General features: G+C 71.0%; 80 protein-coding genes, 2 tRNA genes and 2 riboswitches (1 of these 84 only partly in view). Of the genes, 20 read left to right on the forward strand and 62 right to left on the reverse strand.

Annotated elements, in window-relative coordinates; all coding sequences use genetic code 11:
• Nucleotides 1–789, forward strand: a 789-nt coding sequence (locus tag ACIA8R_RS00750) for a hypothetical protein (protein WP_397035708.1), incomplete at its 5' end; no start/stop codon positions are given.
• Between the two features lie 10 nt (nt 790–799).
• Here the strand turns inward: ACIA8R_RS00750 and ACIA8R_RS00755 are convergent.
• On the reverse strand, nt 800–1,369 hold the full coding sequence (locus ACIA8R_RS00755; protein ID WP_397035710.1) for an amino-acid N-acetyltransferase: 570 nt from the start codon (nt 1,367–1,369) through the stop codon (nt 800–802).
• 287 nt (nt 1,370–1,656) lie between these two features.
• A riboswitch (cyclic di-AMP (ydaO/yuaA leader) is annotated at nt 1,657–1,808 on the forward strand.
• Between the two features lie 6 nt (nt 1,809–1,814).
• Between ACIA8R_RS00755 and ACIA8R_RS00760 the strand changes: the two genes are divergently transcribed.
• Complete coding sequence (locus tag ACIA8R_RS00760; RefSeq protein ID WP_357702257.1) at nt 1,815–2,858, forward strand: NlpC/P60 family protein; 1,044 nt, start codon at nt 1,815–1,817, stop codon at nt 2,856–2,858.
• Between the two features lie 29 nt (nt 2,859–2,887).
• On the opposite strand, the gene ACIA8R_RS00765 is transcribed toward ACIA8R_RS00760, so the two are convergent.
• Nucleotides 2,888–3,100: a LuxR C-terminal-related transcriptional regulator gene (locus tag ACIA8R_RS00765; RefSeq protein WP_132597751.1), complete on the reverse strand. Its 213-nt coding sequence runs from the start codon at nt 3,098–3,100 to the stop codon at nt 2,888–2,890.
• A gap of 277 nt (nt 3,101–3,377) precedes the next feature.
• Here ACIA8R_RS00765 and ACIA8R_RS00770 point away from each other — a divergent pair, with 277 nt between their 5' ends.
• Nucleotides 3,378–4,481, forward strand: a complete 1,104-nt coding sequence (locus ACIA8R_RS00770) for a cytochrome P450 (protein WP_364084096.1) — start codon at nt 3,378–3,380, stop codon at nt 4,479–4,481.
• Here ACIA8R_RS00770 and ACIA8R_RS00775 read toward each other — a convergent pair.
• On the reverse strand, nt 4,471–4,869 hold the full coding sequence (locus ACIA8R_RS00775; RefSeq protein WP_357702253.1) for a helix-turn-helix domain-containing protein: 399 nt from the start codon (nt 4,867–4,869) through the stop codon (nt 4,471–4,473). The genes ACIA8R_RS00770 and ACIA8R_RS00775 overlap by 11 nt on opposite strands.
• Nucleotides 4,870–4,949: 80 nt before the next feature.
• Between ACIA8R_RS00775 and ACIA8R_RS00780 the strand changes: the two genes are divergently transcribed.
• Entirely contained in the window at nt 4,950–5,879 is a 930-nt protein-coding gene (locus tag ACIA8R_RS00780) for an NADP-dependent oxidoreductase (protein WP_397035713.1), read from the forward strand.
• A gap of 65 nt (nt 5,880–5,944) precedes the next feature.
• Here ACIA8R_RS00780 and lysX read toward each other — a convergent pair whose 3' ends face one another.
• Nucleotides 5,945–7,426, reverse strand: coding sequence for a bifunctional lysylphosphatidylglycerol synthetase/lysine--tRNA ligase LysX (gene lysX / locus ACIA8R_RS00785; protein ID WP_357702249.1), 1,482 nt, complete (start codon nt 7,424–7,426; stop codon nt 5,945–5,947).
• Between the two features lie 148 nt (nt 7,427–7,574).
• Between lysX and ACIA8R_RS00790 the strand changes: the two genes are divergently transcribed.
• Nucleotides 7,575–8,069, forward strand: a complete 495-nt coding sequence (locus tag ACIA8R_RS00790; RefSeq protein WP_397035716.1) for a hypothetical protein — start codon at nt 7,575–7,577, stop codon at nt 8,067–8,069.
• Nucleotides 8,070–8,134: 65 nt separating this feature from the next.
• Here the strand turns inward: ACIA8R_RS00790 and ACIA8R_RS00795 are convergent, their stop codons facing one another.
• The 5 genes from ACIA8R_RS00795 to ACIA8R_RS00815 all read right to left on the reverse strand — a co-directional run bounded on the left by ACIA8R_RS00795 (nt 8,135) and on the right by ACIA8R_RS00815 (nt 13,856).
• Nucleotides 8,135–8,917 (reverse strand): type III pantothenate kinase, encoded by a 783-nt coding sequence (locus ACIA8R_RS00795; RefSeq protein ID WP_352318636.1) that lies wholly within the window; start codon nt 8,915–8,917, stop codon nt 8,135–8,137.
• Nucleotides 8,918–8,920: 3 nt separating this feature from the next.
• Entirely contained in the window at nt 8,921–11,446 is a 2,526-nt protein-coding gene (locus ACIA8R_RS00800; protein WP_397035718.1) for an L-aspartate oxidase, read from the reverse strand.
• Between the two features lie 82 nt (nt 11,447–11,528).
• Complete coding sequence (panC, locus tag ACIA8R_RS00805) at nt 11,529–12,362, reverse strand: pantoate--beta-alanine ligase (RefSeq protein WP_364084084.1); 834 nt, start codon at nt 12,360–12,362, stop codon at nt 11,529–11,531.
• Between the two features lie 22 nt (nt 12,363–12,384).
• Nucleotides 12,385–13,275: a DUF2520 domain-containing protein gene (locus ACIA8R_RS00810; protein ID WP_364084081.1), complete on the reverse strand. Its 891-nt coding sequence runs from the start codon at nt 13,273–13,275 to the stop codon at nt 12,385–12,387.
• Nucleotides 13,276–13,631: 356 nt separating this feature from the next.
• A complete protein-coding gene (locus tag ACIA8R_RS00815; protein WP_364084078.1) occupies nt 13,632–13,856 on the reverse strand; it encodes a chaplin family protein in 225 nt (74 codons plus the stop codon).
• A 193-nt stretch (nt 13,857–14,049) separates the two neighbouring features.
• Between ACIA8R_RS00815 and ACIA8R_RS00820 the strand changes: the two genes are divergently transcribed.
• Nucleotides 14,050–15,012 carry an SAM-dependent methyltransferase gene (locus ACIA8R_RS00820; protein WP_397035721.1) on the forward strand — a complete coding sequence of 321 codons (963 nt, stop codon included), beginning with the start codon at nt 14,050–14,052 and terminating at the stop codon, nt 15,010–15,012.
• On the opposite strand, the gene ACIA8R_RS00825 is transcribed toward ACIA8R_RS00820, so the two are convergent.
• Complete coding sequence (locus tag ACIA8R_RS00825) at nt 14,996–16,195, reverse strand: cytochrome P450 (RefSeq protein ID WP_364084075.1); 1,200 nt, start codon at nt 16,193–16,195, stop codon at nt 14,996–14,998. The genes ACIA8R_RS00820 and ACIA8R_RS00825 overlap by 17 nt on opposite strands.
• Nucleotides 16,196–16,270: 75 nt before the next feature.
• A riboswitch (SAM riboswitch) is annotated at nt 16,271–16,386 on the forward strand.
• Between the two features lie 46 nt (nt 16,387–16,432).
• Here ACIA8R_RS00825 and ACIA8R_RS00830 point away from each other — a divergent pair.
• Nucleotides 16,433–17,719: an aminotransferase class V-fold PLP-dependent enzyme gene (locus ACIA8R_RS00830; RefSeq protein ID WP_397035723.1), complete on the forward strand. Its 1,287-nt coding sequence runs from the start codon at nt 16,433–16,435 to the stop codon at nt 17,717–17,719.
• A 2-nt stretch (nt 17,720–17,721) separates the two neighbouring features.
• Here ACIA8R_RS00830 and ACIA8R_RS00835 read toward each other — a convergent pair whose 3' ends face one another.
• Nucleotides 17,722–18,426 carry a DoxX family membrane protein gene (locus tag ACIA8R_RS00835; protein WP_397035725.1) on the reverse strand — a complete coding sequence of 235 codons (705 nt, stop codon included), beginning with the start codon at nt 18,424–18,426 and terminating at the stop codon, nt 17,722–17,724.
• Between the two features lie 123 nt (nt 18,427–18,549).
• Between ACIA8R_RS00835 and ACIA8R_RS00840 the strand changes: the two genes are divergently transcribed.
• Both ACIA8R_RS00840 and ACIA8R_RS00845 read left to right on the forward strand, forming a co-directional pair.
• The gene (locus tag ACIA8R_RS00840; protein ID WP_397035727.1) at nt 18,550–19,695 is read left to right on the forward strand and encodes an NADH-quinone oxidoreductase subunit D; all 1,146 of its coding nucleotides are present in this window, start codon (nt 18,550–18,552) and stop codon (nt 19,693–19,695) included.
• Complete coding sequence (locus ACIA8R_RS00845) at nt 19,692–20,777, forward strand: acyltransferase (RefSeq protein WP_357702229.1); 1,086 nt, start codon at nt 19,692–19,694, stop codon at nt 20,775–20,777. The genes ACIA8R_RS00840 and ACIA8R_RS00845 overlap by 4 nt, the downstream gene beginning before the upstream one ends.
• Here ACIA8R_RS00845 and ACIA8R_RS00850 read toward each other — a convergent pair.
• From ACIA8R_RS00850 to dacB, 11 genes are all read right to left on the reverse strand, one after another.
• Complete coding sequence (locus tag ACIA8R_RS00850) at nt 20,774–21,229, reverse strand: DUF3180 domain-containing protein (RefSeq protein ID WP_397035729.1); 456 nt, start codon at nt 21,227–21,229, stop codon at nt 20,774–20,776. The genes ACIA8R_RS00845 and ACIA8R_RS00850 overlap by 4 nt on opposite strands.
• Nucleotides 21,226–21,729 carry a 2-amino-4-hydroxy-6-hydroxymethyldihydropteridine diphosphokinase gene (folK, locus tag ACIA8R_RS00855; protein WP_364084065.1) on the reverse strand — a complete coding sequence of 168 codons (504 nt, stop codon included), beginning with the start codon at nt 21,727–21,729 and terminating at the stop codon, nt 21,226–21,228. Before folK ends, ACIA8R_RS00850 begins: the two co-directional genes overlap by 4 nt.
• On the reverse strand, nt 21,726–22,091 hold the full coding sequence (gene folB / locus ACIA8R_RS00860; RefSeq protein ID WP_357702223.1) for a dihydroneopterin aldolase: 366 nt from the start codon (nt 22,089–22,091) through the stop codon (nt 21,726–21,728). Before folB ends, folK begins: the two co-directional genes overlap by 4 nt.
• Nucleotides 22,081–22,527 (reverse strand): nuclear transport factor 2 family protein, encoded by a 447-nt coding sequence (locus tag ACIA8R_RS00865; protein ID WP_364084062.1) that lies wholly within the window; start codon nt 22,525–22,527, stop codon nt 22,081–22,083. The genes folB and ACIA8R_RS00865 overlap by 11 nt, the downstream gene beginning before the upstream one ends.
• Nucleotides 22,524–23,330 (reverse strand): dihydropteroate synthase, encoded by an 807-nt coding sequence (gene folP / locus ACIA8R_RS00870; RefSeq protein ID WP_357702379.1) that lies wholly within the window; start codon nt 23,328–23,330, stop codon nt 22,524–22,526. The genes ACIA8R_RS00865 and folP overlap by 4 nt, the downstream gene beginning before the upstream one ends.
• Nucleotides 23,331–23,447: 117 nt before the next feature.
• Nucleotides 23,448–24,026: a GTP cyclohydrolase I FolE gene (gene folE, locus ACIA8R_RS00875; protein ID WP_357702221.1), complete on the reverse strand. Its 579-nt coding sequence runs from the start codon at nt 24,024–24,026 to the stop codon at nt 23,448–23,450.
• A complete protein-coding gene (gene ftsH, locus ACIA8R_RS00880; RefSeq protein WP_357702219.1) occupies nt 24,023–26,017 on the reverse strand; it encodes an ATP-dependent zinc metalloprotease FtsH in 1,995 nt (664 codons plus the stop codon). Before ftsH ends, folE begins: the two co-directional genes overlap by 4 nt.
• A 238-nt stretch (nt 26,018–26,255) precedes the next feature.
• Nucleotides 26,256–26,807, reverse strand: coding sequence for a hypoxanthine phosphoribosyltransferase (hpt, locus tag ACIA8R_RS00885; protein WP_357702217.1), 552 nt, complete (start codon nt 26,805–26,807; stop codon nt 26,256–26,258).
• Between the two features lie 10 nt (nt 26,808–26,817).
• Nucleotides 26,818–27,822: a tRNA lysidine(34) synthetase TilS gene (gene tilS / locus ACIA8R_RS00890; protein ID WP_397035733.1), complete on the reverse strand. Its 1,005-nt coding sequence runs from the start codon at nt 27,820–27,822 to the stop codon at nt 26,818–26,820.
• A 55-nt stretch (nt 27,823–27,877) separates the two neighbouring features.
• Entirely contained in the window at nt 27,878–28,954 is a 1,077-nt protein-coding gene (locus ACIA8R_RS00895) for a zinc-dependent metalloprotease (RefSeq protein ID WP_357702213.1), read from the reverse strand.
• A 47-nt stretch (nt 28,955–29,001) separates the two neighbouring features.
• Complete coding sequence (gene dacB / locus ACIA8R_RS00900; RefSeq protein ID WP_397035736.1) at nt 29,002–30,417, reverse strand: D-alanyl-D-alanine carboxypeptidase/D-alanyl-D-alanine-endopeptidase; 1,416 nt, start codon at nt 30,415–30,417, stop codon at nt 29,002–29,004.
• A gap of 86 nt (nt 30,418–30,503) precedes the next feature.
• Here dacB and ACIA8R_RS00905 point away from each other — a divergent pair, with 86 nt between their 5' ends.
• Complete coding sequence (locus ACIA8R_RS00905; RefSeq protein WP_357702209.1) at nt 30,504–30,998, forward strand: inorganic diphosphatase; 495 nt, start codon at nt 30,504–30,506, stop codon at nt 30,996–30,998.
• A gap of 3 nt (nt 30,999–31,001) precedes the next feature.
• On the opposite strand, the gene ACIA8R_RS00910 is transcribed toward ACIA8R_RS00905, so the two are convergent.
• From ACIA8R_RS00910 to ACIA8R_RS00930, 5 genes are all read right to left on the reverse strand, one after another.
• Complete coding sequence (locus ACIA8R_RS00910; RefSeq protein ID WP_397035738.1) at nt 31,002–32,012, reverse strand: NlpC/P60 family protein; 1,011 nt, start codon at nt 32,010–32,012, stop codon at nt 31,002–31,004.
• A gap of 176 nt (nt 32,013–32,188) precedes the next feature.
• Complete coding sequence (locus ACIA8R_RS00915) at nt 32,189–32,845, reverse strand: hypothetical protein (RefSeq protein WP_357702205.1); 657 nt, start codon at nt 32,843–32,845, stop codon at nt 32,189–32,191.
• A 7-nt stretch (nt 32,846–32,852) separates the two neighbouring features.
• Complete coding sequence (locus tag ACIA8R_RS00920) at nt 32,853–34,322, reverse strand: sigma-70 family RNA polymerase sigma factor (protein ID WP_364084050.1); 1,470 nt, start codon at nt 34,320–34,322, stop codon at nt 32,853–32,855.
• A 103-nt stretch (nt 34,323–34,425) separates the two neighbouring features.
• Nucleotides 34,426–35,226 carry a hypothetical protein gene (locus ACIA8R_RS00925; RefSeq protein ID WP_357702201.1) on the reverse strand — a complete coding sequence of 267 codons (801 nt, stop codon included), beginning with the start codon at nt 35,224–35,226 and terminating at the stop codon, nt 34,426–34,428.
• A gap of 64 nt (nt 35,227–35,290) precedes the next feature.
• Nucleotides 35,291–36,901 carry an ATP-binding cassette domain-containing protein gene (locus ACIA8R_RS00930; protein ID WP_357702199.1) on the reverse strand — a complete coding sequence of 537 codons (1,611 nt, stop codon included), beginning with the start codon at nt 36,899–36,901 and terminating at the stop codon, nt 35,291–35,293.
• 127 nt (nt 36,902–37,028) lie between these two features.
• Between ACIA8R_RS00930 and ACIA8R_RS00935 the strand changes: the two genes are divergently transcribed.
• The 5 genes from ACIA8R_RS00935 (at nt 37,029) to ACIA8R_RS00955 (ending at nt 41,478) form a co-directional block, all read left to right on the forward strand.
• Nucleotides 37,029–38,201, forward strand: coding sequence for a DUF4185 domain-containing protein (locus tag ACIA8R_RS00935; protein ID WP_397035741.1), 1,173 nt, complete (start codon nt 37,029–37,031; stop codon nt 38,199–38,201).
• Complete coding sequence (locus tag ACIA8R_RS00940) at nt 38,198–39,208, forward strand: DUF4432 family protein (RefSeq protein ID WP_397035743.1); 1,011 nt, start codon at nt 38,198–38,200, stop codon at nt 39,206–39,208. Before ACIA8R_RS00935 ends, ACIA8R_RS00940 begins: the two co-directional genes overlap by 4 nt.
• Nucleotides 39,205–39,975 carry an SDR family NAD(P)-dependent oxidoreductase gene (locus tag ACIA8R_RS00945; RefSeq protein WP_397035745.1) on the forward strand — a complete coding sequence of 257 codons (771 nt, stop codon included), beginning with the start codon at nt 39,205–39,207 and terminating at the stop codon, nt 39,973–39,975. Before ACIA8R_RS00940 ends, ACIA8R_RS00945 begins: the two co-directional genes overlap by 4 nt.
• Nucleotides 39,976–40,150: 175 nt before the next feature.
• Nucleotides 40,151–40,573, forward strand: coding sequence for a peptidase inhibitor family I36 protein (locus tag ACIA8R_RS00950; protein WP_357702191.1), 423 nt, complete (start codon nt 40,151–40,153; stop codon nt 40,571–40,573).
• Nucleotides 40,564–41,478 carry a hypothetical protein gene (locus ACIA8R_RS00955; RefSeq protein ID WP_357702189.1) on the forward strand — a complete coding sequence of 305 codons (915 nt, stop codon included), beginning with the start codon at nt 40,564–40,566 and terminating at the stop codon, nt 41,476–41,478. Before ACIA8R_RS00950 ends, ACIA8R_RS00955 begins: the two co-directional genes overlap by 10 nt.
• On the opposite strand, the gene ACIA8R_RS00960 is transcribed toward ACIA8R_RS00955, so the two are convergent.
• The 11 genes from ACIA8R_RS00960 to ACIA8R_RS01010 form a co-directional block, all read right to left on the reverse strand.
• On the reverse strand, nt 41,437–42,873 hold the full coding sequence (locus ACIA8R_RS00960) for a S10 family peptidase (protein WP_397035748.1): 1,437 nt from the start codon (nt 42,871–42,873) through the stop codon (nt 41,437–41,439). The genes ACIA8R_RS00955 and ACIA8R_RS00960 overlap by 42 nt on opposite strands.
• A gap of 9 nt (nt 42,874–42,882) precedes the next feature.
• The gene (locus tag ACIA8R_RS00965) at nt 42,883–44,115 is read right to left on the reverse strand and encodes an enolase C-terminal domain-like protein (protein WP_357702185.1); all 1,233 of its coding nucleotides are present in this window, start codon (nt 44,113–44,115) and stop codon (nt 42,883–42,885) included.
• Nucleotides 44,112–47,117 carry a glycoside hydrolase family 38 C-terminal domain-containing protein gene (locus tag ACIA8R_RS00970; protein ID WP_397035750.1) on the reverse strand — a complete coding sequence of 1,002 codons (3,006 nt, stop codon included), beginning with the start codon at nt 47,115–47,117 and terminating at the stop codon, nt 44,112–44,114. The genes ACIA8R_RS00965 and ACIA8R_RS00970 overlap by 4 nt, the downstream gene beginning before the upstream one ends.
• Nucleotides 47,118–47,927, reverse strand: coding sequence for a carbohydrate ABC transporter permease (locus ACIA8R_RS00975; RefSeq protein ID WP_397035752.1), 810 nt, complete (start codon nt 47,925–47,927; stop codon nt 47,118–47,120).
• A complete protein-coding gene (locus ACIA8R_RS00980; protein WP_397035754.1) occupies nt 47,924–48,769 on the reverse strand; it encodes a carbohydrate ABC transporter permease in 846 nt (281 codons plus the stop codon). Before ACIA8R_RS00980 ends, ACIA8R_RS00975 begins: the two co-directional genes overlap by 4 nt.
• 31 nt (nt 48,770–48,800) lie before the next feature.
• Nucleotides 48,801–50,051, reverse strand: a complete 1,251-nt coding sequence (locus ACIA8R_RS00985; protein ID WP_397035756.1) for an ABC transporter substrate-binding protein — start codon at nt 50,049–50,051, stop codon at nt 48,801–48,803.
• Between the two features lie 34 nt (nt 50,052–50,085).
• Nucleotides 50,086–50,781: a FadR/GntR family transcriptional regulator gene (locus ACIA8R_RS00990; RefSeq protein ID WP_364084021.1), complete on the reverse strand. Its 696-nt coding sequence runs from the start codon at nt 50,779–50,781 to the stop codon at nt 50,086–50,088.
• Between the two features lie 60 nt (nt 50,782–50,841).
• A complete protein-coding gene (locus ACIA8R_RS00995) occupies nt 50,842–51,393 on the reverse strand; it encodes a DUF305 domain-containing protein (RefSeq protein ID WP_364084018.1) in 552 nt (183 codons plus the stop codon).
• Between the two features lie 138 nt (nt 51,394–51,531).
• The gene (locus tag ACIA8R_RS01000; protein ID WP_397035759.1) at nt 51,532–64,659 is read right to left on the reverse strand and encodes a hemopexin repeat-containing protein; all 13,128 of its coding nucleotides are present in this window, start codon (nt 64,657–64,659) and stop codon (nt 51,532–51,534) included.
• A 159-nt stretch (nt 64,660–64,818) separates the two neighbouring features.
• Nucleotides 64,819–65,928: a serine hydrolase domain-containing protein gene (locus tag ACIA8R_RS01005; RefSeq protein WP_397035761.1), complete on the reverse strand. Its 1,110-nt coding sequence runs from the start codon at nt 65,926–65,928 to the stop codon at nt 64,819–64,821.
• A 132-nt stretch (nt 65,929–66,060) separates the two neighbouring features.
• Nucleotides 66,061–66,909, reverse strand: a complete 849-nt coding sequence (locus tag ACIA8R_RS01010; RefSeq protein ID WP_357702167.1) for a helix-turn-helix transcriptional regulator — start codon at nt 66,907–66,909, stop codon at nt 66,061–66,063.
• 104 nt (nt 66,910–67,013) lie between these two features.
• Between ACIA8R_RS01010 and ACIA8R_RS01015 the strand changes: the two genes are divergently transcribed.
• Nucleotides 67,014–67,787 carry an alpha/beta fold hydrolase gene (locus ACIA8R_RS01015; RefSeq protein ID WP_397035763.1) on the forward strand — a complete coding sequence of 258 codons (774 nt, stop codon included), beginning with the start codon at nt 67,014–67,016 and terminating at the stop codon, nt 67,785–67,787.
• An 87-nt stretch (nt 67,788–67,874) separates the two neighbouring features.
• On the opposite strand, the gene ACIA8R_RS01020 is transcribed toward ACIA8R_RS01015, so the two are convergent.
• The 4 genes from ACIA8R_RS01020 to ACIA8R_RS01035 all read right to left on the reverse strand — a co-directional run bounded on the left by ACIA8R_RS01020 (nt 67,875) and on the right by ACIA8R_RS01035 (nt 70,839).
• Complete coding sequence (locus ACIA8R_RS01020; RefSeq protein ID WP_397035765.1) at nt 67,875–68,384, reverse strand: RICIN domain-containing protein; 510 nt, start codon at nt 68,382–68,384, stop codon at nt 67,875–67,877.
• A gap of 227 nt (nt 68,385–68,611) precedes the next feature.
• Complete coding sequence (locus tag ACIA8R_RS01025) at nt 68,612–69,118, reverse strand: hypothetical protein (protein WP_364084003.1); 507 nt, start codon at nt 69,116–69,118, stop codon at nt 68,612–68,614.
• Nucleotides 69,119–69,254: 136 nt separating this feature from the next.
• Nucleotides 69,255–69,328, reverse strand: a tRNA-Thr gene (locus ACIA8R_RS01030).
• A 56-nt stretch (nt 69,329–69,384) separates the two neighbouring features.
• Complete coding sequence (locus tag ACIA8R_RS01035) at nt 69,385–70,839, reverse strand: alpha/beta hydrolase (RefSeq protein ID WP_397035767.1); 1,455 nt, start codon at nt 70,837–70,839, stop codon at nt 69,385–69,387.
• A gap of 273 nt (nt 70,840–71,112) precedes the next feature.
• On the opposite strand from ACIA8R_RS01035, the gene ACIA8R_RS01040 reads away from it, so the two are divergent.
• Complete coding sequence (locus ACIA8R_RS01040; protein ID WP_397035769.1) at nt 71,113–72,945, forward strand: glycoside hydrolase family 15 protein; 1,833 nt, start codon at nt 71,113–71,115, stop codon at nt 72,943–72,945.
• Between the two features lie 10 nt (nt 72,946–72,955).
• Here ACIA8R_RS01040 and ACIA8R_RS01045 read toward each other — a convergent pair whose 3' ends face one another.
• The 3 genes from ACIA8R_RS01045 to ACIA8R_RS01055 all read right to left on the reverse strand — a co-directional run bounded on the left by ACIA8R_RS01045 (nt 72,956) and on the right by ACIA8R_RS01055 (nt 75,582).
• A complete protein-coding gene (locus tag ACIA8R_RS01045) occupies nt 72,956–74,323 on the reverse strand; it encodes an MFS transporter (RefSeq protein ID WP_397035771.1) in 1,368 nt (455 codons plus the stop codon).
• Between the two features lie 160 nt (nt 74,324–74,483).
• Nucleotides 74,484–75,002 carry a hypothetical protein gene (locus tag ACIA8R_RS01050; RefSeq protein WP_397035773.1) on the reverse strand — a complete coding sequence of 173 codons (519 nt, stop codon included), beginning with the start codon at nt 75,000–75,002 and terminating at the stop codon, nt 74,484–74,486.
• Nucleotides 75,003–75,087: 85 nt separating this feature from the next.
• Complete coding sequence (locus tag ACIA8R_RS01055; protein ID WP_364083943.1) at nt 75,088–75,582, reverse strand: DUF1269 domain-containing protein; 495 nt, start codon at nt 75,580–75,582, stop codon at nt 75,088–75,090.
• Between the two features lie 275 nt (nt 75,583–75,857).
• Between ACIA8R_RS01055 and ACIA8R_RS01060 the strand changes: the two genes are divergently transcribed.
• Nucleotides 75,858–76,217: a hypothetical protein gene (locus ACIA8R_RS01060; RefSeq protein WP_357702152.1), complete on the forward strand. Its 360-nt coding sequence runs from the start codon at nt 75,858–75,860 to the stop codon at nt 76,215–76,217.
• Nucleotides 76,218–76,247: 30 nt separating this feature from the next.
• Here the strand turns inward: ACIA8R_RS01060 and ACIA8R_RS01065 are convergent, their stop codons facing one another.
• The 8 genes from ACIA8R_RS01065 to topA form a co-directional block, all read right to left on the reverse strand.
• The gene (locus tag ACIA8R_RS01065; protein WP_397035775.1) at nt 76,248–77,456 is read right to left on the reverse strand and encodes an AI-2E family transporter; all 1,209 of its coding nucleotides are present in this window, start codon (nt 77,454–77,456) and stop codon (nt 76,248–76,250) included.
• Nucleotides 77,457–77,671: 215 nt separating this feature from the next.
• Nucleotides 77,672–78,532: a stage 0 sporulation family protein gene (locus tag ACIA8R_RS01070; RefSeq protein ID WP_397036522.1), complete on the reverse strand. Its 861-nt coding sequence runs from the start codon at nt 78,530–78,532 to the stop codon at nt 77,672–77,674.
• Between the two features lie 120 nt (nt 78,533–78,652).
• Complete coding sequence (locus ACIA8R_RS01075; protein ID WP_397035777.1) at nt 78,653–80,224, reverse strand: permease-like cell division protein FtsX; 1,572 nt, start codon at nt 80,222–80,224, stop codon at nt 78,653–78,655.
• A gap of 219 nt (nt 80,225–80,443) precedes the next feature.
• On the reverse strand, nt 80,444–81,622 hold the full coding sequence (locus tag ACIA8R_RS01080) for a DNA polymerase III subunit delta' (protein WP_397035779.1): 1,179 nt from the start codon (nt 81,620–81,622) through the stop codon (nt 80,444–80,446).
• Nucleotides 81,623–81,631: 9 nt separating this feature from the next.
• Nucleotides 81,632–83,668, reverse strand: coding sequence for a dTMP kinase (tmk, locus tag ACIA8R_RS01085; protein ID WP_397035781.1), 2,037 nt, complete (start codon nt 83,666–83,668; stop codon nt 81,632–81,634).
• Nucleotides 83,669–83,810: 142 nt separating this feature from the next.
• Nucleotides 83,811–84,383, reverse strand: coding sequence for a helix-turn-helix transcriptional regulator (locus tag ACIA8R_RS01090; protein ID WP_364083922.1), 573 nt, complete (start codon nt 84,381–84,383; stop codon nt 83,811–83,813).
• A gap of 72 nt (nt 84,384–84,455) precedes the next feature.
• On the reverse strand, nt 84,456–85,676 hold the full coding sequence (locus ACIA8R_RS01095; protein WP_397035783.1) for a metallophosphoesterase: 1,221 nt from the start codon (nt 85,674–85,676) through the stop codon (nt 84,456–84,458).
• Nucleotides 85,677–85,790: 114 nt separating this feature from the next.
• Complete coding sequence (topA, locus tag ACIA8R_RS01100) at nt 85,791–88,475, reverse strand: type I DNA topoisomerase (RefSeq protein WP_357702136.1); 2,685 nt, start codon at nt 88,473–88,475, stop codon at nt 85,791–85,793.
• Nucleotides 88,476–88,682: 207 nt separating this feature from the next.
• Between topA and ACIA8R_RS01105 the strand changes: the two genes are divergently transcribed.
• Nucleotides 88,683–88,850: a DUF5703 family protein gene (locus ACIA8R_RS01105; RefSeq protein ID WP_379478577.1), complete on the forward strand. Its 168-nt coding sequence runs from the start codon at nt 88,683–88,685 to the stop codon at nt 88,848–88,850.
• 120 nt (nt 88,851–88,970) lie between these two features.
• On the opposite strand, the gene ACIA8R_RS01110 is transcribed toward ACIA8R_RS01105, so the two are convergent.
• Entirely contained in the window at nt 88,971–91,103 is a 2,133-nt protein-coding gene (locus ACIA8R_RS01110) for a chaplin family protein (protein ID WP_397035786.1), read from the reverse strand.
• Between the two features lie 208 nt (nt 91,104–91,311).
• On the reverse strand, nt 91,312–91,935 hold the full coding sequence (locus ACIA8R_RS01115) for a hypothetical protein (RefSeq protein ID WP_397035788.1): 624 nt from the start codon (nt 91,933–91,935) through the stop codon (nt 91,312–91,314).
• Nucleotides 91,936–92,244: 309 nt separating this feature from the next.
• On the opposite strand from ACIA8R_RS01115, the gene ACIA8R_RS01120 reads away from it, so the two are divergent.
• A tRNA-Leu gene (locus tag ACIA8R_RS01120) sits at nt 92,245–92,330 on the forward strand.
• Between the two features lie 127 nt (nt 92,331–92,457).
• Here ACIA8R_RS01120 and ACIA8R_RS01125 read toward each other — a convergent pair.
• The 7 genes from ACIA8R_RS01125 to ACIA8R_RS01155 form a co-directional block, all read right to left on the reverse strand.
• A complete protein-coding gene (locus tag ACIA8R_RS01125; protein ID WP_397035790.1) occupies nt 92,458–93,039 on the reverse strand; it encodes a CDP-archaeol synthase in 582 nt (193 codons plus the stop codon).
• A gap of 158 nt (nt 93,040–93,197) precedes the next feature.
• Nucleotides 93,198–95,192 carry a 3-oxoacyl-[acyl-carrier-protein] synthase III C-terminal domain-containing protein gene (locus ACIA8R_RS01130; protein ID WP_397035792.1) on the reverse strand — a complete coding sequence of 665 codons (1,995 nt, stop codon included), beginning with the start codon at nt 95,190–95,192 and terminating at the stop codon, nt 93,198–93,200.
• Nucleotides 95,193–95,215: 23 nt separating this feature from the next.
• A complete protein-coding gene (locus tag ACIA8R_RS01135; RefSeq protein WP_397035794.1) occupies nt 95,216–98,482 on the reverse strand; it encodes an amino acid adenylation domain-containing protein in 3,267 nt (1,088 codons plus the stop codon).
• Nucleotides 98,469–102,221 carry a bifunctional LLM class flavin-dependent oxidoreductase/SDR family oxidoreductase gene (locus ACIA8R_RS01140; protein WP_397035796.1) on the reverse strand — a complete coding sequence of 1,251 codons (3,753 nt, stop codon included), beginning with the start codon at nt 102,219–102,221 and terminating at the stop codon, nt 98,469–98,471. The genes ACIA8R_RS01135 and ACIA8R_RS01140 overlap by 14 nt, the downstream gene beginning before the upstream one ends.
• Nucleotides 102,202–107,541 carry a beta-ketoacyl synthase N-terminal-like domain-containing protein gene (locus tag ACIA8R_RS01145; RefSeq protein ID WP_397035798.1) on the reverse strand — a complete coding sequence of 1,780 codons (5,340 nt, stop codon included), beginning with the start codon at nt 107,539–107,541 and terminating at the stop codon, nt 102,202–102,204. Before ACIA8R_RS01145 ends, ACIA8R_RS01140 begins: the two co-directional genes overlap by 20 nt.
• Nucleotides 107,538–114,416, reverse strand: coding sequence for an SDR family NAD(P)-dependent oxidoreductase (locus tag ACIA8R_RS01150; RefSeq protein WP_397035800.1), 6,879 nt, complete (start codon nt 114,414–114,416; stop codon nt 107,538–107,540). The genes ACIA8R_RS01145 and ACIA8R_RS01150 overlap by 4 nt, the downstream gene beginning before the upstream one ends.
• A protein-coding gene (locus tag ACIA8R_RS01155; protein ID WP_397035802.1) for a fatty acyl-AMP ligase crosses the window boundary here: on the reverse strand, nt 114,400–115,343 show its 3' portion. The gene runs 775 nt beyond the window's last position; only the last 944 of its 1,719 coding nucleotides appear in the window; the start codon falls outside the window, past its right edge; it ends in the stop codon at nt 114,400–114,402. The genes ACIA8R_RS01150 and ACIA8R_RS01155 overlap by 17 nt, the downstream gene beginning before the upstream one ends.

Genomic DNA, 115,343 nt, shown 5'->3' on the forward strand with positions numbered 1-115,343 from the left:
GTACTGGGCCTCCTGGCCATAGCCCTGCTGCTGCTGACCGTAGTCGGGCAGCGACTGGGGCTGCTGGCCGTACTGCGGCTGCTGGCCATAACCCTGCTGACCCGAGGCGGCCTGCTGGCCGTACTGGGCCTCCTGGCCATAGCCGGGCTGGGTGTACTGCTGGCCCGAGGACTGCGGCTGCTGGCCGTAACCCTGCTGCTGGCCGGAGGCGGGCTGCTGGCCGTAGCCCTGCTGGCCCTGCTGCCCGTACTGGGCCTCCTGGCCATAGCCCTGCTGCTGCTGACCGTAGTCGGGCAGCGACTGGGGCTGCTGGCCGTACTGCGGCTGCTGGCCATAACCCTGCTGGCCCGAGGCGGCCTGCTGGCCGTACTGGGCCTCCTGGCCATAGCCGGGCTGGGTGTACTGCTGGCCCGAGGACTGCGGCTGCTGGCCGTAGCCCTGCTGCTGGCCATATCCCTGCTGCTGGCCGTACTGGGGCTGCTGGCCGTAGCCCTGCTGCTGGCCGTGCTGCTGTTGCTGACCGTATTGGGGTTGCTGGCCGTAGCCCTGTTGCTGCTGCTGGCCATATGGGGGCTGGCCATAGGCGTCGTCCGCCCGGTAGCCGACCACAGTCACGTCCGGGTCGGGCTCACCGGGGCGACGGCCCTGGTGCTGCCCGTACTCGGGGTTCTCGCCGGATTCGTCCTGTGGATACGGCGGCTGTCCGGTGCTCACCGTGTCACCTCGCTTCGAGTGCGCATGTGGCACGTGTCAGGACACATGCCTGTGCTGCCCAACGTATCGACATAGGTATCAACAATCACCTTTCCAAGTGGTCAAGGTCCGCGTCACCCGATGTCAGATGCAGCAGCATGCGGGTGTTGCCAAGGGTGTTCGGTTTGACGTGTTCCAGATCAAGGAACTCCGCCACACCCTCGTCGTACGAGGCCAGCAACTCGGCGTAGACCTCGGGTGAGACCGGCGTGCCCTGGATGGGCCGGAAACCGTGCCTCGCGAAGAAGTCGACCTCAAAAGTCAGACAGAATACACGTCGCAGCCCCAGATCCTTCGCCTGCCGGACGAGCGCCGAGACGATCCGATGCCCGGCCCCCAGTCCCCGGCACGCCGGATCGACCGCCACCGTACGGACCTCGGCGAGATCCTCCCAGAGCACGTGAAGCGCGCCGCAGCCGACGACCTCCCCGCTCAGCTCGGCCACCCAGAACTCCTGGACGTCCTCGTACAGCGTGACCGTGGCCTTCTCCAGGAGCCGCGGACCCGCGCCCGCGTAGGTGTCCACGAGACGCCTGATCGCGCGCACGTCGGGCGTGCGGGCACGCCTGACCACGACCGCGGTCTCGGGGACTGCCACTTCGGCCACCTGCTCCATGGCTCTCCAGGGTACAGATCTCATTACGGCTCAGCCCTAAATCCCACGTCTCGGGCATCTCATCACATGCTGTGTCCAGATGAACACGCCCCGACCTGGAGCTTTCCTCCAGTCGTCACCCCCCAGAATGCTGGACAAAAGGTGCAGAAGCCCGCTTCCGTACGGCTACCCACGAGATCACCTTGTGACCCTTCAGTTGTGAAACCTCTACAGACTCGGTAGTTCCGGTTGAGCGCGAACCCGGAGTGCATTAGTGTCCAGCGACGATGTTCTCCGCGTAATGCGCGCGGAAAGACACGCCCAATTCCCGCAAGGGAAGCCGGGGAACCACCGGTGGCGAGCACCTCGCGCCACCACTCGGGGTGAATCCGATCATCTCGGTAGGGCTGCTCCGGCCCGAACCCGTCAGCTAACCCGGCCGGCGTCGATGAGAGGAGCTTGGTTGGTGAAGCGGACGCTCGATCGCGAGGGGAAGCCGGGGGGCAGGCACGCCCGTCCCCGGGAGCAGGCCAGGCGCTCACGTCGCCTCGGCGTCATCGGCGCCGCCGTCGCCGCGATGCTGTTCGCCGTACCCGTCGGTTCCGCCGCCGCCGACCCGAAGCCGTCGCTCTCCGAGCTGGCCGACCAGGTCGAGAAGATGCACGAAGAGATCGAGACGCTGACCGAGGAGTACAACGGGCAGCGCGAACGGCTGAAGTCCGCACAGAAGGCCAACGACGCCGCCCAGAAGACCCTGGCCACCAGCGAGTCCGACCTGGCCGCCAAGCGCGCCAGGGCCACGCTGCTCGCCCAGAACGCCTACATCACCGGCGGCCTGGACAAGGCCCTGGTCTTCGCCCAGTCCGACGACCCCGAGACCTTCCTCGACCGGGCCGCGACCACGTACGCGCTCGAACAGCAGCAGGGCGAGGAGGTCAACCAGCTCGCCAAGGCCATGGAGGCCGCCGAGCGCGCCAGGTCGGGCGCCAAGACCCGCATCGCCGAGGTCCAGAAGATCGTCAGTGATCTTGAGGGCAAGCGCTCGAAGATCACCAAGCTGGTCGCCAAGGTCGAGAGCAACCTCTACCGGCGGGCCGTCGGCGAGGCCGGCCGCCCCGGCACCCGCGCCGTACGCGTCAACCTGCCGGTCATCGGCAACGGCAAGGCCGCCCAGGCCGCCAAGTGGGCCCTCACCCAGCAGCTCAAGCCGTACGTGTGGGGCGCCGAAGGGCCGCGCTCCTACGACTGCTCCGGCCTGGTGATGGCCGCCTACCAGCGCGTGGGCATCTCGCTCCCCCACTACACCGGCGACCAGTGGACGGCCGGCACGCACATCAGCCGCGACCAGCTCCGCGCCGGCGACCTGGTCTTCTTCTACAGCGACCTGCACCACGTCGGCATCTACATCGGCGGCGGCATGATGGTCCACGCACCGCAGACCGGCGACGTCGTCCGGATCTCCGCGCTCGGCAATCGGCCGTTCGCCGGCGCCGTGCGCATCGCGGACTGACCGGCGATTCACTTCGGAGTTCCGCGCCGTCAGATGAGCTGGCGGCGCGCCGCCCACGCCACGGCCTCGATCGCCGTGGCCACGCCGATGCGGTCGCAGATGCCTCTGAGCCGCCGGCGTACGGTCCGTCCGCTGATATCCAGCCGTCTCCCGACCCGGTCGACGGTCACCCCTCTGGCCAGTTCAGCCAGTAACGCCAAATCCGCGTGGCTCAGCTCAACGCCTTCAGTGAGCACATCCACCGGGAGCCCTCCCCCCAACAGCAGAACTCGGACCTTTCAGTGGAGCAAAGCCGCTCGTCTCGGTGAAGGTAAACGCATCGCGGAAAGGTCGTCAAGCACGACAATCGCCGCCCTTGACCAGTGCTATTGACATGATCACTTATATGTGACGTACTCCGCATATGTCGGCACGCCACGGTCCGCTATGAACGGTCCAAACGATCAATTCGGCGGCCCGGTCCAGCCACCGATGAGCGCCACCGACCTCCTGGGTTTTGATCCCTCGGATCCGCAATTTGTGCGCGATCCGTACGTCCGATATCGAGAGCTCCGCGCGGCCGGGGCGATCTTCAGAACGCGCGGCGGGCTGCTCGTCACGACCACGTACGAGCTGTGCGCGGCCGTCCTGCGTGACCCGATGTTCGGTCACGGAACGTCCGCCCCCGTGGCGGAAGAGGCAGGTCAGCCCGGCAGGTCGTTCCTGCTCATGGACCCGCCCGATCACACCCGGTTGCGGAACCTTGTCAGCCGCGCGTTCACCCCGCGCATGGTCGAACGGCTCAGGCCGCGGGTCGAGGCGATCACCGCCGACCTGATCGGGCGGTTGCCGGAGGAGACGGAGCTGATTTCCGGCTTCGCCCACCCGCTGCCGGTGATGGTGATCAGCGAGATGCTCGGGGTGCCGCCGGAGGACCACGAGCGCTTCCGCGGATGGAGCGAGGCTCTTGCCCGCGGACTTGACCCGATGCTGACAGACGCTCTCATGTCGGAAACGGAGCGTTCCAGGAACGAGTTCCGCGACTACTTCCGCCGCCTGATCGCCCTGCGCCGCGAGCGTCCCGGTGAGGACCTCCTGAGCGCCCTCGCGCGCGTCGAGGAGTTGACCGAGGCCGAGTTGCTGTCGACCTGCGTGCTGCTGCTCGTGGCCGGCCACGAGACCACCGTCAACCTCATCGCGAACGGCGTGCTGAACCTGCTGCGGCACGGCCTGCTGCACCGCGCCGCCGAGCGGCCGAGGGAGGTGGTCGAGGAGGTGCTGCGCTTCGATCCGCCGGTCCAGCTCACCTCCAGGATCGCGCTGGAGGACAGGGAACTGGGCGGCACGCCGGTGCCCGCCGGCTCGGCCGTGCTCGTGCCGATCGGCGCGGCCAATCGCGATCCGGCCGCGTTCGCCGATCCCGACCGGTTCGACCCGGGCCGCGAGCCCGGCCGGCATCTCGCCTTCGGGCTCGGCCTGCACTTCTGCCTGGGGGCGACGCTGGCCAGGATGGAGGGCGAGATCGCGCTGTCCGCGCTGGCCGTGGCCGCGCCGAAGATGGAGGCCGCCGATCCGGAGCCCCCGTACAAGGAGAACGTGGTGCTGCGCGGGCTGGCCCGGCTGCCGGTGCGGCTCAGGCGGTAGCGTCGTAGCGTTCCCTGGCGGCCTCGACGTCCTCGATGTGCTCCTCGGCCCAGGTCTTGATGGCGATCACCAGCGGCATCAGGCTCTCGCCGAGCGGGGTGAGCGCGTAGTCGACCCGTACCGGCACCTGCGGCGTCACCCGGCGCGCCACCAGGCCGTCGCGCTCCAGGCCGCGCAGGGTCTGGGTGAGCATCTTCTGGCTGACCCCCGCGATGTGCCGGGACAGGTCGCTGTAGCGGCGCTCGCCGCGGGCCAGCGCGCTGAGCACCAGCGTGACCCATTTGTCGCTGAGCCGGTCGAGCAGCTTGCGGGAAGGGCATTCGGCGAAGTAGGCGTCGAAGGCCAGCCTGGCCTGGTCACGCCGCTGCGCCGCCGTCGTGGTCGCCACCGTCTCACTCCTTGCCGTATGTTACGCACTTCCAGGTGCCTACTTACTGAAAGAGAGTAGCTCTTCCTAGGGTCATGGGCATGACGAACATGCGTGCACTCATCGGCGGCTCCGGCGCTCCCCTGCTGGTGTCCGCGCCGCTGCCGGAGGCGGGGCCCGGCCAGGTACGGGTCAAGGTGGCGGCGGCCGGGGTCAACCCCTTCGACCTGGCCGTGGCGGCCGGGGCGCTGGCCTCGTACGGGCTGGCCAGGAAGCTGGACTCGTACGGGATCGGCTTCGACGCGGCGGGGACCGTGGACCAGGTGGGCCCGGGCACCTCCTTCACCGTGGGCGAGGACGTCGTGGGGCTCTCCGCGCGGCTGGAGCTGCCGTACAAGGCGCAGGCCGAGTACGTCGTGCTGGACGCCCCGGCCGTGGCCCGCGCCCCGCGGAACGTGAGCCCTGCACACGCCTCCACGCTGCCGCTCAACGGCCTCACCGCCTGGCAGGCACTCGACCGGACCGGCGTCGGCCCAGGGGGCACCCTGCTGGTCACGGGGGCGGCGGGGGCCGTCGGCGGCTACCTGGTCGAGCTGGCCGCCGTCCGCGGCGTCAAGGTGGTGGCCGCCGCCGGCGCCGCGGACGAGGAACTGGTACGCGGCTTCGGGGCGGAATGGTTCGTCCCCCGCGAGGAGGACCTGGCCGAGGGCGTACGGGCGCGGGTCCCCGGCGGGGTGGACGCCGTCGTGGACGCCGCCGTGCTGGGCCTGCCCGCACTCGACGCCGTACGGGACGGCGGGACCTTCGTGGGGCTCACGTCGGGGGCCGCGCCGGTGCCGCTGCGCGGGACGGACGTGGCCACCGTGCTCTTCCGCTCGGACGCCGGGCAGCTCGCGGAGCTGGTGCGCCTGGTCGAGGCCGGGCGGCTGACGTTGCGGGTGGCCGACACGTACCCGCTGGAGAAGGCCGCCGACGCCCATGCCCGCCTGGCCGAGGGCGGGCTGCGCGGACGCCTCGTGCTGGTGCCCTGACCGCCCTGACCGCCCTGACCGCCCGATCCGGCGCCCCGCGCATCGGCGGGGCGCCGGACGACGGCTCAGTGAGTGGGCTTGACCAGCGGGAACAGGATGGTCTCGCGGATGTTCTTGCCGGTGAAGGCCATGATCATCCGGTCGATGCCGGCGCCCATGCCACCCGTGGGCGGCATCGCGTACTCAAGGGCCTGGAGGAAGTCCTCGTCGAGCTGCATGGCCTCCAGGTCGCCGCCCGCGGCCAGCAGCGACTGCTCCACCAGGCGGTGGCGCTGGTCGATCGGGTCGTTGAGCTCGGAGTAGCCGGTGCCGAGCTCGGTGCCGAACCCGATCAGGTCCCACTTCTCGGTCAGCAGCGGGTTGTCGCGGTGGAGGCGGGCCAGCGGCGAGGTCTCCAGCGGATAGTCCATGACGAACGTCGGCTGCACGAGCGTGTGCTCGACCAGCGCCTCGAAGAGCTCCTGGACGAGCTTGCCCGAGCCCCACTTCGCGTCCCAGTGGACCTCGCGACGGTCGGCGATCTTCCGCAGCTCGTCGAGGGTGGTCTCGGTGGTGATCTCCTCGCCCACGGCGTCGGACACCAGGTCGTAGAGCCTGACCCGGGGCCACTTCTCCGCACCGAGGTCGATCTCGACGCCGTCGTGCACGACCACGGTGGTGTCCAGGGCGGCCACGACGGCCTTCTGGTACATGCGCTGCGTCAGGTCGGCGATGTCGTTGTAGTCGAGGTAGGTGCCGTAGGCCTCGAGCATGGTGAACTCGGGGTTGTGCGTGGAGTCGGCGCCCTCGTTGCGGAAGTTGCGGTTGATCTCGAAGACCTTCTCGACGCCGCCGACCACCAGCCGCTTGAGGTAGAGCTCGATCGCGATGCGAAGGTAGAGCTCCATGTCGTAGGCGTTGATGTGGGTCTTGAACGGCCGGGCCGTCGCGCCGCCGTGGATGGGCTGCAACATCGGGGTCTCGACCTCGAGGTAGCCCTCCTCGTGCCAGAAGTCGCGCACCGCGCGCACGGTCGCGCTGCGCACCCGGGCCATCTTCCTGGCCTCGTCGTTGACGATGAGGTCGACGTAGCGCTGGCGCACCCGCGCCTCGGGGTCGGTGAGGCCGACGTGCTTCTCCGGCAGCGGGCGCAGGCACTTGGCGGTGATCTGCCAGCTGTCGGCGAGGATCGACAGCTCGCCGCGGCGCGAGGTGATGACCTCGCCGATCACGCCGACGTGGTCGCCCAGGTCGACGTCGCGCTTCCAGGCCGCCAGGGACTCCTCGCCCACCTTGTCGAGCGAGATCATGACCTGTAGGTCGTCGCCGCCGTCGCGGAGCGTGGCGAAGCAGAGCTTGCCGCCCACGCGGTTGAGCATGACGCGGCCCGCGACCGCGACCGTCTCGCCGGTGGCGGTGTCGGGCTCCAGGCCCTGGTGTTTCTCCCTGACCTCGGCGTTGGTCGCCGTGCGTGGGAAGTTCACCGGGTAAGGGTCGACGCCCTCGCTGCGGAGGCGGTCGAGCTTTTCCCTCCGGATGCGCATCTGCTCTGGAAGTTCCTCGCTCACAACAACAAAGCGTAGGGGATACGGCGAACTGCAAGCGCTCGTGACGGTTCTCTGCAGGGGCTCTGCAAGGCCCCTTTTGTACCAATGAGTCACGAGCTCCGGGGGGAGCCGGCAAGGAGCCGGCCCGAGAGGAGCTCCGGGAGAGATCATGATGAAGAAGATCGCGACGGGCATCCTCGCCATCGCCGCCACCAGCGCCGTGGCCCTGTCGCTTCCTTCGGCCGCCAGCGCCACCACCGCCACCGCCACCGCCACCGCCGACTTCGACGACTACTCCGACTACTGGGGCCCGGTGTACGCCAAGCAGCACCTGGCCAAGGCCCAGGGTCACGTCGACGTCGCGTGGGACGAGGAGGACTCCAACGAGGTCCAGGTCACCGGCCGGCTCTACGACCTGGACGACCGCGACTACGACGAGGGCGGCAAGTGCGCCTACGTGAAGTTCCAGGCCGAGGACTCCGACGGCGACTGGTCCACGGTCTACACCAGGAAGTACTGCGGCTCCCCGGGCTACAAGAAGTTCCACTTCGAGGAGAACGACGTCTTCACCCTGCGGGTCAAGGTCTGCCAGGTTCCCGAGCAGGGCACCTTCGCCACCAAGTGCGGCTCCTGGCGCGAGCTCTACAGCGCCGAGGACGCGTGACGCTCATAGGTGACACCACGACCGACAGGCGGCCCCCTTCCCAAGCGGGGGCCGCTTGTCACGTTCTAAGCGGTGTTCCGGTGATATATCAGGCGCAGGCCGATGAGGGTCAGCCAGGGCTCGTGCACGTCGATCGAGCGCGACTCGCCGACCACCAGCGCCGCATGGCCGCCGGTCGCCACGACGGTCACCTCGTCGGGGTCGTCGGCCAGCTCGGCGGCCATCCGCTCGACGATGCCGTCGACCTGGCCGGCGAAGCCGTAGATGATGCCCGCCTGCAACGCCTCGACCGTGTTCTTGGCGATCACCGAACGCGGCCTGACCAGCTCGACCTTGTGCAGCTGGGCGCCGGCGGCGGCCAGGGCGTCGACCGAGATCTCGATGCCGGGGGCGGTGACCGCCCCGACGTACTCGCCCTTGGCCGACACCGCGTCGAAGGAGGTGGCGGTGCCGAAGTCGACGATGATGCACGGGCCGCCGTACTGGTCGATGGCGGCCAGGGCGTTCACGATGCGGTCGCTGCCGACCTCTTTGGGGTTGTCCATGCGGACCGGCACGCCCGTGCGCACACCGGGCTCCACGATCACGGCGGTGACGTCGCCGTAGTAGCGGCGGCACATCTCCCGCATCTCGTTGAGCACGCTCGGCACGGTCGAGCAAATGGCGATGCCGCTGATGTCGGCGCCCTTGAGCAGTGGTGACTGGGCCAGCAGCCCCTGGAGCACGACGGCGATCTCGTCGGCGGTGCGGCGGGCGTCGGTGGCCAGCCTCCAGTGCTCGATGACGTCCTCGCCCTCGAACAGCCCCAGCACCGTGTGCGTGTTGCCGACGTCGATCGTGAGCAGCATCAATTACCCCCGCAAATCCAGTGCGATGTCCAGGGCCGGCGCCGAGTGGGTGAGCGCTCCCACCGCAAGGTAGTCAACGCCAGTTTCAGCCACATCACGAGCCGATTCCAAGGTCAATCCCCCACTCGCTTCAAGCGCAACCCTGTTTTTCGCCCGACTTTTCACGATTTGTACGGCATGTACGGTGTCCTCGACCGTGAAGTTGTCCAGCAGGATCTCCTCGGCGCCCTCGTCCAGCAGGGGCTCCAGCTGGTCGAGCCGGTCGATCTCGACCTCGATCGGCAGCTCGGGATAGCGCTCCCGCACCGCCCGGTACGCCTCGGCCACTCCGCCGGCCGCCACGACGTGGTTGTCCTTGATCAGGGCCGCGTCCGACAGCGACCTGCGGTGGTTGACGCCGCCGCCGCAGCGCACGGCGTACTTCTCCAGGGACCGCAGACCCGGCAGGGTCTTGCGGCTGTCGCGGACCCGCGCCCGCGTGCCCTCGATCGCGGCGACCCACCGGGCGGTCATCGTGGCCACCCCGGACAGGTGTGTGAGCAGGTTGAGCGCGGTGCGCTCGGCGGTCAGCACCGCCCGCGTCGGGCCCTCGACCGTCATCAGCACGTCGCCGGCCGCGACCCGCTCGCCGTCCTTGGCCCGCCGCTCGACCCGGCCCGCGCCCAGCCGGAGGAACACCGCCTCGGCCACGCCCAGCCCGGCCACCACGCCGTCCTTGCGGGCCACCACGTCGCCGGTCGAACGCTGCCCGGCCGGGATCGTGGCCAGGCTGGTCACGTCGCCGGCCTCCTGCAGGTCCTCTTCGAGCGCACGGTCGATCAGCGCGTCGACCTCGGCCGGGTCGAGCCCGGCGGCGGTCAGCTCCTGTGCCAGGCGCGGCGGCATCGTCTCACCGTGCGGGGTGTACGTCATGCGAAGGCCCTCCTCGGTCAGGGTCACGTCCAGGTGGCCCAGCCACTCATTGTCGTCCCGGCTCTCGTGGTCCTCGCGCCAGTGGGAGCCGCGCGTCTCCAGCCGCGCCGCCGCCACGCCGGTCAGGACGGCGGCGACGGTGAGCAGGTTGGTCGCCTCCCACGACTCGGTGCAGGCGGGCACCTCGACGGGCGTCCAGAGCGCGTCGCGCAGCGCCTTCGACGTGGCCTGCAGCGACGCGCGGCTGCGCAGCACCCCGGCGCCGGCGCTCATGTGCGCCTGGAGCCTGGTCCTGACCCTGGGGTCCACCAGGCCCGTCGCGGCCCGCGCCGGAACCGGCTCGCCCGGCTGCGGACGCCTCCGGTGGATGTCCTCGGCGATGCGCTCGGCGAAGACCAGCCCCTCAAGGAGCGAGTTCGAGGCCAGCCGGTTGGCCCCGTGGACGCCGGTGCAGGCGACCTCGCCACAGGCGTACAGGCCCTCGATCGAGGTACGGCCGGACAGGTCGGTGTGGACGCCGCCGCTCGCGTAGTGGGCGGCCGGCGAGACGGGGATCGGTTCGGTGACCGGGTCGATGCCGTGCTCGCGGCAGACGGCGTAGATGGTGGGGAAGCGGCTCTCCCACTTCACCCTGCCGAAGTGGCGGCCGTCGAGGAAGATGTGGTCGCGGCCGGTCTCGCTCATGGTCGTAGTGATCGCCTTGGCCACGACGTCGCGCGGCGCCAGGTCGGCCAGCTCGTGCACGCCCTGCATGAATCTGTTGTTCTCGTGGTCGACGAGGAAGGCGCCCTCGCCCCTGACCGCCTCGGAGATCAGCGGCTGCTGGCCGGTCGAGCCCTCGCCCAGCCACAACACGGTCGGGTGGAACTGCACGAATTCGAGGTCGCGCACGACCGCCCCGGCCCGCAGCGCGAGCGCCACGCCGTCGCCGGTGGACACGACCGGGTTGGTGGTGGCGGCGTAGACCTGGCCCATGCCACCGGTGGCGAGCACCACGGCCCGCGCCCGCACCGCCCCGACGCCGTCGCGCGCGCCCTCGCCCATGACGTGCAGGGTCACCCCCCTGGCCCGGCCGTGGGCGTCCTTGAGCAGGTCGAGCACCAGCGCGTGCTCGATCACCTCGATCGAGCACGCGCGCACCGCCTCGACCAGCGCCCGCTGCACCTCGGCGCCCGTGGCGTCGCCGCCGGCGTGCACGATCCTGCGGCGACGGTGCCCGCCCTCCCTGGTGAGCTGGAGCTCCCCGTTGGGATTGCGGTCGAACCGGGCGCCGCGTTCCATGAGCCGCCGCAGCGCGCCGGGCCCCTCCGTCACCAGCGTCCGCACGGCCTTGGTGTCGCACAGCCCGACCCCGGCCAGCAGCGTGTCGCTCAGGTGCTCTTCGGGGGTGTCGCGCGGGTCGAGCACGGCGGCGATGCCCCCCTGGGCCCACTTGGTGGACCCGGCCGACAGCACGTCCTTGGTGACGACCAGGACCTTGGCCGCGGGATCCAGCTCGGCGTGGCGCAGCGCCACGGTCAGGCCCGCGACGCCGGACCCGACGACGACCACGTCGGCGTCGACGGTCCAGCCGGGTTCGGGGGCCGTCAGGTGCAGGGGAATCGCCGGTGCACTCATGGGGGTCTCCTCGCTGAGGCGATTTCGTCACTATGACGATAACGCCTGCCGCAGCGTGGACATGCCCCGGGGGCCGTACGGATCAGGGGCGCACGCTCACCACGACGTTGTCGATCAGCCGGGTTCCGCCCACCCTGGCCGCCACGGCGAGCACGGCCGAGCCCTCGTAGGAGTCGTCGACCTCCTTGAACGTGGCCGGATCGACCAGCGCCAGGTAGTCGAGGTCGAGCTCGGGCCCGGCCTCGGCGAGCACCGCGCGGGCGGTGGCCCGCATCGCGTCGGCGGTCAGCTCGACCGCGCCCGCCCGCAGGGCACGGGACAGGGCCAGCGCGACCGTGCGGTCGCCGGCCGACAGGTAACGGTTGCGGCTGGACAGGGCCAGGCCGTCGGGCTCGCGTACGGTGGGCGCCCCGACGATCTCGATGGACAGGTCGAGGTCGGCCACCATGCGGCGGATGACGGCGAGCTGCTGGGCGTCCTTCTGGCCGAAGATCGCCAGGTCGGGTCGCACCAGGTTGAACAGCTTGAGCACCACCGTCAGCACGCCGTCGAAGTGGCCCGGCCTGGACGCGCCCTCGACGATCGAGCCCATCTCGCCCGCGTGGACGCTCACCTGACGGTCGGGGCGGTACATGTCCTGCGGCGAGGGCGCGAACACGACGCCGACGCCCTCCTCCCGGCACACGTCGAGATCGGCCTCGAATGTACGGGGATAGCGTGAAAAATCCTCGTTAGGCCCGAATTGCAAAGGGTTGACGAAGATGCTGACCACGACCTGGTCGGCGCGTACGCGAGCGGCCCTCATCAGCGACCGGTGGCCCTCGTGCAGCGCGCCCATGGTCGGGACCAGCGCCACCCGCCCTTCACCCCGAGCCTTCGCCAGGTCGTCCCGGTCGCCGGCCACGATCAGATCCATTGCTGCCCTCCACACCCGACGGTCAGGTCCATATATTGCCCCCAAGCGCGTCGAGCAGCCGCTCCGCCTCCTCCGGTTTGAGCAGCCCCGCGGCCAGCGCCCGGTCGGCGGTGAGCCGGGCCAGCGCGATGTAGGCGTCGGCGGCCTCCGGAGCGGCCAGGATCAGCGCGTCGACGTGTTTGCGCACCGTGCTCGCGTCGCCGCGGACGACCGGCCCGGTGAGCCCGGCGATGCCCAGCCGCAGCACGTTGTCGAGCGCCGCGCCGAGCAGCGGGCCCAGCATGCGCCCCGGGTGCTCGACGCCGATGCGCTGCAGCAGCTCCTCGGACTCGGCGATGAGCGTGACCATGTGGTTGGCGGCGTTGGCCAGGGCCGCGTGGTAGAGCGCGCGGTCGCTCTCGGCGATCCAGACCGGCTCACCGCCCATCTCGATCACCAGGGCCTCGGCGACCGGTCGCAGCAGGTCGGGCGCGGTCACGCCGAACGAGATACCGGTGATCTTGTTGAGGTCGTCGTCGCGGCCGGTGAAGGTCATGACCGGGTGGAGCGCGAGCGGCAGCGCACCCGCCTGCGCGGCCGGGTCGAGCACCGACAGGCCGTACGCGCCGCTGGCGTGGACGAGCAGCTTGCCCTTGAGGTCGGCGCCCGTGCGGGCCAGCCCGGCCACGAGGTCGGGCAGCGCGTCGTCGGGGACGGTCAGCAGGATGAGCTGGGAGGCGGCCACCACCTCGTCGGGCCGGGTCAGCTCGACCCCGAGCCGGTCGGCGGCCCATCTGCGCGAGGTGTCGGAGACCCCGCTCGCGGCCACGATCCGGTGGCCCGCCTGAGCCAGCGCGGCGCCGAGCACGGAGCCGACCTTGCCCGCACCGAGCACGCCGACGGTCAGCCGTGCCGGGCGATCACCTGCGTCCATGACGTCTCACCCCTGTCGACCGCAACGGCACCGTGGTGGCACCGTGAAGGCACTGCGGACCAGCGTAACCGGCGGGCGGGGGCCGACAGGTCGGGGGCCGTCGAACACGTTCCGGCATGTCCGGCGCTTTGCCGCCCGTTGAGTTAACGACAAATGCGACAGGGGCATACGAATCATGCACCCCCTGTCGAAAGAGATGAGGAGAGGGGTCCACGCACGACGACGGGCGCCGAGTCCTGACAACCCGACGCCCGCCTGAATGCGACCTCTTGGAGGTGCACTGACCGGTCATCCGCCGACTGACCGGCCGGGATCAGAGCCCGGACCGCGCGCGAGCGGTCCGGGCTCTCCCTGCCTCAGCGGCTGTAGACCGCGGTGTTGGGGCTCCCCTGGCAGCCGTTGATCGGCACCGCCTGGATGCCGATGTTGTTGCCGCAGACGGGCACGACGGCGGTGATGGGCAGGTGGATCGGGCTGCCGCTCAGGATGCCGTTGTTGCCGTGGGTGACGTCGTCGGCGTGCGCGGGGGCCGCCAGGGCCAGGAGGGCGATGGCACCTGCCATGACCAGAACCTTCTTCACGGGGGGCTCCTCTCAGTCTGCGGCCTCAGGGCCGCAATGCTTCGGTGGAGCGATCCGGCTCGCCGCTTACCGCGGATGGGCGAAACGCAGTCGCTCTGTGACAGTGCGTAAACGTTAGCGCAATGTAGCGACCAAGAGTAGTCAATGAACGACTCTGCGTGTCGAACCCTTCGGTCATGAGATAGTCACCCTCATGTGGCTCACCTGGCGCGCCGCCACGGAACGCGCGCTCTACGGCGAGGAGGGCTTTTACCTCCGCGAACGCCCCTCGGGCCACTTCCGCACCTCGGTCGGAGCCTCGGCCGTGTTCGCGGAGGCGGTCCTGGCCCTGCTGGTGGAGGTGGACTCCGAGCTCGGCTCCCCCGAGCGGCTCGACCTGGTCGACGTCGGCGCGGGCGAGGGGGTGCTGGTCAGCCGCATCCTCGCGGCGGCCGAGCCCGCTCTGCGCGACCGGCTGCGGGTCACCTGCGTCGACCTGTCGCCCCGGCCCGCCGGGCTGCCCGACCAGGTGGAATGGAGCCGCTGCCTGCCGTCCAGCATCACCGGGCTGGCCGTCGCCAACGAGTGGCTCGACAACATCCCGCTCGACGTGGCCGAGCAGACCTCCGGCGGCCCCCGTCTGGTCATGGTCAACACCAGGACCGGCGAGGAGCGCCTCGGCGGCCCGCTGCGGCCCGCCGACCGCGAATGGCTCGAACGCTGGTGGCCGCTGCCGCACGTGGGCACCCGCGCCGAGATCGGCCGCCCCCGCGACGAGGCCTGGGCCTCCGTTCTGGTACGTCTCACCCACGGCCGGGCGATAGCCGTGGATTATGCACACCCTGTGGATAACCGACCGCTCTGTGGCACGCTGACCGGTTACCGCGGCGGCGCGGTCGTGGCCCCCGTCCCTGACGGGACCTGCGACATCACCGCCCACGTCGCCCTCGACGCGTGCGCCGAGGCCGGGCGGCGGGCCGGCGCGATATCCACAACCTTGTCCACACAGCGCGACATGCTGCGGGCGCTGGGCCTCACCGGCGCCCGGCCGCCGGTCGACCTCGCCGCCGCCGATCCGCGTGCCTACGTACGGGCGCTGTCGCGGGCGTCGGAGGAGGCAGAGCTGATCGATCCGGCCGGGCTGGGCGGGTTCGGCTGGCTCAGCCAGAGCCGGTGACGTCGAGGTCGAGCGAGCGCAGGCCGCGGATGACGAAACCGGGCTTGTAGACCGGCTCCGCGCGCAGCTCGATCGTCCCGACCCGGTCCAGCAGCGCGGTGAACGACTCCGTCAGCTCGATCCTGGCCAGCGGCGCGCCCAGGCAGAAGTGGATGCCCGCGCCGAAGGAGATGTGCGGGTTGTCCGGGCGGCCCAGGTCGAGCCGGTCCGGGTCCTCGAACACCTCGGGGTCCCTGTTGGCCGAGCCGAACAGGCAGGCCACCTCCGAGCCGCGCGGGATCCGCACGCCGTGGACCTCGATGTCCTCCAGCACCCAGCGCTCGAAGAGCTGGAGCGGGGTGTCGTAGCGCAGCAGCTCCTCGATGGCGGTCGGCAGCAGCGAACGGTCGGCGCGCAGCCGGGCCAGCTCGCCGGGGTTCTTCAGCAGGGCCCGCCAGCCGTTGCCGGAGACGTTGACCGTGGCCTCGTGGCCCGCGTTCAGCAGCAGGACGCAGGTGCCGGCCAGCTCGTCGAGGGTCAGCTCGGGGATCGCGGCCAGGGCGCTGACCAGGTCCTCGCCGGGGTTGGCGATGCGTTCGCGGGCCAGGTCCTTGAGGTAGGACTCGAACTCCTCGGCCGCGCGCACCGCCTGGTGCTGGGTCTCCAGGCTGGGGTTGAGCTCGTACATGCCGCACATGTCGGCCGACCACGGGCGCAGCAGGTGACGGTCCTGCTCGGGCACGCCGAGCATCTCGGCGATGACGGTGACCGGCAGCGGCTCGGCGACCTCGGCGATCAGGTCGCCGCCGCCCTTCTCGACGTACGCGTCGATCAGGCTCTCGGCGATGGCCCGGACGCGCGGGCGCAGCGACTCGACCATGCGCGGCGTGAACGCCTTGGACACCAGCCGGCGCAGCCTCGTGTGGTCCGGCGGCTCGACCTCCAGCATGCCGTTCCTGCTGACGCGCCAGAAGGCTTCCTGGAACTCCGGCTCGGGCTGCCGGCCGAACTCCTCGTGCGTGGCGACGTGGGTGTAGTCGCGGCCCAGCCGGCGGTCTCTGAGCAGCGCGTTCACGTCCGCGTGCCGGGAGATCAGCCACTGGTTGGACGGCTCGAAGTAGCGTACGGGCGCCTCGCGCCTCAGCTCGTCGTACGCCGGATAGGGGTCGACGACGAAATCCGGATTCCAGGGATCAAAGCGCACTATTTCATCTTATGAGACGGGTTGACCTGCTGGGCTTGCGAATCGTGCCTCGGTGTCGGTTATAGTGCCGTCGTAGGTCATGAGTGCCAGCGACAAGCCCCGGCTAGCTGGCCGGCAACCCTCGCGTCCGCGGCGGGGTGCCCCGGGTGAAGACCTGGTCCGTCACGAGGTGTGGCGGGCAAGCGCGGGCTCCGTGGCTGTTCCCAGGGGTCCGACCGACCCGTGAGGAGCCGTGCCATGTCCACTTTGACGATCTTCAACTCCGTGCCCGCCCAGGCCGCCGAGACCCCCGCCGCCCCCTCCGGACGGCCGATCCCCGCCGTGCTCGGCGCCGACCTGGAGGTGCCGGTCAAGGGCGGCCGCCTGGTCAGCTACGCCAACCTCGACTACGCCGCCAGCGCCCCCTGTCTTGAGCCGGTCAGCGCCGCCGTCGCCGCCGCGCTCCCGGCCTACTCCAGCGTCCACCGCGGCGCGGGCTACGCCTCCCAGCTCACCACCGCCCGGTACGAGCAGGCCCGCCACACGGTCAGGGCCTTCGTCGGCGCCCGTGCCGACGACGCCGTCATCTTCACCCGCAACACCACCGACGCCACCAACCTGCTGGCCCGCTGCCTGCCCGAGGACGCGACCGCCGTCGTCTTCGACTCCGAGCACCACGCCTCGCTGCTGCCCTGGGCGCGGTCCGTGCGCCTGGCGCCGCCCGCCTTCCCCGGTGAGGCCGTCCGCGCCGCCGACGAGGCGCTGGCCGGGATCGAGGGCCCCAAGCTGCTCGTGGTCACCGCCGCCTCCAACGTCACCGGCGAACTGTGGCCCATCGCCGCCCTGGCCCACATCGCCCACCGGCACGGCGCCCGCATCCTGGTGGACGCCGCCCAGCTCGTCCCGCACCGCAGGCTCAACCTGACCGCGCTCGACCTGGACTACGTGGCCTTCTCCGGCCACAAGCTGTACGCGCCCTTCGGCGCCGGGGTGCTGATCGGACGCCGTGACTGGCTGGCCGAGGGCGAGCCGTACCTGAAGGGCGGCGGCGCGGTGCGCTCGGTCGGCGAGACCACCGAGTGGCACGACGACCCCGAGCCCCGCCACGAGGCCGGCACCCCCAACGTGCTCGGCGCCATCGCCCTGGCCGCCGCCTGCGACGCGCTCACCGCCACCGGGTGGACGGAGCTGGTGCGCGAGGAGGAGCGCCTGATCGCCCGGCTGCGTACCGGTCTGTCGTCGATCGAGGGGGTGCGCGAGCTGTCGCTGTGGGGCGAGGACCACCCCCGGGTGGGGATCGTGTCGTTCGTCGTGGACGGCTACTCGGCCCGGGAGGTGGCCGAGGCGCTGTCCGGCGAGTACGGCATCGGCGTGCGTGACGGAAAGTTCTGCGCGCACCCGTTCGTCCGGCACCTGCTGGGCACCTCGGACGGCGGCTGCGAGGACGGGACCGCCTCCGCGGTACGCGCCTCCATCGGCATCGGCAGCACGCAGGAGCACGTCGACCGCCTGGTCGAGGCCCTGCGGGACCTGGTCGGCCGCTGAGCTCAGCGGTTGGGCGGCTTCGGGTGGGGCGGCTCGTCGGACACCAGGGCGTCGATGTCCCTCATGTCCTCGTCGTTGAGGTGCCCGGGGCGCGGCGCGTTGGGCTGCCTCGGCACGTTGGGCTGCTCGACCTCGCCCTCGGGCCGGACCGGCGTCGTCGGGCCGCCCTCGGGTCGCGTCGGGCCGCTCTCCGGGCCGGGCTGTGTCACGGGCCCCTCGGTGACGACCGTCGTCGGCTCGGCACGCCGGGCCGGCCGGTGCGCGGCGAGGTCGTCCTCGGCGATCCGGCGTTCCTTGCGGCGGCGGAACATCGAGTGGACGATGCCGTCGAGGCCGATGCGGCCGCCACCCAGCGCGGCGAGCATCAGCGAGAGCGCGCCGAGCGCGCCCGGCAGCTCCCATCCCCCGTTCTGCGACAACACCCCGTGTCCTGCGTGCACGAAGACGACCGCGCCGATCATGTCGATGAGCAGCAACAACGCCACCGGCCGGACCAGCAGGCCGAGGATCAACAGGACGCCGCCGATCAGCTCCACAATGGCGGCGAATCCGGCGGACAACCCAGGCATGGGTATGCCCATCTCCCGGAACTGTCCCGCCGCGGCACCCAGCCCGCCCTGCCACTTCTGCCAGCCGTGGACCACGAAGATCACGCCGAGTACCACCCGGGAGATCAGGGCCGCCACATCAAACAGAACTCTTCTCACAGTGCTTTCTCCCCCCGTTCCCGGTATTGATCCCCATGTCTGGCTTCGGGATGCGTTGCCATACGATTCCTTGACCATCCCCCACGCTGGCTCACCTTACGGGACGGTGGCAGCATGGGCCCTATGACGGAACGCGTGGTCGGGATCGGCGCCGGCGCGAAGGAGCTGGCGACCGAGGACATGATCCTCAACATCGGTCCCCAGCACCCCTCCACGCACGGCGTGCTCAGGCTCCGGCTCACCCTCGACGGCGAGCGCATCACGGCGGCCGAGCCGATCATCGGCTACATGCACCGGGGCGCGGAGAAGCTGTTCGAGGTCCGCGACTACCGCCAGATCATCATGCTCGCCAACCGGCACGACTGGCTGTCGGGGTTCGCCAACGAGCTGGGCGTCGTGCTGGCCGCCGAGCGGCTGCTCGGCATGGAGGTGCCGGTCAGGGCCGTGTGGGCGCGTACGGTGCTGGCCGAGCTCAACCGGGTGCTCAACCACCTGATGTTCCTCGGCTCCTACCCCCTCGAACTGGGCGCGATCACCCCCGTCTTCTACGCCTTCAACGAGCGCGAACGCATCCAGGCCGTCATGGAGGAGATCTCCGGCGGGCGCATGCACTACATGTTCAACCGGGTCGGCGGCCTGAAGGAGGACCTGCCGCTCGGCTGGCTCGACCGGGTCGCCGAGGCCGTGGCCGAGACCCGCCGCCGGGTGCCCGACATCGAGAACCTCATCCTGAACAACGAGATCTTCCTCGCCCGCACCAAGGGCGTCGGCGTGCTGACCCGCGAGCAGATCCTCCAGTACGGCGTCAGCGGGCCCATCGCCCGCGCCTCCGGCGTCGATCTCGACCTGCGGCGCGACGACCCGTACCTGGCGTACGGGGAGCTGCCGGTCAAGGTCGTCACCCGGCGCGACGGCGACTGCCATGCCCGGTTCGAGGTGCTGTTCGAGCAGCTCAAGGTCTCGCTCGACCTCGCCGACGCGTGCGTCACCCGGCTGCGCGAGCTGCCTCCCGGGCCGGTCAACCAGCGCCTGCCGAAGGTGCTCAAGGTGCCGGAGGGCCACACGTACGCGTGGACGGAGAACCCGCTCGGCATCAACGGCTACTACCTGGTCTCCAAGGGCGACAAGACGCCGTGGCGGCTCAAGCTGCGCTCGGCGTCGTTCGGCAACGTCCAGGCGCTGCGCGAGCTGCTGCCCGGGACGCTGGTGGCCGACATGATCGCCATTCTCGGCTCGATGTTCTTCGTCGTGGGTGACATCGACAAGTGAGCACCCCCGAACGCGACAAGTACGTCGACTGGCTGCGCGCCCTCAGCCTCATCGTCGTGGTGGTCTGGCACTGGGCGTTCACGATCCTGGAGTGGAAGCCCACCGGCCCCGAGCCCACCAGCCCGCTCGGCTTCACCTCCGGGTTGTGGATCCTGACCTGGCTGCTCCAGGTGCTGCCGCTGTTCTTCTACGTCGGCGGCCACGTGCACCTGCTGTCCTGGAACCGGGCCCAGGCGCGCGGCGTCGGCATCGGGGCGTTCGTGTGGCGGCGCATCCGCGCGCTGTCCCTGCCGGCGTTGTTCCTGTGCGGCGTGTGGATCTCCGTCGGCGCGGTCGTCACCTGGGCCTTCCACGTGGAGTGGATGTGGCGGGTGGTGCTGCTCGTGCTCAGCCCGCTGTGGTTCCTCGGCGTCTACCTGGTGCTGATCGCGCTGCTGCCGGTGGCCCTGTACCTGCACAGACGCTACGACGTGCTGGCCCTCATCTGGCTCGGCGGCTCGGCCCTGGTCGTGGACGTCGTTCGCTTCCGTTACGGCTACGAGTGGGCCGGCTGGCTCAACATGATCATCGTCTGGGGCCTGGCCCACCAGGCGGGCTTCTTCTACGACCGGATCGTCGTCCTGCCGAGGCGGTACGACGTCGGCATCCTGTGGACCGGCCTGTTCGCCCTGATCGGCCTGGTCTACTCGGGCATCTACCCGGGCTCGATGGTCGGCGTGCCCGGCGACAAGTGGTCGAACATGGCGCCGCCCACGTTCGTCATCGTCGCCCTGCTGATCTTCCAGATCGGCCTGGTCGAGGTGCTGCGCCCGGCCATGGAACGGGTGCTCGAACGCCCCCGCTGGGCGCGCGCGAACTCCTTCATCAACCGCTACGCCCTGCCGCTGTTCCTCTTCCACACGACCGGCATGGCGATCGCCTTAGGGCTGTCGTGGTGGCTGTTCGGCAACCTCGGCACGAAGATTCCGCCGGACCTGAAATGGTGGCTGGAGCGGCCGATCGCCATCGTCGGGCCGCTGATCTGCACGCTTCCGGTCATCTACCTCTTCGGCCGCCGCCGCCCCTCCGCCAAGACGCGCTAGTCGGACTTGCGCTCGTCGGAGTCCTTGGGGATGCGGCAGCAGTGTTCGAGGTAGAGGGCCGCGCAGACGAGCACCACGCAGGCCACGAACGACCCGGCCGCCACGAAGAACTCCGAACGCGGCGTCTCCCGGTCGAAGATCTGCAGCGTGTACGCGGCGAACCCGGCGAACATGCCCGCGAACACCGCCCCCGCGTACGCCGACGCCTTGGCCAGCGCCGCCAGCCGGGCCACCGCCAGCGGCTCGACCGGCTTGGTGTTCGGCTTCCTGGCGATCCTGGCCTTGGTCACCCACCCGCTGTAGCCCTCGCCGAGGGCCAGCAGCAGCACGGTCGGGATGGCCGTCCAGGGCATGATGGGCAGGTCGGAGTAGAAGTGCCGGACCGCCGCCCAGACGACCAGGGCGACGACGAGGAGGAGAGCGGCCAGCCGGCCGGGATGCGTCGGCCTCAATCGGGCCTCTGCAGCTTCAGGTCGTCGCGCAGGTGCACGCCGTGCCGGTCGAGCCCGGCCAGCAGGTCGGCCACCCGGCCCCTGCCCGGCACCGTGGCCTCGGGGTCGACCACCGACCAGGGCACCAGCACGAACGCGCGCTCGTGCACCCGGGGATGCGGCAGCGTCAATTCGGGGTCGTCGGACATGGTCTCGCCGACGACGATCAGGTCGACGTCGAGCGTGCGCGGCCCCCACCGCTCCTCACGCACCCGCCCGTAGGCGTTCTCCACGCCCAGCGCCCGTTCGAGCAGCGTACGCGGCGGCAGCTCGGTCTCGGCGACCACGACCGCGTTGAGATATGGCTCCTGCCCGGCGGGCCCTCCGACCGGATCGGTCTCGTAGACCGGGGACACCTTGACGAACTCCAGGCCCGGGGCGTCGAACATCGTGTCGATGGCCCCCTGCAACGTCTGGAACCGCTCGCCCAGGTTGCTGCCGAGCGCGAGGACGGCCTTCATGTGCGGCTCCTCTCGATCGTCACGATCACATCGTCGAACGGCAGCGGGATCGGCGCCGCCGGTTTGTGCACACTCACCTCGACCTTGTCGACCAGCTCACTGGCCAGGCAGACGTCGGCCAGCCGCTGCGCCAGCGTCTCGATCAGCTCGACCGGCTCACCCTCGACCACCTCGACCAGCGCCTGAGCCAGCTCGCCGTAGTGGACGGTCTTGGTGAGATCGTCGCCGGCCGCCGCCGGGGCGGTGTCGAGGAACAACGTCGCGTCGACCACGAACTCCTGGCCGAGCTCCCGCTCGGCGGGCAGGACGCCGTGCCTGCCCCTGGCCCGCAGGCCCTTGAGAGCGATGCGGTCAGACCTCAAGCTCGCCCTCCTCGTCCTCGTCGTCGTCTCCCTGGAGCACCGGGGAGCCGTGGTGCATCCACAACCGCCAGCCCTGTGAGGTGCGGATGTAGACGTTACTGGCCACCACCTTGCCCGCGGCGAAGCTGGACTCACCCTCCTCGCCCGCCGTCAGGATGTTCTCCACGCAGGTGAGCACGGCCACGTCGCCCAGCACGGTCGTGTTGACGTCGGTCAGCACGAACTGGATGTAGGTGGTGTTGGCCATGATCAGCGCCCACGACCGCAGCACCTCCGACCGGCCGGCCAGCAACGTCCAGCCCGGGTGGACGCAGCTCACCTGGTCGTCGGCGGTGTCCTCGGCCCAGATCTCGGTCATCTTGTCGAGATCGGCGCTCTCGATCGCGGTGTAGAACTCCTGGTTGACCGTCTCGATGGCGGCAGTGTCGACACTCATGTGCCTGCTCCGGCTCTCTTCCATGCGGCCGCCACGCGCACGGCATCGGCATTGGGACCTACCTCGTGCACGCGCACGCACCAGGCCCCCGCCTGCGCCGCCAGCGCGGTCACCGCCAGCGTTGCGTCGTCGCTCCTGCTGAACGGGCGGGGTGCGCCGTCGGGGCCGGCCAGCAGCCGCCCGAGGAAGCGCTTGCGGGAGGCCCCGATCAGCAGCGGGTAGCCCAGCTCGGCGAGCTGCGGGATGCCGGCCAGCAACGCCCAGTTGTGCTCGGCGTTCTTGGCGAAGCCGAGGCCCGGGTCGAGCACGATCTGCTCCGGCGACACCCCCTCGGCCAGCACCAGGTCGACCCGCTTGCTCAGCTCCTCGCGCACCTCTGTCACGACGTCGGCGTAGACGGCGCGGCTGTCCATGTCATGGCTGTGGCCACGCCAGTGCATCACCACGTAGCGCGCCCCCGTGGCGGCGACCACGCGCGGCATCGCGGGATCGGCCAGGCCGCCGCTCACGTCGTTGACGAGCCTGGCGCCCGCCTCGACCGCGGCCCTGGCCACCTCGGCGCGCATCGTGTCGACGCTCACCGCGACGCCCTCGGCGTCGAGCGCCCGGATCACCGGGACGACCCTGGCCAGCTCCTCCTCCAGCGACACCCGGGCGGCGCCGGGACGGGTGGACTCACCGCCCACGTCGACGATGTCGGCCCCCTCCCGCACCAGGTCGAGACCGTGCTGGACGGCGGCCTCCTCGTCGAACCACAGGCCGCCGTCGGAGAAGGAGTCGGGGGTCACGTTGACCACGCCCATGACGAGGCACCGCTCCGTACCGCCCGGCACGTTGATGGGCACGCTAGTCATGGGGCAAGCCTAGGCGTTCCCCCACACCTGCCGACATCTCGGGTCCCCAGTTGTGGATAACGATCGTCACCTGCCGAGGATCAGCGCCATCGCCTCGGAGCGGGTCTTGTCGCTGGTACGGAAGTCGCCGCGGACCGCCGACGTGACCGTCTTGGCCCCCGGCTTGCGCACGCCGCGCATCGTCATGCACAGGTGCTCGGCCTCGACCACGACGATGACCCCGCGCGGCTCCAGCACCCGCATGAGGGCGTCGGCGATCTGCGAGGTCATGCGCTCCTGCACCTGCGGACGGCGGGCGAAGACGTCGACCAGCCGGGCCAGCTTGGACAGCCCGGTCACCTGGCCACGCTCGTTGGGGATGTAGCCCACGTGGGCCACGCCGTGGAACGGGACCAGATGGTGCTCGCAGGTCGAGTAGACCTCGATGTCCCTGACCAGCACCATCTCGTCGTGGTCGACGTCGAAGACCTTGTTGAGCACGTCCTCGGGCGTCTGGCCGAGCCCGGAGAACTGCTCGGCCATCGCGCGGGCGACCCTGGCGGGCGTATCGAGCAGGCCGTCGCGGTCGGGATCCTCACCGATGCCGTAGAGGATCTCGCGGACGGCCTTCTCGATCCGCCCCAGGTCGACCTCGTGCTGGGTCACGCACTGTCCCCGGACTGGAAGGCGTCCTGGTGGCCGGAGGTGAGCGAGCCGTTGGCCGACTGCTCCTTCGGGGTCAGGATCGGCGGGCGGTCGGACGGGAGCCGCTTGCCGTAGCCCGCGTACGAGGGCCTGTGCTCCTTGACGACCACCGGGGCGAAGATCTGCAGGACCTGCTCGCGGGAGAGGGTCTCCTTCTCCATGAGCTCCAGCACCAGGTTGTCGAGCACGTCGCGGTATTCGACCAGGATGTCCCAGGCCTGGTCGTGCGCCGTCTCGATCATCCGGCGGACCTCCTCGTCGATGGAGGAGGCGATCTTCTCGGAGTAGTCGCGCTCGTGGCCCATCTCGCGGCCGAGGAAGACCTCGGCCTGGCCGGTGCCGAACTTACGGGCGCCGAGCTGCTCGCTCATGCCGTACTCGGTCACCATGCGGCGGGCGACCGCCGTGGCCTTCTCGATGTCGTTGGAGGCGCCGGTGGTGGGCTCGTGGAAGACGAGCTCCTCCGCCGCGCGGCCGCCGAGCAGCATCGCGAGCTGGTCCATCATCTCGGACCTGGTGGCCAGGAACTTGTCCTCCATCGGCAGCGTCATCGTGTAACCGAGGGCGCGACCGCGGGACAGGATGGTGATCTTGTGGACCGGGTCGGAGTTGGGCAGCGCGTGCGCCACCAACGCGTGACCGCCTTCGTGGTAGGCGATCATCTTCTTCTCCTTGTCGGACATGACCCGCGACTTGCGCTCGGGCCCTGCCATGACACGGTCGATCGACTCCTCCAGGACCTCCATCGTGATCAGCTTCTGGTCGGCCCGCGCGGTGAGCAGGGCCGCCTCGTTGATCACGTTGGCCAGGTCGGCGCCGGTGAACCCGGGGGTGCGGCGCGCGATGACGTCGAGGTCGACGTCGGGCGCGAACGGCTTGCCACGACCGTGGACCTTGAGGATGCCCTTACGGCCCTCCAGGTCGGGGCGGTCGACGGTGACCTGCCGGTCGAACCGGCCGGGACGCAGCAGCGCCGGGTCGAGGATGTCGGGCCGGTTGGTCGCGGCGATGAGGATCACGCCGCCCTTGACGTCGAAGCCGTCCATCTCGACGAGCAGCTGGTTGAGGGTCTGCTCGCGCTCGTCGTGACCGCCGCCCAGGCCGGCGCCGCGGTGGCGGCCGACGGCGTCGATCTCGTCGATGAAGATGATCGCGGGGGCGTTGGCCTTGGCCTGCTCGAACAGGTCACGCACTCGGGAGGCGCCGACGCCGACGAACATCTCGACGAAGTCGGAACCGGAGATCGAGTAGAAGGGCACGCCCGCCTCGCCCGCGACCGCGCGGGCCAGCAGGGTCTTGCCGGTGCCGGGCGGGCCGTAGAGCAGCACGCCCTTGGGGATCTTCGCGCCGATCGCCTGGAACTTGGCCGGGGCCTGCAGGAACTCCTTGATCTCCTGGAGCTCCTCGATGGCCTCGTCGGCGCCGGCGACGTCGGCGAACGTCGTCTTGGGGGTGTCTTTGGTGATGAGCTTGGCCTTCGACTTGCCGAAGTTCATCACCCGGGAGCCGCCGCCCTGCATCTGGTTCATGATGAACAGGAAGATCAGCACGATGATGACGATCGGCAGGAAGCTCACCAGGATGCTGAGCAGGAAGTTCTCCTGGGGCACCTCGGTGGTGAAGCTCTTCGTCTTGTCGGCGTCGACCTGAGCCTGCAGCTCGTCGGTCAGCTTCGCGCCGTAACCGCTGACCCAGTTGGACTGGATCAGCTTCGCCGGGGCGTCACCCGGCCGGACGACGATCGGCTTGGCGAGGGTGAGCTCGACCCGATTGTCCTTGTCGACGACCTTGGCGCTGGTGAAATTGCCGGCGCGAATCTGTTGGAGAACCGTGGACGTGTCGGCCTGCTTGAAATTGCCCCCGCCGCTCCAGAGCTGGGTGACGAGCAGGAGCAGCACGACGATGCCCAGGATCCACAGCAGTGGCCCACGTGTAAATCGCTTGAGATCCATCCGATGCGGAACCCCTTGCGGGCCCGTCCCTTCCTGACCATGGCCTGGAACCCCGGGCTGGCCCGGGGCCGCGGCATCCGACACCGCGACTTCTGACTACCCGAAGGGGACTTGCGGTCACCCTTCCGGAGTCTGAAGGTACACCGGCACGGCGCGCGGAGGGACCCGCCCGCTACACCGGTCTTGCCCTATCAACGTACGTCACGTTGCGCGATGTTCCCGGCCATGGCCGGGATTACTACTTATAAACGTGCGGCGCGAGCGTTCCGATGAACGGCAAATTGCGGTAGCGCTCCGCGTAGTCGAGCCCGTAGCCGATGACGAACTCGTTGGGAATGTCGAAGCCGACGTATTTCACGTCCATCGGCACCTTCACCGCGTCGGGCTTGCGCAGCGCCGCGCAGATCTCCAACGAGGCCGGGTTGCGCGACTTCAGGTTTTCCAGCAGCCAGTGAAGGGTGAGGCCGGAGTCGATGATGTCCTCGACGATCAGGACGTGGCGGTTCAAGATGTCGGTGTCGAGGTCTTTCAGCACCCGTACGACGCCGGAGGACTTGGTGCCCGCGCCGTAGGACGACACCGCCATCCAGTCCATCTGCACGGGCACGTGCAGCGCCCTGGCCAGGTCGGCCATCACCATGACCGCGCCCTTCAGCACGCCCACGAGCAGGACGTCCTTGCCCGCGTAGTCCTCGTCGATGCGCCCGGCAAGCTCTTTGATCTTGGCCTGGAGGTCGTCCTCGGGGATGAGGACCTTCTCCAGGTCTTTGCCCATGTCGGCAGCGTCCACCTGTGGTTCCTTAAACGATGGGACTGATGGCGACTATCAGGGTGCCATACCGCCGAACTGCGGACAGACCTCCGGGTAGATCGACCGCCTTCTGGCCGCGCCATTGTGTGACCAGCCGATCGACCGCCAGCACGTGGGTGGCGGAAAGCGCTCCGGACGGCGTGCCCGCCGCGATGGCCGCGCGCCTCAGCACCCTCCGTCGTACGGCGTCGGGCAGTTTCTCCAACTCCGGTACGGACAGCGTGACGGACGGCCCGATATCGCTTAGAGCGCAATTCGGGAACGCCGTTTCGGCCCACTGATCGAGGGCGTCGGCGTCCTCCCGAGCCATTCTGGCGGTCCGCGCGAGCGCTTCGGCCACCCCCGGGCCGAGCTCTTCGTCGAGCATCGGCAGGATGCGCTTCCTGACGCGGACGCGGGTGTAACGGGGGTCGTCGTTGTGGGGGTCGTCCCAAGGGTCGAGGGACATCGCGCGGCAGGCGGCGACCGTCGTGGCCCTGGACAGGTCGAGGAAGGGCCGGCGGTAGCGGCCCGCCCGGGCGGCCATGCCGGAGATCGAGCGCAGGCCGCTCCCCCTGGCCAGGCCCAGCAGCACGGTCTCGGCCTGGTCGTCGCGGGTGTGGCCGAGCAGGACGGCGGCGGCCTGGAGGCGGTCGGCCGCCTCGGCCAGCGCGGTGTACCTGGCGTCGCGGGCGGCGGCCTCAGGGCCGCCCTCGGTGCCGACGGTGACGGTGAGCACCGCCGCCGGGGCCAGGCCGAGCCCGGCGGCGATCCCGGTGACCTGCCGGGCCCGGTCGGCCGAGCCCGGCTGGAGCTGGTGGTCGACCGTGACCAGGCCCGCGCGCAGACCGGCGCGGGGGGCGACGAAGGCCAGCGCCGCCGCCAGGGCGAGGGAGTCGGCGCCGCCGCTGCACGCGGCCAGCACCAGCGCGCCGGTGCCGCCGAGGTCGGCCAGCGCCTCGCGCACGGCCCTGCGCACGTCGGCTACGGCTGGATGGGGACCCACGAGAGCCATTGTCCCGGCTGCCGGAACCCGCCGCACGCCGCGGCGGGTCCGGTGGGGGTCGAGGTCAGGCGGGCAGGGCGGGGGTGCCGATGACGCGGTGGATCCAGGCGTCGGGGTCGGCGATCTCGGCGATCGTGGGCAGGGTCTCAGGGGACGTCCAGACCTTGTTGAAGCCGTCCATGCCGACCTGGTCGACCACCTTGCGGACGAACGCCGAGCCTTCGGCGTACTGCTTCATCTTGACCTCGATGCCCAGCAGGCGCCGCACCGTGCGGTCGACCCGTGAGCCGCCCTCGCGGCGCTGGGCGAACTTGGCGCGGATCTCCGAGACGGACGGGACCACCGACGGGCCCACGGCGTCCATGACGAAGTCGCCATGGCCCTCGACCAGGGTCATCACGGCGGTCAGCCGGTCGAGGATCTCCTTCTGGGCGGGCGACTGGATGGCGTCGATCAGGTTGCCCTCGCCGCCCCTGACGACGTCGGCCACCGTGTCGGCGGCGTTGCGCAGACGGTCGAGCAGCGTGGGCAGGTCGAGGTCGGAGGCGAGCAGGAACTCGGTCATCTGCGACCGGACGTACTCGCGCAGCCAGGTCACGCCGGTGAACTGCACCCGGTGGGTCTCCTCATGGAGGCACACCCACAGGCGGAAGTCGCGCGGCACGACGTTCATCTCGCGCTCGGCGTGGACGATGTTGGGCGCCACGAGCGTCAGGCGGCCGGTCGCCTCCTGGCCGGTCGGGTCGGGCGGCAGGAACAGCTCGTACTGGCCGAGCACCCGGGAGGCGAGGAAGGCGAGGACGGCCCCGACCTCCACGCCGGTGATGCGGGAGCCCACGGCGGTGACGATGGCGGGCGGCGGGTTGGAGCCGCCGCTCATGCGCTGGGTCAGCGGTTCGAGGACCACGCGGAAGCCCTCGACGTTGGCCTTGATCCAGCCCGGACGGTCGACGATGGTCGCGGGCTGCGGCGCGGTCTCGGTGTGGATCTTCGTGAACTCGCGCACGTGGCCCTCGGCCTCACGTGACAGCGTGCGGAGCTCGGCGACGGCCTGCCTGGCCTCCTCCTTGCTCACCTGAGGACCGGGGCGCACCAGGCGCGTGCCGGTCGTGACGGCCAGATCCCAGTCGATCACCTGCATAGCGTCCACCGTACGTTGTTCTCGTCACGCCTGCGAAGAAGCGGCGTTCAGGATCGCGCGACGATCGCGGCGAGCTTGTCGAGCACGGGTTCGGCGTTCACCGGCACGTCGTCGGCGAGGAAGGCGAAGGTGACCAGCCGGCCGTCCTTGGTGGTGGCCAGGCCCGCCAGGGTGTTGACGTTGTTGAGCGTGCCGGTCTTGGCGCGTACGAGGCCGACCTGGCCCTTGCTGTCGGCGCGGGTGAAGCGCCGGCCGTTGCCCAGCGTGCCGGAGAAGCCGGCGATCGGCATGCCCGAGTCGACGGCCCGCAGCTCGGGGTGCTGGGCGGAGCCGGCGATGGCGATGACCCTGGCCATGGCGTCGGCGCTGACCCGGTTGCGGATGGACAGTCCGCTGCCGTCGGCGACGCTGACGCCCTTCGTGACGCCGAGCCGCCGCATCACGCCGACCACCGCCTGCGCGGCCCCCGCGAACGACGCCTCCTTGCCCTCCTTGATGGCGACGTGCCTGGCCAGGGCCTCGGCCATGTCGTTGTCGCTATGGGTCAGGGTGTGCTCGACCAGGGCGTAGAGGGGGGCGGAGTCGACCTTGCCCAACTCGGCGGCGCCCGCTGCGGCCTTCTCCTGGCGGACGTCCTTGGAGACGGTGACGCCGTACTTGGGGAGGAGCCGGGCGAAGGCGGCGGCGGCGGTCGCGGCCGGGTCGGCCACGCGGGGCCGGGCGCCGGGGCGCTGGCGTCCCTCGTCGATGGCCAGGGCGTGGACGGGAGCCGCCTCGCCGTCGGGCACGTAGTTCGGCTTCCAGCCGGGCGCGAGGGTCGGCCCGGTGAACAGGCTGTCGTCGTAGGCGAGCATGACCTTCCTGACGCCCTTCGCCTTCAGCGTGGCGGCGGTGCGGGCGGCCAGGGTGGCGAGGGACGCCTGCTTGGGGTAGCCGGGCTTGGCCGTCGGCCCGGCGAGCAGCGGGTCGCCCCCGCCCACCAGGACGATCGCGCCGGGCGCGCGGCCCTGGACGACGCGGGTGGAGAAGCGGGTGTCGGGGCCCAGCGAGGCGAGCGCCGCGGCGGTCGTGACGACCTTGTTCGTGGAGGCCGGGGTGATGCCCAGGTCGGGGTTGGAGGCGAAGATCTGGGCCCCCGTCCTGGCGTCGAGCACGACCGCGCCGACCCGGCCGCCGAGCGCTTCGTCACCCAGCGCGTCGGTGAGCTGGCGGGTCAAAGTACTCTTAGTCGGGAGAGGTCCGTCTCCTGACGTCGCCGAAAGCTGGGCCAGCACAGGCCCCGAGGTGACCACGGGGGCGGGGGGGATTCCCCGGGGAGACGCCGTCGGCCCGATCGGTGACGGCTGCCTCGTCAGCGCGCTCAGGTTGAAGTCGCTGGTCATGGCGTAAACGCCGATGACGATCGTGACGATCTGGAGCACGGCGAGAGTGGCCAGCATCACCGTACGCTCGTGCCGCGCCACGTCGCCTGACCTCTCTCCTGGTGTTCGCCTACGAGACATTAACGCCCAGCCGGGACTTCCCGGGGGCCTTGAGCGGAGGAACCGCGGTGGAGTTCGACGTTGTCGTTGAGATTCCCAAGGGGCAACGGAACAAGTACGAAGTGGACCACGAGACCGGGAAGATCAGGCTTGACCGGCTCCTGTTCACCTCCACGCAGTACCCCGCAGACTACGGCTTCATCGAGCACACCCTCGGCGAGGACGGCGACCCGCTCGACGCCCTGGTGCTGCTCCAGGAGCCGACGTTCCCGGGCTGCTACATCACCTGCCGCGCGGTCGGCATGTTCCGGATGACCGACGAGAAGGGCGGCGACGACAAGGTCCTGTGCGTCCCCTCGACCGACCCCCGGATGCACCACATCCAGGACATCCACCACGTGTCGGAGTTCGACCGGCTGGAGATCCAGCACTTCTTCGAGGTCTACAAGGACCTTGAGCCCGGCAAGTCCGTCGAGGGCGCCAACTGGGTGGGGCGCATCGAGGCCGAGGCCGAGATCGAGCGCTCGTTCAACCGGGCGAAGGACGCGGGTCACCACCACTGATCCTCACTGGGGCCTGGTGGCGCCCACCAGGTCCCCTCGCCAGATCGGGGCCACGCGCACCACGTCGCCGGTCTGCGGCGCGTGCACCATCTGACCCTGGCCGACGTAGATGCCCACGTGGTGGATCGTCCCGGGGTCGTCGGTGATGCGGCCGAAGAACAGCAGGTCGCCGCGGCGGAGCTGGTCCAGCGGCACGTGCGGGCCGGACGTCCACTGGGTTCCGGTCCAGTGGTCCAGATGCACGCCCACCTGTTCCCAGGCGCGCATCACCAGGCCCGAGCAGTCATAGGTGTCGGGGCCGGCGGCGGCCCACACGTACGGCTTGCCGAGCTGGGTCAGTGCCCAGTTGGCGGCCAGGTTGCCGCCCGCCGACCCCGCCGCCCCGGCCGCCGACAGGGCCAGGGCCCGACGCCTGGCCAGCAGCTCGGCGTGGCTGCGGGCGGCGTTCACCCGGCGTTGGAGCTGCCGCCTCTCCACCCGGAGGGTGTGCGTCTCGCGGCGCTGCCGGGCGACGGCCGCCTCCGCGGCGAGCTTCGCCTGCCGGGCGCGCTCCGAGGCCGCCTGCTGGGCGTCGTAGGCGTTCTGCGCCTGCTCCCCGAGGATGGCGGCGACCTCCTGGGCGTCGCTCATCCTGCGCAGGATGCGGGCCCGCTCGTCGCCGAGCTGGCTGAGCAAGCTCGCCCGGTGCAGGAAGCCGTCCACGCCGCCCTCGTCGATGAGCATGCCGATGACGGGGTCCATGGGCGTCATGCCGCTGTAGCTCTCCGCCGCGAGCAGCGCGACGGCCTGCCGGGCGCGCTCGGCCTCGACGTCGGCCGCCGCCTGACGTTCCCGGGCCTGCCCGTACGCCTGCTCGGCCTGCCGGAGCCGGACCAGCTCGCCGTTGTACGCCTCCACCTGCCGTTCCACGCCGGACGCCAGCTCGTCGAGCCTGGACTGGGCCGCCGCCAGCCCGGCGCTGGCCACCCCCAGCTCCTTCGAGCGGTGGCGGGCGGTCTCTCGCGCCTTCTTCACGTCCTTGGCCGACGGCATGGGGTCGGCCGCCACCGGCGGGCACGGAGTGAGCGGACACAGAGCGACTAGCAGGGCGCACGCCAGGAGCCCGGCCCGAATTGAGCGCATAGGTCCCCCTGAAAACAGATGGTTACTCTATGCACACAGTTCCCAGTGCTCTCATGCACGTAACGTCATCACCGCAGGCGGAAGAGGCGCTCTATCCAGGGACGGATGCCGGCCACCACCGGCTGGGCGGCTCTCGGATAGGTGAAAACGGGGGTTTGGCCGCCGTACGCGGCGTGCAGTTCGGCGGCCTTGCACCAGTCTGCGGTCACCCGGGCCGTGGCCCACGCCGCCGCGATGGCCGGCCTGGCCTCCGGATGGCGGTCGTAGGTCTGGTAGAGGGTCATGGTGGCGTCGGCGGCGGCGTGACCGTCGCCCGGGTAGGCGGTGCCCGCCAGGTAGGGGGCGGTGACCCGGCCGCCGTGGCAGGTGTCGAGCACCCAGGTCCAGTTGGCCGTCACCAGCCCGAGCACCGGATCGGGGACGTCGGCGGCGGCGCCGTACATGCGTTCCTGGCGCGGGCCGGTCAGGCGGCGGGCGTCCCACAGCCAGTCGAGCTCGTCCGGCTGCGGTCCGCCGGCCAGCCAGGACAGCACGGCCAGGCCGCGCGCGGTGCGCAGACGGGACAGGTCGAGCACGTGGCGCAGCATGCGGGGGCCGCGGTCGAGCCAGGTCGGCCAGTCGACGCGATGACCTCTGGGCACCAGTTCGGCCACCCGCCGGGGGACGGGCAGCGGGCAGACCCGGCGGCCCAGGTGCGGGTCCTGGCGCAGCTCGAACGCCTCCACGGCCCGTTCAGCCGCTCTCGACGGGCGTGGCGGGCTCCTCGGTGGGCGTGTGCGTGGGAGGGGGCGTGTGGGTGGGCGTGGCTGTCTCCGTGGGCGTGGTGGTCGGCGCGGGCGTCTCGGTGGGCGTCGGGGCGGGGGTGGGGGTCGGCACCGGCGGCGTGCGGGTCGGCGGACGCGTGCCCGGCTCACCGTGCGGCGGACGGCCGGGCGGGCGGCTCGGCCATCCGGGACCTCCGGGCTGGCCGGGCTGGCCGTACGTCGGGTCGCCGGGGTTCTGGTCCGGCGGATCGGCCTGTGGCGGATCGTCGGGCGTCGGCTGCGGGTCGCCGGGCTCGGGTTCGGTGGTCGGCGCGGTCGCGTGCGTGGGCACGAGCACGGCCGGCGGCACCGGCGTCGTCGAGCCGAGCATGCCGAACGGCTCGGGCGCCGCGCTGTCGAGGATGGGCTCTACGGTCAACTGGACGTCCTGCGGGTCGGGTTGCCAGGGCAGTCTGATGCCGGGCGGCTCGCCGGTGGCGGGGAACGCGGCCGTCGCCACCCCGGCGAGACCGCCGTTTTCCTTGCCGAACTGGTTGAAGATCACTGCTATCGCCACCACGGTCGCGACCGCCGCCAGCGCGCCCGCCACCGCTTGAGGCCACCTTCGAGCCGCCGTCTGGGTGGGAACGGGAAACCCGGCGGCGTCCAGGGAGGCCGTGCGCCGGGCGACGTAGCGGCGGTAGGGCAGCAGCTCGGGGTCGGCGAAGCAGCTCATGACCCTGATGCGCAGCGCGTCGGGGAGCGCGGCGGCAGGCAGCAGGGCGAAGACCTTGGCGGCCGAGGCCTGACGGGTGCGGTGGGGGGCGCAGACCTCGCAGCGGGCGACGTGCCCGACCAGGTGCTCGCGCATCTCCCTGGTGAGCTCGCCGGAGAAGCCGTCGAGGATCCGGGCCCGGCGCGGGCAGTCGTAGGGGCCCTTGCGCGCCAGGATCTCGGCGGTGACGGCGTCGGTGAGGTGCTCGCGCGCCTGCTCCCTGGCCTGCTCGACCTGGCGCGGCGACATCGCGAGCACCTGGGACAGGTCGGCGGTGTCCAGCTCGTGCCTGGTCGCGAGCTCCAGCACCTCGCGGTCGGCGACGGGCAGGCTGACGACGGCGTTCCAGGCCATGAGCCGCAGGTCGGCGTCGGCCGGGTCGTCGAGAGGCGGCGCCTCGGCCAGCGCCTCGTCGGCGCCGGGCGGCGCGGCCATCCGGCGGCGCAGGCATTCGAGCCGGGCCAGGGCGAGCAGCCAGACCCGGAACCTGTCGGGCTGGGACAGCGCGCCCGCGTGCGCCTCGGCGGCGATCAGCGTGTCGCGCAGCGCCACCTGGGCGCTGTCGGTGTCGAGGAGGAGGGACCAGCAGTAGCGGTAGACGCTCTCCGCGTAGGTGTCGTAGAGCGCGGCGAGGGCTCCCGGGTCACGGGTGCGGAGTGCCTCCACCAGGACGCGGTCATTCATGTGACCGAAGGTAATGGATCGGTAACTAGTAGTTCTACCGGTTCCGCCGCTTGTCTACCGCGACCCCGTCATTCCTCGACCTATTTGTTCGGACTAATACCGATTACTGCTTTACCTGTCCCATGACCTGGCTCCCCCGGTCGACCGCGAACGGCTCGGAGGTGGGCTTGACCGTGTGCTCCGGGATCGCGCCGCCCATGGCCAGATCCTCGTAGGGACGGCCGGTGGAGCCCCAGGTCCTGGCGGTGACGTCGGTCTTGGCGACCTTGCTGTCCTTGGGCAGTCCGGCCACGGTGAGGATGAACCTGGGCGGACTGCCGGCTTTGACGTCGTCCACGAACGTGCTGCCGCCGCCGAGCAGTTTGCCGGCCCCGTCGCGCAACAACGCGTTCACCACCAGGCTGCTAGCCGGCAATTGATACGGATTCCCGACATAGCCGGTAATTAGGTAAGAGCCGTCTTTTTGGCGCATTGTCTGGACGCGGCTGATCGGGAACGACTGGAACGACGACGGGATGCGCGCGGCGGTCCGCCACTGCGCCGGACGGTACTGGATGGTCACCTTGACCGGCTTCTCGGCGGTGGACGCCTGGCCGGTGAAGGCCAGGGAGCCACCCGGCGGCACGGCGTCGAGCGGCTGGTCCATGCGCACCACCTCGGTGCCGGCGGCGTCGCGGCCCACGATGGTGGCCACCACGTGCTCGCCGAAGTGCCACGGGTTGGCGTTGCTGAGCACGCCCGCCCAGTTGACGGCGTAGCCGTCGGAGGACTTGGCGATGTTCGAGACCTGCTCCTTGAGAACGAGCGGCTTGAGCGATTGGGCTGGCTGGTCCTCACTTGAACAACCGGCGAGGCAGATCGCCCCGAGTGCGAGGAGGCTGACGGTTCGGCTACGCAGGATCACTTTGCCGTGATAACCCGTGCATGGGCACGGCTGTCAGATGACACGCGCCGGGCGTACCAACTCTTTAACGCCGCCGGACGACCCTGGACTCGTCCCATACCGGCTCGGACGACTCGTAGACCATGCCGTCGGAGCCGAAGACCAGGAAACGGTCGAAGTCGGCGGCGAACCAGCGGTCGTGGGTGACCGCCATGACCGTGCCGTCGAACGCGTCGAGGCCCACCTGGAGCGCTTCGGCGCTGGCCAGGTCGAGGTTGTCGGTCGGCTCGTCGAGCAGGAGCAGCGTGGCGCCCGACAGCTCCAGCAGCAGGATCTGCAGCCGCGCCTGCTGGCCCCCGGACAGCGTGTCGAACCGCTGCTCGGCGATCAGCCCGGCCAGCTCGTAGCGGGCCAGCGTCTTCATGGCCTCGTTCTTGAGCCTGGCGTGCTCGTTCATCACGATCTCGACCGGCGTGCGGCCGAGCAGGTCGGGCCTGGAGTGGGTCTGGGCGAAGTGCCCTGCGACGACCCGGGCGCCGAGCCTGGCCACGCCGTCGTGCGTGACGGGCTCGCCGGCCAGCAGGCGCAGGAAGTGGGACTTGCCCGAGCCGTTGGAGCCGAGGACGGCGACGCGCTCGCCGTACCAGATCTCCAGGTCGAACGGGCGCATGAGGCCGGTCAGCTCAAGGCCCTCGCAGATGACCGCGCGCTTGCCGGTGCGGCCGCCGCGCAGCCGCATCTTGATGTTCTGGTCGCCGGGGGCCTGCTCGGGCGGGCCCGCCTCGACGAACCTGCGCAGCCGCGTCTGGGCCGCGTGGTAGGGGGCGGCCATGCCGTCGTTGTACCTGGCCTTGTTCTTCAACATGTTGACCAGGGCCTTGAGCTTGGCGTGCTCTTCGTCCCAGCGCCTGCGCAGCTCGTCGAGCCGCTCGTTGCGGGCCTTGCGGGCCTCGCCGTAGCCGGCGAAGCCGCCGCCGTGGATCCAGATGTTGCCGCCCTCGACCGTGATGATGCGGTCGGCGGCGTTGGCCAGGAGCTGGCGGTCGTGGCTGACCAGCAGGACGGTCTTGGACGTCTCGCGGAGCTGCTGCTCCAGCCACTCCTTGCCGGGCACGTCGAGGTAGTTGTCGGGCTCGTCGAGCAGCAGGGTCTGGTCGGGGCCGCGCAGCAGCGCCTCCAGGACGAGCCGCTTCTGCTCGCCGCCGGACAGGGTGGCCACGTCGCGGTACTTGACCCGGTCGTACGGGACGCCGAGGGCGGCGACCGTGCAGGTGTCCCAGAGCACCTCGATCTCGTAGCCGCCCGCGTCGGTGTAGTCGCTGATGGCCTGCGCGTAGCGCATCTGCGCCTTCTCGTCGTCGCGCTCCATCATGACCAGCTCGGCCGCGTCGAGCCGCTCGGCCGCCTGCCGCACGGCCGGCGGGGCCACGCCCAGCAGCAGGTCGCGGACGTTGCTGCCGTCGCGCACGCTGCCGATGAACTGGCGCATCACGCCCAGCCCGCCGGAGCTGGTCACGTTGCCCTCGACGGGTTCCAGATCGCCTGCGACCAGGCGCATGAGCGTGGTCTTGCCCGCGCCGTTGGGCCCGACGAGCGCCGCCTTGACACCGTCGCCGATCCGGAAGGAGACGTCGTTGAGCAAGGGCCGGCCGTCGGGCAGCACGTATGTCAGATGTCCTACTTCAACGTGGCCCATCCGGGCAGGCTACCGGCCGTTCTGCACCACCGGCACCCGATTTTCGTGCGGCGATACCGGAGGACTCTGGACAGCAAGTGATCTAATGACTAGAACTGTACGGGACCCCCAGCCCTAGGAACCGGTGATGACGCGATTCCGCTCCTCCCTCGCCCCCCTCGCCGTCGCGATGCTCGGTCTGATCGCCGTGCCGCAGCAGGCGTGGGCCGCGCCGCCCAAGCCCGTGCCGCCGTCGGTAGGCGCGACCCAGCAACAGCAGTCCGGCCCGGTCTCGGCCTGCGCGCCCACCGTGCGCGGCGCATCCGTGGACGCCCGGCTGACCAGCCTGTTCACCTCGTACGGCAACGACAACAACCGCCTGGACGACTGGACGGGAGCCGACGGCACCTACTCGGTCAAACTGCCGAACGGCCGTGAGCTGTGGGTGTTCTCCGACACCTTCCTCGGCCGGGTCAACCCCGACGGCTCCCGGCCGCCGGTCGTCGAGGAGGGCGGCAGCACCGTCTTCCTGAACAACTCCTTCGCCGTCGAGCGGGACGGGCGGCTGTCCACGGTCCACGACGGCACGGCCGCCGAGCCCGAGGCCGTGATGCCGCCACGCGACGACAAGCACTGGTACTGGGCCGGGGACGCCACGCTGGCGGGTGGCCTGGTGGAGGTCACGTACCAGGAGTACGAGCGGTTCGGCTCCGGCGCGTGGGACTGGCGCTGGCACCGGAACGTGGTGGCCAGGTTCGCGCCCGGCCGGCTCGACCAGCCGATCAGCGTGCACGACCTGCCCTCGGGCCACGGCGTCTCCTGGGCCTCCGGCCTGCTGAAGGACGGCGGCTACACCTACGTGTACGGCGTCGAGGACCTCGGCTCGGCCAAGTACATGCACCTGGCCCGGGTCAGGGGCCAGAGCCTGCTGGGCACGTGGGAGTTCCGCACGGCCGACGGCTCGTGGTCGCCGGACGAGACCGACTCGGCCCGGATCATGGGCGGGGTGGCGAACGAGTACAGCGTCACCCGGGTCGGATCCGGATATGTCCTGATCACACATGACACGACCGAGGTGCTCAGCCCCAACATCGTGGCCTACTCCTCGTGCTCCCCCACCGGCCCCTTCACCGGCAAGCAGCACGTCTACACCACCCCCGAGACCAGCGGGAACGTCTTCACCTACAACGCCCACGCCCACCCCGACGTCGCCGGGAACGGCCTGGTGGTCTCCTACAACGTCAACAGCTTCGTCAACACCGACCACTACCGGGACGTGTCCATCTACCGGCCCAGGTTCCTGGACGTGACGTTCGAGTGAGGCGCAACTGGGCGGCGCGCCTGCGGCGGCTCACCCTCGACGGGCTGCGGGCGGTCACGCTGGAGAACGAGCGGCTGCGCGTGACCGTCGTGCCGGACAAGGGCGGCGACGTGGTGGAGTTCCTGCACAAGCCCACCGACACCGACTTCGTCTGGCTCTCCCCGCAGGGCCTGCGCGATCCGCGCGACCACCGTCACGGCGCGGCCGACGACGTCGCCCAGTTCGTCGACCACTACGAGGGCGGCTGGCAGGAGGTCTTCCCCAACGGCGGCGCGCCCAGCGAGTACCGGGGCGCGCGCCTGGCCCAGCACGGCGAGGTCGCCGGGTTGCCGTGGTCGTGCGAGGTGGTGGCCGACTCCGAGGAGGAGGTCGCGGTGCGGCTCGGCGTGCGCACGCGGCGGCTGCCGTACCGGGTGGAGAAGGTGTTCCGGCTCCGGGCGGGGACGGCCGCGCTGGAGGTCGAGGGCCGGGTGACCAACGAGTCGGACCTCGCGCTGCACGCGATGTGGGGGCAGCACATCGTCTTCGGCAGGCCGTTCCTGCGGGCGGGCGCGCGGATCCGGCTGCCCGAGGGGGTGCGGGTGATCCCGCACGCCGGCCCGATCGACCCGGCCGGGCGCCGGGTGCGTCCCGGCGGGCCGTGGCGGTGGCCGGTGGTGCCCGCCGACGGAGGCGGGGAGACGGATCTGAGCGTGGTGCCCGGGCGGGGCGGGCCGAGCGACATCGTCTACCTCACAGGCTTCCCTCAGGGTTGGTACGAAATTTCGGGGGATATCGGTATGCGGGTGGAGTGGGATGCGGCGCTCCTCCCCTACCTGTGGATGTGGCAGGAGCTCGGCGCGTCCACCGGCTATCCCTGGTGGGGACGGGCCTACACACTGGGGCTCGAACCGTTCGCCGGCATGCCGACCGACGGCCTGGCCGCCGCCGTGGCCAACGGGAGCGCCCTGCCGCTCGGACCGCAGGAGACCAAGGTGTTGAGGTGGCGCGCGGAGGTGCTGGCGTGAGTGAGTTTTCCGGCAAGGTGGCGCTGGTCACCGGCGGCTCGATGGGCATCGGACGGGCGGTCGTCGACCGGCTGGCCGACGGCGGCGCGAACGTGGTGTTCTGCGGCGTGGACAAGGACGCGGTGCTCGACAGCGAGCACGTCACCGGTGTCGTCGCCGACGTGCGTCGGGCCGGCGACATGCGCGACCTGGTGGACCTGGCCGTGACCAGGTACGGCGGCCTCGACGTCGTCGTCACCTGCGCCGGCGTCCAGCGCTACGGCACGGTCGAGGACACCCCCGAGGAGGTGTGGGACGAGGTCATGGACGTCAACCTCAAGGGCGTCTACCTCACGTGCAAAGCCGCCGTGCCGAGGCTCAGGGAGCGCGGCGGCGGCTCGATCGTGATCATGTCGTCGGTGCAGGCGTTCTCCTCGCAGGCGCAGGTGGCCGCCTACACCGCGAGCAAGGCCGCCCTGAACGGCCTGACCAGGGCCATGGCGCTCGACCACGCGCCTGACGGGATCAGGGTCAACGTGGTCTGCCCCGGCTCGGTGGACACCCCCATGCTGCGCTGGGCGGCCGACCTGTGGCGGGGCGGGCTGTCGCAGGAGGAGCAGGTCCAGCAGTGGGGCAAAGCCCATCCGCTGGGCCGCGTCGGCCGCCCCGAGGAGGTGGCCGAGCTGGTGGCGTTCCTGGCGGGGCCGCGCTCGTCGTTCATCACCGGCGCCGAGCACCGCGTGGACGGCGGTCTGCTGGCCCGAAACCCCGCGGCGCTCCCCGACTAGGTCGAGTAAGTCCCCAGTCGCCTCCCAATCCTGGCAATCGTTGCGTCAACGCGACGAAGTGCCAGGTGGTGAGCCTGGTAACCAGAGTCTCTGCGTGTAATCCGAGGGTGGGTCCCGAGCCCCCTCACGCACGTAGGTACGGGTTCCGAAACGCTCACCGATCTAGGAGAGACCTGTGAGGCTCACCAAGAAGGCCGCCGGCTTCGTCGCCGCCGCGGCCGCGCTGTTCACCGTGGTCGTCCCGGCCGCCGCGGCAGAGGCCAGCCCACGTTCCACGTGCTACGGCGGCCGCGTCTGCCTGTACGCCGGTTTCGACTACAACCGCGGCCAGAGCGACCACTGGCGCGACTTCACGGCCGACGACTCCGATCTGGCCGACAACAACTGGCTGAACTGGGACTTCAGCAACACCTGGCACAGCATGGACAACGAGACCAGCTCCGTCAGGAACCGCATCGGCTGCAGCGCCACCCTGTGGCAGCACGCCGACTACACCGGTGCCCACAGCACCTTCACCCACAACTCCAACGACGGTTACCTGTCGAACAACGCGATCGGCAACAACCGCACCAGCTCGATCGACATCTGGTGCCGCTGAGAAATAACGGGAGTGCCGGTTTCCGGGCTTGGCCGCCGGAAACCGGCTGTCGCGGCCTCCTCGCGGGCGCGCTGCTGCTGTCCGTCGCGGCCTGCGCCACCGCCGAGCCCGTACGCGAGCGGCCTCCGGCGGGCGTGACCTCGGTGTCGCAGCTCGTGTTGCCGTTCGACGCCTACAAGCCGACTCCCGAGCAACGGGCCGTCCTGGGCAATGCCCACAACCACCTGGTCGCGCAGTGCATGAGCCGCCGCGGCCTCACCGTCACCCCACCCGCCGAGGACGCCGCCGAGCTGGCGGTGGTCGATCCCGGCAACTCCCGCCGCTACGGCGTCGTGGACACCGCGGCCGCCCAGCGGTACGGCTACCACCTGGCCAGGCCACCGTCCCCGGACACCACGGCCTCCTGGGTCAACAAGCTGCCCAAGCGCACCCGCCACCGCCTGTACGGCACCGCGGCCGACCGCGGCTGCCTCGACCGGGCCTCCGCGGCGCTGGAGAGCGGCACCCGCAAGGCGGACTGGCCGTGGCTGGGCCTGCAGGACTCGCTCGCCCTGGAACAGGCCGCCAAGTACGGCGGCGTGACCGCGGCGAACAGGCGCTGGCAGTCGTGCATGACCCAGGCCGGACATCCCTACCCGGCGCCCGAGGCGGCCATCGCCGACTCCCGCTGGAACCTGGACAAGCCCGACGTGAGCGAGGAGGAGAAGCAGACGGCCGTGGCCGACACGACCTGCAAGTGGTCGTCGGGCCTGGTCGCCGCCTGGTTCAACGCCGACGCCGAGGTGCAGCGCGCGGTCATCCGGGACAACAAGGAACGCTTCGACGCGCTGGCCGCGAACCTGCGACAGCGGCTGGAGCGCGCCTCACGCCTGCTGTCCGAGGACGAAGGCCGCCAGGTCGGCTGACTGGGCGAGCCTGCTGGGCTCGTGCGCGTACATCATGTGGCCGGCCTCGTAGTACTTGAACTCCACGTTGGCGGCCAGCTCGGCGGGCACGGGCAGGTGGGCGAAGGCGTGCTCGGCCGCGTAGTAGGGCGTGGCGCCGTCGTGGTACCCGCAGGCCACGTGCACGCGCAGGTGCGGGTTGGTCCGCATGGCGGCGCCGAGCCGGTCGATCACGTTGACGTGCACGCCCTCGAACTCCTTGTACGACCACGGGTGCACCCGCGAGCTGAGGATCTCGTAGGGCAGGTCGTTGGCGTACTCCAGCTCGGTCCGCAGGTAGTGGTTGAGCGCGGCGCTGTAGGGGCCGGTGATGGCGTTCATGCTCGGGTCGGAGACGAAGTGCTCGCGCCCGCCGTCGGGGTCCCAGCCGGTGAAGCGGCCGTCGAGCCTGCCGACGGTCAGCCGGCGCCCGCGCAGCAGCTCGGTGAAGAAGCGGATGTGCTCGATGCGCAGGTCCACGCGGTCGACGTAGTCCTCGGAGAGGCCGGACAGCGCGGCGACCCTGGAGACGGCGGCGGCGCGCTCGTCGGCGGTGAGGCGGCTGCCGCGGGCCAGGGCCCACGGGTAGTCGCGGGCGGCGTACTCCTCGGCCTCGCGCAGCACGTCGGCCAGCGGGCGGTCGCCGTGCAGGCCGTGATAGTGCGCAATTGCGGCATAAGTCGGTAGATAGAGGGCGTAGGCCGTGTCGTTGCCCTCGTTGAACTCCACGGTCGCGTAGTCGAGCACCGAGGAGATCAGCATCACGCCGTTGAGGTACATGCCGTACCGCGACTGGAGGTGGTCGGCCAGGCCGGCCGCCCTGACCGTGCCGTACGACTCGCCGGCCAGGAACTTCGGCGACATCCACCGCGCGTTCCTGGTCGTCCAGAGCCGGATCACCTCGCCTACCGACTCCAGGTCGCCGCTGAACCCGTGGTACGGGCCGGCCTTCTCGCCCTCGGCCGCCCGCGAGTAGCCGGTGGACATCGGGTCGATGACGACCAGGTCGCTCACCTTGAGCAGGGTCTCGTCGTTGTCGGCCAGCGCGTACGGGGGAGGCAGGAGCGCGCCCGCGTCCCCCATCACGACCCGGCGCGGGCCGAGGATGCCGAGGTGCAGCCACACGCTCGACGACCCGGGCCCGCCGTTGAAGGCGAACGTGACCGGTCTGGTCAGCGGGTCGGCGTCGTCGAGCGTGTAGGAGGTGAGGAACACCTCGGCCTTCGGGCGGTGGCCGTCGAACGTCCCGTCCGTGAACACCTCCTCGCGCACCACCATGGTTCCGGTGGTGGCGGTGTACCCCTGGCCGGTCGGCAGGGTGTGCCGGGTGGTGACGAGGTTGTCAGCGGGCGTCTTTGTCTGTACTTCGTCGGACATAGCGGCCAATTATGGGGCAACGTCCACGGAGATCGCGGGGTCGGCGAAACGTTCGTTCGGGACGGTGGCGTACCAGCCCGGCCGGCCCGGGTCGCGGTCGTAGGGGTAGCCGCCGGTCTCCCGGTAGAACTCGGCGTAGCGGGCCACACGATCGGGGTCGAGGCGCACCCCGAGCCCCGGGCCGGAGGGCACGGCGATGGCGCCGTCCGCGTACGGCAGCTTGCCGCCCTCGATCACGTCGTCGCGCAGCTGGTGGTAGTGGGCGTCGGCGGCGTAGGTGAGGTTCGGCAGCACCGCGCCGAGGTGCAGCATGGTCGCGAGCTGGATGCCCAGCTCACCCGAGGAGTGCACGGCCACCCCGACCTGGAACGTGTCGCACACCCCCGCCGCCTTCACGCACGGCCGCACCCCGCCCCAGAACGTCGTGTCCAGCAGCACCACGTCGGCGGCCCTGCGCAGCACGTTGGAGGCGAGCTGCTCGAAGTTGACGACCACCGTGTTGGTGGCGAGGGGCACCCTGACCTGCTCCCGAACGGCCCTGAGCCCTTCCAGCCCCCAGACGGGGTCCTCCAGGTAGTCGTTGTTCAGCCCCTCGATGGCCCGGCCGAAGCGCAGCCCCTCGGCCACCGACAGCACGGCGTTGGGGTCGTACCTGAGCCGGTCGGCGGGGAACGCCTCGGCCAGCGCCCGGTAGCACTCCAGCTCGTGGTCCGGCGGGAACACGCCGCCCTTGAGCTTGTGCACGGTGAACCCGTGCGCCTCCTTGAGGTGGGCGGCGTGCTCGACGAGCTGGCCGGGGGTGCGGATCTCCGGGTGGCCTTCGGCGGCGTACCGGAAGAACAGGTAGGAGGCGAACGGGACGGCGTCCCGCAGCCGCCCGCCCAGCAGGTCGTGGGCGGGCACGCCGAGGTGCTGCCCGACGAGGTCGAGGCAGGCGAACTCGACGGCGGCCAGGAGCTGGGTGCGGTTGTTGTAGAGCGAGGCGGTGGGGTTGGCGATCTTGAAGCGGAGCGCCTCCAGCTCGAAGGGGTTGTGCCCCTTCAGGTACGGGACGAGCGCGCGGAAGGCCGACTCGGCGCTCTCGCCGCCGCCGCCCATCTCCCCCAGGCCGACCAGTCCGTTGTCGGCCTCGACCTCGACGATCGTGCGGACGAACCGCCCCCAGTGGGCGCCGTTGCTGTGCCGCAGCGGCGCCTCCAGCGGGACGGCGACCGTCGTGGCCCGGATGTCAACGATCTTCACGCGCGCTTCCCTCCGACGACGGCGACCCCGCAGGCGGGCAGCCGGACCTCGACCGCGTCCCGTCCCGGCATCGTGACCGTCGCCGTCACCGGCTCGGCGGCCAGCGACTGCAGCCGGACCACTTGCTCCCCGTCCAGCCGGCCGATCGAGGTGATCAGCACGTCGGGGTGGTCCACCGAGGCGTAGGTCTCGGTGGCGCCGGGTTGGCCGGTGATCAGCGCGCCGACGAACGGCTCGGTCAGCCCCGAGGCCGCCGCCGCGCCCAGCCTGCTGCCCTTGACGCCGGCCGCCGACGTGACGGCGTACCGGAAGGTGGTCTCGCCCTGCTGCTGGGCCGGGAAATTGGTGTCCCAGATGTTGTTGAGCGCCCAGGAGTAGACCGTGCCGTCCTCCTGGTCGAGCGTGGGCGGGAACGGCGCGTACGGCATGTGGATGGTGCCGAGCTGCACCAGCGGCGCTTCCAGGGTGGCCCAGGCGACGGTCAGCTCGGGGTCCTCGAAGGCGATCCAGTGCCTGATCGGCAGCATGTACTCGGCCGACCCCGGGACGCGCGGCACGTCGGGGCCGCCGACGCCGCCGGTCAGCTCCCAGGCGGTGGCCGGGCCCGTGGCGAACGGGAAGGCCAGGAAGACCGCCTCCTTGGCCGGGGTGCCCTGCTTGGCGAGCTGGTAGGTCAGGTCGAGCCTCGGGACGCCCCGGTGCAGCTCGATCGTGGTGCGCAGCCAGTCGACGCCCTTGCCCTGGAGCTCGACGACCAGCCTCTCGCCGACCGCCGTGCGCTGGGCCTTGACGATCGTGGCGTGGCGGGCGACGGCCCGGTCGCCGAGGAGCGTCCTGTCGTGCGCCCCGACGTGTCCCGACAGGTGGTTGAAGTGCGGGGCGGTGGCGTAGCGGTCGTAGACGTACTGGCCGAAACCGGCGGCGGCGTCACCGTTGACCAGCTCGCGGCCGGCGGACTTGTCGAAGATCGAGCTGATGTGGCCCTCACGGACGTCGTAGGCGACCCGGTAGAACTCGTTCTCGATGACGCCGTCCAGGTCCGGCTCGACCGGCTCGGGGGCCTGGCTCCGGCCCCGCACGACGTCGAGCCGCGCGTAGCCGAAGCCGGGTACGTCGGCCACGACCGCGTGGACGTGCCGGCCGATCGGGCGGGTCGGCCAGTCGTCGGGATCGACGTACTCCTCGTGGTGCGGCACGGTCTGCCCGGTCCGGGAGTCGACCAGCGCGATCGGCACGTCCACGGCCACCACGTCACGCGGCAGGAACGCGCGGACCACGTCGGTCCGCGCCCGGGTGCCGGGGTTGAAGACGGCGAAGGCGGCCAGGGCCGCGCCTTCCGCGTCCGCGTCAGGCAGGGCCGCGCCTTCCGCGTCCGCGTCAGGCAGGGCGGCGCCTTCCGCGTCCGGGGTCGAGAGGGCGGCGGCGAAGCGGCGGGTGGCGGCGTGCAGCAGGTCGGAGGCGTCGTCCTGGGCCTGGTAGGCGCCCGACGACTTGCGGGTCCACTGCAGGCCGCCGGAGTCGCCGGCCTCCTCGGCGTCCTCCCACGGGTTGGCCGCGCCCCAGGTGTGCTCGTTGAACAGGGCGACCTTGTCGTACGCCTCGTCGATCTGGTCCGTGGCGTCCGCGCCAGCGATCGTGTGCAGGGTCTCGGCGACGCGCAGGGCCGACTGCGCGCGGCGGACGTAGCCGAGCGGGCGGGCGCCCGAGCCGAGCCCGTCGGCCCACCAGTCGGTCCAGTCGCCCTCGTGCACGGCCAGGCGGTCGTGGTAGCGCTCCTCGACGTGCTCGAAGAAGTCGCTGTTGACCGCCGAGCGCAGGCGCGGCCAGGCCCACGTCTCGTTCCACTTGCGGGCGATCGAGGCGGGCACGATCGACGGCCCGGCGTTGTCGGCGTGCGCGCCCTGGACCCGCAGGTGCAGCACGTCCAGCTCGTACGGCTCGCGCGGCGCGTCCGGCCCCTGCCAGCCGAACGTGCCGGGCCCGTACGGGTAGCCCCGCGTGGCCAGCGCCGACAGGTAGCGCGGCAGCAGGTCGTCGGCCAGCTCGTAGGAGTCGGTCAGCCCGACCGTGTTGCCCTCCATGTACGCCATCCCGTGCGGCGTGTCGGTGAACCACACGAGCAGCTCGTTCCCGCTGGGCGCCCGCCACCGGAACGGCCTGGTCAGCTTGTCGCCCCCGTGCAGGTACGGCACCGACCGCCCGGCCCAGTTGTGCGCGGCGGCCAGGTAGCGCACGCCGGAGGCGTTGAGCGCGTCCACCAGGCCGACGACCGCGCCCGGCACGTCGGTGTGCATGGCCGACCTGGTGGCGAAGCCGTACCGGTCCTGGAGCTGCGCGGTGAAGCGGAGCTGGCGGTAGAGCTCCTCGGTCGAGCACGCCTCGGTGTGGAGCTGGAACGGCAGCGCGGTCACCTCGATCACGCCCGCCCTGGCCAGCGCGGCGAACGACTCGACCTGCCCGGCGGGCCGGGCGTCGAGCCATCTGAGCGCGGGCATCGACGACTCGACCGTCCAGCGGAACTTGGCGTCGTCCGGCCAGGAGGCGGTCTCCTCGGCCAGCCGCACGGCCGCGTCGAGGTAGTCGAGGTGGTGGCGGAGCACCGTGCCCTGCGGGTCGGTGTAGCCGATGTCCAGGTGCGAGTGGTGCACGACGAACACGCTCCACTTGCGCTGCGGGGTGACCGTGACCTGCGCGCTGCCGACCACGCCGGCGTCGTCGCGGCACTCCAGGGTGAGCGTGCGCGGCGCGTCCACCTCGGGCACCAGCAGCGTCACGTCCGTGCCCGAGGCGCTGTCGACGCCCACCAGCACGTGGGTCAGGGGTTGCGTGCTCGACACCCTGACCGCCTGGCGGCCGTCGTGCGTGAACAGCGGCAGCACCGCGACCCGCACCTCCAGCCCGCGCACACTGATCACCGGGGTCGAGGTGTCGTTGCGCAGCGCCTGCCTGATCCCGTCGTAGTCGGGGCTACCCAGGCTCCGCTGCAGCAACCGGCTCGTCATCTAAACACTCCCTAGGGACAGGCCCCGTGCGAAGAGGCGCTGGGTTGCCAGGAACAACACGACCGTCGGCAACGAGACCACCAGGCCCGCCGCCAGGCCGACGGGGACCGGCGTGCCGGCGTAGACGTCGGTCATCAGTCCGGCCAGTGCGGTCATGACCGGCCGGACGCTCTCGGTCTGCGTCAGCGTCAGGCCGAAGATGAGGTCGTTCCAGATGAAGGTGAACTCCAGGATGAACACCGCCGTCAGCGCGCTGAGCGAGATCGGCAGGTAGATGCGCCAGAAGACGCGCCACGTGGACGCGCCGTCCATGCGGGCCGCCTCGAAGATCGAGAACGCGACGCCCGTGTAGAAGTTGCGCAGCACGAACGCGGCCAGCGGCACGTTGATGGCGGTGTAGATGAGGATCATGCCGAGCCTGCTGTCGTACAGGCCGGCGTCGCTGTAGCCGACGAACAGCGGCACGAGCAGCATCTGCGACGGGAAGATCGTGCCGCCGAAGATCAGCAGGAACCACCAGAACCCGTGGCGCAGCCGCAGCACCACGATCGTGTAGCCGGCCAGCGCCCCGATCACCACGCCGAGCAGCGGCGAGACGACCGCGTAGAGGGCGGTGCTGCCCAGGCTGGCGGTCAGGTCGGCGCTGTCCAGGGCGCGGCCGAAGTTGTCCAGCAGCGCGAAGTCGCCGGACGGCACCCACGCGCTGCCCGGGTCGTACGAGGCCGCCGGCCTGGACGCGTTGACGAGGAGCAGGTAGGTCGGCCCGAGCCAGATCAGCCCGAGCACGATGAGCACGGTCCGCCGGATCATCGCACCTGCCTCCTCAGGTAGAGGTAGGAGGCCAGCCCGGTGACCACGGTGAGCATCACCGCGACGGCCGAGCCGTAGCCGTAGTCACTGGCCACGAACGTGTCGCGGTACATGGTCACCGCCAGCGTCTCGGAGTTGCGTCCCGGGCCGCCCTGCGTCAGCACCCACACGATGTCGAACGTCTTCAGGCTCGCCACCAGCGCCAGCCCGACCACGACCGCCGTCAGCGGGCGCATCAGCGGCCAGATCACGTGCCGGAACAGCCGCCAGCCGGAGGCGCCGTCCAGGCGGGCGGCCTCGATCGGCTCCTTGGGGATGGACTGGAGGCCGACGACGAACAGCAGCGTGTTCACGCCGAGCTGCTGCCAGGTCCACACCAGCAGCATGGCCAGCGTGTTGTGCGGCGCGACCTGGAGGAACGCGGTGTCCACGCCGAGCAGCCGGTTGGCGATGCCGTCATGGGACAGCACCGGGCTCCACACCATGGCCAGGCCCGCGCCGCTCAGCGCGTACGGCAGCATGAACGGCACCCGGTACCAGGCGCCGCCCTTGAGGTCGTAGGACAGCACCGCGACCAGCAGGCCGAGCCCGACCGGGAGCACCATCGTGCCGGCCACCCAGATGAGGGTGTTGCGGGTCGAGGTGAGCAGCGCGGGGTCGTCCAGCAGCTTGACGAAGTTGCGCAGGCCGATCCACGCCGGGGACTCCAGGCCGTCGTACCGGGTGAGGCTCAGGTAGGCCGTCCACAGGAAAGGCGCGTAGAGCAGCCCCGCGACCAGCACGGCCGCGGGCGCCACGTAGCCGTGCCTGAACCGGCCGAGCATCGGCGTCCGCGCGCTCATGGCCTCGCTCCGCGCGACGGCGTTCCCCCGCTCACTGGTGGGTGCTCCAGTACTCGTCGGCGGCCTTCTGGATGGTCTCCAGCACTTCCTTGTACGTCCCGGGCTCGGTGACGAACTTGCCGAAGCCGTCGAGCGCGGCGGTCAGCACCGGGGGCGGCGTGGCCTCGAAGTAGCGGTTGACCAGGCGGTACTTGCCGCCGCCCGCGTCCTTGGTGACCGTGCCGAGCGCCTCGTCGGCGATCTCGACCTTCGGGTTGGCGCTCACGTCGCCCCTGGTGGAGGCCCACTTCTTCTGGGCGTCGGCGGTGGTCCACCACTTGAGGTACTTCAGGTTGGAGTCGGGGTCGTCCCCCTTGGCGAGCGAGCACAGCGGCCCGCTCTCGAAGATCATCGAGGTCTTCGGCAGCGTGGGGTTGACGTTGGGGATGACGAAGAATCCGTAGTCGGTGCCGGACTTCAGGTCGCGCTGCGTCATGCTGGTGTTGAACCAGGTGCCGAAGGAGACCATCGCCGCCTTGCCGTTCTTCAGGACGTCCCCGGGGTCGGTCTTGTCGCCCGGGTTCATGAAATATCCGGCGTCGATGAGCGACTTCCACTTCTCCATCACCTGGACCACCCCCGGGTCGGTGTACTTGGCCTGGCCCGTGGACAGGCGGTCGTACAGGTCGGGGTCGGAGCCGGCCATGAGCTGCTCGAACCAGACGAAGGAGAACAGCACGCTGGTGTGGTAGAAGGCCTTGACGCCGTTCTTCTTCAGGGTCTCGGCGCCCTGCACCAGCTCGTCCCAGGTCTGCGGGGGCTTCAGGCCGTACTTGTCGAAGATCTTCTTGTTGTAGAACATGCCCCAGTAGGCGACGTTCATCGGCACGCAGTACTGCTTGCCGCCGATCGTGTAGTAGGGCGCGAGGTCCTGCGACAGGTCTCCCGCCTTGATCGCCTCCTGCCAGACGGCCGTGGTGTCGGCCACCTGCTTCTGCTTGACGATCTCCTCCAGCATCCCCCCGGTCTGCCAGGTGAACAGGTCAGGCTTCACGTTCGTGCGGAAGGACGCCTTGATGAAGGCCTGGTACTGGGCGGAGTCGGTGTACCCCGTCGGCTTCATGCCCAGGCCGATCTGCTGCTTGGACAGGGCGCCCATCTCGTCGAAGTACTTCGTCCAGGCGCCCTTGTCGTTGTAGAGCGACAGTTCGGTCTTCTTCTTCGGCGCCTCGGCGCTGTTTCCGCCGCAGGCGGTCAGGACCAGCGCCGCCACGCCCAGCGTGGCCACACGTGACCGGAACATGGCCGGCCTCCTTGCTCTTTCGGGGGGACTTGCTCTATCTAGAGGGCAACCTCTGCTCGACGACGGTCCGCACGTCGACCAGATGGGCCCGCATGCGCGCCTGCGCCTCGGCGGCGTCGCGCGCTTCGATGGCCTCCAGGATGGCCAGGTGCTCCTCGTAGTCACGGCGCCGGTCGTCGAAGATCTGCAGGATCTCCCGCTGCTCCGCCCCGTGGACGGTGAGCAGCGAGTCGACCACCTCGTGCAGGACGCTGTTGCCCGCCATCCGCGCGGTCGCCCGGTGGAAGGACATGTTGGCCTCGTGCAGCTCGGCGTCCTCGCCGCGCAGGTGCCGGCCCGCCTGGTCGAGCACCTGCTTGAGCGCGGCCAGCTCCGCGCCCTCGGCCTGCTCGGCGGCCATGGCGGCCAGCGGCGGCTCGATCACGATCCGCGCGCCGAGCAGTTCGAGGAGCTGGGCGACGTGCATGTCGCGCATGTTGGGGTTGGGCAGCACGAGCCGCTCGATGTCGGCGCCGACGTAGATGCCCGAGCCGTGCCGCAGCTCGATGGCCCCGGTGGCCTCCAGCCTGCGCAGCGCTTCGCGCAACGTCGGGGTGGTGACGGCGAAACGCTGGGAGAGCTCCCTGGTGGAGGGCAGCCTGTCGCCCGGCCGGTGCCCCCCACTACGGATGAGCTCCAGCATGCGCTCGGTCAGAGCGTCGGAAAGCGTCGGCCGCGCAACCTCGGACATATCAAGTGATCTAATCACTTAATCCGACGCACGTCTATGCTGACCGGCGATTTCCCCGGCTCAGCGGTTGAGCAGGTCCTTCATCAGGTCGATCTGCGCCTTGCGGGACGCCTGGACCTGCGCCGCCCACTCCTTGACCGCCGGATCAGCCCCGGAGGCCACCTCGGTGTCCGCCATCTTGATCGCGGCGCCCTGGTGCGCGATCAGCAGGGTCATCAGGTCGTGCTCGAAGGACTTCGACTTCTTCAGCGCCCTGATCTGCCTGCGGTCGGTCTCCGGCATGCCGCCGTGGTGGTCGTGGGCGCCGGTGGCGGCGGTGAGCGGCTGCTCCCAGGCGTACAGCCAGCGCAGCATCATCTCGACCTCGTCCTGCTGCGTGCTGGCCACGGCGGCCACCAGGATGCGGAGCTGGTCGGTGGTGGCCCGTTCGCTGCCCAGCTTGGCGATCTCGATGCCCTGGCGGTGGTGCTGGACCATCATCTGCACGAACATCACGTCCTGGGCGTTCACCGGAGGTGCCTGGGCCCCGGCAGCCCCGCAGGCGGTGGCCAGCAGGAGGCCCAGGGCCGCCAGGACGAGCTTCAGGGCGCCGGATCGGGGGGTAGCGGCCACTCTGCGCGCCTTCCATTAAAAAGGAAACCTTCCTAAGAGTTAGACGATTTCCCCGGAGCGCGCAAGGGCCCCTGTCAAGGACGCGGGACGCCCGGCGCGGACGTCCCGCCTCCCCTCCTCAACGCTCACCCCGGACGGTCACCGGACGCCGGCGCGGTAGGTCAGGACCAGGCCGACGCCGCCGAGGGTCGTCCGGTCGCCCTCCACGGCGAGCGGCCACCCCGGCCCGCCCACCAGCAGGCCCGGGGTGGGCAGCAGCTTGCCGTCGTCGAGCGCCAGCCGCCGGTCGCCGTTGATCAGCAGCCGCGCGGACGTCCCCGGCGGGTACGCCGCGTAGACGCCGGTGATCTGCCGCCCGATCATGCCCGGGAACATGCCGGCCGTGAACGGCAGCGTCAGGACGTCCTCGGAGCCCTCCGTGAACGCCGCCCACCGGTCGGGGAACTCGGTGGCGACGTCCACGAACCGGGCCGCCGGGTACGGCTTGAGCATGCCCTTCACCGCGTTGGCGAACAGCTCGCCCCCTTGCTCGGCGGCATACTTGACGGTGATCGTCACGTCCCGCAGGGCGGGCGCGCCGCCGGCCGGGAGCTCCAGCCGCCACCGGGAAACCGCGCCCGTGCCCTCGAAGGGCAGGTAGCGGTCATCGTCGAAGCGCAGCTCGAACAGGCCGTTGTTGTCCTTGTACTCTTCCAGGTCCGACAGCGCGATCTGCTGCCCGGCCCGCCAGTTGGCCCGCAGCGTGCCGGGCATCGGGCCCTTCGGGTCGATCAGGTACTTGACGGCCTTGGGGTCGGGGCTGAGCACGATCTTGCTGTCGAGCTGCGTGAGCGTGGCGTTGAGCCCGATCGGCGCCTGCGCCCCCTCGAAGGTGACCGACAACGTCCTGATGCGCCGCCGGTAGTGCCCCGGGAAGTCGCGATCGAACAGCGGCTCGGTGAGCGCGAACTCGCACCGCCCGGTTGTGCGCAGGTTCAGCGCGGCCAGCGGGTCGAGGGCCAGCAGCGACACCTTCTTGGTGATCTCCAGGCCGCGTGCGTCGCTCTCCAGGTACGCCTGGCCGAGCCGTTCCAGGTCGACCGACAGGCTCTCGCCCGCCAGCAGCCCGTTGCGCCGGCTCTCCCAGTACGCCGGCCGGATGTGGTCGGCCTCGCCCTCCGGCACGCCGCGTTCGTACTGGAAGGCCCGCTGCGCGGCACGCGCCATCTCGTAGGCCAGGTTGTACGTCTGGAAGTACATCCCGGACAACCGCCCCGACATCCACTGGTAGAGCTGCGCGTTGGCGAACTTGTTCGTCATGAACGCGCCGACCGCCTCGGTGTCGGCAATCTCCTGCCTGAGCACCTCCAGCTCCCGCTGGGCCACCTTGACCTGGAGCTCGGCGCCGGCCACCTGGTGGTCGAGCTGCGCCACGTCGGCCCGCGCGACCGCGAGCTGGAAGGCCCAGTCCTGGGCCATGCGCTCCTGCTCGGCCCGGACGCCGAACAGCTCGCCGAGCACGCTGAGCCCCTCCGCCGTGGTCGTCGCGACGTCGGCGCCGGTGTTCAGCGCGTCGGCGACCTGGATGCCGCCCTCCTCGGTGCCGATGATGAACGGGCCGATCAGGACCTGCGGCAGGGCGGCGGCGACCGCCGCGCCGACCTTGAGCCCCGCCCCCACGAAGTGCGCGACCGCGGCCCTGGTCATGACGTCGATCTGGGCCTCCTGGAGCGGGGACATGCCGTCGGCGATCAGGCCCTCGTAGTAGCGCGCCCGCTGCTCGGCGCTCTTCCGGCCCACCTGGAGTTCGAGAAGGCCCTCGGTGGCGATCTGGACCTGCGCCTCCTTGATCGCGCGGGTGAGCCCGAGGATCGTGCCCTCCTGCCTGTTCTGCAGCAGCGCCAGCTCCTCGGCGTCGCGCCGCTCCAGCACGTTGAGCAGGTCGCCGGCGAACTGCCGCAGCTTGTCCACCAGCTCCTGCGCCCTGCGGAAGGTGAAGGAGAACCGGTAGTGCGGCACCGGCACGGCGGCGGCCAGGGCGAGCTGGTCGGGCGAAGCCCCGCCGGCCACGCCCCTGACCAGCGCCATCACGTCGGCGGGCGGCTCGAACAACGGCACGGGACGGCTGATCCCCATGATGTCGAGCGAGGCCCTGATCTTGCGCAGCCGGTCCTCGACCCGGGTCCAGTAGTCCAGGAACACGCTGTTGCCCGGGACGTGGAAGTAGGGGTTGCCGATGCCGCCGTGCACCTCGCCCGGCCCCTTCAGCAGCGCCCCGCCCGCCGTCAGCTCGGCGAGGACGCCGTTCCCGGCCGGCAGGGGCGGCTCGGCGGCGGTCAGCTCCTCGTAGCCGCGCGCCGGCGTGACCGCCCGCGGCCCGAGGTCCTCCGGCCGCGGGCCGAGCAGGTCGTGGGCGAAGATGTAGAGCATCCTGGCCTCGTCCAGGCTCTCGCCGGTGTACTGGCGGAAGAGCAGGTCGCCCCAGTCCAGCAGGTTGTCGACGTAGGCCATCACGACCGCCCGCCGGTGGGCCGCCGGACGCAGGTCCGCGATGGCGTGCGGGTCGAACGGGTCGTCCATGTACGTCCGGATCATCGTGTCCCAGTCGCCCGCCAGGTCGTACTGGCGGCGCAGCCGGCCGATCATGGCGACCTTCTCGCCGAGGCCGTCCAGCGCGCGGCGGGCCCGTGCCGGGACGCCGGTGGCGGCCAGCGCGCGCTCGACCTCCCGCAGCCCGTCCGAGGCGAGTCCGGTCAGGTAACGCTCCTCGTCCGCGGACAGGTCGTGCGCCTGGTACGCCGGGGCCAGCGCCTCCAGCGCGCGCAGGATCGGGTTCAGCGCCCCGGCCACCTTGTCGGCCTCCGCGCCGATCTCCCGCAGGTCCTCGCGGCAGCCGGTGACCAGCGCCTTGACGTCCGCCGACAGGAACGGCAGGAACCGCCAGTACCGCGGCTGGGTGGGGTCGAAGACGTACTCGTACCAGGTGCGGGCCTCGTCGAAGCGCTGGGCGCCGTTGAGCGCCTGGGCGATGAGCACGGTGGCGTGGAAGAAGACCTCCCAGTAGTAGATGCCGTTGCCGCTCTGGAAGTCCAGGTGCGAGCTGGTCGGGTAACCCTGCGCGACCACCTGCGGGCCGACCTTGATCGTGGTCGGCCCGGAGACGGTCTCGCTGAAGGCGGGCAGCTCGTCGATCTCCTGGGTGCGCGGCGCGAGCAGCTCGGCCACCCCGCCGGTCAGCAGCGCCTTGTTCAGCCGGTACGCCGTGCTCGACGTGAGCCGGACGATCTCGTGCGGCAGCGAGGCGACCTCGTAGGGGCGCTCGGGGGCGTACCTGACGTACTCGGCGCCGAGGAACAGGAAGAGGTCCCGGCTGTCCAGGACGCCGGTCAGCCGGGCCTGCCAGCCGTCGGGCAGCCCGCCCCAGTTGCCGGCGACCGGGGAGAAGACCAGGTCGTCGCCCAGCTCCCGCCCGGACTCAAGGACGGCGTAGTCGGTGCCGGACAGGACGTACCGGCGGCCGGCGCGGGTGAAGACGGCCCGGACCGCCTGGTCCATGGGCTTGGGGTAGCCGCGGTCGGCCACGTCGGGGATCGTGCCGCCGTTCAGCGTGTAGCGGACATACTCCAGGCCCCTGGCCAGGTACAACCGGCCGCCCACCACGTAGGCCGCGTCCACGCCCTGCCGGGTGACCAGCGTCCCGACCTTGCCCAGGTCCCTGGTCGGGTACGGGCCACTCTGCGTGTACTCCTTGCGGTCCTTGGAGGTGATGGAGACGTACGTCCTGGCCGCGTTGTCGAAGAACCAGGCGCCCTCGCCGAACACGAAGGCGGCCCCGACCCGGCCGGACTGCGGCAGGCCGTCGGTGTTCTTGGCCAGCGGGCGCGGATACCCCTTGTCCAGGCCGCCGTCCGGGGAGAAGCGGAAGTACTGGTCGCCGGAGAAGACGAACGCCTTGTCGCGCAGCAGGATCGTGTCCACCCTGGCCCCGCCGGGCGGCGTCCAGGGCAGCTTGCGCGGCGTGTCCAGCGAGGACGAGTCGACGTAGCCGAGGTCGCGGGAGAAGAAGTACTCCTTGCCGTCGGGCAGCGTCCCGGCCGCGTCCACCTTCGGCCAGCTGGGCAGGCGCTCGTCGTTGGTGGCGAGCTGCTTCGGGTAGCCCTCGTCCGGCAGGCCGAACGGCGGGCCCGAGTAGCGGTAGTAGACGGGCCCGGCGAACAGGTACGTCTGCTCGCCGCGCACCAGGGCCGCGTCCACGACGCCCGACTCGTACAGCTGGGTGGACACGTGGCCCCAGCGGCCGGCGACCGGCAGCCTGCTCAGCCGGGTGGCGTCCGGGCGGTCGGGGCCGACCTCGACGTAGAAGCGGTTGGCGTTGTTGAAGAAGTAGCGGGTGCCGTCGGGCAGCTCGAACGCGGCGTCGATCGGGTTCCAGCCGGTGGGCAGCCTGTCGGTGTTCGCACTGAGCGGCTGAGGTCTGACGTCGCCGCCGGGCGGGCTGACCGGACGGCACAGGAAGCTGCCGCCCTTGTGGTCCACGCTCAGCCAGGCGCCGCTTTCGAGCTCTTCGTGCGCCGGCATCGTGAGCCGCACGACCTTGGACTCCTCGACCGGCTCGTCGAAGATCCGGTCCAGCCGGGACGCCCGCAGCGGCTCGGGCACGCCCTCCACGCGGACGGCGTACAGCTCGGGGGTGAGCGCGAAGGAGGAGTGGGTCTCCTTGCCGTCCACCTTGTAGAAGCAGGTGATCACGATCGAGTCGTGCGCGTCGGCGCTCTCGCCGGGCACGACGGCGGACGCCTGGACGTAGAGGCGCACGTCCGTGATCGGCGCGTCCCGCCGCTCCTCGACCGGGAGCACCTGGGCGGCCACCCACTCGTGGTTGAGGTTGCGGAAGGAGTAGGAGATCCGCACCCGATGCGCCGGCGGCGGCGCGGTGACCTCCTGCGTCTCGCCCGTCCGCTTGGCAGTGATCTTGGTCCCGGACGGGTCCTCCGGCGTGACCGTCTCGACGACCGGCCAGAACACGAACACCCGGCCGAACGCGTGCACCGGGTACACCCGCTCGGACTCGATCTGCACGTCCGCCTTGAGCCACGGCTCCCAGGTGGCCGACAGCTTCGCGCCGTCCCTGAACTCGGCCTCTCGGCAGTAGTAGCGCCGCGGCTCGGTCCTGGTCCTGCCGAACAGGACCAGCCGCCGGACGCCCGCGTCCGCGCCGTCCTCGGCGTAGACGTAGCCGCCCGCGACGGCCAGCCTGGAGACCTCGGTGTACTCGTCGAGGTAGCGCTTGTAGGCGCGCTCGACCTTGTCCCGGGTGATCTCGCCCTGGAGCAGGTCGTCCTCCAGGGCCTCGAAGGCGGGGGTCTTCGCGGTGCGCAGCTCGGGGCGCAGGTAGTTCTCGGGGTAGAGGAAGACCTTCCTGTTGGCCTCCCAGACGCGGTAGTTCCGCATCCAGGCCCACCAGGTCTTCAGCCGTTGCCGGAGCCCGTCCGGGTCGTCGCCGTCGCGCGGGGTGACCTGTTCCAGGCCGAGCAGGTAGCGGTGCAGGTAGAGCTGGGCCGCCGCGATGGCCTCGCGCACCCGCGAGGTGCGGCCCTGGCCGCCCGTCTCCACGTCGATCAGGTAACGGTCGTAGAGGTCCTGCGGGGTTCCGGCCCCGGCCGCGACCGTGACCAGGGCATCGCGTTTGAGCACGTTGAGCTCGTCGTGGATCGCCGCCGACAGCGCCGTCCACTCCTCCGGGCCGTGCAGGTGCTCGACCAGGCCGTACAGGGCCGTGGCGGCCGCGTCCAGGTCGCCGCCGAACGCGTTGCGCCAGACGTCGGCGTACAGCGTGGACGGCGCGCCGCCCAGCCGGTCGGTGACCGCGAACAGGTCGACCAGCCTGAGCAGGAACTCGACCTCGAAGCGCTCCTCCTCGGGGGTGACGGGCGTGAGCAGCGCCGCGTTGCGCCTGGCCCACCTGATCTCGTCGGGGTCCCAGCCGAACAGCTCGGCCAGGCGGCGGTACGGGTCCTCCACCGAGGCCGGGCCGTCCAGCAGGAACGCGGCCAGGCCGTCGGGCCGCGACCGGACGAGGTCCACGAACCTGGTGATCGTGTGCACGTCGCTCAGCCGGTACTCGGCCGTGTCCGACCAGCGGTGGGCGAAGCGCTGCGGGAAGGTGCGGTCCACGGCGTCGTACCCGGCGGAGTAGCGCGCGTACTCCGGGCCCTGGCACAGGTAGGTGCGGCCCTCGAAGACGAAGGCGCCGTCGGGGCCGGTCTCGAAGCGGGCCGGCAGGTCGCCCCAGTCGTCCTTGACCGTACGGGGGTAGCCCTCCTCGACGTGTTCCAGCTCGCCCGGACGGTAGCGGACGTACTGGCCGGACCTGAAGGCGTACAGCTCGCCGGTGGGGGCGGCGAAGGCGGCGTCCACGACCTTGCCCTCGGCGAAGGCGTTGCGCACCTTGCCCCACTGCTCGGTGATCGGCCGGGGGGCGGCCGTGCCGTCGGCGCGCAGGTACTCCGCGCCCTTGAACAGGTACGTCGTGCCGTCCGGCGTGCGGAAGGCCGCGTCGAGGCCGTCGGCGAACGCGTCGGGCAGGGGCCTGCGGATGCCCAGCTCGTCGGCCAGCGTGCCGTCGATCGTGCGGGGGTAGCCGTCGTCGGCGAACTCGTACTCGGTGCCGGTGTAACGCAGGTACTGGTCGCCGCAGAACAGGTACGTGTACGGGCCCTTGACCAGGGTCGCGTCCACCTTCTCCCGTTCGGCGACGGTGTTCCTGACCAGGCCGAGCGCCGCCAGCTCCACGACCCCGGCCGCCGCCCGGGAGACGACGTGGCAGATGCCGCCGGCCAGGACGTGCACCGTCCGGTCGTTGCCCACGACGGCGTCGATCATCCGCGTCCCCACCCGGTCCTGCATGGCGTCGTCGAACGACTCCGGCAGGTTGGCGAACGCCTCCTCGTGCCGCAGGTTGCCGATGATCTTCTTGGGGTAGCCGGGATCGACGTAGCGGTACTCCGGGCCGCTGTAACGCACGTAGTGGTCGCCCGAGAACAGGAACGTCGTCTCGCCCCGGTGCACGTAGGCGGCGTCCACCCGGGCGGTGGCGTCGTCGGCGACGAACGGGTTGGGCGACCTGCCCCACCGCTCGCGGACGGCTTCCAGCGGCCCGAAGGCCCGGTCGGCGTACCTGGCGTACCGCTCGGCGAAGAAGAAGTACGTGGAGCCGTCCGGCGCGGTGAAGGCCGTGCGCAGGGCGTCGCCCGGCTCCAGGCCGTGGCCGAACCCGCGCCAGACGCGCTCGGCGGGCCGCGGGTAGGACCATTCGCGGGTCCTCTCGTCGAACTGCACGAACCGCTCGCCGAACAGCAGGAGCATGGTGTCGCCCTCGAACAGCACCGCGTCCGGCACGGGACGGCCGGGCACGCGGTAGGGCTCGGGGACGTCCCAGAAGCTCTCGTCGGCGGTCGCCGGGTAGCCGTCGTCGGGCCGGGTGTAGTCGGCGCCCGAGTAGACGACGTACCGCAGGGCGCCGTCGGCGTCCGGGCGTTCGAACAGGTAGGTCCTGCCTGCCCGCACGTAGGCGAGCGTGACGTTCTCCAGGCCGCCCCAGTGGGCGGCGATCGGGCGCGGCTCGCCGTCGATGGCGAGGTTCACGTCGGTGTAGGCGACGAACTGGTCGCCGCTGAACAGGTACGTCTTCCCGTTCCGGCCAACGAAGGCCGCATCCACCGTGTTGTCCTGATAAATCGTGTTACGTGGTCGTCCCCACTCCTCCGCGAGCGGGTACTCCCTGTTCAGCCGGGTGTTGTAGCAGGACGCCCCCTTGAACAGGTACGCGTGCCCGTCCGCGCCGCTCAGCACCGCGTCGAGCCCCGTCCTGAACTCCTCCGGCACCGCCCGCAGCAGCCGCGGCCTGGCCCGCACCGGGGCGGCCCGCGGCCCCTCCAGCGCCGGACGCCTGCTCCAGCCGTTCGCGTCCTGCGTGAGCACCGTGCCGTCCTCGACGAACGCGCAGGTCACGCCGCCGATCGCCAGGTCGTCGTAGCGGCGGTACAGGGTGTCGGAGACGACATGGCAGCTCGTGCCGCGGAACAGGTACACGTTGCGGCGGTCGGCGAAGGCCGCGTCCACGCCGTCCAGCGTGACGTCGAGGCCGGCCAGCCGCGGCTCCCGCGACAGGGCCGACAGGGCCCGCGGGTAACCGTCCTGGACGTGGGTGAGGTCGTCGCCCGCGTAGCGGACGTACTGGTCGCCGGAGAACAGATAGGTGTAGCGGCTGGTCACCTCGGCGCCGTCCACGCGCTCGGTCGCGTCCATGACCAGGGCGGCGTCCACACGTCCCGTCCTGGCGATCCGGCTGACCACGTTGCCCCAGAACGTCTGGACGTTCGCCGGGTAACGGTCGTCGATCTCGGTGTAGTCGCCGGTCGAATAGCGGACGTACCGGCCGCCGGAGAACACGTACGTCCTGCCGTCCTTGCCGACGAAAGCCGCGTCCACCCTGCCGAACGGAAGGCTGTCCCAGTGCTCGGCCAGCGTGCGCGGCTCCGACCACCAGCGGTGCCTGCTGTCGAACACGACGAACCGGTCACCGGAGAACAGGTACGTCCGCCCGTCCGGCCCGGTGAACACCGCGTCGATCACCGCGAAGCGCGGGTCGGCCGCCAGCGTGGCGGGCAGGTTCCACCAGTTGTCGGACACCGGCCTGGGGTAGCCGGCGTCGGGCACGGTGTAGTCCCTGGTGGAGTAGCGGACGTAGAAGTCGCCGCCGTCCGCGTGCGCCTCGATGTGCAGCGGGTCGCTCCTGAGGGTCACCTCGACGCCCTGCTCGGTGCTCACGTGCCACTCCGGGGCGGCGCCGCGCGCCCGCGCGTCCTCGGCGAAGGACAGGCCGTGCTCCAGGAACCGGCGGCGCAGCGCGGGCGACAGCCGCCCGGCGTCCAGCTCGGGCGCCTGGGCCAGGGGCAGGTCGAACAGCCGCCCGCCGACGCCGAACAGGTACGTCCCGCCGTCCATGACGAAGGAGGCGTTCACCCGGCGCAGGCCGCCCCAGTCGCCGGCGATGCGGCGCGGGTAGCCGAGGTCCACGACCGAGTAGTCCGCGCCGGAGTACCTGATGTACCGCTCGCCGCTGAACAGGTAGGTCCGGCCGTCGAGCCCGGTCAGCCCCGAGTCCACCACGCCGCCGGGCAGCGCGTCGGCGACCTTGCCCCAGCGCTCGGCCGTCGGTTCCGGCACGCCCACGCCGGAGTCGCCGGCGGCGATCGTCCGGCCGTCCTTGAACAGGTGGACGAGCCCGCCGGAGTCGGTGAAGGCCGCCTCGATCCCCGTCTCGAACTCGCCGGGCAGGCCGGGGAAGCGGGACTCGATCCGTCTCGGGTAGCCGTCGTCCACCCGTACGCCGTCGTTCTCCAGGCTGTCGGAGTAGGCGACCACCTGGTTGCCGCGCAGCAGGTGGACCAGGCCGTCGCCGCCGACGAAGGCGCTGTCCACGCGCTCGGCGCCGTCGAAGGCGTTGCGTACGCGCCCCCAGCGGGCGGAGACGGGCTGCTCGCCACGCTCGGTGTCGAGGTGACGGCCGCCGGTGAACAGGTGCGTGCGGCCGTCCACGTCCTGGAAGGCCGCGTCCAGCGAGGCCCGGAAGTCCGCGGGCAGCGGGGTGTCGTGGCCCTCCGCCGACCACCACTCCGCGAGGCCGCGCGGGTAGCCCTCGTCCACGGCCGAGTAGTCCGAGCCCGAGTAGCGGACGTACTGGTCGCCGCAGAACAAATAGGTCCGGCCGTCCTCGTCCACGAAGGCGCTGTCGATCCGCCCCGGGGCGTCGAAGTTGTTCCTGACCTTGCCCCACACCTGGTCGCGCGGGGCCCAGCGGATGCTGCCGGGCTCCTTGACGTACAGGTGGGAGGCGCCGTCGAGGCCGCGGCCGATGATCCACTCGGCGCCGCCGGGATGCGCGAAGGCGGCGTCCACGCCGGTCAGCTCCGCGAACCTGGGCGCCAGCTCGATCAGCGGCTTCGGCCGGGGGTCGGCCAGTTCGTACGTGGTCCCCGAGTACACCCAGTAGCCGCCGGGCGCGAACAGGTAGATGTTCCCGTCGCCGCTCCTGAGCACGGCGTCGATGGTCTCGACGTTCGGCGGCAGCGCCAGCGGCTCGGGGTACTTTCCGGCCAGGTCCTGGTCCTGGAAGGCGACGGCGACCTCGGTGGGGTCCATACCGAGCTTCCCGGCCAGCGCCGCGAAGCGCCGGACGCGCCGGTAGACGGCCCGCAGGTGCGGGTCGGCGGGCACGGCGGTGACCTCGCCGCTCTCGTCCCCGGCCGCGAGGACCGGCGGGACCAGCACCTCCAGCGCCTCGGGCAGGCTGCCGGCCACCCCGGCGCAGATCGCCGCGACCGTCGCCTCCGGCACGCCGAACCCGTCGGCGAGCACCGAGGTCAGCGCCGTCTCCTGCGCCCGCGCCCCGCGCTCCAGCGCGGCGGTGATCTCCCCGACCGCCTCCGCGGTCCGCACCGCCACCGGGTGCAGCAGGAAGAAGACGTCCTTGGCGAAGTCCTCCAGGCCCGGCAGCGTGAACTCCAGCGCGTTCCCGACGTTGCGGAAGCGGTCCAGGGCCTCGCGGCGCACCGCGTGCGCGCCGTCGAGGTGCCCGGCCGCGACCAGCATCGCGGCCACCCGCCCCTGCTCCTCCTCGTCGAACCCGAGCTCCCCCAGCGCCTCCATGTCCAGCCTGTACGGCTTCTCGTCCCGTACGCACTCCTCGATCCGGGCCGCCACGACGGCCGTCTCCGCCGCCGTGAACCCGTCGCCCAGCGTCAGGCCGTCCAGGTCGGCGGCCACCCGGCCGTCGCGGAGGTAGGCGCCGTCGAGCGCGTCCAGCACCCGCTGCGCGACGGCCTCGTCCGCGACGTCGGCGAAGTCGTCGGCGGTGAAGGTGTACAGCTCCTCCTCCAGAGCCGCGAGCTGCTGCCTGATCGCGTCCAGGACGAACCGCCGGTGCGGGTAGAACTCCGGCGCGAGCGCGAAGTCGTCGATCCTGAGCCCGGCCAGCGCCACTTTGTCCAGGTAGTTCCCGTCCGCGTCCAGGTAGCCGTTGAAGCGCAGGCTCTCGGCCAGCCGGACGGCGTTCAGCCGGTGCCCGGCGAAGATCTCGGGGTCGAGCGCCAGCGGCTCCCGGCCGAACTGCTCGATCCGGGCGCGCAGCTCGTCGAGCACGGCCGGGGCGACGTCGGTCAGGCCGGCGTTCAGCAGGAGGCGGCCGACGTTCTCCTCGTCGGCGAAGAAGCCGGGCGAGGACACCGCGCCGTCGGCGTCGATGTAGCCGTGGTGGATCAGGTTGTCGTACAGCTCGGCCTGCTGCTCCTCCGTCAGGCCGCCGAGCGTGGCCAGGTCCGACGGGTAGAACGACGAGGTGCCGTTCGACACGCTGTTGATCAGCTTGAACAGCGGCTCCCTGAAGGACTCGAAGTCCCGCTCCAGCCGCAGCCCGTGGTCGCTCACCGGCATGTCCTCGGTGACCAGCCGTCCGTCGGCGCGCAGCCGTCCGCAGAAGACGAGCTGGGCGTAGATCTTCCCGGCCGTCCGCTCGCCGAGCCCGAGCCCGGTGAAGTCGTCGGCGACGATCACCCCCAGCCCGGTCACCGCGTCGTACGCGGCCGCCTCGGCCTCGGCCGGGTCGAGCCGGAGCAGCCGATCGTCCCGGGCCGAGACGACCCCGCGCCCGTGGCTGCCCAGGATGTCGTGGACGGCCTGTGCCGCCCGCTCCCCGAACCGGTCGCCGGCGAACAGAGCGGGCGCGCGGGCGACCGTCCCGAACCGCTGGTTGAGGCTCTCCAGGACGCCGACCTGGTCCGCGTCGTCGCGCGCCGCCGACCGGCCGCCCAGGATCTCGACCAGCTCGCGGCTGCCGAACCCGGCGGCCTGCGTCCAGCGGGCCAGGGCCTGCAACGTCTGCGCCAGCCACAGGCAGGAGCCCGGATCGGCACCCTCCAGGATGCGGTGGCAGTCGCCGGTGCCCGGCTCGACCGTGCCCAGCACGGAGAACGTGGAGTGGCGCAGCACCGACGGGTCGCTCTCCAGGACCTCCATCAGGTCGAACAGCTCGCCGGCCGAGATCCCGAGCGTCGAGACGAACCGCCCGGCCCGCTGGAGCAGCACGATCGCGGGCAGCCCGATCTCGCCCCGGTCGAACGGGCTCGGCTCCAGCGCGTCGTAACGTTCCCGGTAGCGCCGTACGACCTCGGCCAGGTCGCTCTCCGTCGTGCCGATGGAACGTGCCAGCCTGCGCCGGTACTCCTTGTTGTGCGGGGCCATGATGTCGCCCGAGACGCGCGGCAGGTCCTCCAGCCCGGCCGGGCGGATCGGCACGACGAGCCCGCACACGTCGTCGACGGCGAGGTCGTGGCCGCGCGCCAGATGGACGACCACCGCGAGGGTCCGCAGCGCGGCCGTGTCCAGGACGCCGCCGCAGCAGGAGGTGAGCACGCGGTCGAGGTCGGTGGTGCTCAGGCCGGTCCTGCGGGCCAGCCGGACGAGCCTGCTCACCCGGTCGAACCAGTACGGCGGGACCGGCCCCGGCCTGCCGTCCACGACGGTGCCCAGCTTGGCGCCGTCCTCGGACATCGTCACCGGTGCGCCGCCGAGGTTGACGAAGAACTTCGCCGGCGGCCGGTCCGGGTCCTCCGCCTGCACGAGCAGTTCCCGCAGCTCCAGCGCGGTCAGCCCGGTGGCCTCGCGGAAGCGCCCGACGTTCTCCAGCACGTTCAGCCGGTCCTGGTCCGGCAGCCCGTAGAGGCGTTTGACCTGCGTCTCGCTCGTCGCGGCCGTCGTCGCGTTGGTGACGTCCTCCGGGGACAGGCCGAGATACAGCCGGGCCACCGTGCCGGGGTCGGCGTCCGGGGCGAAGAGGCGGTAGAGCTCGTCCGGGCCCAGCCGCAACCGGCCCAGGTGGTTCCTGAACCGCTCCTCCCGCAGCGAGAACGGCATCGAGAACGGGAAGGCCAGCCCGCGCATCACCTCGTACGGGTCCTGCCCGACGAGCTTCTCCAGCACCTCCACGACGATGTCGAGGTAAGGCGACTCCGTGAACGTGTTCTCGGCGTCGAGCAGGATCTTCCGCAGATCCGGCCGGCGCTCCCGGTCGAGCAGGGACGGCTGCCGGAAGACGTTCTCGATGAGCCCCAGCAGGTCCACGAGGTAGGCGCCCGGCGAGAACACCGTGCGGGCCTCGTCCTCTTGCCGCTGGTCGAGTTCGACGTCGAACAGCTGCTCGTAGTTCGGTATGGATTCGCCCCTGGCCACGTGTCCTCCTCTGAGGAGCTCCTGTGTTCCCGCCGGTCCTCGGACTCAGAGGCACGCGACCCTCCAGGAATACGCCTGCCGGGCGGCAGGTCCACCTCCGTGTCCGGAACCGGACAGTCGATCACCTGCCACCCGGGCTTGGGGGTCGTCCTCGGGGATCTAGGCGGCCGCTCCCCCGCCGAAGACCTCCTCGACCAGCCGCTGCACGGCCGTCTGGAACGCCGCCGCCTGGGACATCGCGGCATCGTCCACGTAGGTCACCGAGGCGGTCAGGGTCGTGCCGCCGTCGGGCGTGCTGTACATCAGCGCCGCGGAGCCCGCGATGCCGCCGTTGTGGGTGATGACGGTGCCGCCTCCGGTCCCCGTGTCCTGGACGAACAGCCCCAGGCCGTAGCCGACCTTGGGGTGGACGTCGCGCATCTCGGCCAGCAGGTGGGACGGCAGCAGCCTGCCGCCCAGCAGGCCGGAGATGAAGGCGTGCAGGTCCTTGGTGGTCGAGATCATGTCGCCGCCGGTGGAGATCCAGGAGGGGTTCTGGCGGGTGACGTCGACCGTCTTCTCCTGGCCGTCCTCCTCGTACCGGTAGTAGGCGTGGGCGTGCGGCCCGGCGATCTCCGTGTCGGTGCCCGGCACGACGGTGTCCTTCAGCCCGAGCGGCTCCAGGACGCGCCGCCGCATCTCCTCGGCGAACGGCCGGCCGGTGACCTTCTCGATCAGCAGCCTGACCAGCACGTAGTTGGTGTTGGAGTAGCTCCAGTCCGTCCCCGGCTCGAAGCGGGCGGGCTTGGACAGCGCGAGCCGTACCAGTTCCTCCGGCTGGTAGGTCCTGAAGCGGTCGTCCACCCACTCCTTGCCCGACCAGACGATGCCCGGCACGACGGTCCCGTCCTCGTAGTACTCGCCAGTGAAGTTGAACACGCCGCTGGTGTGCTGGAGCAGCATCCGCACGGTGATCCGGCGGTCCAGGCCGTACTCGGGCAGGTGGTCGTCCACGAGGTCGTCCAGCGCGATCGTGCCGTCGGCCACGAGGCTCAGGGCGAGGGCGGCGGTGAAGGTCTTGGTGACGCTGCCGACCCGGAACCGACCATTCGTGGGCGGCTCGGCGAGATCGCCCAGCTCGCGCACCCCCGCGCTGCCGACCCACTCACCCCGCTCGTCGTTCACGCGCAACTGCATCCCGACAAAGCCGGAGTCCACGATCTTCTGGATGATCTTCTGCAGCTCCGGGCGCTCGGCCTGGCTGTTCACGGAAACGCCGTCGTTCGTCATGATTTATACGCCTTTCAGAGCTGTCGGGCCGCAATCCCCGAACCGGTGATGAACCAACCATCCCGGACCGCCCTGACGCCGGACCGTCATCGCCCTGACATGCGCGCTGACATGGCATTTTCCGGGCGGCGGCTAGCGATGGCTCCGGTGCGCGGTCTCCGGACCCACCACCCGCAGCAGCTCCAACGCCTCGAACGTCTTCGACCCCGGCGGCGGCGCGAAGATCAGCAGCCGCTGGTCCTCGTCCGGGGCCAGCAGCACCTCGTAGTCGAACTCCATCGCGCCGATGGCCGGATGCCGGATCCGCATGCGGCTGCTGCGGCGTACCGCGACCTCGTGACGCTCCCACAGCGAGACGAACTCCGGGCTGGCCCGGCGCAGACGCTCGACCAGCGCCCGGGCCGGCTCGTCGTTGCCGCGGCGGACCACCGCCGCGCGCAGGTCGGCCACGTGCACACGGGAGCGCTCGGCGTGCTCCTCCTCCGGATACGCCTCGCGCCTGAGCGGATCGCTGAACCAGCGCCACACGATGTTGCGGTCGGGCTGCTCGACCGTGCAACTGCACCCGAACAACGACTCGGCCATGGCGTTCTGCGCCAGCACGTCACCGAGGTCGCTCAGCACCTGCGCCGGGGTGCCGACGAGGCGGTCGAGCAGGTAGAGCAGGCTCGGCTTGACGTGCTCGCCCGCCCGCGGCCCGGCCGGTGGACGGTGCCCGGCCAGCAGGTAGAGGTGGTCGCGTTCGTCGCCCGTCAGCCGCAGCGCCCGCGCCAGCGCGCCCAGCAACTGGGTGGACGGCTGCGGGCTGCGTGCCTGCTCCAACCGCATCAGGTAGTCGGCCGACATGCCCGCGAGCTGAGCCACCTCCTCCCGCCGCAGCCCAGGGGTACGGCGGCGCGGCCCCGACGGCAGCCCCACCTCGCCGGGCAGCAGCCGCTCCCGCGAGCGGCGAAGGAAATCGGCAAGCTCCTCGCGATCCATGCACCCCATCCTGCAACATCACGAAATATCGCAGTCTAGGACTCCTTGTCCTAGGGAGTCCGGTCCGCTCCTCATCCGGCACGCCGGCTGGCACGGTGACGTCCATGACCCACCACCTGACCGTCTCCGGAACCCGCGTCGCCTACCGCACCCTCGGCGACGGCCCCGCCCTGGTGCTCCTGCACGGCACCGGCCCGGGGTCGGTGACCTGGGACGGCGTCGCCGGCCACTTCACCGACCGCAACACCGTGATCCTCCCGGACCTCGGCGGCAGCGACCTCGCCGAGGACGACGGCGCCCCCCTGACCGTCGAGGGCCTGACCCGGCAGCTCGCAGCCGTCATCGAGCACTCCGGCAAGGCGCCCGTGGACCTGCTCGGCTTCTCCCTGGGCGCGGTGGTCGCGCTGTCCCTCGCCGCCACCCGTCCCGAACTGGTCCGCCGCCTGATCCCGATCTCAGGCTGGGCCCACACCGAGGACGCCTACCTCCGCACCGCCCTGCAGATCTGGCTGAGCCTGGCCGGCACCCCGGACGCCTTCGCCCGCTTCTCCATGCTGACCGCCTTCAGCCGCCGCCACCTCAACTCCCTCAGCCCCGAGGACCTGGAGAGCCGGGCGACGTACTTCCAGCCGCACCCCGGCCGCCTGCGCCAGATCGACCTCGGCCGCCGCGTGGACCTGCGCCACCTGCTCCCCCGCATCCAGGCCCCCACGCTGGTCGTCGGCGCCGCCCATGACGGCCTGATCCCGGTGGAGAACTCCCGCGAGCTCCACGCCGCCATCCCCGGCAGCTCCTACCTCGAACTCGACACCGGCCACGTCTCCAGCGCCGAACGCCTCGACGACTTCGTCAAGCTCGTCCGCGACTTCACCACCTGACCCCGATTCCACCCCAGGTTTCCCCGGCGAAGACAGCGGGGGCCGGTCCGCACGCGCAGACCCGGCCCCCGCCGCCGACCCGTTCGCTCAGGCCAGCGTGTCCTTGATCTTGATCTGGCCGCCGTCGATCACGAACCTCTGGTTGTCGTTGTCGGCCTGACACTCCCACTGGTAGATCCGGACCCCGTTGCCGCGGTCGTTGGTGACGTCGATGCACTTCGGCCGCGACGTCCCCAGCGTGTCCTTGATCTTGATCTGGCCCCCGTCGATCACGAACCTCTGGTTGTCGTTGTTGGCCTGACACTCCCACTGGTAGATCCGGACCCCGTTGCCGCGGTGGTTGGTGGCGTCCACACACATCGGCCGCGACGTCCCCAGCGTGTCCTTGATCTTGATCTGGCCCCCGTCGATCACGAACTTCTGATTGTTGTTGCCGGACTGACATTCCCACTGGTAGATCCGGACCCCGTTGCCACGATCGTTGGTGACGTCGATGCACAAGGGGTTCGGAGCGGAGGCCGCGGCAGGCAGGACGAGACCCGCACTGACGGTGGTGACGAGAACGGCTCCGGACAGAAGACGGCGAACAAGCAGCATGATTGTCCCTCCGAGGGTGCGTTGAACAGGGCTAGAGCACCATGTCGCAACTAACCGTGTTGGATCAATCACCTTCCGTTGACAGTCCTCTACCCCCGACCCCCGAAGCCCCCTTCAACCAGGCAAAACCCGGCGCAGGTCGTGCAGGCGGCGGCTCACCTCGGCCACACCGATCCCGCGACCACTCTTCATGTCTGCGCCCACGCAATCCGCTCAGCCGCCGACGTCTAAGCCCGTTCCTCCACGACGGCCGAACCTTCGATCCGAGGGCTCACGAACGGCTTCGAAGCACGAATGAAGTCGGTGATGAGCGCCCGAGAAGCGGCTCGCTGGCGATCCAGCTCGTCACGGCTTTCCAGATCGTTCATCCGATCAACGGCGCCCAGGGCGTCCCACCCCTTGGCGATCAGTTGCTCATCGTCAGTCAAGAGCTCCATGCGATAGAGCGCCTCCAGAGCCGCGGACCGTAGCCGTTGCTCTTCACGACGTAGCTCGATCCAGCTCGATTGCTCTGGACTCTCTTGTCTCGCGAACCACAGGTCCATCTGCCCGCGGCGATAATTGGTGAGAGAGCCCGCGAGGGTGCAGTACGCGTCTATACGTTCCGCTCGAAGCCTTTCGGTCCGCGCGAGACCTTCTGCCCGGTTCGCCGTTCGCGCCCCTAACAGGTGGTTCAGCGCGGCCCCGAGAAGAGTCCCCAGTATTGCAACGATGCTTGCCGCAACCGCTTCCATGGCGTCATGGAAACACACGATCCGCGAGCTTGGAGCTTCAGCGTTGCAGCCGATGAGCGAGGCCCGCCTTCTGCGGCCCGAAGATGCCTGCAAGCAAAAGACCCCCTGTGATGATCACAGAGGGCCTTGAACTGGGAGCCGCCTTGGGGATTCGAACCCCAGACCCCTTCATTACGAGTGAAGTGCTCTGGCCGACTGAGCTAAGGCGGCGTGCCGTACGGCTTGAAGGAGTCTACAGGAGATCGAGGGGTTCTTGCTCCTCCTGATCACCGGATGCCGGGACAGATCACGCCATCTCCCGGCGGCACCCCCTCCACCAGATACCGATCGACGGCGTCGTCCACGCACGGCGAGCCGCCCCCGTACGCGGTGTGCCCGTCGCCGTCGTAACTGAGCAGCACGCCGGACCGGAGTTCCCCCGCCAATGCCCGAGCCCATCCGTACGGCGTCGCCGGGTCGCGTTTCGTGCCGACGACCAGGATCGGAGGAGCGCCCTCGGCGGTCAGGGGATGCGGCGAGAAGGTCGGCCGAGCCGGCCAGAAGGCGCACGGCAGCGACGACCACACGATGTACGGCCCGAACCGGGGCGCCTCCCTGGACGTCTCCGCCGCGTCCGCCGCGAAGGCCGCGGCCGTCGTCGGATACGGGCCGTCGACGCAGTTGACCGCCAGGCCGGCCTCCAGCTGGTTGGAGTAGGTGCCGTCGTCCTGCCTGCCCGCGAGCTGGTCGGCGTTCCGCAGCAGGAGGGAGCCGTCGCCCTTCAGCGCCCGGCGCAGCGCCTCGGTGAGCTCCGGCCAGGAGGCGCGGTCGTAGAGCGGCGTCAGCGCTCCGAGCGTGGCCAGCGCCTCGGTGACCGGCCGCCCACCCCCTTCCAAGGGCCGGGCGTCGGCACGGCGGAGCAGGGCCCCGACCTCGTCCATCGCTGCTTCGACATCGCGTCCGGCGAACGGGCAGTCCCGGCCGCTCAGGCAGTCCTCGACGTACGCGCGCAGCGCCTTCTCGAACCCCACCGCCTGCTCCGCGTTCATCCGCACCCGCGAGCCGGCCGGATCGAGGGCGCCGTCCAGCACGAGCGCCCGCACCTTGTCAGGGAACAGATCGGCATAGACAGCCCCGAGGAAGGTCCCGTACGACTTGCCGAGATAGGTGAGCTTCCGGTCGCCCAGGGCCTGACGCAGCCGGTCCAGGTCGCGGGCGACGTCCACGGTCCCGAGGTGGGGCAGCAGCCGGGCGGCGTGCCGCCGGCAGCCTGCCGCGAACCTCCGCGCCGCGGCCTCCAGTTCCCCTTGCTCCGCGGCGGTGTCGGGCGTGGTCTCCATGGCCACGAACGCGTCGAGCCGCTCGTCGTCGAGGCATTCGACCGGCGCCGACCGTCCCACCCCGCGGGGATCGAACCCCACGACGTCGAACCGCTCCCGCACCTTCGCGCTCACGGCGAGCCGGGCGGCCCTGGCGTACTCGACCCCGGAGGCCCCCGGCCCGCCGGGGTTCACCACCAGGGAGCCGAGCCGCGGCCCGCTCGCGGGCAGCCGGACGACCGCGAGCTCAAGCTGCTCACCGTCGGGCTCCCCGTGATCGAGCGGCACCCGCAACGTCGCGCACTCGAACCCGTCACCGCAATCGGACCAGCGGAGCCCTCGCACCGCCCGCTCCTCCCTGCCGCACCCGCCGGCGAGGAGCACCGCCGACACCGTGACCCCGGCCGCGACACCACGCGACACCGGCGCCCACCACGAACCAGACATAGGCAGCAGGGCGGAGGCCCACCACGAGCGGTAGTCACGCACCCCACCACCCAACCACCGCCGGCACGGGACACGCCGCGGAACCCCCGGCGCTCACCAGGACGAGAAGGAACGGCCCTCCCCCGGATGACTTCACGTCAAGTCAGGAGTTAGCCTGAAAAGACTGCTCCGTTCCCCCCGGGCACGGTCGCTCAGGCGACACGTCCGGAGGCAGTCGTCCGGTATGTCCGGCGAACAACGGAGGCATCCATGAACGGCTACCCGCAGATCGCGGACCACGGCATGATCGGAGACCTGCAGACCGCCGCGCTCGTCTCCGGCGACGGCACCATCGACTGGTGGTGCACGCCCCGGTTCGACTCCCCGAGCCTCTTCGCGTCCATCCTCGACAGCGGGCGCGGTGGGCACTGCCGGCTGGCCGCCGACGTGGACCGGGCCGACGAGACGACCGTCCGGCAGCTCTACCTGCCGGACACCGCCATCCTCGTCACCCGTTTCATGGGCCCCGGCGGCGTCGGCGAGGTCGCCGACTACATGGAACCGAACACCTCCGCCACGCCTTCCGGTCGGCACCGCCTGGTGCGGCTCGCCCGGGTGGTCCGCGGGAGCCTGCCCTTCACGTTCACCTGCCGTCCCCGCTTCGACTACGGGCGGGCACCGCACACGCTCGCCCTCCACGACGACCGATCAGCGGTCTTCCAGGGCCCTGGCACGAACCTGCACCTGCAGGCCGCCGGCCCCATCACCCTGCGCCCCGACGGCGAGGACGTCGTGGCGGACTTCACCCTCCAGGCCGGCCAGACGGCCGCGATCGTCCTGACCAGCGACAGCGACGGCGACCAGCCCGTGCCGCCCGTGACCCCCGACAGCGCGCGCGACAGCTTCGAGACCTGCCGTGACTTCTGGCACGACTGGCTGCGCGCGTCCCGGTACCGGGGTCGCTGGCGTGACATGGTGAACCGTTCGGCGATCACGCTCAAGCTCCTCACGTACGCGCCCACCGGCGCCCCGATCGCCGCCGCCACAATGGGACTGCCGGAGCAGATCGGCGGCGAGCGCAACTGGGACTACCGCTACACCTGGGTCCGCGACGCCTCCCTGTCCGTCCGCGCCCTGATCGACCTCGGTTTCGTCGAGGAGGCCCAGGCTTTCCGTACGTGGCTGCGTGAACGCCTGATCGTCGGCCGCGCCTCGGGTGAGCCGCTGCAGATCATGTACCGGATCGACGGAGATCCCCTGCTGACCGAGGAAGTACTCGGCCACCTGGAGGGATACCGGCAGTCCCGGCCGGTACGGGCCGGAAACGCCGCCGCCGACCAGCTCCAGCTCGACATCTACGGTGAGGCCGCGGACGCGCTGGCCCAGGCCCAGGAGGTCGGCGGCATCCGCGGCTGGCGGTCCTTCGCCAAGCTGCTCGACTGGCTGGCCGACACCTGGGACCGTCCCGACGAAGGCATCTGGGAGACCCGTGGCGGGCGCCAGGAGTTCACCTACAGCCGCCTGATGACCTGGGTCGCCTTCGACCGCGGCATCCGGATGGCCACCGCCTACTCCCGTCCCGCCGACCTCGTCCGCTGGAGGAGTGTCCGGGACGCCGTCTTCGACCAGATCGTCGACCGCGGGTGGAACTCCGAGCGGCAGGCGTTCGTCCAGCACTACGGCACCGACGTGCTGGACGCGTCGCTGCTGCTCATGCCCCGGGTCGGGTTCATCTCACCCCGCGACCCGGCCTGGCTGAGCACCCTGGACGCCATCGACAAGGAGCTGGTCAGCGACAGCCTCGTCTACCGCTACGACCCGGCCGCGTCCCCCGACGGCCTGCGCGGGTCGGAGGGGACCTTCAACCTGTGCAGCTTCCTCTACGTCGAGGCCCTGGCCCGCGCCGGACGGCTCCAGCAGGCCCGGTACGCCTTCGACAAGATGCTCACCTACGCCAACCACGTCGGCCTGTTCGCCGAGGAGATCGGCCCGTCGGGCGAGCAGCTCGGCAACTTCCCGCAGGCGTTCACCCATCTGGCGCTCATCGCGGCGGCCATCGCCCTCGACGAACAACTTGAGGGCACCGCCCCGGACGGGCGGTGAACCTCATGGCCTACCGATCGGGCAGCCGGATCGCGGCGCCCAGCCCCACCAGGGCGAAGATCGCAAGAGCGATCATGGCGAGCGCATAGGACCGGTTCCCCTCGGCCAGCCCGGAGATGAGGATCGTGCCCGCGATCGCCGTGCCGAACGACGAGCCGAGGTTGGACACGCTGCGCGACAGCCCGGAGATCTCGCCCTGTTGCTCCTCGGGAAAGCTGGACTGCACGACGTTGACCGACGGGGTCAGCATCACGCCCACGCCCAGCCCGATCAGCAGCAGCCCCGGCACGAAGGCGACGACCCTCGACGACGCCCCAACCAGGGCGAGCAGGACCGCGATCCCGGTCACGGTCATGGCGAAACCCGCCGAGATCAGGTTCTTCTGGGAGTGCTTCCTGGTGAGCCGCTCCGCCGCCAGCGACGTCAGCAGGACCCCCACGGTCGCCGACGTGAAGATGACGCCCGTCTGGATCGCGTTGTACCCGCGGACCTTCTGCAGGAAGACCGCGACGACGAAGGACGTCCCCATGAGCACCAGCCACTGCATGTTCTGGGTGACGAGGCCGAGATTGGACGTGCGGTTCCGGAAGAGCCGGGTCGAGAGCAGCGGCTCCTTCCCCGCGCGTTCCCGAGCGCGGATGTGCAGGAGGAACCAGACCAGGAACCCGGCCCCGACGACGAGGAACGCCACCATCAGCACGGCGTTCTTGCTGGCCTGGAGGATCCCGAACACCACGAAGAACATGCCGACGGCCGACAGGACCGCACCGGTGCCGTCGAAGGGACGGGTCGGGTCCGGCGCCACCGGGTCGGCGATCCGGCGGCTGAGGAAGACGATCACCGCGACGACCACCGCCTGGAAGACGAACGCGGCCCGCCAGGTGATCGCCGTGGCGATGAACCCGCCGATCAGCGGGCCCGCCGCCGCTCCGACCCCGCCCAGCCCGCTGATCAGGCCGAAGGCCCTGGCCCGCGCCCGCAGATCGTCGAACGCCATCGTCGCGAGGATGTAGACGGGCGGGATCAGCAATGCGGTCCCGACGCCCTCAAGGACCGAGTTGCCGACGATCAGCACTGCCAGGCTGGGTGAAAAGGCGCTGGTCAGAGCGCCGATCCCGTACAGGGTGAGCCCTGCGAGGAAACACCTCTTGCGTCCCCAGCGGTCGGTCAGCTTGCTGCACGGGATCATCAGCACGGCCATGATCAACAGGAACAGCGTGATCGTGCTCTGCACGCCCTCCACCGTGGTGTCCAGGTCCCTGCCGATGTCGTTGATCATCACGTTCATGTTCGAGCCGGCGAAGCTGCAGATGAACTGGGCCAGCGCCAGAGGGGCCAGAGGGCTCTTCGCGAAGGCGTCCGGGCCGGTGCCGGTCACGTTCCGCCCCGCCGGTGCAGCCCACCGCCCGGACCGGCGCGGAAACCCTCACGGACGGGATCGCCGCGGCACATCGTCCACCTCCCTCGATCCGAAACTCACTGGGACTTCCGCCCCGGGAAGCTCACGGCACACCACGCGGCGGACCGGCCACCCCGGCTCAATGCTGGAACGCGGCCTTCAGCACCACGATGACCAGCCCGAGCAGCAGATTGACCACGCTCGTGACCAGGACCATCCGAGACGAGGCACCGATCCCCACGGCCGCCGCAGCCGACCAGCCGACCTGCCCGGCCACCGCGACCGCGATGGCCAGCCACGCCGTGCCCTGCGGTTCGAGACCCAGCAGCGGTCCGACGGCCACGGCGACGGCCGGCGGCACGGCCGCAGTGACGATCGGCCATTCCTCGGCGCAGGCCCGGCGGATGTCGGCCACGCTCATGCTCTGGAAGACCGCACGGGCGCCGAACAGGCGGGCGTGCACATGAGCGGCCCAGAACACCACGCTGGTCCCTAGCAGCAAGACGATCATCTCCAGGCGCGGGAACCTGCCGAGCGACGCGGTGCCCGCCACCACCGAGGCGGCGAGCAGTGATCCGTAGACGGCACCGGTGTAGTCCTTGTGGGCGCCGCCGACCGGCGACCGATGACCGTCGGCCGGATCGGGCACCTTCCCCATGGCGACCTCTCTCGGTGGTGGCCGCGCGGTCAGCGAGGCTCGGCCGTGCGCGCCGCGGATCCGTGGTGGCGCGAGACGGTTCCGTTCACCGGGCGCCGGTCCCCTCCATCATCTCGCGCAGCTGCGCTTCCTCCTCGCGGTTGAGCGAGGTCTGGATGACATGCCCGCCGTACGACTGGATCTGCGGGATCACCTTGTCCGGGGTGCTCTGCACGACCAGGACGAACAGCGCGGCGGTGCCGGGTTCCAGCGTGTCGGCGAGCTCCCTCATGAACTCGTCGTTGACGCCGGCATCGGTCAGCGCTCCGGCGGCCGCTCCGGTGGCGGCGCCCAGCGCCATGCCGAACAGCGGCATGAAGAACAACAGCCCGATCAGGCCACCCCACACCGCTCCGCCGGCCGCCCCCATGCCGGTCGTCCCCTTGGTCTGGAGCAGCTTGATCGTGCCGTCGGCCCGGCGTTCGACGATGGCCATGTCCTCCATCGTGATCAGGTTCTGCCGTTGCAGGTCGGCGAGGCGATCACGTACGGCGATGGCGGTGGCGACGTCCGGGTAGGAGATCGCGATGAGGTTGCTCATGGGGCTGTTTCCTTCTGATCGGTTGCGTCGACGAACAGGTGGTCCAGAGGGCAGCACCCCACATCACGGCACGTACGGGGGCAACCTCTGCCAGACCCGCCCTCCCTGCTTCTGATCCCCCCTTTCCGATCGGGCGGCCACCGCGAGGAGGCAAAAGATTTCCATGGGGCAAATCTGTGCAGCCTTTCGGATTCGGCCCTCAGCACGCCGAGAAGGCATCGGCCTGGCAAACGGAAGCAGGGCCTTTTCATGCCCGTCGTCGAGGGTGAGCGGCCGTGGTCACGGGGACCATCCACTTCGCCCTCTTTCTGGTGAGGCGTGATGGAGAGGCGGGGGCTGCCATGGGCTGTTTGTTCGCGGTTTTTGCGGGGCTGTTTCCACGACTCGCCGTCTTCATCATCTGGGTGGCGCGGCCCGCGCTGGTGAGCGCCGCCTTCGACACCTGGATCTGGCCCCTGCTCGGCCTGATCTTCCTGCCGTTCACCACGTTGATGTACGTGATCCTTTACATCCCCGGTGTCGGACTCAGAGGAGCGGACTGGTTCTGGATCGCCGTGGCGGTCGTGCTGGACCTCGTCCACTGGGTCGGCACCGCGACCCAGCGTCGCCGGATCCCCGGCTATCCCCAGGGCTGACCGCCCCCGCTCCACCCGCCGGAGGGCACGTCACTTCGGCGGCGGCGCTTCCCTGGGTCCGCCCTTCGGCGGCGGCGCTTCCCCGGGTCCGCCCTTCAGCGGCGGCGCTTCCCCGGGTCCGCCCTTCGGCGGCGCCGCTTCGGCGGCCATGACCTCCCGGAACTCCTGACGCGTGGCGAACGTGTCGACCAGCGACAGCAGCATGGCCACCACCGGGATGGCCAAGAGCGCACCCATCGCGCCGAACAGCGACGCCCCCAGGATCACGGCGGCGAAGGACACCCCGGGATGGATGTCCACCGCCCGCGAACTGATCTTCGGCTCCAGCGTCAGGTTCTCCACCTGCTGGTACACGATGCCCCAGGCCAGCGCGGCCACGCCGATCCAGGGCCGGGACGAGACCAGCCCCACCACCACCGGCAGGGCGATGGAGATGTAGGTGCCGATGGTGGGCACGAGCTGGGCGACCAGCCCCGTCCACGCCCCGAGCGCCAGCCAGGAGGGCATGCCGAGCAGCAGGAACACCAGGGCCGAGGCCGTGCCGTTGATGGTGGCCAGAATGAGCCGGGAGGAGACGTAGCCACCGGTCTTGATCATGGACACGTCCCAGACGCTGATGAAGACCTGCTGGACCCGGCCGGGCAGCAGCTGCGCGAGCCACCGGCGCAGCCTCGGCCCGTCGGCCGAGAAGTAGAACGTCAGCAGCGCCAGGGTGAACAGGTTGAACACCGTTCCGGTCACCGTGCCCAGCAGGCCCAGGATCCCGCCGAGCGCACCCTGCGCGTACTCGGCCGCCTGCTGCGGGGTGAGGTTGATGGAGTGGAGGATGTCGGAGATCTCGTAACGGGTGCCGAACCGGGTGTTGACCCACTCGACGACGCCGGTGATGACCTCGGGCAGGGCCTTCAGCAACACCGCGACCTGTTGCACGAACATGCTGCCGAACAGCACGAGGAAGATCACGAAGGCCAGGATGAACAACGTCATCACCAGCAGTGTCGCCCTGCCCCGTGGCATGCGCCGCGACATGCGGCGCACGGCGGGCTCCATGGCCAGCGAGAGGAACCACGCCATCACCAGCATGGCGATCAGCGGACCCGCGTCGGTGAGCACGAACCGGAGGAAGAACGCCACCGCGACGACGGCCGCCACGGCGAGCCCGGCCCGCCAGACGTTGGCAGGCGACAGCAGCACCTGCACCGCGGGCACGCCGCCGCTCGACTCCACCGGCTTCTTCATGGCTGGCTCTCCAGGCTCTGGAACCCACCTCCCGTGACCGCGCGCGGACGGCGGCCCTCGGCGCGTCCAGCCAGTGGCTTGAGCTGCGTCGTACACGGAAGCGACGCACCCAACGTACGACGGCCGACCGCTCCAGCCCGGCATCTACCGCCTGCTCGGCTTGTCCGCGGACGAGCCGACCCGAGCATCACCTGGACCAGAACGGGATGAGTTGTCTAGCTTTCCTCCCCTTCGCTGGAAGGCTGCTGATCGGCTGGTTCCTCCTGGGTGCCGTACATCGTGTCGTGCTGGATGCGAGGCGAACACACCGACGCGGACGGGCACGCGCAGCGCCTCCCGCCGTCGTCCAGGCGCACCGTCACCGTGTCGGCCGGGACGTTGTGCCCCGTCACGACCCCGTCGCCCTGCGGCGTGCTCACGCGGCTTCCCGCGCGAGGCATTCTGTACCGGCTCTCGACGTACAGCGGGTGCTCGTACTTCAGGCAGCACATGAGCCGCCCGCAAGCTCCCGCGATGCGCAGCGGATTGACCGGAAGGTCCTGGTCCTTCGCCATGCGCACGGACACCGGCTCGAAGTCCTTCAGGAAGGTGGCGCAGCACAGGTCACGGCCGCAGGGACCGATGCCGCCCTGCAGCCGCGCCTCGTCCCGGGGGCCGATCTGCCGCAACTCGACCCTGGCCCGCAGGTTACGGGCCAGGTCGCGGACCAGGGCCCGGAAGTCGACCCGATGAGGGGCCGAGAAATAGACGGTGTAGACGTTGTCCTGGTCGAGATAGTCGATGCCGACGACCTTCATCGGCAGCCCATGTCGTTTGATCAGCTTCTTGGACACGCTGCGGGCCTCGGCCCTGCGGCGTTTGTTGGACTCGTCGCGCGAGAGGTGTTCCTCTTCCGCCGGCCCCGCGCACACGGGCAGACCGTCGATGTCCTCGCTCGTGTACTGCGGCGCCCACACACACTCCGCCACCTCGGGACCCGAGTCGGTCGGCACCAGCACCTTGTCGCCGACCTTGGGGGCGTGCCCGCCCGGATCGAGGTAGTAGAGCCTCCCGTAGCGCGTGAAGCTCACGGCCATGATCATTCCCATGGGCTAGAGCTCGCCTCCCTGACGGCCTCGGGGGTTGTTACGGCCTTCCGTTGCCACACTACGTGGGTCCGCCCGGCGAACGTGAGGGGCACCGAGCCCGATCTTGAATCAGCCGCCCTCCCGGCACCGCTTGTCCTTCGGCAGACTCACCCGGTAGCCGGTCAGGGCCAGCCTCTCGATCAGGCAACGCTGCACGACGACGGATGCGACACCCCGCTGCTGTCTCAGGGTCTTGACCAGCCCGCTCCAGTCGTCGAGCTCCGACCTCATGCGCAACCGGTACGACTCCGGCATGTCCTCGACCCTGGTGGCGGCGACCAGGGCCTTGTTGTCCTCGTAGTCGCGCTTGAAGTTCTCGTACGCCGACGTCCGGTCCTCGTAAAAGACGGACTTCACCTGCTTGGACGCCTTCAGCAGCGCGAGGACCTTGTCCTTCTGTCTCGTCGTGATCCCCTTTCCCTCCTTGATGACCTGCTCGCCGTCCGATGCTCGTTCGGCACCGCAGGTGGGCAGCGCCGTGCCGTCCTGGCAGAGGAAGACACCGATCTGAGCCTCCGATGGCCGAAGGGAGACAGCAGCGGGCACCAGGTCGATGTCCTCGATCCCGGGGAGCCGGGCGAGCGCCTGCTTCACCTTCACCGGATCCGTGCCGGGCTCAAGTCGCAGCCGGAACGACGCATGCAGGTCGTCGGCCGTGACCGCGTCGAGCACCTGCTGATTCTGCGCGAAATCCTGTCGGAAAGCGGCGAGGACCGCCTCCCGGTCGAGGAACGTCACCGAGACGACGCCGGGCACCTCCTTCGCCGCCACCTCGATCGACTTCGCCTGCTCGGGCGTGACGTCCTGCCCCTTGCAGGACGGCGCCTTCCCACTGGCCGTCCTCGAACACAGATAGATCGTCAACTCCGACGAATCGGACCGCCCATCGGTGGGAGCGGCCAGCGTCACCACGTGCTCGTCTCCTCGAACCCCCAGCCAGACGGCGGTCGTCGCCCCCGCGAGCACCACCGTCACGGCCGCGCCCACCAGCCGCAGGTCCATCCGGCTCCGGCGCCGCTCGGGCGCCCGCAGCGGCTTGAGCGCGCCGGTGTCCACCGTCGCGCCCGCCTCGACGAGCGCCTCCCGCAGTCTGTCTTCCATCGGGCTGTTCATGATTCCTCCCCAAGCGCCCGGCCGGCCGAGGGCGGCGAGCCCTCGCGCGATCGTGGACCTGGCCGTGCTCGCGTTGACGCCCATGGTCTCGGCGATCTCCTGGTCGGACAGATCGAAGTAGTAGCGCAGGGTCAGCGCCTCGCGCTGCCTGCGCGGCAGCTCCCGCAGGGCGAGCAGCACCTCGCGCCGCTCCTCGCCCAGCAGCGCGGCGCTCTCGGCCGACCAGACCGGCGGCTCGTAGGGCACAGCCCGCCGGAACACCGTCGCCCGTCTGCGCAGGACGGACCGGCACCCGTTGAGCACGGCGGACCGCACATAGGCCAGCGCCCTGTCGGCCTCCCGCAGGCGGGCCCGGCCGGCGTGCGTACGTGCGAACGCCTCCTGCACGACGTCTTCGGCGGTGGCCTGATCACCGACCATGATCAAGGCGAGCCGCACGAGGCCCACATGATGTTCGGCGAAGATCGACGCCACATCGACCCGCTGCCGCTCCAGGGCCTGTTGTTGGGAGAGCAGTTCGACTTCCACGCTACAGAGACGCCTCACAGGCTCGTCTGCTGCTCCAGTCACCCGGATATTTTCCGCCCGCACGAGATCTCCCGGCAGGCGAACCCTCAGGCGCCCCGGAACCGGCACATCGAGCCGTCCGGCGTGCGGCGCACCGCGTTCATGAGCATCGAGGGGTCGCCGTCACCACCGCCGTCGGATCACGAAGGCGAGCCGCCGCGGGCAGGGGCCGAGACCAGGTCAGGCCGCCGCACGCAGCGACAACATCATCGCCTCCACGGCCATCTGCGGGTTGACGTTGGCGCCCAGCCGTTCCCGGCACCGCATGATCGCGTCGATCCGCCGCAGCGTCTCCTCCGGCGTGGACGACTTGGCGAGCTGGTCGAGGTCGAACCGGATGTCGTCGTTGGCCAGCTCCACCCCCGCCCCGAACTGCATGGCCAGCACGTCACGGTAGAACGACACCAGCTCCAGCAGCGCGGCGTCGAGAGAGTCCCGCTTGATGCGGGTGGCCCGGGACTTCTGCCGGTCCTCCAGCTCCTTGAGGGCTCCGGCCCCGCCGCGCACCAGCCCCCGGTTGAGCCCCTTGCCCGTGGACCCCTCGCCGTAGAGCTTGCGCAGCTCGGACGTCTCGTTCTCGTTGAGCGCCGCCGTGGCCGCCGCGGCCTCCTCCTCGGCCGTCTTGACCAGGCGTTCGGCGGCGGAGATGCACTCGCCCACGCCGGTCAGCGAGCGCGGGATGCCCAGCACGGCCTCCCGCCGGCGACGGGAGCCCTCGTCGAGGGCCAGCGACCGCGCCCTGCTGATGTGCCCCTGCGCGGCCCGGGCGGCGAACGCGGCGGTCTCCCACGGCACGCTGTCACGCGTGGCCAGCACGTGCGCGACGGCCTCGGTGGACGGCGTGGCCAGCGTGACCTGGCGGCAGCGCGACCTGATGGTGATCATGAGGTCGTCGGGGGCCGGCGCGCACAGCAGCCAGACCGTGCGCGCCGGCGGCTCCTCGATGGCCTTGAGCAGGGCGTTGGCCGCCGACTCGGTGGCGCGGTCGGCGTCCTCGAACAGGATGACCCGCCAGCGGCCCTGGGTGGGGGCGCCCGCGGCCCGCAGGATGAGCTCGCGGGTCTGCTTGACGCTGTAGGACAGCCCCTCCGGACGGACGGACTCCAGGTCGGGGTGGGAGCCGATCAGCACCTGGTGGCACTGGTCGCAGTGGCCGCAACCGCCGTCGGGGCACAGCAGCGCGGCGGCGAAGGCGCGCGCGGCCTCCTCCCGGCCCGACCCCGGCGGGCCGGTGAACAGCCAGGCGTGCGTCATGCCGGCGCCGCGACCGCCCTTGACGGCCTCGCCGGCCGCCGCAGCGGCCCGCGACAACACCGAGATCGCCTGGTCCTGCCCGACGAGGTCATCGAAAACCGTCACGGGGTAAGGCTAGTCGCGGATGGCGGGCATCGTGCCCGTGGCGTCTTCGGACTCCCGGGGAACCGGGTCGGGCAGGATCTCGCGAATGCGGTCCTGGATCTGGCGGGTCAGCACCTCGGGCGCCATCGTGCCGTCGACCACGAGGTAGCGGTCCGGATCGGCGGCGGCCAGCGCGCGGAACTCCTTGCGCACCCGCTGGTGGAACTCCAGCGGCTCCGACTCGATCCGGTCGGCCGCCCCGCCCAGCCGGGTCAGCCCCACCTCGGGCGGCGTGTCGATGAGCACGGTCAGATGCGGTACGAGCCCGCCCGTCGCCCACGCGTTGATCTTGGAGACGTCTTCGGGATCGAGCGCCCGGCCGGCGCCCTGGTAGGCCAGCGACGAGTCGACGTAGCGGTCGCTGATCACCAGCGAGCCCCGGTAGAGCGCCGGGCGGATCACCTTCTCGACGTGCTCGGCCCGGTCGGCCGCGTAGAGCAGGGCCTCCGAACGGGCCGACAGGCCACGCTCGGCCGCGTCGAGCAGGATGGCCCGCAGCCGCATGCCGATCTTGGTCGAGCCGGGCTCCCGCGTCTGGACCACGTCGTAGCCCTGGTCGCGCAGCCAGATGGCGATCAGCCGCGACTGCGTCGTCTTGCCCGAGCCCTCGCCGCCCTCGAACGCCATGAACAGCCCCGGCACGTGCTCGGCCGGCTCGGCGGGGTAACGCTCGCCGCGCACCGCCGCGATCAGGTCGGCCGAGAGCGAGACGCCCTTCCTGTCGTCCATGTGGCGCAGCGCCAGGATGCCGACGGCCACCGCGAGCACGCCGCCGATGACCAGCACCAGGTTGGTGCCGTCGAACCGGTAGGCGATCGCGCCCAGGCCGAACTCGTGGGCGCCGAACAGCGCCGCCAGCGGGTTGGCCACCGCCACCACGAGCAGCAGCGTCACCCGCGCGGTGGACTGCAGGAACGAGAACGTGCGCCCGCGCAGCGTGTCGTCGACCTCCAGCCCGATCAGGGTGTAGCCGATGATCCACGCGATGCCCGCGCACGCCCCGAGCAGCACCGTCAGCATGACCACGATGGGCAGGTTGTGGATCAGCGCGATGGCCACGAGCACCAGCCCGGCCACGGTGATGGCCAGGCCGAACAGCCGCCGCCGCGACAGCCCGTGCAGCAGCCTGAGGCCGACGAACATGCCCAGCGCCATGCCGACGAAGACCGCGCCGAACACGACGCCGTAGGCCGCGTCGCCGCCGCCGAGGGCCACCACGTAGATCTTGGCCACGCCGACCACAGCCCCACCCGCGGCGAACGCGCCCAGCATGCCGATGATCAGCCCGCGCACGAGCCGGTTGCCGCCCACGAACCGCCAGCCCTCGACGATCTGCTTGAGCACCGAGGGCGTCGAGATCGCGCCGTCGCGCCTGGGGATGCCGCGCAGCGTGAAGATCAGGAAGGCCGACACCAGGTAGGCCAGGGCATTGACGATAAGTGCCGGGGCGGTCGGGTCCATGCCGCCGAGCAGCGGCAGGACGCTGCGGCCCATGTCGCCGACCAGGGACAGCGCGGCGAACAGCAGGGCCGCGATCGGCGCGCTGCCGTAGGTGACCAGCAGGTTGAGCCGGTTGGCGGATTCGAGCTGGTCCTTGGGCACCAGGTTGGGCACCGTGGCGTCCTTGGCGGGGACCCAGAACAGGTTGACGCACTCGACCAGGACGGTCGCGACGATCACCCACTGGTACGTGCCGATGACGGGGATCGACAGCACGACCGCGAACCTGGCCAGGTCTGCCGTGAACATGGTCAGCCGCCGGTCGAACCGGTCGGCGAACACCCCGGCCAGCGGCCCGAGCAGCACCGCGGGCAACATCTTGGCGATGAACACGCCGCCCACAGCCAACGACTGCATGCGGTAGTCGCCCTGGTTGAGGTTTCCGGCGAGGGCGGTCAGGGCCAGGATGTTGAGCCAGTCGCCGAGACTGCACACCGACATGGCCGTCCAGAGCCGGCGGAACGGCGCATGGGCCAGCACATTCGCGGCGCGCCTAGGGGCAGTCATGATTTCAGCGTATCCAGGTGTCGGCCGGACATGGGAAGACAAGAAGACAACGCGGAATTACCCGCTTGTCCGTGGCTGAGGGTATTACGGAGTCGGGTCTGCGCGCAGGTCGCGCACTCGGAACAGCCCACCGAAATCATCATCAATTCATTACTCCGGCCTCTTGTCTGATCTCCTCCACCAGAGGGGACCAGGCGGCACGGACGGCCGACGGCAGGGCCAGCTCGCCCCAGAGCTCGACGAGCAGTGCGCCGTCGACGTGGTCGAGCAGATCGGCAGGACCGCCCTCGCTCAGCAGCACCGAGTAGGCCGCCCGGCGTTGGCCGCGATCGGCCAGGTCGTAGACCCGGTCGCCGAACCGCAGGACCCCCAGCGCCGCGGCCACCGGCAGCCGCCGCAACCGGCTCGGGACGTGGAAGCTACGACCGGCCGCCGTCTCCACGGCGAACTCGACCTTGGGCTCAAGCGCCAGCCGGAACCCGGCCGCGTCGAGGATGCGCCCGGCCGTCTCCAGCGTCGGCGACTTCCTGCCGTGCTCGTAGGCGGACAGTGTGGTGCGCGAGGTGCCACTCCTGCTGGCCAGCGCCTTCTGGTTCATGCTCGCCGCGTGGCGGGCCTGCCGGAACAGCAGCCCGCCGCGCCTGGCCCAGAACGCGACGTCGGGCGCGAGCGCGGCCGCCTGGCGCAAGGCACCTTCGGCGGGAGAGGAAACCATGATCACCTCCTGTGAGTATCCGGTCGGATACTACGCCAGGATGACACCACGTGGCCACCGCGTCGCGCAAAGTCAGGAGCGCAGCTCCAGCATAGTGATCTCCGGCGGCGCTCCGACCCGTACGGGCGGCCCCCAGAACCCGGCACCCCTGGTGACGTACACCTGCACGCCGTCGATCGTGGCCAGGCCGGACACGACGGGCTGTTGCAGGCCGACCACCAGGTTGAACGGCATGATCTGCCCGCCGTGCGTGTGCCCCGAGAGCTGCAGGTCGACGCCGAACCCGGCGGCCTGCTCCACCTGTACGGGCTGGTGCGCGAGCAGCACCGTGGACCGCCCCGGCTCACGTCCGCCGAGCGCCTTGCCGAAGTCGGGGCCGTCGCCCGTGGCCTCGCCGTTGAGGTCGTTCACCCCGGCCAGGTCCAGTACGGCGCCCTGGTGCGTGATCTCCACGCGCTCGTTGCGCAACGAACGGACGCCGAGCTGGTCGAGCTCCTCGACCCATTCCTGGGGGCCGTTCTGGGTGTAGTACTCGTGATTGCCGGTCACGAAATATGCCCCGTAGCGGGACTCAAGGCTCTTCAGCGGTCTGGCCAGGGCGCCCAGTTGGGCGACGGACCCGTCCACCAGGTCGCCGACGATGGCCACCACGTCGGGACGCAGGCCGTTGATCATCCTGACGATGCGCTCGGTGTGGCCGATGCCCGTGAGCGGGCCCAGGTGGATGTCGCTCACCACGGCGAAGCGCAGGCCGTTCAGCCTCGGGTCGAGCTTGGGCAGTGTGACCCGCACCGGCTCCAGGACGGGGTCGCCCAGGGCGCGGCTCACGCCGTAACCGACCGTGCCCAGCGCGCCGACCCCGGCCACCACTGCGGTGGTGCGTCCCAGGAACAGCCGCCTGCTCATGGGCGGCTCGGCCGCGGGCGGCGCGGAGACGGCCGCCACCGCGGGAACCGGGCTCGCCATGACCGGGACCGGCTCCTCCGCCGCCACCGTCCTGCGCTCGCGCCTGCGGATGAGCACCGAGGCGACGGCCCGCGGCACCTCCAGCACGAGCAGGAACACCACGAGGTAGAACATCAACGCCACCCACAGGTAGCCCGGCCAGGCCAGCCAGTTGCCCAGCTCCATCCGCGTTCCCACGAACGTGGCCACCACGAGCAGGACCAGCCCGACCAGGCCCCAGGTCAGCACCTTGCGGGCGCGCCCGGGGCGGGTCGCGGAGCGCACCATGCGATGCCACAGATACAGGTGCGCCACCAGGACCAGAGCGACGAAGACCAGCACGATCACACGTCGATGCTACTGACGACTTGTCCGCCGGCTTCTCCGCGGTGCCACTGACGATTCGCCGCCCCCTTCGCGGTGCCGCCTACGATCCGGCCGCCGGCTCCTTCGCTGTGCCACTCACGATTTGGCCGCCGGCTTCTTCGCGGTCGTCTTCTTCGCCGGCGCCTTCCGCGTGGTCTTCTTCGGCGCGGGCGCCCGCTCGCGGCGCTCGGCCAGCAGCTCGGCGGCCCGCTCGATGGTGATGTCCTCGACCGTGTCGCCCTTGCGCAGCGAGGCGTTCGTCTCGCCGTCGGTCACGTAGGGGCCGAAACGCCCCTCCTTGACCACCACGGGCTTCTTCGACGCCGGATCGTCGCCCAGCTCCCGCAGCGGCGCCGCCGCCGCGGCCCGCCGCCCGCGCTGCTTGGGCTGCGCGAACAGCTCCTTGGCCTGCTCGATCGTGACCGTCAGCAGGTCCTCTTCGGAGGAGAGCGAGCGGGAGTCGGTGCCCTTCTTGATGTACGGCCCGAACTTCCCGTTGTGCGCCACGACCTCCTCGCCGTCGAGCTCGCCCACGACCCGCGGGATCGCCAACAGCTTGAGCGCGTCGTCGAGGGTGATCGTGTCCAGCGACATCGTCTTGAACAGGGAGCTGGTGCGCGGCTTGGGGGCGTCTGCCTTCTTCGTCCGCTTCTTCGGCGCCTCGTCCTCGGCCGGCTCGGGCAGGATCTCCGTCACGTACGGCCCGTAACGGCCGTCCTTGGCCACGATCGTGTGCCCGCTCACCGGGTCGCGCCCCAGCTCACGGTCGCCGGTGGGCCGCGAGAACAGCTCCTCGGCCTTCTCCGCCGTCAGCTCGTCGGGCGTGGTGTCCTCCGGGACGTTGACCCGCGCGCCGTCCCTGTCCAGGTACGGCCCGTAACGCCCGACCCGCAGGACGATGTCAGTGCCCCTGATCGGGAACGAGCTGATCTCTTTGGCGTCGATGTCGCCGAGGTCGGTGACCATCTCCTTCAGGCCCTCGTCGCCGTCGCCCGCGCCGTAGTAGAACCGCTGCAGCTCGGGCACCCGCTCGGCGCGGTCGTTGGCGATGTCGTCGAGCACCTTCTCCATCTCGGCCGTGAAGTCGTAGTCGACCAGGTTGCCGAAATGCTGCTCAAGCAGGTTGACCACGGCGAAGGCCAGGAACGACGGCACCAGCGCGGTGCCCTTCTTGAACACGTAGCCGCGGTCGAGGATCGTGCCGATGATCGACGCGTACGTCGAGGGTCGCCCGATCTCCCGGTCTTCCATCTCCTTGACCAGCGACGCCTCGGTGTAGCGGGCGGGCGGCTTGGTCGAGTGGCCGGCCACGTCGAGCCGCGACACGGTCAGCGCGTCGCCCTCGGCCAGGTTGGGCAGCCGCTTCTCGGAGTCGTCGCGGTCGGTCGAGGGGTCGTCGGCCCCCTCCACGTACGCCTTGAGGAAGCCGTAGAAGGTGATCGTCCGGCCGGAGGCGCTGAACTCGACGTTCTCGCCGGCGGCCGAACGGCCGCTGACCTTGACGCTGATCGACTCGCCGACCGCGTCCTTCATCTGCGAGGAGACCGTGCGCTGCCAGATCAGCTCGTAGAGGCGGAACATGTCGCCGGACAGCCCGGTCTCGCCCGGCGTGCGGAACTCCTCGCCGGAGGGCCGGATCGCCTCGTGGGCCTCCTGCGCGCTCTTGACCTTGCTGGTGTAGACGCGCGGCTTGTCGGGCACGTACGCGGCGCCGTAGAGCTTGATGGCCTGCGAGCGGGCGGCCGCGATGGCGGTCTCCGACAGCGTGATGCTGTCGGTACGCATGTAGGTGATGAACCCCTGCTCGTACAGCCGCTGGGCGACCTGCATCGTGTACTTGGCGGAGAAGCCCAGCTTCCGGCTGGCCTCCTGCTGCAACGTGGTCGTCCGGAACGGCGCGTACGGCTTGCGCGTGTACGGCTTGCGCTCGACGGACTTGACCGAGAACGACGTGCCCTGGAGCCTGCCGGCCAGCTCACCGGCGGCGGCCTCGGACAGGTGGAGCACGTCGGCCGTCTTGAGCTGCCCGGTGCTGGCGAAGTCGCGCCCCTGGGCCACCCTCTTGCCGTCGACCGAGCTCAGCGTCGCGGTGAAGTCACGCGGCCGCTCCTCGGGCTTGCCGGAGTCGAACAGCGCCTGCAGGTCCCAGTAGTGGGCCGAGGTGAACGCCATGCGCTCCCGCTCGCGCTCCACCACCAGCCGCGTCGCCACCGACTGCACCCGGCCGGCCGACAGCCGCGGCTTGACCTTCTTCCACAGGACCGGGCTGACCTCGTAGCCGTAGAGGCGGTCGAGGATGCGGCGGGTCTCCTGGGCGTCGACCAGGCGGAGGTTGAGGTCGCGCGGGTTCGCGACGGCGTCGCGGATCGCCTGCGGCGTGATCTCGTGGAACACCATGCGGTGGACGGGCACGGTCGGCTTGAGTACCTCGCGCAGGTGCCAGGCGATCGCCTCGCCCTCACGGTCCTCGTCAGTGGCCAGGTAGAGTTCGTCGGCGCCCTTCAACAGCTGACGCAGCTTGCTGACCTGCGCCTTCTTGTCGGGGTTGACGACGTACAGCGGCTCGAACCCGTGCTCGACGTTCACGCCGAGGCGCGCCCAAGGCTCCTTCTTGAACGCCTCGGGGATGTCGTCGGCCCGCTCCGGCAGGTCACGGATGTGGCCGATGCTGGACTCCACCGTGTAGCCGGCGCCGAGGTATTTCTCGATCGTCTTCGCCTTGGCGGGCGACTCGACGATCACCAGGCGTGTTCCGCCGGAGCTGCCGTTCTTGGCTGGCACGCTGCTTCCTACCTCACTGTTCGCTTGCAATCCCCCTACCGGGAGTCGGCATAGATCTGAAAGGTAACCCGACTCGCGGAAATTTCCTTCCCCCGGGCTACCCACTAGCTTCCGGGTCCACCCACAAGCACGCAGAATAAGGCCCATCGAGCGGCATGGCGCCCTGACTCACCCTGGAGACTAATCGTTGTGCTCGACTACTCCTACATGGATATCTTCATTCCGCGCGACCTCACTCGCGAAGCCGCACGTCAACTGCTGACCGAACATGCAGAGTACGGCCAGTGGGAGCTCGCGCGGGTGCGGGTGCACCCCGACGGGAGCCGGCACGTACGGCTGCGCCGCAAGGTCATCCGTGTCCGCAGCACGCTCTGAGCCTGGACATGGCTTTGCCCGCCCCGGGCCGCGCCCCCGGAACGGGCAAAGCATCTATCGCCTACCACTCACGGCGGCGAGCGGTAGCGGTATCTGCGGTTACCTGCCTATGCCGTATATCTACTTACGGCCGAACCGGAACCGGCGAGCGGTCGCGAACAGCGTGGCCGAAGCGGCGAACATCGAGCCGAGCAGCAGCGCGAGCAGCGAGCTGGAGTTCATCCCGGTGAGACCGGCGGGCTGGGCGGCGCTCATCAGGCCCAGGTTGCCGACGGGCAGGCCACCGGTGGCGGAGGTCACAGCGCCGCCGACCGGGGTGGAGGTGAGCAGGTCGGTGGCCGGCGAGAGCGGCGACGAGGGGCGCGGCGGCGCCTTGCGCACGTTGTCGGCCCTGTCGGCGAGGTGACGCTTGCCGGGCCGGGTGGGCACCCGGTTCTGCCACGGCTTGGCCGGCACCTCCACGTTGCCGGGCGCGGCCTGCGTCGGAGCCTGCGCCTGGCCGGGGAGGCCGGGCAGCTCGGGAAGGGCGGGCAGGCCCAGCGTCTTGGAGGCGTCGTCCACGAGCGGCAGCGAGGAGAGGCCGCCGCCGACCGGCAGGCCCGAGCCCTGGAGCTGCTGCGTCACGTTGCCGGGAACCGGCAGGCCACCCACGTTCGGCACACCGCCGACGTTGGGCACGCCACCCACGTTCGGCACGCCGCCGACGTCGGGCAGCGCGGACCCGCCGCCGACGCTGTTGAGCGCGGGGACGGCGGGCACCGCGGGCAGCAGCCCGCTCTTCGCCGCGGCCGTGTGGCCGGTGGAGCGCAGGAACTGGTTGTAGCCGCCGCCCGGGTAGCCCGGCTTGCCGACGTGCGCGCCGCCGAGGCAGCCCGCCGCAGCGTCGCCCAGCACGGCCACCGCGTTGCCGCAGACGTTGACCGGAGCCGTGATCGGCGCGACCACCTGGTTGCCGCTCAGCACGCCCGAACGCCCCGAGGTGTGGTTGCCGCCGCCGCCCACGCCGTCGTGCGGCCAGACGGTCGCGCTGCCCTTGCAGTGGGCGTTGGAGGCGCCGAGCACCGCGGCCGCGTTGCCGCAGACGTTGAGCGGAGCCGTGATCGGCGCGATCACCTGGTTGCCCGCTCCGACGCCCGACTGCCCGGAGGTGTGGTTGCCACCGGCGCCGCGGCCGCCGTTCTTGACCGACACGACACCCCTGCACCCGGCGAACGCCTTGCCGAACGCGGCCACCGCGTTCCCGCAGACGTTGACCGGAGCGGTGATCGGCGCGATCACCTGGTTGCCGCTCAGCACGCCCGAACGCCCGGAGGTCGTGTTCCCGCCCGCTCCCGAACCGGCGCGGGTGTTCAGCACCGTCGCGCCGCCCCGGCAGTTGGCCACCGCGTTGCCGACGGCGTTGCCGCAGGCCGTGATGGGCAGGTTGACCGGCGCGATCACCTGGTTGCCGCTGCCCGCGCCGTAGCGCCCGTCGGTGTCGTTGCCCGTGGAGCCCGGCGCGGCCATGTGGTGCAGCCAGCCGCCGCCCGAGTTGGTGACACTGGCGCCGCCCTGGCAGCCCGCGAACGCCCGTCCGAACACCGCCACCGCGTTGCCGCAGATGTTGACCGGCGCGTTGACCGGCGCGACCACCTGGTTGCCGCCCAGCGCGGAGGAGCGCCCGGACGTACGGTTGCCACCCACGCCCACGCCGCTGTTGTGCACGGCGGCGCCGCCCTTGCAGCCCGCGGTCGCGTCGCCGAAGATGGCCAGCGCGTTGCCGCAGGCGTTGATCGGAGCCGTGATCGGCGCCGTGAGCTGGTTGCCGCCGATGAGGCTGGAGTCGCCCGAGGTCTGGTTGCCGCCGGCGCCGCCCTTGCCCTTGTTGTGGACGGTCGCGCCGCCCCGGCAGCCCGCGTCCGACCTGCCGAACAGGGAGATCGCGTTGCCGCAGGCGTTCAGCGGCGCGGTGATCGGCGCGTTGACCTGGTTTCCGCCGAGCACGCTGGAGTTTCCGGAGGTGCGGTTGGGGATGTCGCTCGGGCCGACGTTCTCGACCGAGGCGCCGCCCTGGGAACCGGCGGTCGACTGGCCGGCCGCGCCGACGGCGTTGCCGCTGATGTCGATGGGCAGGTTGATCGGCAGGTTGACCTGGTTGCCGCCGCCGACGGAGGAGTCTCCCGAGGTGTCGGCGAGGGCCGCGCTGCTGCCGAACGACATGACCGCGACCGCCAGAAGGGCCGCAGGGGTGGATGCTCTAGCCCACGTACGCATGCTGAATGCTCCTAGTGGTTCTTGGGGGGATACCTGAAACGGTTCGCGGGCAGCCGAGGCCGTGCGAGGACGTGCGAGGTCGCGCACAGCGGTGACCTCGGATTCGCGAACAGGTTGACTGACGTCTCACCCGCCGACGGAGGGGAAATGACCACGCTCCGCCGCCGCTCTCCGGACGGGTCGTCCGGGGCGTGCCTGGATGGCGGGATCAGTCAGGTGAGAAGGAAGGGTCGTCCGCCGCTGTGCGGACGACGGGGGGCAGCACGCGCGCCATGACGGCGGGCTGGTACTGCAGCCGCGGGTCGACACCGGACCTCGCGACATCCCCCATACCGGGCCCGAACGGGCCACTGCCACCACCGTTGGGCACCAATCCGTTGGTGTCCAAGATCTTTCCGGCGGAGGATGGTGGTGGCAGACCAGGATCCTGCTGGCTGTTGAGACCGTCCACGGTGCGCCCCGCCATCGCCTCGGCGTTGTCCGACGCCGAAAGCTGAACGGGGGCCGAAAGAGGAGCCGGGGCCGCGTCGGCGGCTCCTGTGGTGGCCGCGGTGGCGTCCGCGGCCGCCGGAGCGGCGGACATCATGCCGAACACGACGGCGAGCAGCCACCCGGCCGCCACGAGGGCGCCCATCGTGACCGCTCGCACGACAACTCCGCGAGCGCCGGCCGCGAACCGCGCCATCCGGTCGGCCCGCTCGGCGGTCGTGCCCTGTTCCGGGAACGTCATGTCCTGATCCGGGAACGTCATGTCCTGATCCGGGAACGTCATGGGCACGCGGCGCACAGCGAGGGACGACGCCCCCGACTGTCCGACCTTCGTGCGTGCCACCTGATCTCCCAGCTTCCGGAACCGGCCTCACATCGTGAGGCCGGTCCGTGGACTCACCCCTCAACGATCCGTAACCGTAGCAGCACCCAAAGTTGCCGCAAGGGCTTTTCAGCAGAGACCCCGAAAAAGGCCAAGGACACGCTGGCCCGCTTCACGTGAGACACCTGGAAGGGTCATCCCGGGGGTGCGGCCGGGGGCGCCGGACAGGTGTCGCCGGCCGCTGTGCCGATACTTGGTATGACTCACCCCCCAGAGTTTGCTAACCTTACGGAGCCGACGCGAGATGACGGTCCCGCGTGCAGGCACCAAGTCCGGGTGGCGGAATAGGCAGACGCGCTAGCTTGAGGTGCTAGTGCCCAGTGATGGGCATGGGGGTTCAAGTCCCCCCTCGGACACACCAACCGCACATGTGGGGGTTCCGGTTCAACGGGCCTCCACATTTTGCTTTTCCGGGTAGTGCTTTGTGTTGGGTTCGCATGGTGACGGTCATCGGGTGCTCGGGTGGACGGTGGGGGCGGCCTCTTACGATGGGGCTCGTCCGGTCAGACCGATTCGGCGGCCTGTCAGGGTGATCGCCTGGTGCAGGACGAAGGTCCAGCCGAAGGAGAGCAGCACCAGCGGCCAGTCGGGGGTCAGCCAGAGCAGCAACAGTGGCCAGAGGGTCACCAAGAAGTCCACCTGGTCCACGACGTGCAGCAGGGGTCCCCACCATCCATGGCCGGGGCGACCCGGGGGCACGTCCAGTTGGCGCTTGACGAAGGAGTTGATCAGTTCGCCGGCGGTCGCCCCCAGGCTCAGTGTCGCTCCCAAGGGGAGCACGATCTCGGCGCGGTAGTGAATGAGTGCAAGGTCGCCGGCCCGGTCGCCGACGGCGGCCTGTACCGCCACCCCCAAGGTGCAGCCCAGCAGGCTGCACAGCATGCCGAGCCAGGTCTTGTTCGCGCCGAAGACGCGCCGCCCTCGGACGGTCAGCCCCGCGTCGACCGGCCGCCGCAGCCACCGCCCGAGATCGAACCGGAGCGCGACCCCCAGCACCACCATGCCGACGGCGAGCGGAGCGAACAGGTAGAGCGCCTGGGCGCTGTACAGGCCCAAGCCGTCCAAGCCCGAGCTGTGCATACCCAGGCTGTGCATACCCAGGCTGGGCATACCCAGGCTGGGCAGGGCCCAGGTGCTCGGGGGGGCCGTTGTGGTCAAGGTTGGCTCCCGTACGTCGTGCTCATCGCGTGCTCGGCCGCATCGGTCGTCGTCGGAGGCATCGTTCAGAACCAGTACAGCGCGCCGCCGACCTGGACGCCCGCGCCCGCGCCCAGCACCAGCCCCACGTCACCGGGCCGCGCCAGTCCCCGCTCGCGCGCCCCGCGGAAGCCGTACGGCAGTGAGGAGGTGTAGAGGTCGAGGCCGTCGGCGCAGGTGTTGACGACCCGCTCCGGCGACACGTCCAGCGCCTCTGCCAGCCGTCGCAGGAACTCGGGTGAGCGTTGCGGGGCCAGTACGGCACAGAGCTCATCCGCCTTGACGCCGTCGCGGTCGAGGACTTCCTCGGTCACCTCGGTCAGTCCGGACAGGTAGTGGTCCTCCAGATCGCCGTCCTGGTGAATATGGAGGTACGAACGTCCGCCGTGGTGTCGTGCCTCGATCGTGCGCGCCGCCAGATGCTGAGGGTGGGCGCGGAATAGGAATTGACCGAAACCGGTGTGTCCGTCCGACGCCGCGTCCAGGATCAGGGCCGAGGCCACCTCGCGCACTCCGAGCAAGGCCTCCGGCCGTACCTCCAGGTTGTTCTCGATCTCCGCGGCGAGCACCATCGCCGTCTCGGCCTTCCCCGCCTCGATCATCGTCGCGGCCACGTGACAGGCGTTGAGGAAGCCGAGCGATCCGTTGCACACGTCGAAGGCGAAAGTGCGCCTGGCCCGATCCGACTCCACGCTGTCGTTGATCTCCAGCGCGCCGGCGACGAGCGCCGCCAGTGCCGGCTCGGAAAGGTACTGCTCACGGTAGACCCCGGCGTACAGCAGCAGCTCGATCCGGCTGCGGTGGTATCCGGACTCCCGCAGGCACTCATCGGCGGCGAGCCGGGCCAGTCCGAGCGCGCGCCGGTCCGCGGACCCACCGTCCGGGGACATGCCGACGCTCTCGATCCGCACCCGCCGGCGGGGGCGTCGCGTCGCGCTCGGGGCCGGTGCCGGGGCGCCGGACGGGCGCGGCGGCGCACCGGGGTCGCGCAGCCGGTCGGGCAGGTCGTCCAGGGTGTAGACGGCTGTGCCGACCGTCAGTCCGGAACCGGTGACGCTGAACAACACGTTGTCCCCGGTACGCACCCGCCCGCTGGACGCCTTGTCATGCAGTGCGATGAAATGACTGGTGGTCGCAGTGTTGCCGCGTTCGGCCAGGTTGTAGACGACGTTGCCGGGGTGACACACCGTCCGCCGGTAGCGCCGGTTGATCTCCGTCACCGCGTCGCTCAGTGTCTTCTCCGAAGTCTGGTGCATGATCAGGTGCTGGCAGGCGTCCGGGCGCGCACCCAGCCCGGCCAGCACGTCCATGGCGTGCAAGATCGCTTCGTTCACGGTCACCGCGTGCAGCCGGAGCGAGTCGGTGTGCATGATCGCACCGCCGTGCTCCCGGTCCGTCGCGTGCGCCAGGCAGTACTCGCCATAGCGGCCCAGCGTGTAGAGGTCCAGCGCGTGGAAGCCGCTGTTCCCGTCGGTGGAGCGCCCCAGCAGCAGTGCGGCCCCGGCGTCGCCGAGGGTCAGGCAGGCCATCCGGGGATCCATGAAACCGTCGATCTCCAGCTGGGCGGTCCGGGTGAGGTGGGTGATGTGCTCGCCGCTGACCACGAGGCCGCTGTCGATCACGCCGGCCTTGAGGAACGCGTCCACGACGGCGATCGCGGTGAACATCCCGGCGCAGCCGTTGGTCACGTCGAACGAGAGCGCCTGACGCAGGCCGAAGCGTTCGCGCAGTTTGGCCGACGTGCTCGGCTCGTAGGAGAACGTCATCGGCCCGTCCAGCCGGGAGATGTTGCAGCAGATCAGCAGGCCGATCTCGGCGGGATCCCGCGCGGAGCGGGCGAGGCAACGAGAGGTCGCCTCGATGGCCAGATCGATGGAGTACTGCCCGTCTTCGACGGCTCGCCGTGATCGGATGCCGGTGAACCGCTCCAGCGGGAACCGGAGCGGGGTCCGGCAACCGTCGAGGACCTCCTGGGTCGACAGCACCCGCGACGGCAGGTACACCCCCAGACTCTCGATCATGGTCCGCTGTGTGGGTGATTCACTCATCGTGTGCCCCGTTCCGCGGGCCTCCCGGCCGGCGCGCCCGGTTCGAGGGCGGCGGCCAGTTCGGCGATCGTCTGGTACTGGAAGAGCGCCTCCGGAGTCACTGCCAGTCCGGCCGTCCAGGCCAGCGTCACGATCTCGACGACGTGCAGCGAGGTGCCGCCGAGGTCGAAGAAGTTGTCGTGGACGCCGATCCCGTCCCTGCGCAGGACCTGCCCGCACAGGTCGGCGAGCTGTTTCTCCAGCGGCGTGCGCGGCCCCTCGTAGGTGGGCGGGTCCGGCTCGGCGCCGTGCGGCCTGGCGTCGTCCGGACCGGGGGCCCGGGCCGCGAGTGCCCGCCGGTCGATCTTCCCGTTGGCGGTCAGCGGCAACGCGTCCACGAAGAGGAACGACGAGGGCACCGTGGCCTGCGGCAGCGTACGGGCGAGGAAACGGCGGAGCTCCGTACCGGTCGGCTCCGGCACCTGAGTGCGGTCGACGCCGTGTCGCGGCGGCCGCGGTGTGAGGTAGGCGACCAGCCGGGCGTCCCGTGAATCGCCGGCGGCGCTCAGCACCACCACCGCGTCGTCGACGGCGGCGTGCGCGCGCAACGCCACCTCGACCTCCTCCGGTTCGATCCGCACGCCGCGCACCTTGACCTGGTGATCCGTACGGCCCAGGAACTCCAGCAGGCCGTCGGAGCGCAGCCGGGCCAGGTCGCGGGTGCGGAACAGGCGTGCGCCCGGCTCGGGGTCGAAGGGGTCCGGCACGAACCTCTCCGCGGTCAGGTCACCGCGGTGCCGGTATCCCCGGGCCACGCCCCGGCCGCCGATGCAGAGCTCGCCGACCACGCCGATCGGCAGCGGATTCAGCGCCGCGTCCAGCACGTACGTCCGGGTGTTGGCGATCGGGCGGCCGATCGGCACCGGGAACACGGACGAGTCCACCCGGTGCGCCGTCGACCAGATGGTGGTCTCGGTCGGTCCGTACAGGTTCCACACGGCCTTCGCGCGGTCGGCCAGCCGGCCGGCCAGCTCGCCCGGCAGCGCCTCACCGCCGCAGAGCACGGTCAGCTCCGGATCCGCTCGCCACCCCGCGTCCAGCAGCACCCTCCAGGTGATGGGGGTGGCCTGCATGACGGTGGCCCTCGACGAGCGCAACCGGGCCAGCAGCCGGGCTCCGTCGGCGGCCTCTCTCTCCGCCGCCACCGCCACTGTGGCTCCGACGGTCAGCGGCAGGAACACCTCCAGCGCGGCGATGTCGAACGACAACGAGGTGACCGCGAGCAGTACGTCGTCGTCGCGCAGGCCGGGCCGTTCCCGCATCGCGACCAGGAAGTTGACCAGGTTCCGATGGGTGACCTCCACCCCGTTGGGACGGCCGGTGGACCCGGACGTGTAGATCACGTATGCGAGGCGGTCCGCCACGGGCCCGTCCGGCCGGACAGCCTCCTGACCGGCGTCCCGGTCCGGCTCCTGATCGAGTTCCAGCCGGGGCCAGGGGCCTGGTGGCACCTTCGCCGAGACCCGGGAGTCGGTGAGGATCAGGACCGGGGAGCTGTCGGTCAGCATCCAGGCCAGCCTGTCGGACGGGTAGGCCGGGTCCAGGGGCACGTACGCGCCGCCTGCCTTGAGCACCGCGAGCATCGCGACGATCATGCCCGTGCCCCTGCTCAGGAAGACGCCCACGGGGGTCTCGGCCCGCACGCCCATCGCCCGCAGTCGTACGGCGAGCCGGTCCGCCCGCCGGTCCAGCTCCGCGTAGGTGAGCATGCCGTCGTCGGCCAGCACCGCCGTCTTGTCGGGGGTACGCAGCGCCTGCCGTTCCACCAGCTCGTGCACACCGCACTCGGGAACTTCGCGGCGGGTGGCGTTCCAGTCCTCGACGATCAGCCGGCGCTGCGCGGGGGTGAGCAGATCCAGCCCGGAGAGGTGCTGACGCGGCGCGGCCACGATCGCCTCCAGCAGTGTGCCCAGGTTCTCCCCCATCGCGGACACGGTCTGCTCGTCGAACAGGTCCCGGTTGTACTGAAGCGTCGCCCGCAAACCGTCCGGCAGCTCGAACACCGTCAGCGTCAGGTCCACCGCGGCACCGCACTGCTCGGAGGCGATCAGCTCCCAGCCGGGCGTCTCCCGCGTGTTCTCCGTGCGCGGCCGGTCCCAGATGAACATCGCCTGGTAGACGGGGGAACGACTGAGCTCCCGATCCGGTTGCAGGCGCCGGACGAGCAGGGAGAAGGGATAGTCCTGATGCTCGATCGCCTCCAGCACGACGCGCCGGACCGTGGCCAGCAGCTCGGTGAACGGCGGGTCACCGGACAGGTCCGCGCGGAGCACGACCGGGTTGACCGCGTACCCGACCAGGCGCTCCAGTTCGGTGGTCGGCCGTACCGTCATGGGCGAGCCGACCACGAGGTCGCTCTGTCCTGTGTAGCGGTGCAGCAGGGTGAAGTAGGCCGCCAGCAGCAGCGTGTACAGCGTGCACCCCTCGGCCCTGGCCAGGGCCTTGAGCCGGGCCGTCAGATCGCCGCTCAGTTCGACCGCGCACCGGTCGCCCCGGTACGTCTGCCGAGCCGGACGAGGCCGATCCGTCGGCAGCTCCAACTGGAGCGGGGCATCGGCGAGCCGCTCCTGCCAGTACCGGCGCAGCACCTCGCCGCGCTCCCCGGCCAGCAGGTCGCGTTCCCACCGGACGTAGCGGGAGTACGGCGTGGCGGGCGGAAGCGCGGCCTCGGCGGGATGGCCGCCTACCGCGTAGAGGGTTCGGATCTCGTCCAGCAGCAGGCTCAGCGACCAGATGTCCACCGCTATGTGGTGGAAACACACGAGGATGTCGTGCTCGTCGACGCCTCGGGCGAACACCTCGACGCGCCAGACCGGGCCATGCTCCAGCGAGAATGGGCGCTCCGCGCGCTCTCGGACCTCCTCGGCCAGCCGTTCCCCGGTCCAGCGGGAGGCGTCGAGGACGGTCAGGCTGACCGGCTGCTCCCGATCGACGATCTGGATCGTCCGGCCGTCGCGTGTCGCGTATCGGGTGCGGAGCGCGGCATGCCTGGCCGACACCGTCTCCAGCGTCCGGCGAAGCGCGGCCAGGTCCAGCGTGCCGCGGACCCGGACCACCTGCATCACGTTGTAGGCGCAGCTGCCGGGGGCCAGCCGGTAGAGGAACCAGAGGGCCTGCTGCCCGTACGACGCGTCGAGTTCCACCTGGGGCTGATCGGCCCGTCGGCGGAGCAGCTCGGCCAGCCTGGCGCGGCTGCCCTCCGTCGAAGGGTCAGTCGTGGTCATGGTGCTCCTCAAGCTGGGCGATCATCAGCGTGACGTCCTCGTCGGAGAGCCGGTCGAGATCGGCCAGGACCTGGGCGGCGAGTGACTGGTCGAGGTAGGCCGCCACGCTCGCGGCACCGCCGTCGGCCACGCGTGCCGGGTTTCCGGCCGCGACGGTTACGGGGGCGGCTGACGACGCCGGTCCGGGGTCGGTGAGCTGCCCGATCACCTCCGTCGCGAGCCGGCGGATGCTCGGCCCCTGCAGGAAGGTCACCATCGGGACGTGCACGCCGAGATCGGCCTCCAGCCGGTTCTTGAGCTCGATGGCCATCAACGAGTCCAGGCCGGCCTCGCTGAGCGGACGATCGAGGTGCAGGCGGTCCGCCGGGATGCGCAGCACTTCGGCGACCTTGCCCCGGGCGTACTCGCCGAGCCACGGTTCGCGCTCGTGCGGTGGTAGCGCGCGGAGCTCTTCGCCGCCGGCGCCTGCCCCGCCGCGTCGCGCCTCGGCCACCGTCCGATGTTCGATCAGACGACGCAGCAACGGGGATCGGACCAGCGCCGGGGCGACCCGCAGGATCTGCGGCCAGTCGATGGAGGCCACCACGGTGTGGCTCTCGTCCCCGGTGAGCAGCCGTTCCAGCACGGCCCTGCCCTGTGCGTTGGAGAGCGTGCCTATGCCCTGGTCGGCCAGGCGTTCCGCGCCGCCCGCCGCCCGCCGTACCAGGCCCGCCTCCGCCCACGGTCCCCAGGCGATGCTGGTCGAGGGCAAGCCGAGCGCGCGCCGGTGCGCGGCCAGGGCGTCGAGGAAGGCGTTCGCCGCGGCGTAGTTGGCCGCGCCCTGCCCGAGCCAGCCGAAGGAGGCCGGGATGGCGGAGAAGAGCAGGAAGAAGTCCAGGTCCGCGCCGGCCAGCAGGCGGTGCAGCAGCACCCCGCCGTCGATCTTCGGTCGCAGCACCTCGGTCAGCGCCGCCTGGTCCAGGTTGACCAGGATGCCGCCGCGTACCGTGGCCGCCGCGTGCACCACCCCCCGGATCGGCGGGCGTCCGTCCTGGACGAGCTGGGCGAGGCACGCCGACAGCGCCGCGGGCTCTGCCACGTCCACGCCCATGGCCAGCACGTCCACACCGCGTGCCGTCAACTCGTCCACCGCCGCGACCTTGGCGGCCAGTGGGCCGTCCGGCGGCGCCCGGTGCCGGTCCCGCGGGTCCGGCAGTCCGGTACGTCCCAGCAGCACCAGATGGCGAGCCCCACGGTCGGCCAGCCAGCGCGCGACCTCCAGGCCGAGATCGCCCAACCCGCCGGTGATCAGGTAACGGGCGTCCGGACGGCAGCGGACCATGTCCGGCACCCCGGCGGGTGCGCCCCCCGGGGCAGACCGGACGGCGGGAGCCCGTACCAGGCGCGCGGCGTACCGCCTGTCGGCACGTACCGCGAGCTCGTCCTCGTCCGGGTGGTCGAGTGCCTGGCGCAGGGCCGTCGCCGCCTGCTGGGCCGACGCCTCCGGGTCGAGGTCGACCAGCCCGCCCCAGAGTGCCGGGTGCTCGAACGCCGCCGCGCGGCCGAACCCCCACAGTGGGGCCTGGAGCGCGGCGACGCCCTCGCCGTCCATGACCTGCTGGGCTCCACGGGTGACGAGCCAGACCCGCGGTGGCCGGGGCACGGTCGGCTCGGCAAGGGACTGGAACAGCTGGAGCGCGCTTCCGCAACCGAACCGCTGCGCCTGCGGCAGGTCAGCGACGTCCATCGTGTCCAGCTCCGGTGCCCGCAGGCTCCAAAGGTGGATCGCCCCCTGGCAGGGAGGGGCGTCCGGCCCGGTCACCGCAGCGATGAGACGGCGCATGTCCTCAGGCGAGTCGGGACGAATCCGCCAGCGCACCGCATGCGCTCCCCCGGCCTGCGGTTCGACCGTCCCCGGCTCGTCCACGGGGGTGACGACCACCGGTTCCAGGCCGGGCGCCGCGAGCATCGGCAGCAGTGCGTCGGCCACGCCGTCGTCGTCGGCGAACACCAGCCAACGCCCCTCCGGCGGCGCGGCGGGGGTGGCCTGGCCGGGAGTCCGGTCGGCGGCACACCCCCCGGCGACCTCTTCCCATCGCATCAGGTAGCAGAGATCGTCGATCGGTTCGGCCGCGTCCGGACCGGACATGCCGTGCAGCGGGTGCAGGCGCACTCCAAGAGCCTGCGCGAGCGGTGTCCCGTCCGGGTGCATGAGCCGGACGTCGCCGACCACCTCGCCCCCGGGCCGGCCGGCCAAGGGATCGATCACCGCGTGGCTGAGGACCTGGCGTCCAGGCTTGCCGAAGAGCTCGAACCGCCGGATGCCGACCGGCAGATGCAGCGGCGTGCCGCCGTCTGCCGACCCGCCTCCGGGCAGCGCGGCGATCAGCACCTGGAGGCACGCGTCGAGAAAGGCGGGATGCACGGCATAGGCGTCGGCCTCCGCGGCGAGCCGGTCGGCCAGCTCGACCTGGCCCAGCGCCTCTCCGTCCCGGCGCCAGACCTGGCGCAGCCCTTGGAAGTCGGTGCCGAACTCGACGCCCCAGCCGCGTAGCCGCCGGTACAGTTCCGCCCCGGTCACCTGCTCGGCGCACCGGGCCCGGACTTCGGCGACGCCGCCCGACACCCCGGTCGTGACGGCCGACTCCCGCACCGGCGGGGGCGGCGACGGCCTCACCGTGGCCCCCAGCTGCTCCGCCTGCCTCCGCAGCCGGTCGAGGGCGGGCAGGCTGCCGAGAACGAGCGGGACCGACGGCCCGAAGTCGAGCTGGCAGGCGATCTCGTCGACGCCCGCCGAACTGAGCTCGCGCAGCAGATCGTGGCAGGATTCCGGGGTGCCGAACAGCACCCGCCGCTGCTCCACCATCCGGTCGTGGACGAACCGCACGTACTCGTCGACGTCCTGGGGGGAGAGCTTGCCGAGGTCGACCTGCTGCCCTCTGCTCGCGGCCACCCCGGTGAGCAGGTACGACGCCGACTTCAGATAGTCGCAGAAGGCGTCCCGGACCTGCCCGTCGACCAGCTCGGCGTCGTCGCTGACGAACGTGTGCACCATCACGCTGACCTGGCCGGGGGTCTCCCCGTGGCCGTGTGCGCGGCGCGCGTCCCGGTAGACGTCGATCTTCTCGCGCAGTTCCGCGACGCTCTGGTTGAACAGGTGGGTCAGCACGTTCGCGCCGATGGCGCCGGCTCGCTCGAAGGTCTGCGGGTTGCCGGCGGCGGTGATCCACACCGGCAGTTCGGGTTGTACCGGCGGCGGATACACGCGAACCTGCACGGGGCCGTCGCCGCCTGGCAGCGTGACGGGCTGCCCCCGCCAGAGCGTGCGGACCGACTCGATGCCGCGGTACATGTGCTCGTGACGGTCGGCGTAGCGGTCGGGGCCGAAGACGAAGTCGTCCGGATGCCAGCCGGAGGCGAAGGAGAGTCCCACCCGCCCGCCGGAGAGCTGGTCGACGACCGCCCATTCCTCCGCGATCCGCACCGGATGGTGCAACGGCACCACCACGCTGCCCGCGCGCAACGCGATCCGGCTGGTCTCCCGGGCGAGCGCGGCCGCCACCACCGACGGGTTCGGATAGAGCCAGCCGTCGGGGGTGAAGTGCCGTTCCGGCACCCACAGGGAGGAGAACCCGTGCGTGTCGGCGAACCGCGCGCTCTCCAGCAGCAGCCGATAGGCGTCCTGCCCCGCCGCCTCGGTACGGCTGGAGAAGAAGATCAGCCCGAACCGCAGACAGGGGTCATCCGTTGCCGCGACCATGCGTCTGCCCCCTTTGCACCCGGCCGCGCGCGTGCACGGCCCACTCCAGCGGCACACCGCCCGCGCCCTGCCCTGACATGTCCTGTCCTGGTGGGACGTCCGCCGGGACGGCACCAGCGCAGATGTGGAAATCGAGGTCACGGTCGGACACGCGCGTGAGGACGGTCTGGATCGTGCACCGGCCGGTGACCGCCAGCGGATGCTCCAGCACCATGTCCGCCACCGCGCAGGGCCCGTCCGGGAAGACCTGGCGGGCGGCGGCCAGCGCCATCTCGACATAGGCCGCCGCGGGCAGCACCGCCGAACCGTCGATCCGGTGCCCGGCCAGGTACGACAGGTGATCTTCGGCCGGTCGCCGCTCCCAGGCCCACACCCCCGCGACCGACGCGATCGAGGTCCGCCGGCCGAGCAGCGGATGCGCCTCGGCGTCCACGTCACCGCCGGCGAGACGGTGTCCGGCGCCGTCGCTCGCGGTCGGCGACTCCGGCTCGGCCCAGTGGCGCTCGCGTTGCCAGGGGTACCGGGGCAGCCGGACGCGGCGGCTGCCGGGAGACCGCACCGCGTCCCAGTCGACGCGGTGGCCGGTGGCGTAGAGCGTGCCGAGCGTCTCCAGGAGCGCGGCGCGGTCGTCGCGGCCCCTTTGTAGGGACGCCAGCACCTGGCCGGGCCTGGCCCCCAGACACTGCGTCATCGCACCGGTGAGCGCCGGGTCCGGCCCGACCTCGACGAACGTCTCATGGCCGTCGGTGATCAGCCTCTCCATCGCGGCGGCGAAGAGCACGGGCTCGCACAGCTGACGCCCCCAGTAGTCGCCGTCCCACTCGTGGACGCCGTACCGGTCGCCGGTGAGCGTGGAGTAGAAGGCCACCGAGGTGTCCTCCACCACCGGCCCGGCCGACAGCTTGGGAAGCTCGGCCGCGAACGGCCGCAACCCCGGGCTGTGGAACGGGTAGTCCATCGCCAGCAGGCGATGGCTCACCCCTTGGTCGGCCAGCCGCGCCAGCACCCGGTCCAACGCCGCCCGCTCCCCTGACAGCACGCTGGAGACCGGGCTGTTCTCGGCCGCGACGGACACCGTGTCCTCGCATCCGAGCACCGCCCGCCGGGCCTCCGCCGCGCCGAGATGCACGGCCGCCATCGCGCCCGTCCCCGCGGCTCGCTGCATGATCCGGCCGCGCAGCACGGCCAGCCGCATCGCGTCGGAGAGCGTCAGAGCGCCCGCCACCGCGGCTGCGGAGATCTCCCCCACGCTGTGTCCGACCACGGCATCGGGCTCGACTCCCCAGGAGCGCCACAGAGCCGCCAGTCCCACCTGCACGGCCACCAGCACCGGCTGGGCGACGGCCGTCTCGCGCAACCGGGACGCGGCCTCGTCCGCGTGCAGTTCGGCCAGCAGCGACCAGTCCGTCTCGCAGTCGGCCAGCTCAGCGCAGTCGGCGACGGCGGCGGCGAACACGGGCTCCTGCCGCAGCAGGTCCCGTGCCATGCCCCACCACTGCACTCCCTGCCCGGAGAACACGAAGGCCAGCCGGGGCGGGCGGCCGTATGCCCGGCGGCCGGCCGCTACGCCGGGCCCCGCCTCGTCCGCCAGGAACGAGCGCAGCCCGGCCGCCACCTCCTGCCGTGTCGCGCCGCCGACGGCAAGCCGGTGATCAAGATGGGTACGCAGCGCGCCGGTGGAGTGGCACAGATCCGCCAGGCCAACCGGCGGACGCTCCGCGGTGGGCGTCAGCGCCTTGAGGCAGTCCCGGGCCAGCTCCCGCAGCGCGTCCGGGCTGTGCGCGGACAGCGGAAGCAGTTGCGCCGCCACCGGCTCCGGGGTTGCGGGAGCGGTGTCGCCAACCGCGGCGGGAAACCCGCCCGATGACCTGCCGAAGCTCAGCCTGGGCCCCTCCTCCAGCACCACATGGGCGTTGGTGCCGCCGAACCCGAACGCACTCACCCCGGCCAGGGCGGGCTCGCCGTCGTCAGGCCAGTCGAGCGGGGTTCGCACCACCCGCAGGGGCAGCTCGTGGAAGGGGATCTGCGGGTTGGGCCGGTGGAAGTGCAGGCTGGGCGGGATTCGCCGGTGCCAGAGCGAGAGCGCCGTCTTGATCAGCCCGGCGATCCCGGCCGCGGCCTCCAGATGGCCGACGTTGGTCTTGATCGAACCGATCAGGCAGGGGCGGCTCTCGGGCCGCTCCTCTCCGAGGACCCCGGCCAGGGCGCGGGCCTCGATGGGATCGCCCAGAGCGGTGCCGGTCCCGTGCGCCTCGACGTAGCGGACCCGTCCGGCGGGCACCCCGGCATCCCGGTAGGCCGCGCGCAGCACGCTCTCCTGCGCCCGGATGCTCGGCGCCGTCAGCCCGTTGGTGCGGCCGTCGCTGTTCACCGCGCTGCCCAGGATGACCGCGTAGACGGGGTCGCCGTCGGCGAGCGCGTGGCTGAGCGGCTTGAGCACCACCATCCCGGCCCCCTCGCCGCGCACGTAGCCGTCGGCGTCCGCGTCGAAGGACTTGCAGCGGCCGTCCGGGGCCATGAATCCGGCCTTGGCGAACCCGGCGGTCACCCCCGGCGAGAGCATGACGTTGACCCCGCCGGCGAGCGCGAGCCCGCATCGCCCGTCCCGCAGGCTCTGTACCGCCAGATGCACGGCCACCAGGGAGGAGGAGCAGGCGGTGTCCACCGCGAGGCTCGGGCCGCGCAGGTCGAACTGGTAGGACAGCCGGTTCGCGCTGATGCTCAGCGCGTTCCCGGTGCCGGCGTAGGCGTCCACCGTGTCGACGGCGTCGAACCGGCGTTGACCGTAGTCGTTGCTGGAGATGCCGACGAACACCCCGGTGTCGGTGCCCGCCAGGCCGTGCACCGGTTGACCGGCGTCCTCCAGCGCCTCCCAACCGACCTCCAGCAGCAGCCGCTGCTGCGGGTCCATGGATGCGGCCTCCCGGGGAGAGATGCCGAACGCCTCCGGGTCGAACAGGTCCACCCGGTCCAGGAAGCCACCCCAGCGCAACCCGGGCAGGTCGCCCGCGCGCCGGTGAACCCCGTCCCACCGGCCGGCCGGCACCTCGCGGATTGCGTCCACCCCGCCGGACAGCAGGCTCCACAGCCCCTCCGGGCCGTCGGCCCCGGGGAACCGGCAGCCGATGCCGATGATCGCGATCGGCTCGGCTCGCGTCCAGTCCCGCTCGGGACGGTCCCGGTCGCCGAACGACGCGGGCTCCCCGGTCAGGTGCCGGGCGATCAAGCCGATCGTCGGGTACTCGTAGGCGAGGGTGGCGGGCAGGACGATCCCCAGCCAGTCCGCCAGCTCGCCGGTGATGGCCACGGCCTCCTTGGAGTCCAGCCCGTACCGCGCCAACGGCTGCGCCACGTCGATGTCGCGGGGGTCCACGCCGAGCCGGCCGCCGAGCCGGGCGACCAGCCACTGCTCGATCTCGGCCGCGGACCGTCCCCTCGCCGGTCCGGTCACGGGGTCGAGCGCCGACGCGGGCGGTACGGCCGGCGCCTCCTCGTCGGGCACGGGCTCCGCGCCGACGACGGCGTGCCATTCGCCGACCACGGGGAAGTCGGCAGCCAGGTAGCCGTCCCGGCAGGCACCACGTTGCAGCTTGCCGCTGGAGGTCTTGGGCACGCTGCCCGGCCGGACCAGCACGACGGCGTCCACCCGCAGCTCGTGTTCCTCGGCGACCGCCTGCCGTACGGCTCCGATCACCTCGGCGACCTCGATGCCGTGCGGACGCTCCACCTCGCCGACCACGACCAGCCGGGGTTCGGCACCGTCCTCGACGGAGAAGGCCACGACGGCGGCCGGCCGCAGCGCGGGATGGCTCGACTCGACCGTCGCCTCGATGTCCTGTGGGTAGTGGTTGCGGCCACGGATGATGATCAGGTCTTTGGCCCGGCCGGTCACGAAGAGCTCGTCGCCGCGCAGAAAGCCCAGGTCGCCGGTGCGCAGGTACGGGCCGCCGTCCTGGACGCCTGCCAGATCTGCCTGGAACGTCCGGGCCGTCTCCTCCGGCCTGTTCCAGTAACCTCGGGCGACGCTCGGCCCCGAGACCTGGATCTCCCCGACTTCGCCCGGCGGGCAGGGCGTGCCGTCCTCGGGCCGCACGACGACCACCTGGTGGCCGGGCACCGCCCGCCCGCACCCCACGACGACCCGCGCGGCTGGACTCTCGTCGGTCTCGACCGCCCGGCCGGCCCGCAGCTCGGCGGCGTCCAGCGCCTGGGCGGCCATCGGCCGGTCCAGAGGACGGCCGGTCACCATCAACGTCGCCTCGGCCATGCCGTAGCAGGGGTAGAAGGCCGCTGCCCGGAAGCCCGCCGGTGCGAACGTCTCCGCGAACCGGCGTGCCGTCCGCGCCTGGATCGGCTCCCCGCCGCACATCGCCAGGTCCCATCGTTCCAGGGAGAGCCCTTGACGTTGTTCAGACGTGACCCTGCGGGTGCAGAGGTCGTAGCCGAAGTTCGGGGCGATGCTGTGCGCCGCCCGGTAGCGGGAGATCGCCTCCAGCCAGCGCGCCGGGCGCTGGAGGAACGCGGCGGGGGACATCAGCGCGGCCGGCCGACCGGCGTACAGGGGCATGAGGATGCCGCCGATGAGCCCCATGTCGTGGTACGGAGGAAGCCAGCTCACCGCCTCGCAGTAGCGCTCCGGATCCTGCTGGAACGGCCGCGGCTCGGTGCCGCGCGGCGTGCCGTCCAGCATCCACGCCATCGCGGCCAGGTTCTCCACCAGGTTCTGGTGCGCGACCATGACCCCGCGCGGCACACCGGTCGAGCCGGAGGTGTACTGCAGCATCGCCAGCGTGTCGCCGCTGATGTCAGGCTTTTGCCAGTTCCGGTGTGCGCCCTCCTCCTCGGCCGGGGTCTCCAGACGGACACCGGCCAGCGCGGGCTCGGACGCGAAGAGGGATTCCAGCGTCGTCCGGAACTCCTGCGGCGCCAGTGCCACCGTCGCCCCGGCGTCCACGGCCATCGCCTCGATACGCCGGATCCGCCTGTTGGGTTGTGGCGGGTAGGCGGGCACCGCCACCACTCCCGCGTAGAGGCAGCCGAAGAACACCGCGATGTAGTCGATTCCGGGCGGGTAGAACAGCAGCGCGCGCTCCCCCGGACGGCTGACGCCCAGCAACCAGATCGCGATCGTGCGCGCCCGCCGGTCCAGCTCCGCGTAGCCGATCTCCTCCAGATCGGCGCGGTCACTCCGTTCGACGGCGCCTGCCGGATCGTCGTCAAGGAACACGAAGGCACGCTGCCCGCGATCACGCTCCGCCCGCCAGGACAGCAGGTCGAGCAGGGTGCGCACACTTGTGAACCGGGTCGGCGATTCCGTCATCGGCCTGCCCTCTCATCCCTTCGGCGGCTGTGGTTCACCGGCTCGCCGGTCCCGGGTGCGGGCAACCCCGCCAGCAGCACGCCGACCAGGTCCACGATGCGTGGATCGTGGAACAGCATCTCCATCGGCACCCGTACGCCGCTCGCCGACTCAAGCCGTTCCTTCAGTTCGAGCGCCATCAGGGAGTCCAGGCCGATGTTGTTCAGTGACTCCTTCGGGTCCACCGCATCCGCGGACAGGCCCAGGACCGCTGCGATCTGTTCCCGCAGGTACTCGGTGAGCACCGACTCGCGGCCGTCCGGGCCGGCGGCGGCGAGGACTCGCGTGCGGAGCGGACAGGCCCTCTCCGCGCTGTCATGCCCGTCGCTTCCGGGCCGGTCGACGACATCGGTCAGCACGGACGGCACCCTGCCGGCCCCTCGGGCGGCCGCCAGCCGGGACCAGTCCACGGCGGCGACCACGGCCTGCGCCGTCGGATGTTCCAGCAGCGTTCCGAAGACGCGCAGGCCCGAGTGCGGGGCGATGAGGCCCACGCCGTGGCCGTCGTGCAGCCTGCGGGCCTCGTGCCGCGCGGCCATGCCCACCTCGGCCCACGGCCCCCAGTTGACGGTGACGGCCGGCAACCCGGCGGCCCTGCGGGCTTGGGCCAGCGCGTCCAGGAAGGCGTTCGCGGCGGCGTACCCGGCCTGACCGGGAGAGCCGAGGACCGAGGCGAGCGACGAGAACAACACGAAGAAGTCGAGCGGGGCGTCGCGGCAGGCGGCGTGCAGGTGCCAGGCCCCCAGCACCTTGGGCGCGAGCACGGCCGCCAGGCTGGACTGCTCAAGCGTGCGCAGGGTCGAGTCGTCGATCACTCCCGCCGCGTGCACGATTCCCCGCAGGGCGGGTATCCCGCCGACCACCCGTCGTACGTCGTCCTCGCGGGCCACGTCGGCGCGGACGATCCGCACGTCGGCCCCTGCCCGGCGTAGCTTGTCCACCTGCTCCGCGGCAGGCGAGGTGGGCGCGCCGCGGCCGAGGAGGACGAGCCGCCGCGCTCCCCGTTCCACCAGCCAGTCGGCCACCGCCAGGCCCAGCCCGCCGAGCCCGCCGGTGACCAGATAGGTCCCGTCCGCCCCCAGCGCGTCGGCCGGACCGGACGGCGCCGATGACGCGAAGGCGAGCTCGGGTCCTGACAGTTGTCCCGCCCGGTGTCCGGCCTGGCGTTCCTCGTTCGGCGCGGCCCGTTCTTCGAGTCGCAGCACCACCTTGCCGATGTTGCGGCGCTGTGCCAGGTGGCGGAAGCCTGCCACCGCCTCCCGCACCGGGACGACGTGTCGCGGCAGCGGGCGCAACGTGCCGTCGGCGAAACGCGCCAGGACCTCTTCCAACAGCGTGCGGACCAGCCCCGGCCGCTCGCGGCAGACGCGCTCCAGGTCGACCGCCGTGTAGGCGAGGTTGGCCCGGAACGGGTGCAGCGGCAGCGGCCGGTTCAGGTAGATGTCGGTACGGCCGATCTCCACGAACCTGCCGTAGGGGGCGAGCAGGGCGAGGCTCCTTGTGGCGTACTCGCCGGGCAGTGCGTTCAGGACGACGTCGACGCCCTGCCCGTCGGTGTGCCGGGTGATCTCCTCACCGAATTCGAGCGTGCGGGAGTCCATCACCTGGGTCACGCCGAGATCTCGCAAGTAGGCGCGTTTCTCCGGCGAACCGGCGGTGGCGAACACCACGGCGTCGGCGAGCCGGGCCAGCTGCACCGCGGCCAGGCCGACGCCGCCGGCGGCCGAATGGATCAGGACCCGCTCACCCGGCCGCAGCCGGGCCAGCCGGTCGAGCGCGTAGTGCGCGGTGAGAAAGGCGATGGGGACGGTCGCCGCCTCCTCGAAGTCGATCGACGCGGGCTTGCGCGCCACCAGCTCGGCGGCCGTGGTGACGTGGCTGCCCATGCTCGCCCCGGCCACGGCCACCACCTCGTCGCCGACGGCCAGATGGCTGACCCCGGTGCCTGTCGCGACCACTCGGCCGGCGCACTCCGCACCGAGCGGGATCGGCGGTCCCGGGTAGATTCCGAGCACGCTCATCACGTCCCGGAAGTTGACTCCCGCCGCCCGTACCTCGATCTCGACCTGCCCGGGGTCCGGTTCCCGCCGGGCCGTCGGCCGCAACCGCACGTTGTCCAGGCGTCCCGGCCGGGTGACCTCCAGCCGGTACGGCGTCCCCACAGGTACGGCCAGCCGCTCCACGCCGTCAGGGCTGGGCCCGTCGGCCTCGGCGAGCCGGTCCTCCTCGCCGGGCCGCCGCACCGGCCGCAGCCGCGGCGCGTAGCGCACGTCGCCGCGCAGGGCGATCTCCTCACCGCCCTCGCCGGCGGGGTCGGCACGCAGCTCGGCGAGCAGCGCGCTCACCACGCCGAGGGCCGGGGCGAGATCCAGGTCGATCATCCGGCAGTCCAGCTCGGGATGTTCCCAGCGAAGAGTACGGCCCAGGCCCCACACCGGCGCCTGGCTGACCGAGACCGCCGTGTCGGCCTCGACCACGTGGTGCACCCCCCGGGTCACCAGCCACAGCCGGACCGGGGAGGCCGCGCTCAGCGCCTGGACGAGCAGGACCAGGTGGTGGACCCCCAGCCGCTGCGCGTCCGCGACCGTCGCCAGGTCGGTCCGCTCCAGCGGCATCGCCGCCTCCAGCGACCAGAGGTGCACGACGCCGCGCAGCGGCGGGCGGCCCTCTGCCGTGACCGTGGCGAGCAGCCGGGCCAGGTGCTCCGGGTCGGCGGGGTCGACCTGAACCCGCCCCTCGGTCTCCTGGTAGGCGTCCCCGGGCGTCACGATCACGCAGGTGGCGGCGCCGAGCCGGGCCGCCAGCTCCGCGCCGACTCCGCCGGAGTCGGCGAACACCAGCCAGCTCCCCGGCGCGCTCGCCGGCGCCGCGGGCTGCGGGGGCGCCTGCACCCAGACCGGCTGGTAGACGACGGGTGCGCGGGCCGTGCCGCGGTCGGCCGACGCCGGGCTCATCCCGGTCAGCCGCAGCCCGAGCACCTCCGCCAGCACCTGGCCGGAATCGTCCAGGACGCGTACGTCGCCGACGAGTGCGCCGTCGTCGGCCGTTCCGGGTCGTGTCGTCGCGTGGCTCCACACCCGGTCCGGCAGCCGGCCGTACGACCGGACCTGCTCCACCATGCTCGGCAGGTAGGCGTCCGCGGCGGAGCCGTCGTCCGGCAGCGCGGCGGCCAGCACCTGCAGGCATCCGTCCAGGAGCACCGGATCGAGGCCGGGGCCGGGCTCGTCGGCCGGTGGGGTTTCGACCCTCCCCACCGCTCGACCGGGACCGCGCCAGACCTGCCGGACGGTACGGAACGTGGGTCCGTACCCGAGGCCGCTCCTGCCCAGCCGGTCGTAGAACCGGTCCTCGGACAGCTCCTCGCCGCAGTCCGCGCGCAGTTCCTCGGGCGCGGCGCATCCCGTGTGCCGGGAGCGGCCGTCCTGCGGGAGCCGCCGCCGCAGCCGCCCGCCGGCGTGCAGCGTCCACTCGGTGTCGGTCTCCGGACGCTGGCTGAGGATCTGGAATTCCGCCGTACCTGCCGTGTCCGGGAACAGCACCAGCTGTGCCACCCGCGGGCTGCCGTCCTCGGGCACGAACAGCGTCTGCCTGATCGTCAGGTCGGTCAGCACGTTGTCGTCGCCGCCGAACGCCTCGCGAGCGGCGTCCAGCGCCATGCTCACGTACCCGGTGGCGGGCAGCACCGCGGAACCGGCGAACCGATGGTCGGCGAGGAAGGGCAGCTCCGGCAGGCTCAGGTGGGATTCCCACTGCCGCATCGCCAGCGCCGAACGCACCCGCCCGCCCAGCAGCCGCCGGCCTCGCGGAGTGGCCGCGTCCTCCGGCGGGCCGAGTGGTGAACGATCCGGTCGTGTCGAGTCCGGCCGCTCGTCGGACGCCTGACCGGGATCGCCCTGCCGGAGCCAGTGACGGCTGCGCTGGAACGGGGTGCCGGGCAACGGCACCTTGCGCCCGCCGGGCACCGCGGGCCGTACGTCCACACCCTTCACGAACAGCTGTGCCGCGCTGTCCAGCAGGCACCGCCTGCCGTCCTCGCCCTCACGCAGCGACGCCAGCCAGACGGCGCCGTCCAGGTCGAGGCAGGAACGCGCGAGGCTGATCAGCGTGGGCCTGGGGCCGGACTCGACGAAGATCTCGCAGCCCTGCTCGGCCAGCGCCTGCACCCCGCGGGCGAACTCCACGGTGGACCCGGTCTGAGCGACCCAGTGGTCGGCCCCCAGGGTCTCCCCTTCCCTCGCCGGCCGTCCGGTCAGGTTGGACACGATCGGGATGCGCGCCGGCCGGTACCGCACCGTCGCCGCGACATCCGCGAAGTCGGCCAGCATCGGCCTGATCAGCGGCGAGTGGAAGGCGTGCGAGACGTTCAGCCGCCGGGTCCTGACGTCCTGGGCGGCCAGCCGCTCCAGCACCTGGTCGAGCGCGGTGGCCAGGCCGGAGATCACGGTGTTGGCCGGACCGTTGACCGCGGCGATGGACAGGACGTCCGGGTAGGGCCCGATCGCCTCCGCCGCCAGGGCGCGCGGGCCGAACACCACCGCCATCGCCCCCTCGGCCGGCAGCGCGCCCATGAGCCGGCCCCGCTCGCACACCAGCCGCAGCCCGTCCTCCAGGCTGAACACCCCGGCCACGCAGGCCGCGACGTACTCTCCGAGGCTGTGACCGAGCAGCAGGTCCGGCTCTACCCCCATCGACGACCAGAGCTGCGCCAGCGCGTACTCGACCGCGAACAGGGCAGGCTGCGCGTGCGTGGTGTCGTCGAGACGCGAACGGCCGCCGGGCTCGGGGAACAGCAGCGGCAGCACCCCTTCGCCCCGGCAGGACCGGACGATCTCGTCACAGCGGTCCAGCGCGGCGCGGTAGACCGGCTCGTCCTGGTACAGCTCCGCGCCCATCCGGGCGTACTGGGAGCCCTGTCCGGTGAACAGAAAGGCCGTCTTCGGGTGACGAGTGCCCGAGGTGTGACCGTGCCGGATCTCCGTCGCGGTGCGGCCTTCCGCCAGCGCGGACAGGCCGGCGGTGAACTCGTCCCGGGTCTCGGCGACGAGCGCCGCCCGGTGGGGGAAGCGGGCCCGTCCCACCGCCGCGGAGTGGCACACGTCGGCGAGGTCCTGCTCGGGCCGCTCCGCCAGCGACCCGGCCAGCCGGCCGGCGAGCAGCCGCAACGAGGCCTCGCTCCGGGCCGACAAGGTCAGCAGCCGCGCTCCCCCGGACGGTCCGCCGCCGCTCCTGGGCTGCCGGACCGGCGCCTCCTCGACGATCACGTGCGCGTTCGTGCCGCCGAACCCGAAGCTGCTGACCCCCGCGACGCGCGCGGCCGCCGCCCGTGGCCATGGCTGCGCCTCCACCGGCACGGCCAGCCTGGTCCCGTCGAGCATGATGTGCGGATTGAGCCGGCGCAGGTGCAGATGCCGGGGAATGGTCTCGTGCGTGAGGCTGAGCAGCACCTTGATGAGGCCGGCGATTCCCGCCGCGGCCTCCAGGTGCCCGATGTTCGTCTTGACCGAGGAGACCCAGCAGGCCTGCTCGCCGGGGGCGGGCCGGCCGAGGACGGAGGCGAGCGCGCCGACCTCGATCGGGTCGCCCAGGGAGGTGCCGGTGCCGTGCGCCTCGACGTGGCCCAGCCGGTCCGCCGTCAGCCCGGCGCGGCTCAGCGCCGCCCGTATGACCGCCTGCTGGGCCGGGCCGTTCGGGGCCGTGACTCCGGCGGTCCGCCCGTCCTGGTTGACCGCCGTGCCGCGGATCACCCCGTACACGTGGTCACCGTCGCGCACCGCGTCCGAGAGCGGTTTGAGGACAACCACCCCGGCGCCCTCGCCGCGGACGTAGCCGTCCGCGCCGGCGTCGAAGGTCTTGCAGCGCCCGTCCGCCGCCATCATCCGCGCCTGGGAGAAGGAGATGGTCACGGCGGGGTCGAGGATGACGTTCACCCCTCCGACGAGGGCGAGGCGTGACTCGCCCGCTCGCAGGCTCTGACAGGCCAGGTGCAGCGCGACCAGCGACGAGGAGCAGGCGGTGTCGACCGCCACGCTGGGTCCTCGCAGGTCGAGCAGGTAGGAGACGCGGTTGGCGGCCAGGCTGTGGGCGTTGCCGGTGCCGGCGTAGCCGTCCAGGTCGGACAGCGGGTCGGGGAGCCGTACCCGTAGTTGTGCGTAGTCCATGGCGGAGATGCCCATGAACACGCCGGTCTGCGTTCCCGCCAGCTCGCCGGGCGCCACCCCGGCGTTCTCCAGCGCCTCCCAGGCCACCTCCAGCAGCAGCCGCTGCTGCGGGTCCAGCCCGGCCGCCTCACGCGGCGAGATCCCGAAGAAGGCCGCGTCGAACTGGTCGACCTGCGGGAGGAAGCCACCCCAGCGGGTGCTCATCCGGCCCGGTGTGCCCTCGTCACTGTGGTAGAGACGGTCGACGTCCCATCGATCGGGCGGCACCTCACTTATGGCGTCGACGCCGTCGCGCAGGAGCCGCCAGAAGGCGTCCGGGCCGTCGGCCCCGGGAAAGCGGCACCCCATGCCGATGACCGCGACCGGTTCGTCACCCGGGGACGCGGCGGCCGCGTCGGACACGTCCGTCGGCTCTTCTCCGGCCAGGTGGCGGGCGAGCGCTTCGACGGTCGGGTGGTCGTAGGCCAAGGTGGGCGAGACCGGCCGATCGAGCAGGTCCCGAAGCTCACCTGTGATCATGATCGCGTCCCGTGAGCCCAGGCCGTAGCCGGTGAGGGACTGGTGCGGGTCGACCTGGTCGGCGGGAAGGCCGGTCAGCCGCGCGATCCGCGCGATCAGCCAGTCGGTGATCTCCGCCCGTCCGGGCCCGGCGACCTCTCCCTCATCGGCCAGGTGCATCCTGTGAACTCCCCAGAGCGTTCAGCGTCCCGGCCAGGAAGTCGCGCCGGCACGCGCCACGACGGATCTTCCCGCTGGTGGTGCGCGGCACGCCGCCCGGGCGTACCAGGACGACCTCGTGCACCCGCACGTCGCACTTCTCGGCGACGGCCTTCCTGACCTGTCTGATCACCGCGTCGGCATCCAGGCCGGCGCCGGTCCTCCTGGCCAGGGCGATCTCGACCTCCGCGACGACCACGACCTGCTCCTCGATCGGACCGTCCACCGAGAAGGCCGCGCAGCCGTGCGGGCGCAGATGCTCGTGGCTGCCCTCCACGACCTGCTCGATGTCCTCCGGGTAGTGGTTGCGGCCGTCCACGACCACCAGGTCCTTGAGCCTTCCGACCAGGAACAGCTCGCCCTCGTCGAGATAGCCGAGGTCGCCGGTGCGGAGCCAGGGTTCCCCGTCTCCGTCGGCGTCGGCGAGGCGGGCGCGGAAGACCTGCTCGGACTCGACCGGCCGGCCCCAGTACTGCCGGGCCACGCTCCGGCCCGTGATCCACACCTCTCCCACCCGCCCGGGCGTGACCCGCCGCGTGGTTTCCGGATCCACGATCGCCACCTGCTGGCCCGACCACGGACGGCCGCAACTCACCAAGGTACGGCTGTCGTCCGCACCCCGCTCCGCCGTGATCACTCGCCCGTCCTCCAGTGCGCCGGCCTGGACGGTGTGCGTCCTCGGGATCGTGCCCTTCACCCCGCCGGTGGCCAGCAGCGTCGCCTCGGCGAGCCCGTAGCAGGGGTAGAACGCCTCGCGCCGGAAGCCGCTGGCCGCGAAGGTGTCGGCGAAGCGCTCAAGCGTCGCCGACCGCACCGGCTCCGCGCCGGTGAAGGCCAGATCCCAGCAGCTGAGGTCCAGCGTGGACAGCTGCTGCGGGGTGATCTTCC

It is taken from the genome of Nonomuraea sp. NPDC051191 (assembly GCF_044455665.1).
In the GTDB taxonomy this organism is placed as follows: Bacteria; Actinomycetota; Actinomycetes; order Streptosporangiales; family Streptosporangiaceae; genus Nonomuraea.

What these genes read in the sequence shown, in the direction of transcription:
- ACIA8R_RS00980 (WP_397035754.1), bottom strand. Translation starts at nt 48,769, where the DNA reads ATGAGCGCGCGGACGCCGATGCTCGGCCGGTTCAGGCACGGCTACGTG.
- ACIA8R_RS00790 (WP_397035716.1), top strand. Translation starts at nt 7,575, where the DNA reads ATGATGAAGAAGATCGCGACGGGCATCCTCGCCATCGCCGCCACCAGC.
- ACIA8R_RS01110 (WP_397035786.1), bottom strand. Translation starts at nt 91,103, where the DNA reads ATGCGTACGTGGGCTAGAGCATCCACCCCTGCGGCCCTTCTGGCGGTC.
- ACIA8R_RS00975 (WP_397035752.1), bottom strand. Translation starts at nt 47,927, where the DNA reads ATGATCCGGCGGACCGTGCTCATCGTGCTCGGGCTGATCTGGCTCGGG.
- ACIA8R_RS01055 (WP_364083943.1), bottom strand. Translation starts at nt 75,582, where the DNA reads ATGAGCAACCTCATCGCGATCTCCTACCCGGACGTCGCCACCGCCATC.
- folP (WP_357702379.1), bottom strand. Translation starts at nt 23,330, where the DNA reads ATGGGCGTGGTCAACGTGACCCCCGACTCCTTCTCCGACGGCGGCCTG.
- ACIA8R_RS01010 (WP_357702167.1), bottom strand. Translation starts at nt 66,909, where the DNA reads ATGGATCGCGAGGAGCTTGCCGATTTCCTTCGCCGCTCGCGGGAGCGG.
- ACIA8R_RS00865 (WP_364084062.1), bottom strand. Translation starts at nt 22,527, where the DNA reads ATGAGTGTCGACACTGCCGCCATCGAGACGGTCAACCAGGAGTTCTAC.
- ACIA8R_RS00840 (WP_397035727.1), top strand. Translation starts at nt 18,550, where the DNA reads ATGACGGAACGCGTGGTCGGGATCGGCGCCGGCGCGAAGGAGCTGGCG.
- panC (WP_364084084.1), bottom strand. Translation starts at nt 12,362, where the DNA reads ATGGATCTGATCGTGGCCGGCGACCGGGACGACCTGGCGAAGGCTCGG.
- ACIA8R_RS01140 (WP_397035796.1), bottom strand. Translation starts at nt 102,221, where the DNA reads ATGGTCGCGGCAACGGATGACCCCTGTCTGCGGTTCGGGCTGATCTTC.
- ACIA8R_RS00810 (WP_364084081.1), bottom strand. Translation starts at nt 13,275, where the DNA reads ATGGACGCAGGTGATCGCCCGGCACGGCTGACCGTCGGCGTGCTCGGT.
- ACIA8R_RS00920 (WP_364084050.1), bottom strand. Translation starts at nt 34,322, where the DNA reads ATGAATGACCGCGTCCTGGTGGAGGCACTCCGCACCCGTGACCCGGGA.
- ACIA8R_RS01145 (WP_397035798.1), bottom strand. Translation starts at nt 107,541, where the DNA reads ATGACGGAATCGCCGACCCGGTTCACAAGTGTGCGCACCCTGCTCGAC.
- ACIA8R_RS00800 (WP_397035718.1), bottom strand. Translation starts at nt 11,446, where the DNA reads ATGAGTGCACCGGCGATTCCCCTGCACCTGACGGCCCCCGAACCCGGC.
- ACIA8R_RS01150 (WP_397035800.1), bottom strand. Translation starts at nt 114,416, where the DNA reads ATGCACCTGGCCGATGAGGGAGAGGTCGCCGGGCCCGGACGGGCGGAG.
- tmk (WP_397035781.1), bottom strand. Translation starts at nt 83,668, where the DNA reads ATGACTGCCCCTAGGCGCGCCGCGAATGTGCTGGCCCATGCGCCGTTC.
- ACIA8R_RS01040 (WP_397035769.1), top strand. Translation starts at nt 71,113, where the DNA reads ATGAACGGCTACCCGCAGATCGCGGACCACGGCATGATCGGAGACCTG.
- ACIA8R_RS01105 (WP_379478577.1), top strand. Translation starts at nt 88,683, where the DNA reads ATGGATATCTTCATTCCGCGCGACCTCACTCGCGAAGCCGCACGTCAA.
- ACIA8R_RS01025 (WP_364084003.1), bottom strand. Translation starts at nt 69,118, where the DNA reads ATGGAAGCGGTTGCGGCAAGCATCGTTGCAATACTGGGGACTCTTCTC.
- tilS (WP_397035733.1), bottom strand. Translation starts at nt 27,822, where the DNA reads ATGGCTCTCGTGGGTCCCCATCCAGCCGTAGCCGACGTGCGCAGGGCC.
- ACIA8R_RS00795 (WP_352318636.1), bottom strand. Translation starts at nt 8,917, where the DNA reads ATGCTGCTCACGATCGACGTCGGCAACACGCACACGGTGCTGGGGCTG.
- ACIA8R_RS01070 (WP_397036522.1), bottom strand. Translation starts at nt 78,532, where the DNA reads ATGGCCGTGAGCTTCACGCGCTACGGGAGGCTCTACTACCTCGATCCG.
- ACIA8R_RS00985 (WP_397035756.1), bottom strand. Translation starts at nt 50,051, where the DNA reads ATGTTCCGGTCACGTGTGGCCACGCTGGGCGTGGCGGCGCTGGTCCTG.
- ACIA8R_RS00820 (WP_397035721.1), top strand. Translation starts at nt 14,050, where the DNA reads ATGTGGCTCACCTGGCGCGCCGCCACGGAACGCGCGCTCTACGGCGAG.
- ftsH (WP_357702219.1), bottom strand. Translation starts at nt 26,017, where the DNA reads ATGGATCTCAAGCGATTTACACGTGGGCCACTGCTGTGGATCCTGGGC.
- ACIA8R_RS01005 (WP_397035761.1), bottom strand. Translation starts at nt 65,928, where the DNA reads ATGACGAACGACGGCGTTTCCGTGAACAGCCAGGCCGAGCGCCCGGAG.
- ACIA8R_RS00990 (WP_364084021.1), bottom strand. Translation starts at nt 50,781, where the DNA reads ATGTCCGAGGTTGCGCGGCCGACGCTTTCCGACGCTCTGACCGAGCGC.
- ACIA8R_RS00935 (WP_397035741.1), top strand. Translation starts at nt 37,029, where the DNA reads ATGACGCGATTCCGCTCCTCCCTCGCCCCCCTCGCCGTCGCGATGCTC.
- ACIA8R_RS00930 (WP_357702199.1), bottom strand. Translation starts at nt 36,901, where the DNA reads ATGGGCCACGTTGAAGTAGGACATCTGACATACGTGCTGCCCGACGGC.
- ACIA8R_RS01135 (WP_397035794.1), bottom strand. Translation starts at nt 98,482, where the DNA reads ATGACCACGACTGACCCTTCGACGGAGGGCAGCCGCGCCAGGCTGGCC.
- ACIA8R_RS01130 (WP_397035792.1), bottom strand. Translation starts at nt 95,192, where the DNA reads ATGATCGAGAGTCTGGGGGTGTACCTGCCGTCGCGGGTGCTGTCGACC.
- ACIA8R_RS00830 (WP_397035723.1), top strand. Translation starts at nt 16,433, where the DNA reads ATGTCCACTTTGACGATCTTCAACTCCGTGCCCGCCCAGGCCGCCGAG.
- ACIA8R_RS01065 (WP_397035775.1), bottom strand. Translation starts at nt 77,456, where the DNA reads ATGAAGAAGCCGGTGGAGTCGAGCGGCGGCGTGCCCGCGGTGCAGGTG.
- ACIA8R_RS01050 (WP_397035773.1), bottom strand. Translation starts at nt 75,002, where the DNA reads ATGGGGAAGGTGCCCGATCCGGCCGACGGTCATCGGTCGCCGGTCGGC.
- ACIA8R_RS01020 (WP_397035765.1), bottom strand. Translation starts at nt 68,384, where the DNA reads ATGCTGCTTGTTCGCCGTCTTCTGTCCGGAGCCGTTCTCGTCACCACC.
- ACIA8R_RS00970 (WP_397035750.1), bottom strand. Translation starts at nt 47,117, where the DNA reads ATGACGAGCCGGTTGCTGCAGCGGAGCCTGGGTAGCCCCGACTACGAC.
- ACIA8R_RS00755 (WP_397035710.1), bottom strand. Translation starts at nt 1,369, where the DNA reads ATGGAGCAGGTGGCCGAAGTGGCAGTCCCCGAGACCGCGGTCGTGGTC.
- ACIA8R_RS01015 (WP_397035763.1), top strand. Translation starts at nt 67,014, where the DNA reads ATGACCCACCACCTGACCGTCTCCGGAACCCGCGTCGCCTACCGCACC.
- folK (WP_364084065.1), bottom strand. Translation starts at nt 21,729, where the DNA reads ATGAAGGCCGTCCTCGCGCTCGGCAGCAACCTGGGCGAGCGGTTCCAG.
- ACIA8R_RS00780 (WP_397035713.1), top strand. Translation starts at nt 4,950, where the DNA reads ATGACGAACATGCGTGCACTCATCGGCGGCTCCGGCGCTCCCCTGCTG.
- ACIA8R_RS00960 (WP_397035748.1), bottom strand. Translation starts at nt 42,873, where the DNA reads ATGTCCGACGAAGTACAGACAAAGACGCCCGCTGACAACCTCGTCACC.
- ACIA8R_RS00895 (WP_357702213.1), bottom strand. Translation starts at nt 28,954, where the DNA reads ATGCAGGTGATCGACTGGGATCTGGCCGTCACGACCGGCACGCGCCTG.
- ACIA8R_RS01090 (WP_364083922.1), bottom strand. Translation starts at nt 84,383, where the DNA reads ATGGTTTCCTCTCCCGCCGAAGGTGCCTTGCGCCAGGCGGCCGCGCTC.